Origin of the sequence: Vibrio eleionomae, assembly GCF_009874545.1 — a bacterium.
GTDB lineage: Bacteria > Pseudomonadota > Gammaproteobacteria > Enterobacterales > Vibrionaceae > Vibrio > Vibrio nitrifigilis.
The window spans coordinates 1-113,089 of the sequence record NZ_WEKT01000011.1; the positions used below are offsets into that span (position 1 = coordinate 1).

The 113,089-nt window shown below is 41.1% G+C and carries 116 protein-coding genes, 3 pseudogenes and 1 riboswitch; of the genes and pseudogenes, 64 read left to right on the forward strand and 55 right to left on the reverse strand.

Features of this window, described 5'->3' with window-relative positions:
• Positions 1–188 precede the first annotated feature (188 nt).
• From F9817_RS08215 to F9817_RS08310, 19 genes and pseudogenes are all read left to right on the forward strand, one after another.
• Positions 189–1,313 carry an ISAs1 family transposase gene (locus F9817_RS08215; protein WP_161154484.1) on the forward strand — a complete coding sequence of 375 codons (1,125 nt, stop codon included), beginning with the start codon at positions 189–191 and terminating at the stop codon, positions 1,311–1,313.
• Between the two features lie 187 nt (positions 1,314–1,500).
• Positions 1,501–1,821 (forward strand): hypothetical protein, encoded by a 321-nt coding sequence (locus F9817_RS08220; protein WP_237476210.1) that lies wholly within the window; start codon positions 1,501–1,503, stop codon positions 1,819–1,821.
• Between the two features lie 230 nt (positions 1,822–2,051).
• Positions 2,052–2,402 (forward strand): hypothetical protein, encoded by a 351-nt coding sequence (locus F9817_RS08225; RefSeq protein ID WP_161154485.1) that lies wholly within the window; start codon positions 2,052–2,054, stop codon positions 2,400–2,402.
• A gap of 230 nt (positions 2,403–2,632) precedes the next feature.
• On the forward strand, positions 2,633–2,806 hold the full coding sequence (locus F9817_RS08235) for a hypothetical protein (protein ID WP_161154487.1): 174 nt from the start codon (positions 2,633–2,635) through the stop codon (positions 2,804–2,806).
• Positions 2,807–2,899: 93 nt separating this feature from the next.
• Positions 2,900–3,271: an MmcQ/YjbR family DNA-binding protein gene (locus F9817_RS08240; RefSeq protein WP_161154488.1), complete on the forward strand. Its 372-nt coding sequence runs from the start codon at positions 2,900–2,902 to the stop codon at positions 3,269–3,271.
• Between the two features lie 54 nt (positions 3,272–3,325).
• Positions 3,326–3,949, forward strand: a complete 624-nt coding sequence (locus F9817_RS08245) for a LysE family translocator (RefSeq protein WP_161154489.1) — start codon at positions 3,326–3,328, stop codon at positions 3,947–3,949.
• 154 nt (positions 3,950–4,103) lie between these two features.
• Complete coding sequence (locus F9817_RS08250; protein ID WP_161154490.1) at positions 4,104–4,256, forward strand: NUDIX hydrolase; 153 nt, start codon at positions 4,104–4,106, stop codon at positions 4,254–4,256.
• 41 nt (positions 4,257–4,297) lie between these two features.
• Complete coding sequence (locus F9817_RS08255; protein WP_161154491.1) at positions 4,298–4,717, forward strand: hypothetical protein; 420 nt, start codon at positions 4,298–4,300, stop codon at positions 4,715–4,717.
• Between the two features lie 98 nt (positions 4,718–4,815).
• Positions 4,816–5,091, forward strand: coding sequence for a class I SAM-dependent methyltransferase (locus F9817_RS08260; protein ID WP_161154492.1), 276 nt, complete (start codon positions 4,816–4,818; stop codon positions 5,089–5,091).
• A complete protein-coding gene (locus tag F9817_RS08265; RefSeq protein WP_161154493.1) occupies positions 5,076–5,594 on the forward strand; it encodes a GNAT family N-acetyltransferase in 519 nt (172 codons plus the stop codon). Before F9817_RS08260 ends, F9817_RS08265 begins: the two co-directional genes overlap by 16 nt.
• 71 nt (positions 5,595–5,665) lie before the next feature.
• Positions 5,666–5,905: an ACT domain-containing protein gene (locus F9817_RS08270; protein WP_161154494.1), complete on the forward strand. Its 240-nt coding sequence runs from the start codon at positions 5,666–5,668 to the stop codon at positions 5,903–5,905.
• Entirely contained in the window at positions 5,902–6,048 is a 147-nt protein-coding gene (locus F9817_RS08275) for an ACT domain-containing protein (RefSeq protein WP_161154495.1), read from the forward strand. Before F9817_RS08270 ends, F9817_RS08275 begins: the two co-directional genes overlap by 4 nt.
• Before the next feature lie 22 nt (positions 6,049–6,070).
• Positions 6,071–6,553, forward strand: coding sequence for a GNAT family N-acetyltransferase (locus F9817_RS08280; RefSeq protein ID WP_161154496.1), 483 nt, complete (start codon positions 6,071–6,073; stop codon positions 6,551–6,553).
• Between the two features lie 65 nt (positions 6,554–6,618).
• A complete protein-coding gene (locus tag F9817_RS08285) occupies positions 6,619–7,119 on the forward strand; it encodes a GNAT family N-acetyltransferase (RefSeq protein WP_161154497.1) in 501 nt (166 codons plus the stop codon).
• 42 nt (positions 7,120–7,161) lie between these two features.
• Complete coding sequence (locus tag F9817_RS08290; RefSeq protein WP_161154498.1) at positions 7,162–8,037, forward strand: PhzF family phenazine biosynthesis isomerase; 876 nt, start codon at positions 7,162–7,164, stop codon at positions 8,035–8,037.
• Between the two features lie 68 nt (positions 8,038–8,105).
• The gene (locus tag F9817_RS08295; protein ID WP_161154499.1) at positions 8,106–8,522 is read left to right on the forward strand and encodes a GNAT family N-acetyltransferase; all 417 of its coding nucleotides are present in this window, start codon (positions 8,106–8,108) and stop codon (positions 8,520–8,522) included.
• A 56-nt stretch (positions 8,523–8,578) separates the two neighbouring features.
• Positions 8,579–9,108: pseudogene (locus tag F9817_RS08300) on the forward strand (GNAT family N-acetyltransferase).
• A 255-nt stretch (positions 9,109–9,363) separates the two neighbouring features.
• Complete coding sequence (locus F9817_RS08305) at positions 9,364–10,152, forward strand: nucleotidyltransferase domain-containing protein (RefSeq protein ID WP_161154500.1); 789 nt, start codon at positions 9,364–9,366, stop codon at positions 10,150–10,152.
• Between the two features lie 63 nt (positions 10,153–10,215).
• The gene (locus tag F9817_RS08310) at positions 10,216–10,743 is read left to right on the forward strand and encodes a phosphotransferase-like protein (RefSeq protein WP_345789719.1); all 528 of its coding nucleotides are present in this window, start codon (positions 10,216–10,218) and stop codon (positions 10,741–10,743) included.
• A 22-nt stretch (positions 10,744–10,765) separates the two neighbouring features.
• On the opposite strand, the gene F9817_RS08315 is transcribed toward F9817_RS08310, so the two are convergent.
• Positions 10,766–11,026 (reverse strand): DUF6429 family protein, encoded by a 261-nt coding sequence (locus tag F9817_RS08315; RefSeq protein ID WP_161154502.1) that lies wholly within the window; start codon positions 11,024–11,026, stop codon positions 10,766–10,768.
• A 116-nt stretch (positions 11,027–11,142) separates the two neighbouring features.
• On the opposite strand from F9817_RS08315, the gene F9817_RS08320 reads away from it, so the two are divergent.
• The 10 genes from F9817_RS08320 (at position 11,143) to F9817_RS08365 (ending at position 15,878) form a co-directional block, all read left to right on the forward strand.
• Positions 11,143–11,454, forward strand: coding sequence for a cupin domain-containing protein (locus tag F9817_RS08320; RefSeq protein WP_161154503.1), 312 nt, complete (start codon positions 11,143–11,145; stop codon positions 11,452–11,454).
• Positions 11,451–11,894 (forward strand): GNAT family N-acetyltransferase, encoded by a 444-nt coding sequence (locus F9817_RS08325; RefSeq protein WP_161154504.1) that lies wholly within the window; start codon positions 11,451–11,453, stop codon positions 11,892–11,894. Before F9817_RS08320 ends, F9817_RS08325 begins: the two co-directional genes overlap by 4 nt.
• 76 nt (positions 11,895–11,970) lie before the next feature.
• The gene (locus F9817_RS08330; protein WP_161154505.1) at positions 11,971–12,567 is read left to right on the forward strand and encodes a DJ-1/PfpI family protein; all 597 of its coding nucleotides are present in this window, start codon (positions 11,971–11,973) and stop codon (positions 12,565–12,567) included.
• A 21-nt stretch (positions 12,568–12,588) separates the two neighbouring features.
• Entirely contained in the window at positions 12,589–13,068 is a 480-nt protein-coding gene (locus tag F9817_RS08335; protein WP_161154506.1) for a GNAT family N-acetyltransferase, read from the forward strand.
• 119 nt (positions 13,069–13,187) lie between these two features.
• On the forward strand, positions 13,188–13,664 hold the full coding sequence (locus tag F9817_RS08340) for a 2TM domain-containing protein (protein WP_427916702.1): 477 nt from the start codon (positions 13,188–13,190) through the stop codon (positions 13,662–13,664).
• 42 nt (positions 13,665–13,706) lie between these two features.
• Entirely contained in the window at positions 13,707–13,994 is a 288-nt protein-coding gene (locus F9817_RS08345; protein WP_161154507.1) for a putative quinol monooxygenase, read from the forward strand.
• On the forward strand, positions 13,995–14,552 hold the full coding sequence (locus tag F9817_RS08350; protein ID WP_161154508.1) for a nucleotidyltransferase domain-containing protein: 558 nt from the start codon (positions 13,995–13,997) through the stop codon (positions 14,550–14,552).
• A 111-nt stretch (positions 14,553–14,663) separates the two neighbouring features.
• Positions 14,664–14,999, forward strand: a complete 336-nt coding sequence (locus F9817_RS08355; RefSeq protein WP_161154509.1) for a zinc ribbon domain-containing protein YjdM — start codon at positions 14,664–14,666, stop codon at positions 14,997–14,999.
• 74 nt (positions 15,000–15,073) lie between these two features.
• The gene (locus tag F9817_RS08360; RefSeq protein ID WP_161154510.1) at positions 15,074–15,415 is read left to right on the forward strand and encodes an antibiotic biosynthesis monooxygenase; all 342 of its coding nucleotides are present in this window, start codon (positions 15,074–15,076) and stop codon (positions 15,413–15,415) included.
• Between the two features lie 73 nt (positions 15,416–15,488).
• Positions 15,489–15,878, forward strand: a complete 390-nt coding sequence (locus F9817_RS08365) for a DUF3024 domain-containing protein (RefSeq protein WP_202436396.1) — start codon at positions 15,489–15,491, stop codon at positions 15,876–15,878.
• Between the two features lie 238 nt (positions 15,879–16,116).
• Here F9817_RS08365 and F9817_RS08370 read toward each other — a convergent pair whose 3' ends face one another.
• From F9817_RS08370 to F9817_RS08380, 3 genes are all read right to left on the reverse strand, one after another.
• Positions 16,117–17,214 carry a Fic family protein gene (locus F9817_RS08370; RefSeq protein ID WP_161154591.1) on the reverse strand — a complete coding sequence of 366 codons (1,098 nt, stop codon included), beginning with the start codon at positions 17,212–17,214 and terminating at the stop codon, positions 16,117–16,119.
• 228 nt (positions 17,215–17,442) lie between these two features.
• Positions 17,443–18,450: a DUF3080 domain-containing protein gene (locus F9817_RS08375; protein WP_161154511.1), complete on the reverse strand. Its 1,008-nt coding sequence runs from the start codon at positions 18,448–18,450 to the stop codon at positions 17,443–17,445.
• 105 nt (positions 18,451–18,555) lie between these two features.
• Entirely contained in the window at positions 18,556–19,950 is a 1,395-nt protein-coding gene (locus F9817_RS08380; protein WP_161154512.1) for an MATE family efflux transporter, read from the reverse strand.
• 146 nt (positions 19,951–20,096) lie between these two features.
• On the opposite strand from F9817_RS08380, the gene F9817_RS08385 reads away from it, so the two are divergent.
• Complete coding sequence (locus tag F9817_RS08385; protein ID WP_161154513.1) at positions 20,097–20,708, forward strand: riboflavin synthase subunit alpha; 612 nt, start codon at positions 20,097–20,099, stop codon at positions 20,706–20,708.
• A 108-nt stretch (positions 20,709–20,816) separates the two neighbouring features.
• Here F9817_RS08385 and F9817_RS08390 read toward each other — a convergent pair whose 3' ends face one another.
• Together F9817_RS08390 and F9817_RS08395 are read right to left on the reverse strand one after the other, a co-directional pair.
• The gene (locus F9817_RS08390; RefSeq protein WP_161154514.1) at positions 20,817–21,020 is read right to left on the reverse strand and encodes a CPXCG motif-containing cysteine-rich protein; all 204 of its coding nucleotides are present in this window, start codon (positions 21,018–21,020) and stop codon (positions 20,817–20,819) included.
• Positions 21,021–21,271: 251 nt separating this feature from the next.
• Positions 21,272–22,138 (reverse strand): fructosamine kinase family protein, encoded by an 867-nt coding sequence (locus tag F9817_RS08395; RefSeq protein ID WP_161154515.1) that lies wholly within the window; start codon positions 22,136–22,138, stop codon positions 21,272–21,274.
• Between the two features lie 404 nt (positions 22,139–22,542).
• On the opposite strand from F9817_RS08395, the gene F9817_RS08400 reads away from it, so the two are divergent.
• The gene (locus tag F9817_RS08400) at positions 22,543–22,884 is read left to right on the forward strand and encodes a DUF3802 family protein (protein ID WP_161154516.1); all 342 of its coding nucleotides are present in this window, start codon (positions 22,543–22,545) and stop codon (positions 22,882–22,884) included.
• 9 nt (positions 22,885–22,893) lie between these two features.
• Here F9817_RS08400 and F9817_RS08405 read toward each other — a convergent pair whose 3' ends face one another.
• Entirely contained in the window at positions 22,894–23,388 is a 495-nt protein-coding gene (locus F9817_RS08405) for a C40 family peptidase (RefSeq protein ID WP_161154517.1), read from the reverse strand.
• Between the two features lie 193 nt (positions 23,389–23,581).
• On the reverse strand, positions 23,582–24,373 hold the full coding sequence (locus F9817_RS08410) for a sterol desaturase family protein (RefSeq protein WP_161154518.1): 792 nt from the start codon (positions 24,371–24,373) through the stop codon (positions 23,582–23,584).
• Between the two features lie 84 nt (positions 24,374–24,457).
• Here F9817_RS08410 and F9817_RS08415 point away from each other — a divergent pair, with 84 nt between their 5' ends.
• Complete coding sequence (locus F9817_RS08415) at positions 24,458–25,213, forward strand: tRNA-uridine aminocarboxypropyltransferase (protein ID WP_161154519.1); 756 nt, start codon at positions 24,458–24,460, stop codon at positions 25,211–25,213.
• Positions 25,214–25,307: 94 nt separating this feature from the next.
• Entirely contained in the window at positions 25,308–26,216 is a 909-nt protein-coding gene (nagK, locus tag F9817_RS08420; RefSeq protein ID WP_161154520.1) for an N-acetylglucosamine kinase, read from the forward strand.
• 43 nt (positions 26,217–26,259) lie between these two features.
• Here nagK and F9817_RS08425 read toward each other — a convergent pair whose 3' ends face one another.
• Genes F9817_RS08425 through mobA form a run of 3 tightly spaced genes read right to left on the reverse strand, consistent with a single transcriptional unit; the run spans position 26,260 to position 28,929 of the window.
• Positions 26,260–26,529 carry a DUF2960 domain-containing protein gene (locus F9817_RS08425; RefSeq protein ID WP_161154521.1) on the reverse strand — a complete coding sequence of 90 codons (270 nt, stop codon included), beginning with the start codon at positions 26,527–26,529 and terminating at the stop codon, positions 26,260–26,262.
• A gap of 28 nt (positions 26,530–26,557) precedes the next feature.
• Positions 26,558–28,345: a bifunctional molybdopterin-guanine dinucleotide biosynthesis adaptor protein MobB/molybdopterin molybdotransferase MoeA gene (locus tag F9817_RS08430; protein ID WP_408063517.1), complete on the reverse strand. Its 1,788-nt coding sequence runs from the start codon at positions 28,343–28,345 to the stop codon at positions 26,558–26,560.
• Entirely contained in the window at positions 28,342–28,929 is a 588-nt protein-coding gene (gene mobA, locus F9817_RS08435; RefSeq protein ID WP_161154522.1) for a molybdenum cofactor guanylyltransferase MobA, read from the reverse strand. The genes F9817_RS08430 and mobA overlap by 4 nt, the downstream gene beginning before the upstream one ends.
• Positions 28,930–29,243: 314 nt before the next feature.
• On the opposite strand from mobA, the gene F9817_RS08440 reads away from it, so the two are divergent.
• The 3 genes from F9817_RS08440 to cobB all read left to right on the forward strand — a co-directional run bounded on the left by F9817_RS08440 (position 29,244) and on the right by cobB (position 33,140).
• Positions 29,244–30,692, forward strand: coding sequence for a sigma-54-dependent transcriptional regulator (locus F9817_RS08440; protein WP_161154523.1), 1,449 nt, complete (start codon positions 29,244–29,246; stop codon positions 30,690–30,692).
• 332 nt (positions 30,693–31,024) lie between these two features.
• Positions 31,025–32,245 carry an ammonium transporter gene (locus tag F9817_RS08445; RefSeq protein ID WP_161154524.1) on the forward strand — a complete coding sequence of 407 codons (1,221 nt, stop codon included), beginning with the start codon at positions 31,025–31,027 and terminating at the stop codon, positions 32,243–32,245.
• A 172-nt stretch (positions 32,246–32,417) separates the two neighbouring features.
• Positions 32,418–33,140: a Sir2 family NAD+-dependent deacetylase gene (gene cobB / locus F9817_RS08450; protein ID WP_161154525.1), complete on the forward strand. Its 723-nt coding sequence runs from the start codon at positions 32,418–32,420 to the stop codon at positions 33,138–33,140.
• A 64-nt stretch (positions 33,141–33,204) separates the two neighbouring features.
• Here cobB and F9817_RS08455 read toward each other — a convergent pair whose 3' ends face one another.
• From F9817_RS08455 to potA, 4 genes are all read right to left on the reverse strand, one after another.
• Complete coding sequence (locus F9817_RS08455; protein WP_161154526.1) at positions 33,205–34,242, reverse strand: extracellular solute-binding protein; 1,038 nt, start codon at positions 34,240–34,242, stop codon at positions 33,205–33,207.
• Positions 34,243–34,696: 454 nt separating this feature from the next.
• Entirely contained in the window at positions 34,697–35,464 is a 768-nt protein-coding gene (gene potC / locus F9817_RS08460; RefSeq protein WP_161154527.1) for a spermidine/putrescine ABC transporter permease PotC, read from the reverse strand.
• On the reverse strand, positions 35,464–36,324 hold the full coding sequence (potB, locus tag F9817_RS08465) for a spermidine/putrescine ABC transporter permease PotB (protein WP_161154528.1): 861 nt from the start codon (positions 36,322–36,324) through the stop codon (positions 35,464–35,466). Before potB ends, potC begins: the two co-directional genes overlap by 1 nt.
• A complete protein-coding gene (gene potA, locus F9817_RS08470; RefSeq protein ID WP_161154529.1) occupies positions 36,305–37,438 on the reverse strand; it encodes a spermidine/putrescine ABC transporter ATP-binding protein PotA in 1,134 nt (377 codons plus the stop codon). The genes potB and potA overlap by 20 nt, the downstream gene beginning before the upstream one ends.
• Before the next feature lie 404 nt (positions 37,439–37,842).
• Here potA and F9817_RS08475 point away from each other — a divergent pair, with 404 nt between their 5' ends.
• Both F9817_RS08475 and F9817_RS08480 read left to right on the forward strand, forming a co-directional pair.
• Positions 37,843–38,649: a DUF2189 domain-containing protein gene (locus tag F9817_RS08475; RefSeq protein WP_161154530.1), complete on the forward strand. Its 807-nt coding sequence runs from the start codon at positions 37,843–37,845 to the stop codon at positions 38,647–38,649.
• Entirely contained in the window at positions 38,642–39,430 is a 789-nt protein-coding gene (locus tag F9817_RS08480) for a glucosaminidase domain-containing protein (protein WP_161154531.1), read from the forward strand. Before F9817_RS08475 ends, F9817_RS08480 begins: the two co-directional genes overlap by 8 nt.
• Before the next feature lie 95 nt (positions 39,431–39,525).
• On the opposite strand, the gene ttcA is transcribed toward F9817_RS08480, so the two are convergent.
• The 3 genes from ttcA to fnr all read right to left on the reverse strand — a co-directional run bounded on the left by ttcA (position 39,526) and on the right by fnr (position 42,423).
• Entirely contained in the window at positions 39,526–40,458 is a 933-nt protein-coding gene (gene ttcA, locus F9817_RS08485; RefSeq protein WP_161154532.1) for a tRNA 2-thiocytidine(32) synthetase TtcA, read from the reverse strand.
• Between the two features lie 134 nt (positions 40,459–40,592).
• A complete protein-coding gene (gene uspE, locus F9817_RS08490) occupies positions 40,593–41,540 on the reverse strand; it encodes a universal stress protein UspE (RefSeq protein ID WP_161154533.1) in 948 nt (315 codons plus the stop codon).
• A gap of 133 nt (positions 41,541–41,673) precedes the next feature.
• Complete coding sequence (fnr, locus tag F9817_RS08495; RefSeq protein WP_161154534.1) at positions 41,674–42,423, reverse strand: fumarate/nitrate reduction transcriptional regulator Fnr; 750 nt, start codon at positions 42,421–42,423, stop codon at positions 41,674–41,676.
• A gap of 582 nt (positions 42,424–43,005) precedes the next feature.
• Between fnr and F9817_RS08500 the strand changes: the two genes are divergently transcribed.
• From F9817_RS08500 to F9817_RS08510, 3 genes are all read left to right on the forward strand, one after another.
• Positions 43,006–43,362, forward strand: a complete 357-nt coding sequence (locus tag F9817_RS08500; protein WP_161154535.1) for a hypothetical protein — start codon at positions 43,006–43,008, stop codon at positions 43,360–43,362.
• 175 nt (positions 43,363–43,537) lie between these two features.
• On the forward strand, positions 43,538–44,656 hold the full coding sequence (locus F9817_RS08505; RefSeq protein WP_329604827.1) for an FIST signal transduction protein: 1,119 nt from the start codon (positions 43,538–43,540) through the stop codon (positions 44,654–44,656).
• 12 nt (positions 44,657–44,668) lie between these two features.
• Entirely contained in the window at positions 44,669–46,393 is a 1,725-nt protein-coding gene (locus F9817_RS08510; RefSeq protein ID WP_161154536.1) for an ATP-binding protein, read from the forward strand.
• Positions 46,394–46,599: 206 nt separating this feature from the next.
• On the opposite strand, the gene F9817_RS08515 is transcribed toward F9817_RS08510, so the two are convergent.
• On the reverse strand, positions 46,600–46,968 hold the full coding sequence (locus tag F9817_RS08515; protein ID WP_161154537.1) for a DUF3693 domain-containing protein: 369 nt from the start codon (positions 46,966–46,968) through the stop codon (positions 46,600–46,602).
• 172 nt (positions 46,969–47,140) lie between these two features.
• On the opposite strand from F9817_RS08515, the gene F9817_RS08520 reads away from it, so the two are divergent.
• The 9 genes from F9817_RS08520 (at position 47,141) to F9817_RS08560 (ending at position 53,797) form a co-directional block, all read left to right on the forward strand.
• On the forward strand, positions 47,141–47,332 hold the full coding sequence (locus F9817_RS08520; protein ID WP_345789718.1) for a hypothetical protein: 192 nt from the start codon (positions 47,141–47,143) through the stop codon (positions 47,330–47,332).
• A complete protein-coding gene (locus F9817_RS08525) occupies positions 47,329–48,618 on the forward strand; it encodes a replication initiation factor domain-containing protein (protein WP_161154539.1) in 1,290 nt (429 codons plus the stop codon). The genes F9817_RS08520 and F9817_RS08525 overlap by 4 nt, the downstream gene beginning before the upstream one ends.
• Before the next feature lie 5 nt (positions 48,619–48,623).
• Positions 48,624–48,977: a DUF1293 family protein gene (locus F9817_RS08530; protein ID WP_161154540.1), complete on the forward strand. Its 354-nt coding sequence runs from the start codon at positions 48,624–48,626 to the stop codon at positions 48,975–48,977.
• A gap of 10 nt (positions 48,978–48,987) precedes the next feature.
• Complete coding sequence (locus F9817_RS08535; protein WP_161154541.1) at positions 48,988–49,224, forward strand: transcriptional regulator; 237 nt, start codon at positions 48,988–48,990, stop codon at positions 49,222–49,224.
• A 20-nt stretch (positions 49,225–49,244) separates the two neighbouring features.
• A complete protein-coding gene (locus F9817_RS08540) occupies positions 49,245–49,475 on the forward strand; it encodes a hypothetical protein (RefSeq protein ID WP_161154542.1) in 231 nt (76 codons plus the stop codon).
• A gap of 125 nt (positions 49,476–49,600) precedes the next feature.
• On the forward strand, positions 49,601–50,809 hold the full coding sequence (locus F9817_RS08545; RefSeq protein ID WP_161154543.1) for a hypothetical protein: 1,209 nt from the start codon (positions 49,601–49,603) through the stop codon (positions 50,807–50,809).
• 2 nt (positions 50,810–50,811) lie between these two features.
• Complete coding sequence (locus F9817_RS08550) at positions 50,812–51,156, forward strand: DUF2523 family protein (RefSeq protein ID WP_161154544.1); 345 nt, start codon at positions 50,812–50,814, stop codon at positions 51,154–51,156.
• Between the two features lie 4 nt (positions 51,157–51,160).
• On the forward strand, positions 51,161–52,579 hold the full coding sequence (locus F9817_RS08555) for a zonular occludens toxin domain-containing protein (protein ID WP_161154545.1): 1,419 nt from the start codon (positions 51,161–51,163) through the stop codon (positions 52,577–52,579).
• Between the two features lie 462 nt (positions 52,580–53,041).
• Positions 53,042–53,797 carry a hypothetical protein gene (locus F9817_RS08560; RefSeq protein ID WP_161154546.1) on the forward strand — a complete coding sequence of 252 codons (756 nt, stop codon included), beginning with the start codon at positions 53,042–53,044 and terminating at the stop codon, positions 53,795–53,797.
• A gap of 36 nt (positions 53,798–53,833) precedes the next feature.
• Here the strand turns inward: F9817_RS08560 and F9817_RS08565 are convergent, their stop codons facing one another.
• The 4 genes from F9817_RS08565 to F9817_RS08580 form a co-directional block, all read right to left on the reverse strand.
• The gene (locus F9817_RS08565) at positions 53,834–54,211 is read right to left on the reverse strand and encodes a regulator (RefSeq protein ID WP_161154547.1); all 378 of its coding nucleotides are present in this window, start codon (positions 54,209–54,211) and stop codon (positions 53,834–53,836) included.
• A gap of 388 nt (positions 54,212–54,599) precedes the next feature.
• The gene (locus F9817_RS08570) at positions 54,600–55,169 is read right to left on the reverse strand and encodes a hypothetical protein (RefSeq protein WP_161154548.1); all 570 of its coding nucleotides are present in this window, start codon (positions 55,167–55,169) and stop codon (positions 54,600–54,602) included.
• A gap of 271 nt (positions 55,170–55,440) precedes the next feature.
• Positions 55,441–55,725, reverse strand: coding sequence for a single-stranded DNA-binding protein (locus F9817_RS08575; protein ID WP_161154549.1), 285 nt, complete (start codon positions 55,723–55,725; stop codon positions 55,441–55,443).
• Between the two features lie 94 nt (positions 55,726–55,819).
• Positions 55,820–56,971 carry a phage/plasmid replication protein, II/X family gene (locus F9817_RS08580; RefSeq protein WP_237476211.1) on the reverse strand — a complete coding sequence of 384 codons (1,152 nt, stop codon included), beginning with the start codon at positions 56,969–56,971 and terminating at the stop codon, positions 55,820–55,822.
• A gap of 171 nt (positions 56,972–57,142) precedes the next feature.
• On the opposite strand from F9817_RS08580, the gene F9817_RS24490 reads away from it, so the two are divergent.
• Complete coding sequence (locus F9817_RS24490) at positions 57,143–57,475, forward strand: helix-turn-helix domain-containing protein (RefSeq protein ID WP_161154550.1); 333 nt, start codon at positions 57,143–57,145, stop codon at positions 57,473–57,475.
• A 147-nt stretch (positions 57,476–57,622) separates the two neighbouring features.
• On the opposite strand, the gene F9817_RS08590 is transcribed toward F9817_RS24490, so the two are convergent.
• From F9817_RS08590 to F9817_RS08600, 3 genes and pseudogenes are all read right to left on the reverse strand, one after another.
• Positions 57,623–57,829: a hypothetical protein gene (locus F9817_RS08590; protein WP_161154551.1), complete on the reverse strand. Its 207-nt coding sequence runs from the start codon at positions 57,827–57,829 to the stop codon at positions 57,623–57,625.
• Between the two features lie 338 nt (positions 57,830–58,167).
• Positions 58,168–58,439, reverse strand: a pseudogene (locus F9817_RS08595) (single-stranded DNA-binding protein).
• A gap of 1,086 nt (positions 58,440–59,525) precedes the next feature.
• Positions 59,526–59,978, reverse strand: a complete 453-nt coding sequence (locus F9817_RS08600; RefSeq protein WP_161154552.1) for a hypothetical protein — start codon at positions 59,976–59,978, stop codon at positions 59,526–59,528.
• A gap of 637 nt (positions 59,979–60,615) precedes the next feature.
• Between F9817_RS08600 and F9817_RS08605 the strand changes: the two genes are divergently transcribed.
• The 3 genes and pseudogenes from F9817_RS08605 to F9817_RS23825 all read left to right on the forward strand — a co-directional run.
• Positions 60,616–60,954 (forward strand): hypothetical protein, encoded by a 339-nt coding sequence (locus F9817_RS08605; protein WP_161154553.1) that lies wholly within the window; start codon positions 60,616–60,618, stop codon positions 60,952–60,954.
• Between the two features lie 169 nt (positions 60,955–61,123).
• Entirely contained in the window at positions 61,124–61,834 is a 711-nt protein-coding gene (locus F9817_RS24385; protein ID WP_202436397.1) for a PAS domain-containing protein, read from the forward strand.
• 98 nt (positions 61,835–61,932) lie between these two features.
• Positions 61,933–62,523: pseudogene (locus F9817_RS23825) on the forward strand (methyl-accepting chemotaxis protein); the annotation flags it as partial.
• A gap of 128 nt (positions 62,524–62,651) precedes the next feature.
• Here the strand turns inward: F9817_RS23825 and F9817_RS08615 are convergent.
• The 3 genes from F9817_RS08615 to matP all read right to left on the reverse strand — a co-directional run bounded on the left by F9817_RS08615 (position 62,652) and on the right by matP (position 63,930).
• Positions 62,652–62,858, reverse strand: coding sequence for a hypothetical protein (locus tag F9817_RS08615; RefSeq protein WP_161154554.1), 207 nt, complete (start codon positions 62,856–62,858; stop codon positions 62,652–62,654).
• 301 nt (positions 62,859–63,159) lie between these two features.
• Entirely contained in the window at positions 63,160–63,471 is a 312-nt protein-coding gene (locus F9817_RS08620; protein WP_161154555.1) for a DUF3634 family protein, read from the reverse strand.
• Positions 63,472–63,480: 9 nt separating this feature from the next.
• Positions 63,481–63,930: a macrodomain Ter protein MatP gene (gene matP / locus F9817_RS08625; RefSeq protein ID WP_161154556.1), complete on the reverse strand. Its 450-nt coding sequence runs from the start codon at positions 63,928–63,930 to the stop codon at positions 63,481–63,483.
• Between the two features lie 257 nt (positions 63,931–64,187).
• Between matP and F9817_RS08630 the strand changes: the two genes are divergently transcribed.
• Positions 64,188–65,840 (forward strand): S16 family serine protease, encoded by a 1,653-nt coding sequence (locus F9817_RS08630; protein WP_161154557.1) that lies wholly within the window; start codon positions 64,188–64,190, stop codon positions 65,838–65,840.
• A gap of 64 nt (positions 65,841–65,904) precedes the next feature.
• Positions 65,905–66,423 carry a bifunctional 3-hydroxydecanoyl-ACP dehydratase/trans-2-decenoyl-ACP isomerase gene (fabA, locus tag F9817_RS08635; RefSeq protein WP_161154558.1) on the forward strand — a complete coding sequence of 173 codons (519 nt, stop codon included), beginning with the start codon at positions 65,905–65,907 and terminating at the stop codon, positions 66,421–66,423.
• A 187-nt stretch (positions 66,424–66,610) separates the two neighbouring features.
• Here the strand turns inward: fabA and rmf are convergent, their stop codons facing one another.
• From rmf to F9817_RS08705, 14 genes are all read right to left on the reverse strand, one after another.
• On the reverse strand, positions 66,611–66,787 hold the full coding sequence (rmf, locus tag F9817_RS08640) for a ribosome modulation factor (RefSeq protein ID WP_161154559.1): 177 nt from the start codon (positions 66,785–66,787) through the stop codon (positions 66,611–66,613).
• A 157-nt stretch (positions 66,788–66,944) separates the two neighbouring features.
• Complete coding sequence (locus F9817_RS08645; RefSeq protein ID WP_161154560.1) at positions 66,945–68,696, reverse strand: DUF3466 family protein; 1,752 nt, start codon at positions 68,694–68,696, stop codon at positions 66,945–66,947.
• 10 nt (positions 68,697–68,706) lie between these two features.
• On the reverse strand, positions 68,707–70,623 hold the full coding sequence (locus tag F9817_RS08650) for an ABC transporter ATP-binding protein (RefSeq protein WP_161154561.1): 1,917 nt from the start codon (positions 70,621–70,623) through the stop codon (positions 68,707–68,709).
• Positions 70,601–70,843 (reverse strand): glutaredoxin family protein, encoded by a 243-nt coding sequence (locus tag F9817_RS08655; RefSeq protein ID WP_161154562.1) that lies wholly within the window; start codon positions 70,841–70,843, stop codon positions 70,601–70,603. The genes F9817_RS08650 and F9817_RS08655 overlap by 23 nt, the downstream gene beginning before the upstream one ends.
• A 5-nt stretch (positions 70,844–70,848) precedes the next feature.
• On the reverse strand, positions 70,849–72,972 hold the full coding sequence (rlmKL, locus tag F9817_RS08660; RefSeq protein ID WP_161154595.1) for a bifunctional 23S rRNA (guanine(2069)-N(7))-methyltransferase RlmK/23S rRNA (guanine(2445)-N(2))-methyltransferase RlmL: 2,124 nt from the start codon (positions 72,970–72,972) through the stop codon (positions 70,849–70,851).
• Between the two features lie 520 nt (positions 72,973–73,492).
• Positions 73,493–74,035, reverse strand: a complete 543-nt coding sequence (locus F9817_RS08665; protein ID WP_161154563.1) for a cell division protein ZapC — start codon at positions 74,033–74,035, stop codon at positions 73,493–73,495.
• A 189-nt stretch (positions 74,036–74,224) separates the two neighbouring features.
• Positions 74,225–75,235 (reverse strand): quinone-dependent dihydroorotate dehydrogenase, encoded by a 1,011-nt coding sequence (gene pyrD / locus F9817_RS08670; RefSeq protein ID WP_161154564.1) that lies wholly within the window; start codon positions 75,233–75,235, stop codon positions 74,225–74,227.
• 73 nt (positions 75,236–75,308) lie between these two features.
• A complete protein-coding gene (locus F9817_RS08675; RefSeq protein ID WP_161154565.1) occupies positions 75,309–80,150 on the reverse strand; it encodes an NAD-glutamate dehydrogenase in 4,842 nt (1,613 codons plus the stop codon).
• A 257-nt stretch (positions 80,151–80,407) separates the two neighbouring features.
• Positions 80,408–80,626, reverse strand: a complete 219-nt coding sequence (locus F9817_RS08680) for a DUF2835 domain-containing protein (protein WP_161154566.1) — start codon at positions 80,624–80,626, stop codon at positions 80,408–80,410.
• 51 nt (positions 80,627–80,677) lie between these two features.
• The gene (gene pepN, locus F9817_RS08685; RefSeq protein WP_161154567.1) at positions 80,678–83,284 is read right to left on the reverse strand and encodes an aminopeptidase N; all 2,607 of its coding nucleotides are present in this window, start codon (positions 83,282–83,284) and stop codon (positions 80,678–80,680) included.
• Positions 83,285–83,629: 345 nt separating this feature from the next.
• Positions 83,630–84,304 carry a hypothetical protein gene (locus tag F9817_RS08690; RefSeq protein WP_161154596.1) on the reverse strand — a complete coding sequence of 225 codons (675 nt, stop codon included), beginning with the start codon at positions 84,302–84,304 and terminating at the stop codon, positions 83,630–83,632.
• Positions 84,305–84,468: 164 nt separating this feature from the next.
• A complete protein-coding gene (gene prc, locus F9817_RS08695) occupies positions 84,469–86,475 on the reverse strand; it encodes a carboxy terminal-processing peptidase (RefSeq protein ID WP_161154568.1) in 2,007 nt (668 codons plus the stop codon).
• Positions 86,476–86,492: 17 nt separating this feature from the next.
• Positions 86,493–87,116: an RNA chaperone ProQ gene (gene proQ, locus F9817_RS08700; RefSeq protein ID WP_161154569.1), complete on the reverse strand. Its 624-nt coding sequence runs from the start codon at positions 87,114–87,116 to the stop codon at positions 86,493–86,495.
• Positions 87,117–87,214: 98 nt separating this feature from the next.
• Complete coding sequence (locus F9817_RS08705; protein ID WP_161154570.1) at positions 87,215–87,688, reverse strand: GAF domain-containing protein; 474 nt, start codon at positions 87,686–87,688, stop codon at positions 87,215–87,217.
• Positions 87,689–87,778: 90 nt separating this feature from the next.
• Here F9817_RS08705 and F9817_RS08710 point away from each other — a divergent pair, with 90 nt between their 5' ends.
• From F9817_RS08710 to rsmF, 4 genes are all read left to right on the forward strand, one after another.
• Positions 87,779–89,578 (forward strand): ABC transporter ATP-binding protein, encoded by a 1,800-nt coding sequence (locus F9817_RS08710; RefSeq protein WP_161154571.1) that lies wholly within the window; start codon positions 87,779–87,781, stop codon positions 89,576–89,578.
• Positions 89,579–89,670: 92 nt separating this feature from the next.
• Positions 89,671–90,915 carry a paraquat-inducible protein A gene (locus F9817_RS08715; protein ID WP_161154572.1) on the forward strand — a complete coding sequence of 415 codons (1,245 nt, stop codon included), beginning with the start codon at positions 89,671–89,673 and terminating at the stop codon, positions 90,913–90,915.
• A complete protein-coding gene (locus tag F9817_RS08720; RefSeq protein ID WP_161154573.1) occupies positions 90,908–93,532 on the forward strand; it encodes a PqiB family protein in 2,625 nt (874 codons plus the stop codon). Before F9817_RS08715 ends, F9817_RS08720 begins: the two co-directional genes overlap by 8 nt.
• Positions 93,533–93,675: 143 nt before the next feature.
• A complete protein-coding gene (gene rsmF, locus F9817_RS08725) occupies positions 93,676–95,106 on the forward strand; it encodes a 16S rRNA (cytosine(1407)-C(5))-methyltransferase RsmF (protein ID WP_161154597.1) in 1,431 nt (476 codons plus the stop codon).
• Between the two features lie 177 nt (positions 95,107–95,283).
• Here the strand turns inward: rsmF and F9817_RS08730 are convergent, their stop codons facing one another.
• Positions 95,284–96,117, reverse strand: a complete 834-nt coding sequence (locus F9817_RS08730; RefSeq protein ID WP_161154574.1) for a CvfB family protein — start codon at positions 96,115–96,117, stop codon at positions 95,284–95,286.
• Between the two features lie 100 nt (positions 96,118–96,217).
• Between F9817_RS08730 and F9817_RS08735 the strand changes: the two genes are divergently transcribed.
• Positions 96,218–97,612, forward strand: coding sequence for a hypothetical protein (locus F9817_RS08735; RefSeq protein ID WP_161154575.1), 1,395 nt, complete (start codon positions 96,218–96,220; stop codon positions 97,610–97,612).
• 70 nt (positions 97,613–97,682) lie between these two features.
• Here F9817_RS08735 and F9817_RS08740 read toward each other — a convergent pair whose 3' ends face one another.
• Complete coding sequence (locus F9817_RS08740) at positions 97,683–98,570, reverse strand: putative PEP-binding protein (RefSeq protein WP_161154576.1); 888 nt, start codon at positions 98,568–98,570, stop codon at positions 97,683–97,685.
• A gap of 424 nt (positions 98,571–98,994) precedes the next feature.
• Here F9817_RS08740 and F9817_RS08745 point away from each other — a divergent pair, with 424 nt between their 5' ends.
• Positions 98,995–99,477, forward strand: coding sequence for a YajQ family cyclic di-GMP-binding protein (locus tag F9817_RS08745; protein WP_161154577.1), 483 nt, complete (start codon positions 98,995–98,997; stop codon positions 99,475–99,477).
• Between the two features lie 84 nt (positions 99,478–99,561).
• Here F9817_RS08745 and F9817_RS08750 read toward each other — a convergent pair whose 3' ends face one another.
• Entirely contained in the window at positions 99,562–100,299 is a 738-nt protein-coding gene (locus F9817_RS08750; protein ID WP_161154578.1) for a chromosome partitioning protein ParA, read from the reverse strand.
• A gap of 21 nt (positions 100,300–100,320) precedes the next feature.
• Positions 100,321–100,479 carry a hypothetical protein gene (locus F9817_RS23830; protein ID WP_202436400.1) on the reverse strand — a complete coding sequence of 53 codons (159 nt, stop codon included), beginning with the start codon at positions 100,477–100,479 and terminating at the stop codon, positions 100,321–100,323.
• Between the two features lie 393 nt (positions 100,480–100,872).
• Positions 100,873–100,971: riboswitch (glycine riboswitch) on the forward strand.
• Between the two features lie 100 nt (positions 100,972–101,071).
• Here F9817_RS23830 and F9817_RS08755 point away from each other — a divergent pair.
• Both F9817_RS08755 and F9817_RS08760 read left to right on the forward strand, forming a co-directional pair.
• The gene (locus F9817_RS08755; protein ID WP_161154579.1) at positions 101,072–102,454 is read left to right on the forward strand and encodes an alanine/glycine:cation symporter family protein; all 1,383 of its coding nucleotides are present in this window, start codon (positions 101,072–101,074) and stop codon (positions 102,452–102,454) included.
• A 206-nt stretch (positions 102,455–102,660) separates the two neighbouring features.
• Positions 102,661–103,332 (forward strand): hypothetical protein, encoded by a 672-nt coding sequence (locus tag F9817_RS08760; RefSeq protein ID WP_161154580.1) that lies wholly within the window; start codon positions 102,661–102,663, stop codon positions 103,330–103,332.
• Positions 103,333–103,396: 64 nt separating this feature from the next.
• On the opposite strand, the gene F9817_RS08765 is transcribed toward F9817_RS08760, so the two are convergent.
• The 8 genes from F9817_RS08765 to F9817_RS08800 form a co-directional block, all read right to left on the reverse strand.
• Entirely contained in the window at positions 103,397–104,032 is a 636-nt protein-coding gene (locus F9817_RS08765; RefSeq protein WP_161154581.1) for a LysE family translocator, read from the reverse strand.
• A gap of 166 nt (positions 104,033–104,198) precedes the next feature.
• Positions 104,199–105,587, reverse strand: coding sequence for an alpha,alpha-trehalose-phosphate synthase (UDP-forming) (locus F9817_RS08770; protein WP_161154582.1), 1,389 nt, complete (start codon positions 105,585–105,587; stop codon positions 104,199–104,201).
• Positions 105,584–107,380, reverse strand: coding sequence for a glycoside hydrolase family 15 protein (locus F9817_RS08775; protein ID WP_161154583.1), 1,797 nt, complete (start codon positions 107,378–107,380; stop codon positions 105,584–105,586). Before F9817_RS08775 ends, F9817_RS08770 begins: the two co-directional genes overlap by 4 nt.
• Entirely contained in the window at positions 107,377–108,129 is a 753-nt protein-coding gene (gene otsB / locus F9817_RS08780; RefSeq protein WP_161154584.1) for a trehalose-phosphatase, read from the reverse strand. The genes F9817_RS08775 and otsB overlap by 4 nt, the downstream gene beginning before the upstream one ends.
• Before the next feature lie 283 nt (positions 108,130–108,412).
• Complete coding sequence (locus tag F9817_RS08785) at positions 108,413–108,664, reverse strand: hypothetical protein (protein WP_161154585.1); 252 nt, start codon at positions 108,662–108,664, stop codon at positions 108,413–108,415.
• Positions 108,652–109,038, reverse strand: a complete 387-nt coding sequence (locus tag F9817_RS08790) for a hypothetical protein (RefSeq protein WP_161154586.1) — start codon at positions 109,036–109,038, stop codon at positions 108,652–108,654. Before F9817_RS08790 ends, F9817_RS08785 begins: the two co-directional genes overlap by 13 nt.
• 391 nt (positions 109,039–109,429) lie before the next feature.
• Entirely contained in the window at positions 109,430–110,416 is a 987-nt protein-coding gene (locus F9817_RS08795) for an SEL1-like repeat protein (RefSeq protein WP_161154587.1), read from the reverse strand.
• On the reverse strand, positions 110,397–113,089 hold a 2,693-nt coding region (locus F9817_RS08800), incomplete at its 5' end, for a hypothetical protein (protein WP_161154588.1). The genes F9817_RS08795 and F9817_RS08800, both read right to left, overlap by 20 nt.

Here is a 113,089-nt window from a genome sequence, read left to right on the forward strand (position 1 = left end):
CAGGGCAAACGCATGAAACCCCTTGGTTTTAAAGGCCTGTAGAAAAGGTTATTTTTGAAGAGTCGCTCAGTTTACCATCATCAAATAAACCTTAACTCACAATAAGTTAATTGATCATGATGATCAACAAGTTCCTTATTATGACTTTGTGATCTGATAGTCTCACGATCAATCACTAAGTTTAACTCATGGATAAAAAATCATTGTTTGAGCACCTTTCTATCGTAAGAGATTTTCGTCAAGACTGGAAAGTCGACCATAAATTGACAGATATTTTGTTCCTCACTGTTTGTGCTGTGATTGGCGGAGCGGATGGTTGGGATGAGATAGAAGATTTTGGTCAAATTCACGAGTCTTGGTTTAGAGCCAGAGGAGAATTTGAGCAAGGCATACCGAGTCGCGATACCATTCGGCGGGTGATGAGTAAGATTAATCCGGCGAAGTTGCAACAAGCTTTCATCGCTTGGATGAAAACGTGTCATGAGCTAACGGGCGGTGACATTATTGCCATCGATGGTAAGACATTGAGGCGCTCTTTCTCAAAAGAACACAGTGCCATTCACATGGTCAGTGCGTTCTCGGTGAAAAATTCGATTGTGTTAGGGCAGGTAAAAACAGAAGAGAAATCGAATGAGATCACCGCCATTCCGGAGTTATTGGAGCTACTTGATATTAGCGGGTGTTTGGTGACGTTAGATGCAATGGGTTGTCAAACTAAAATCGCTAATAAAATTATAGAGTCGGGAGCGGACTATCTTCTGGCGGTCAAAGGGAATCAAGGTCGACTGGAAGAGGCATTTATTAAGCACTTTCCGATGCCAGCAATCTTGGCATGGTCCGGAGATAGTTACGTGACCACGAACAAAATCGAGCACGGACGGCAAGAGCAGAGGCTTTATATCACCAGTGAGTTGTTTGATGACTTTGTAGACTTAGGTTTTGAATGGCGCGGCATGAAGACATTGGGGATTTCGATGTACATGCGCAGTAAGCCTGAAGAAAAACCGAATGCAGATGAGATATTTATTCGTTATTACATCAGCTCGAGGACATTGAGTGCAGAGCAATTTGCTGAGTCTATCCGTAGTCACTGGCATGTCGAAAATAAGCTGCATTACAAGTTGGATGTGGGTTTCAACGAAGACCAAAGTCGGATACGAGCTGATGATGGATCAGAAAATTTTGCTAGGATCCGCCACATGTGTGTATCACTGATATCGAATGAAAAAACGTTCAAAGGTGGAGTAAAACGCAAAAGGAAGATGGCCGGAATGAGTGAAGCGTATTTAGAGAAGGTTCTCGCAGCCCTTTAATGATGGGCACCTTCATGCTTTTGCCCTGCCGCCACATGTGTGTATCACTGATATCGAATGAAAAAACGTTCAAAGGTGGAGTAAAACGCAAAAGGAAGATGGCCGGAATGAGTGAAGCGTATTTAGAGAAGGTTCTCGCAGCCCTTTAATGATGGGCACCTTCATGCTTTTGCCCTGACAGAGTTGGGTGATTGAAGGGGTATTTGGTGCCTTAGCTGAGCAGCTTATACCTTCTGCTGATACATTGATATTCTTAGATTTAGAGTGGTCGGTGTGTGAGAGTTCCCTTCGTGCTCGGGGTTCAGAGAGTTCGAAGCAACTTGATGTTGAGCAGGCGGAGAAAAATTTTGGCGAGTTATTGCAGTGGGCTTCTGAGTACTCGGAACGAGAGTCCAAAAGCTCATTGCGATTTCACCAGCAGTTGTTCAACGATTTTCACGGCAAGAAAATACGTTTTGCTACACGCTCACAAGTCAACGCATTTGTTGCGGAAGCAACAGGCCAATAAATTGCTCAAGCCAACTTTTAACGCGTGGCATTAGGTATTCGTTACTATTTCTTTCCCATATAGTCGCTTACAAAAAAGATGGTGGCTAACAGTTGGTTCGAGCTCATAACACACAATTTAAGAGTGATTCAGCACGTGTGGCATTTTTGGTATGTGGTGACTGCTGTGTTGAAGTGTAATGCAGCAGTTTGCATATTAATTTGGGTGTTATGCTCTATGGAGATACCTATTTGAAAGGCCTTATAAAGATAGTTTTTATAGTTAATCTGGTCGCTGCGTTAATTGTATTTATATTATCTAGATACGTTCAGTTTTTTAAAGCGACATCATTGTCAGATTTTCTGTTTTTTGTATTGATTGTGATTTGGGCGCTAGCAAAATTACTGTGGGAGGGTGGTGTTGAGAGTAAGGTTTCTCGGTATGATGATCCGGTAACAGACAAAGTGTATGGTATGGTAGAGGGCCTTGATTTTGTTGAAGATGAACAAAATCGTAATCAGCAAAACTATCAAACAGGTCTAGTACTGTTTATCGCAGGACTTCCAGCATTTTTAGCACTGTTAGTAATGCAATTTCTTTAGGCACAAGAATAACAAGTCGCGTCAATTGACAAAGTAACTGAGCTCAGCGTTATGTGAATTGAGTAAGGAGGCTCAATGGCATTTGTAGAAGAAAAAGTTAGAACAGTACTACGTTTAGAGGGGCTTTGTATTCTAGGTGCCGCCGTGTTTTTTTTCGCACAACTGAGTGACGATTGGAAATTATTTGCTTGATTAAACGTTTAACAGCCCTAGCATCAAATGGAGAATAAATGAATAAAATTGAGATTAGGAATGCAACTATAAATGATGCATCCACCATACTAAGATTTATTAATGAGTTAGCAACTTACGAAAAATCGCAGCAGTCAGTAAAAGCAAAAATTGAAGATATAGAGCAAAGTCTTTCGCGTGTGAATAATCATAAACAAAAACGTTGCAATTGACTTCGTTTCGTACTGACAGGAATTTGGGTTCTCTAAATTAGCGCCAGCATTCGACAATTGAACTACACCTTATGAACTCTTGGGAAAATAAGCATGGACCACAAAGAATTCAATCAATTTTGCAGTTCATTACGAGCCACGACCCATGTAGTTCAGTGGGGTGGGTCTGATGTATGGAAGGTCGGTGGTAAAGTATTCGCCATTGGTACCAAAAGTAAAAATGGAGCCCCCGCATTTACGTTCAAAACCTCTGATCTCAATTTCGAATTTTTGCGAGAATCTGAGGGCTATATTCCAGCGCCATACTTTGCCAGTCGAGGTATGAAATGGATTCAGCAAGTAGGGAATTCAGAAAAACTAAACGAGGAACTAAAGTATTATTTATCAGAGTCCTATCGTATAGTTTCACAAAGTTTAAGTAAACGTAAACAAAAGGAATTGGGCTTAATAACAGCCAAGTCTTAACCTCGCTCACAACAAGTCGCTCAGCGTTATGTTTTATCAAGGAGAAAGGAGAACATGTCTATACATATATGGTTAGCATTTGTACTAACAGCCAGTTTAATTCTTATTGTACCTGGGCCATCGATTATTTACGTTGTGGGGCAATCTCTGAAACATGGGCGCAGAGCTAGTTTGCCGCTATCAATAGGAGTAATACTCGGAGATGCATTATGTATTGCATTATCTCTGTTAGGTTTAAGTGTATTTTTGTCGGTGTTTTCAACAGCGTTTATTTTGATAAAATACTTAGGTGCAGGCTATTTAATATACTTAGGTGTAAAAATGTTTAGGTCTAGCTCAACAGTAAGGCCTCAACAAATTGATTCATCAGATTTTGATTCAAAAAAATTATTTAAAGATGTTTTCTTGGTGAATGCTTTAAATCCTAAAGGTATAGTTTTTTATTCTGCATTTATGCCTCAATTTGTCGTTTCTCAAAGTAATGTAGTTTATCAATTTAGTATTTTGGCGATAACTTTTTTATGCCTAGCGTTTATTAACGTTACTTTTTATTCTTTCTTGGCGTCTAAAACAATCCAATTGTTTAAAAAAGCTAAGTTTCTAAGAGCATTTAATGTAACCGGTGGGTTGTTTCTTGTTGGCGCTGGCCTATATACAGCGACAGTTAAAAGAAATTAATTATATTGAGTAAAAAAAACGTTCTAATTGACCTTCTACTGTAACGAATTTTTGTTCCTCAAATTAGCGCTAGCAGTCGTGCGTTGAACTAAAAGTTATATTTTGCAGAGGAAAAGTTGCGGAATCTGAAGAGATCGTTCCTGAATGGCACAGTATGAGTGACATACCATTTGACAGAATGTGGGATGACAGTAGTTATTGGTTGGAGCAGATTTTAAACGGTAAAGAAATATGGTGTCAGTTTACTTTCAACCAAGAACTGAAAGTAGAAAACTGGATTCAACAGGAACTTAATAGCAATACTTAGTTAACAAATAAAGGTGTAGGACGCGAAAGAGTTTAAGCGCTATGAAAAAGGAAATGCCAATGACCGAGCTATTTAACACTAGAGAATCGGGCGTTAAGGAATTTATGTATCGGCGATATACAGTTCCATATCTAAACGGGAATACAAATCTACCTCAAGGGATTATGGGGGCTGCTTTCAAGTTGACTAGAAGTGAGGAGATGGAGTTAGCCGATAAGGAGCTTTTGTTGGAAAAGCTTCAATTATTTCAAGATTCGTTGCCGACTCCAGACATATTTGATTCAGATCGAAATAAGAAGGCTATATGCTGGTTCAAGCCAACGGCCCATTTATTTATTGACGCGGTTGAAGAAGTTAAATTAATCACTGAGAAATATATTAGTCCAATACAGCTTCATGAATCTGAGAATATTGGTGAAATTGTGTATGAAGATGAATATCAGGTTATGGCAATACCTTAACAATCGCCAGCAGCCAGCACATTCTGGGCTTTGGACTAATAATTCACTGGCGTTCATTTTTAGCCGCGGTCGCGGGCGATAGCTATCAAGAGTTGGTTATGGAGTCTAATTATTTAATTCATGATGAAATATATACTCGAGTTAAAAATGCAGGTTTAACTGGATGGGGAGGTAACGAAAGAATTGCTCATGAGTCAGAGTTGATTGAAAGAGTTCTTTCAATCAAAGATATTCCTACTAAGGGGAAGCTTCTTGAACTAGGTTGCGGAGAAGGACATTTAAGTCGTTATTTTACAAAACTAGGATATGAAGTAACAGGAGTCGATATTTCATCTTATGAGGTACAAATAATTTCAAAATGGAATTCAATATAAGAGAAGCAACATTAGACGATGTTTCAGCAATATCGGTTTTAGGTCGTATGACATATAAAGAACACTTTGCCGATATTTGGAATGACAGTGATAGCTTTTTAAATGCCGATTTTTCAATTGATGCGATTAAATCGTGTATCAATTCGCCATCAAGTCATCGCTATCTACTCGCCTTTAGAAATAATATCTTGGTAGGTTTTGCCAAATTAAACATTAATTTTGAGTTGAACGGTATGGGGATGCCATGCATTGAATTGCAAAAAATCTATGTAAAAAAAGATAGTGTTGGCAATAATCTCGGTTCAGCGTTAATTGAGCGCGTAGTGGAACTGGCATCAGAACTCAATAGCAAATACGTATGGCTGGATGTGTTAAAAAACAACGTACAAGCCCAGAAATTCTATCAACGACATCAATTTGGAATCGTTGATGAGATACCTTATAAAACTGACAAGTATGAGATAGGAATGTTTGTTATGGTCAAAAGGTTAAAACACACTTAACCAAGTAATGGCCGCTCAATGATTTAAGCTATTCAAATTTGCGCATTTAAACTGCGACAAGGAGGTTTGATTTGAAAGATTTATGTATTGTTCAGGATTCGGATCCAACGATATTAATTGAAGTCGGTGAAGCACTGGGTAATTCTGGAGTGAATATTGAAGGTTTAAGCTTATCCACATTAGGCAACAAGTCAGTTGTGCATTTTCTTGTCAATGATGAGCAAGCGGCAATAAAAGCGTTAGAACCAACAGCGCTAGACATTGAGTCAGTATCTGATGTTTCATTCTGTTCAAAGACCAAAAGCAAGTGACGGGTAAACCAGGATCATTCGGTGGTATTTGTAAGTTACTGACCGATAATGGTTTAACGATCAAATTTAGGTATCCTGCTGAGAATTATCGTTTTGTGTTTGGTGTGGATAACATAGAAAAAGCCAAGCAATTACTAGCTTAGTTTTATAATGAACGTGATAAATATGGTTATTAACTGTAGAGTTTTGGAAAGTGATGATGTGCCTTCTTATCGTGACATCCGGCTTGAGAGTTTAAAATTGCATCCAGAAGCTTACGGTTCCAATTATGACACTGAGCGTAAAAAGTCAGAGTTATTCTTCGAAAATCAGATCAAAAATCAAAGTTCGGAAAACCTGATGATAGGAGCATTCCATCACTCTATGCTTGTGGGATTATGCGGACTAATAACGATAGAAAATGATCAGTTTTCAATCGTGCAAATGTATGTAAAAAGTGCATATAAAGGGCAAGGTATCGGCCAAGCTTTACTCTCTAAGGCGAAATCCTTGTTGTTACAATATCAACGTTCAGGCTTAGTATTAACGGTTTATGAACATAACAAGCAAGCCCTAAATTCATATATTCAAGCTGGCTTTCAAGAGACTTCGCGCCGAGAAAATGAAATTGTCATGCAATTCGGTCACGGTGTTCTGTTGGTATCGTGACGTAATCATCATAGATAAATTCATTATTTTTAATAAGTTATAAATAGCGTTAGGAGTGTAGGTGTATGGCTTTGGTCGTAAGACAAGTTATTCTCGACTATGCTCAAGGTATTGTCGATGTCTTAAATCCCATCATTGAAGAGGGATTGTATACAGTATTAGATACACCGTTCTCCGCTAAACAAGAAAAAGAGTTTATTGCTCATTTTCCTAAGCAAGGCGTATTTACTGTTGCTTTGAATGAAGACCAAACGAACGTGTTGGCTTTTCAAAATATTGAGCCATTTGCTTCTTATACAAAAGCGTTTAGTCATGTTGGTGTAATTGGTACCTTTGTTGATGAAAGCTGCCGAGGTCAAGGCATCTCTAAACAACTTTTTCAATCCACTTTTGATGTGGCGAAGAAAAAAGGATATGAGAAGTTGTTTGCTTATGTGCGCAGTGATAATGAGCGTGCTTTGGCGGTGTATCGTAAACAAGGGTTTGAAGTGATTGGCACTGCGAAAAAACACGCGAAGATTGCGGATCAATATATTGATGAAATTTTGATAGAAAAATTCTTGTAATGAGCCATATCGAAATCGAATTTAAAGGATCATTTTAAGTTGATGAACATTGAGGTTGTGTTAGTGAATGCCTTTACCGTTAATAGTAAGGGCGGTAACCCTGCGGGAGTGGTGCTAAATTCCGACTCCTTATCTGAGAAGCAAAAGTTATTAATCGCACAGGAAGTCGGATACTCCGAAACCGCATTTGTCTCACATGGAGAAGAAGCTGATTTTCACGTGTCTTTCTTTACCACAACGGGAGAAGTAGACTTTTGCGGCCATGCAACACTTGCTACTTTTGCCACCCTCTATCAGAAAGGGGTGATCACTCCGGGAAGCTATACACAAAAAACCAAAGCGGGTTTGCTGGCTGTTAATGTCGAAGAAAATGGCCAAGTTATTATGCAGCAAACCTTGCCTAAGTATTTAGGAACGTTCGATTATGCAACCATTTCTCCATTTATTGGTATTGATGCTATACAGCTTGCCACAACTCAACTGCCAATAGAGGTCGTATCGACGGGGTTAAGCGATGTGATTGTTCCTGTGCCGACAGGCATGCTTGAGCAACTGCAAATTGATGAGCGTGGCTTAAGTGATTTTTGCCAAAAACATCAACTAGTGGGGATTCATGCTTTTGAGCTTAGTCTCGAACATGATGATATTACCGCCAGTTGCCGAAACTTTGCTCCTTTATATGGCATTCCCGAAGAATCAGCGACGGGTAGCGCCTGTGGTGCTTTAGCCTGTTATTTAACAAAACATATCTACCGTTCTACACATAATCACTTTCGTTTTGAACAAGGTCGGGTGATGAACTGTACATCGCACATTACCGCGACAATTGAGCAACAAGATCAATTAATCACTCAGCAGGTATTAGTGGGTGGAGCGGCTAGTGTCATTGGCGTTAAAACCATTGATTTGACGATTTAACGATAAGGTGTGGGGATTGTGAATTCTGCACCTTTAAAAAATAACAAGTAACTAAGAGGAACCATTCTGTGGAAATCGCTTTGAGTCTTGAACCACGTTCAGAGGATATCGACGCCATTTATCAAGGACTGGGGGGTTATAATCAGAAATTTGTTCCAGAGATAACCGATGAATCATTCGCTCTCCTAGTTCGCAACGATCTTGGAGAGGTGGTCGGTGGATTAACGGGGTTTATCTATATTAGTTGTGTGCAAATTCGTTTTCTGTGGCTTGATGACGCACTGAGAAAACAAGGGGTTGGTAGTCAACTTATGGCGCAGGTAGAACAGCTTTGTGAGCAACGAAACATCTCAAACATAGCAGTCGATACCTACACGTTTCAGGCACCTACTTTTTATGAAAAGCATGGTTATCAAGAGATTGGTCGGTATCCTGATTATTTAGTGCCAGGAATAGATAAAATCTTCTATTACAAAGTGCTATAACCATTTTATTGCGCTTTGCATAAGTGTATTGCTGCCTTTATTAACGGAACCACTTGATGGAAAACGATAGAATCCAGTTAACACCTCCCTCAATCCATGAACTCGATGCTATGTACGAAGTCATCGATCGTAACCGTCAATCATTACAACGTTTTTTGCCTTGGGTAACGCCCTCATTTGCCAAGCAAGATTTACTTAATAATACCGAGCAAGCGAGACAGGATTACGACCAATTTTCTGGAGAGTTCTGGTTTAACATTTTGGCAAAAAGCACTGGTAAGTATCTCGGAGCGATAGGATTTATTATTCGTGATAAAAATGTACCGTATTTTGAAATAGGCTATTGGTAGATCCTGATTGTGAGGGGAAAGGTATTATCAGTGATGCGATTGCGTTAGTCGAATCGTTTGCGTTTGAAACCCACGGTGCAAAACGTGTTGAGATAAAAATGGCGGCGACCAATCGCAAAAGTACTGCCGTTGCAGAGCGTTGTGGTTACCTTTTCGAGGCTCGCTTAATGAATGCGAGGGTACTACCGAGTGGCGTCGTAGATGATACATTGATTTATGCCAAAACGAGTTCATAACTCTCTTCTACGCTTACAAAAATTTATTATCTTAATGAATCAACAGCAGAAATATTGAGTTCATTCCCTTTTCAGTATATGTTCCGGTGCCCGTGTTTAAAGGAATAAAAGAAGATAGGTGGCCGATGAAAAGAGTCAATGTGGTTGGAACGAGTGGAACTGGTAAATTAAATCGCCTCTAAAACGAGACAAGATTCGATAGTTATTCGCAGCGGCGATATCGTGTGCATTTATCACTAATACTAGGAGTGAACAGTGACAGATATGATCAATCAGGGATTGGACCCACTTGGTTATATTACCAATCCGTATTCGGCAGACCATATTCAAGAAGAATTTAAGCCAGTGGTTGCGGGAGCGATAGCCGCTCTGCAAGTTGAGTTTCCTAATAAAATTCACAGTATCTACTTATACGGCAGTATCGGTCGTGGCAATGCGATTGTTGGTCAATCAGATTTGGATATGTCGCTGGTGTTTCACTCACCATTAACAGCCCAAGATGCCGAGCAATTAATGACGCTTGCGATCCAGTTAAGTGGACGTTTCTCAACAGTGACGAAGATCGATTTTGATCCCGGGCATGTGGAAGAAGTCCTAGACGCTCAAGAGACCTATCGTTGGCACTTTTGGCTCAAACATTGTTGCTGCTGTGTCTGGGGGGACGATCTCTCGGTAGGCTTTGCTAAACATAAACCGAGTGTCCATATTGCGCACGCGCTTAATGAAGATTTAGATGGCTTCATGGATAGGTTGCCAGCTAAAGGATTGGTGGCTCCAGATATTGCAAACAAAGTGGTGGCGAAAAAACTCATTCGCTCTGCTTATTACCTCATAGCGCCACAAGATCAAAGTTGGTACACCGATATTCATGATTGTGTGCATGCGGCTTATCCGTATTATCCAGCTTATCGTCATGAGCTAGAGTGGGCGCTGCAACTCGCTACCCAGGGAGTCAGTACATCAGGTACTTGTATTGAGCTTTTTCAGGCATTTGCCCCACACTTGATTGAGTGTTATCAACGGCAGTTATCTGTGAATCAGTAAGGACATAATCAATACTATGGATGTGGTTATTTTAAACGGCGCGAGTAGCTCTGGTAAAGTTCGATAGCAAAAGCGCTACAAGCCATATTGCCGGATTACTATTTGCATATGGGCATTGATACGTTTATCGCGATGATGCCGGAGAAAAGTAATGCGCTTAGCCGTGCTGATGAGCCGAGTGATGGGTTTTATTGGCAAACTCAGCAACACGCAGCGGGAACAGTTAAACGAATCTGCAGCGGTACTTATGGGAAACAGGTTAATCGTGCTTATCATTCTACCGTGAAACACTTAGCTAACTCGGGCCTAAAAGTGATTGTGGACGATGTCATGAATGGTGAACAAGAACAGCAGGCGTGGTTATCTGCATTAGTCGAGGTAAAGCACATATTTGTCGGTGTCATGTGTGATGAGCATACTTTGGCTCAGAGAGAACGGTCACGACCTGAGGGAATTAATGGCTCTGCAATAGAGCAAGCTCGTCGTGTTCATCAAGGCGTCACCTACGATATTACTGTTTCTACTAGTAAGCACACAGCAAATGAGTGTGCTCAACTGATCCGAGATGTTATTTTTAGCTCTCGCACCTGATGTTTACCCACTCAATATGATGCTATTGATTCTTTTGAGTGCTATTCATTAAGAGTGTTTCAAACAGCGCTTCAGCTTTGCTGACGCCTTCTGGCGTTACTACAACGGATTTATTTTTGTTCACCGGATCATCAATCAATCCTTGTTGGTAAAGATAATCCATCACTTCAAAATCGATGCCTTTCCAGGCCCGGCATGATGTATCAAACTCTGATTGGTCGTGAAAGGTAAGGTACATCAATGCCAAGGCAAATTCCGCAGCTTTATCAATATCATAATCCATTTAATTTATTTCCTAATTGATGATACGTTAACCAATAGGATTTCAATATACGCCTAGTTACATTAAATGCGAACACAATAAGTGCGTTAAAACGCACTCTCTAAAGGGAGTTAGGTTTGGAGATTACGCGCAGCAAAGAGTTTACTGCCAACCGAGCATGGGGAGCGAAAGACATTGCATCCATGAATGGAATAACGACTCGGTTACATTGGACAGACCAACCTTACAAATGGCACATCAATGATGGTGAAGAAGTGTTCGTTGTATTAGATGGGGTAGTGAAGATGTTGTTTAAGCAAGACGGACAAGAGCACTCAACCTTATTGCACGTCGGAGATATTTTCTACGCGTCAGTAGGCACAGAACATGTTGCTTACCCTCAGGGAGAAGCGCGTATCTTGGTTATAGAGAAAGAAGGCAGTGTATGAACATACAAATCGGCAATGATGCTTATCTCATCGATCAAGCACAGCAGATTAGGCATTCGGTATTTGTTATTGAGCAGGGGATCCCGCAAGCATTAGATGATGATGGTTTCGATAGCGATGCGCTGCATGCATTAGTGACAGACCATGGTGAAGCGATTGCTACAGCAAGGTTAGTGATTGATGAGCATCAACAGGCTGTATTGGCGCGGGTGGCGGTAGTGAAAGCGTATCGTGGCTTAGGTATTGCTGCCAAAGTGGTGCAAGCCATGCTGACTCATGCGGATAAATTAGGTGTTACTCACACAGAAGTTCACGCGCATGAATATCTACAACATTATTATCAACAATTTGGCTTTCGCTATGTCGCTCCTGTAGAAATAGTCGGAGATCATCAGTTGATCGAAATGGTGCGTCCGTACGCTACGATCGATGCAGAATGAGTTGTTCAAATGGGATACGCGCCGGTTTATTTCATTGATTGTTGCATTCGAAAAATAAAGATTTAAAGGGACTGATATGGATATCGCGATTCTGACATTTGATGGATTCAATGAATTGGACTCGTTGATTGCAGCGAGCGTATTGGGGCGAATGAGCCCGTTTGGCTGGAATATACAAATTACCTGTCCGAGTGAATCGGTGACATCAATGAACGGTATTGTAGTTACAGCTCAGCAACCACTTGAGTTCGCGAACACAGCCGATGTGGTTTTAGTAGGAAGTGGAACTAAAACTCGGGAGATTGTAAACGATCGCAACATTATGAATCGCCTATCTCTTAATACAGAAAAGCAACTTATTGGTGCCCAATGTTCAGGGGCGTTGCTGCTTGCTAAGCTTGGTTTGTTGGCGGATATCCCTGTTTGTACTGATGTAACGACTAAACCGTGGGTAATAGAATCGGGTGTCACGGTGTTAGATCAAGCTTTCTATGCTGCTGGTAATATGGCGACTGCTGGTGGGTGTTTGTCGTCACTTTACTTATCTGCTTGGGTTATTGCCAAATTATTTAGCATCGAACAGGCCCAAGCGATTATCGATTACGTTGCTCCTGTCGGAGAAAAGCCCCAAACCGTTGAGCGATGTATGTCGGCAATTACCCCATACCTTTAATGTGATAGGTATAGAAGAGTTATGACGACACTTAAATTTGCTGCTATCAATTTAGAGCGAGATTTTCCGTTTTGTTTGGCTGCTCGGCGCGATTCCTATTTTTGCAGTTTTCATACTGATGAAGGCTGTGAAGCATCCCTAGCGGGTTATCGCGAACGTATTGAGCAACGTTTATTGGATCCTCGTTGGTACTATTTGCATGTTTGGTGGGGTCACACCCTCATTGGGCAGTTAGAGTTTCGCACGTTTTACGATGAACCAGAGATAGGCTACGTTCAATTGTTCTATTTATTGCCTGAGTATCGGGGGCAAGGGTTAGCCAGTCAGTTACATGCATTGATTGAGGAAACGCTGCGCGATGCAGGATGCACTCAAGTACAATTATCAGTCAGTCGCACTAATCCTACTGCTCTGCGGTTTTATCATCGTCACGGATGGCGTTTTTACCAGCCTAATCCAAAACATCAAGAGACGGATTTCTATCGACTTCAGTTAGTATGATGCTTGATTTTGTTATCTAACTGGCTGAAATATATATGATGTCGCTGCGCTGTCGGGTGAATGTCACGGTGAGTTTTTTATTGCCATGTTAGATTGTGTTATTTGAACGTACAAAGGAAATGGTGTTGATCAAACAACGTCGCTTGCAAAAAGGCTGGTCTCAAGAGCAACTGTCCCAATTCTCGGGATTGAGTGTTCGTACAATTCAACGTATAGAGAGAGGCCAAAAGCCCAGCCTAGAATCTCTAAAATCCCTTGCTGCTGTGTTTGAAATCAGTATCGCAGAGCTGCAACTTAGTGATACAGCAGCGCTTCATAGCGATAGTGCGGTAATCAGTGATGAACAGCAAAAAGTGGAGAAGAAGGTTCAGGCCATCAAAGGTTTCTATTCCAGTCTGGTGACCTATGTGATTGTTATTGCAGCGCTGTTTGTCGTGAATATATTAACCAATCCTCACTATATTTGGGCTGTGTGGCCAGCATTAGGTTGGGGGATTGGTATTGTCATTCATGGCTTAAATGCATTTCAGTTAGTGAATCTTTTTGGCCCTCAATGGGAGAAAAAACAAATTGAAAAGCGCTTAGGGCGTAAATAGTGGTTGAGAGTGTATATAAAATAGATCGTAAGGAATTGAGAGTTGCAGAGTATTATTTTACAAGGATATATCGTTGTTCCAGGAGCAGAATTGGCTGCCGTACAAGCTGAACTGCCGACACATATTGCGTTAACACGCGCAGAAGCCGGCTGTATCGAGTTTCACGTTACGCCCCATCCTGAACAAGCGTGCAGGTTTGATGTGTATGAAGTTTTTGTCGATCAAGCCGCTTTTATGGCTCATCAACACCGGGTTAAGCAATCTCATTGGGGACAAGTGACGAAAAATGTCGCTAGACATTACAGTGTCACAGGCTTGCAGGAGGCATAGATGTCAGATAATGCGTTGGATCTTGATCATCTTCCTTTACAACATGCTTTGGTCGATTCGGTGACTGAGGCATTTATTCATGAGCCGGATGTGATTGCTGCGGTGTTACTGGGTTCTTTGGCTGCTGGGACTGGAGATCGTGTTTCTGACGCGGATGTCATTGTATTCACACAAAATGAATTTCATCGTTGTGCGCAGGAGGCGTTGGCCAAATTTGAGCAAAGTAAGGACATTTTCTATCAATTAGAAGGGCACCATAATGACCTTGCCACTTTTAAAAAGTATATTTTTACTGATTTGACCAGCGCAGAAATTCATTGTGCGGACGTTAACGAGCCATTTTTAATCGCAAAGCCCTACCAAATACTCTTTGATCATCAGGGCATCGTAGAACATCGCCTCACAGATGAACCAGCGCCTACACATGATCAATTTGAAGCTTATACCAATGGTGATGACGGTCTGTTATGGGAGCTCTTTGACTGCATTAAATGGCTAAGTCGTGATAATCATCAACTGACGAAAGCGTATTTGAAACAATTAGTGAATAAGCTTTGACCATTCGCGGATGAGGAGCTTATCAAAGCAATATAGGCGTTTATGGTAACGCGATAGAAAACATGTCACTCTATGTACTGGTACTGTGTTTATATAGAGAAGTATATTGTTATGTCGTTTCCTCCTTGTCCAAATTGTCAGTCTGAGTATGTCTATCAAGATCAAGCGCATTTGATTTGTCCTGAGTGTGCTCATGAATGGAATCCTGATGAAATCGCGCAAGATGATGCCCTTAACGTTAAAGATGCAAATGGTACTTTGCTTGCTGAAGGTGACAAGGTCACTTTAGTTAAGGATTTGAAAGTAAAAGGTAGCTCTCTTGTTTTAAAAATCGGGACTAAAGCGATCATTCGTCGGATTGTTGAAGGCAAAGATCATCAGCTTGATTGTAAAGTTGATAAAGCGGGCGAGATGATGGTGACGGCAGCCTTCGTCAAGAAAGCGTAACCCTGCCGTAACGATGAATATAAATAACGCCTCACGATGAGGCGTTATTTTTATAAGAAAAGGAGAATCCCACTGTGTCTTTAATCGCTCAAACACCACAACCCCCTTATTATGCTGTTATTTTTACCTCACTCCGTAGTGAATTAACGCAGGGGTATCAAGCTATGGCCGAAAGAATGTTGGTGTTAGCTCAACAAGAACCTGGTTTTTTAGGCGTGGAATCTGCACGAGAAGACGTCGGTATTACAGTGTCGTATTGGCAAGATCTTCATTCGATACAACGTTGGAAAACCAATATTGAACATCTTGAAGCACAAAAACTTGGCCGTGAGAAATGGTATACCAGTTTTAAAACGCGCATTGCTAAAATTGAACGTGATTATGAATTTATCGCGTCTGACAATCAGGCTGGTTAGCGAATAACATGCTCTTTTGATTAGCATTGCTGTATTTTAGGTGTACTTCCTCACTGATATCTCGGTACACTGTATGCATTCTAATAATGAGCAATTTTGTCGTATAGAGGTAGTGATGGCATTTTCTGAATTTGAACAAAAACGCTACGAAAAAATGATGAGTCAGTATATTGAATCTCGTCGGCCTGAACCTAAAATTCGCAATAAGGTTGATTTAAGTTTTCGAGTTTACGACTACAGTGTTGAAGTCTTTGAAGTTCGTCCCCATTGGAAAGATACAAGCGTGATCCAAACCCATTCGATTGCCAAAGCCACATTTGTCAACACTCAACAACATTGGAAGATTTTTTGGATGCGTTCTGATCTAAAATGGCATACTTATAAGCCTGACCCAACCGTTGATCGCTTGGAAAGTTTTATTGAAGTGCTTGAAACCGATGAAATGGGGTGTTTTTGGGGATAGTTCTTTTGACCGGTTGCTTAAAACAGCTGGTGGATGTCTAGTAGTGCAAAGGAATGATCGTACGCTCGCTTTATGCTTGTTAATAACGCTTTCGAACTTGCATCGTTAGACTATTTGAATGAATTCCAAAGCACTATAACTAAATCATTTAGCGCCATAACTTTATGAGTTTCCACATGTTACAGCTCTTCTTCAACCCCTAATAAATGATTCGGCAAGGCTGAGGAAGAGCTGTTATTTATGGCAGTAAATATCGGGTGCTACGCCCACCTGAATCTGAGCGGATTAAACAGTGATGTTCTACCAAGGCGGTCAGGTGGCGAGTTGCCGTTGCTCTGCTGACCTTCGCCACTTTTTGATATTGACTGGTATTGATACCTTGGGCAAAGTCGCCATCAAGCATACGATTCAACACCTTGACTTGCTCACTATTAAGCTTAGTTTGGTCGATATGGCGCCAAAAATTGGTTTTATAAACCGTTTGATCGATGTCTGCCAATACGCTGGCAAACGTATGCTCGAGCGTATCCAAAAACCAAAGTAGCCATTCGGTAATATCCACATCGCTTTTTTGTGTATGCTCTAATATCTGATAATAACTTTTGCGATTAGCCAATATGCCCACAGACATCGCATAGAAGCGCACAGACTGATGCTCGGCTTGTGCTAATGCCAAGTCGGTTAATAAACGGGTGATACGTCCGTTGCCATCATCGAGTGGGTGTAACGTAACAAACCACAGATGGGTGAGTGCAGCCCGCACTAGCGGATCAAGCGAGTAATCTTGTTTAGATTCATTAAACCAGTGGATAAAACGCTCGAGTTCTTGGTCTAACCTAGCACGATCGGGCGCTTCAAAATGCACATTTGGTCGGTCTATTCTCCCTGATACGACTTGCATGGGGGCATGACCGCGTAATTGGCCACCTATCACGGGGTTAAATAGAGTATATCCCTCGGGAAATAGCTTCTCATGCCATTGCAATAAGCGATTGAGAGTAAGAGGTTCGTCGAGGTTTTCTACCGCATCAAGCATAATATCGGCTAAGCCATCGGTTTGTTCGGTAGTTGGAAATGGACGTTCCTCACTTAACCCCAATTTATTCGCCAGCGATGAGCGTACGGAAAAAGCATTAAGCTTTTCTCCCTCAATGGCGCTAGAGTGGACGATATTAGCCAGTAGGGTATCGAGCATAGTTTGCTTTTCGTCTTGGGATTGAGCACTGACTTTGCCGACCAAGATACCTTGGTTTAATCTTACTTGACGCAAACGCGGCTCGATTTGGTGTTTATCCCAGGTAAAATTGGGCCATTGTTCACGTTGCCATATCCACATCATGTTCACCAGTGAGTCAAATGAGAGTTTTATTTGACTCACATTATGATTCAAATAAAACTCTTAAACAACTCATTTTATGATGCGAATTAGCAGTGTATTTGCATCAATCTAAGATAATTACTATTTTTAACGCACTATAACTTAATCTTTATGACCGTAAAAAACGATACCTCAAGCATTGGTGAACTCAAATTTTTCTTTTAAGTAATTGATTATAAATAAATATTATTGTCCAACTTTAACGCCACAGCGCTCAAATAAATGTTGCCAATACGCAATGTGATGTAATGTCGCCTGCCGAAATTCTTGATGGACTTTCTTTAACGGAAAAGGGGAGACTGTGTTTAGTGAAGATGAGGCGAATAATGGCGCAATAAACTGGATTTTTTGATAAGCACTATCGACGGAAGCGAGATAGGGCTGAATGTCACCGACGTAATATTTGTAAAAAACATTTTGCAATTGGTGAAAGCGTCGCTGGTCGCGATTTGAGCCGCACCAAATCGCAGAATCATGATGCTTAAGTTGCTGTGTTGCGGTATTAAGCCAATGAGTTAGGTTGGTCATCGAAAACATGAGATCGCCAAGCAAAGGCGATTTATCTAAAGTTTCTTGATAAGGCGTGATAGGTTGGGGCAACGGCGTTGAATGAGGCCGCGTCATCACCCATTGGTTTACTGTGAGTAATGCGGTTAATGCCGATTGAATATCACCATAATTCCGATCACGAAGATACCAACGATGGCTAGAGAGCTGGTGTCGCATAACATCACTGGTGTATAAAAAGTTATACCATTGCCAGGGTAACTGCTGTTCTTTTGTTTTTGTTACTTGAGTGAGCTGATGTTTCAGTTTGGGATCTATTTCGGGTGAGATAATACAATGATGAAGACCATGCAGTAACGCCATTTGGTAGTCAAGGTTACGAAATAGATCCTGAACTTTACCTAAAATAGAATTGCGCTCGGCAATTAAATGAAATAGCTGACAATGACGAAGCTGGTAACTGTCGAGAATGCCCAACGTCACTGCAGGAATCTGATGATTTAGGGCGCGTTTGTCAGGCAGTGATTGTGTTTGAATGCTTGGTTCGGGCATAGGATCTACATCTTGGATATTAGCGATGCGTGCAAGATAGGTTGAAAACTGTTGCTCTATGTGCGGGCGCTGCCATTGACAAGCGCTCAGAAAAAGAACAGCGATGGATGAGATAATCAACAATCTAACTGTCATCGCATCCTCCTCTAAGTATCATTTGATGATTGACCGCTATACCCAGTGATTATACGTACTCACTGGGTAGACACGATCATAATGATGCTGGCGAATTATGATCGCTCAAACGGCATATTCATTACCGTCATGCCGATCCGTATAACCCAACGATTGTGCACCACCACGATGTTGTACCCAATATAAACGATGTCCGAGCATCACTGCCGCTGAACTTAAGCCAATGATAAACCCAATCCAGAAACCTTGCGCGCCCATGGCGGGAACGACCCAATTTGTGAGCCCCAAAATGTAACCCGTCGGAAGGCCAAATACCCAGTATGCAATAAAAGTGCGGACAAAAATGGCGCTCATATCTTTATACCCACGCAAAACACCAGCTGCAGTCACTTGAATGGCATCGGTACATTGATAGATGCAGGCAAACAGTAATAATTGCATTGCCAGCGTAATCACTGCTGGGTTATCGGTGTACAGTTCTGCAATATATTGGCGCAGTAAAAAGGTTAACGTAGCGGTGATCACTGCAGTTGATACTGCAATCATCAAAGCCACATTGCTCGCGACTGTGGCGCCATGCAAGTTTTCTTCACCAAGCTTATTCCCAACGCGGATGGAGACAGCCGCACCGATACTCATTGGCAACATGAAAATTAAGGACGAGAAGTTAATCGCCACTTGGTGTGCTGCAACTACCAATGAGCCTAATGGTGATACCAATAAAGCGACAAGAGCAAATAAGGTCACCTCAAAAAATAACGCGGCGGCAACGGGAAAACCAAGTTTGAAGAGATTCCACTGTTCTTTGAGCTGCGGGCGATAAAACGTAGAAAACAGTTCGATATGTTTCAACCGTTTCGATGTCACCACATAAAAGAGCAACAATATAAACATTAGCCAGTAAACAATCGCAGTCGCGACACCACAACCAACCCCACCTAAAGCGGGTACGCCAAATTTGCCGTACACAAATATCCAGTTAAGAGGGACGTTAAATAGCAGACCAATAAACCCAATGACCATCGCCGGTTTTGTTAATGCCATTCCATCGGTATAGCTGCGTAATGCTTGAAATAACAAGAATGCAGGTGCGGCAAAGATAATAGCGTGTAAATAGCCCATGGTTTTGACAGCCATATGAGCTTCAACTCCCATGGCTTTGATGATAAATCCAGTATTCAAAATCAAAACGATGATGGGGATGGACAAAAATAACGCCATCGAAATACCTTGTTGGATTTCGAATGGGATTTTCTTTTGTCTTGATGCTCCATTGAGTTGTGCCACAACAGGTACCAGTGACATCAATAAGCCAACACCAAATAAAATGATGGGAAACCATAAACTTGATGCAACAGAAACCGCAGCCATATCGGTGGCACTCACACCGCCTGCCATGATTGTATCGACAAATCCCATTCCAGATTGAGCAATAGAAGCGACCAAAACGGGTGCCGCTAGCTTAATTAAGTTAGAGGCTTCTTTTTTATAACGTTGCACAAACGACTCCAAAAATGCACGCTGTATGCGAAGAGAACAGATACAAGGCCGATAGGCTTGTAAATAGGTTTCTTGAAAGATGACTAGAGCGAATGATAAAGAAATGTCACACTAAGCACCATGAAAAACTCGTCCAGAGGATAAATATGTTTACTGGTATTGTAAAAGGGAAAGCAACTGTGGTTGCTATCGACAAAAAAGAACAATTTCAAACCCACACACTAGAGTTAGCTCCGCCACTTAATGAGAACATTGAAATTGGTGCGTCAGTCGCTCATAACGGTTGCTGTTTGACGGTAACGGAAATCAACGGAGCCCTGGTTTCGTTTGACCTTATGCAAGCAACGTTAGCGTTAACCAATCTTGGTTCAGTCAAGGTGGGTGACCAAGTAAATATAGAACGTGCGGCGAAATACGGCGATGAAATTGGTGGTCATACAATGTCTGGGCATATTACGACGACGGCCAATATCGTTGAAGTCATCGTGACACCGAACAATAAAACCTTATGGTTTGAATTACCAACAGACTTGATGAAATATGTTTTACCGAAAGGGTTCATTGGCTTAGATGGTTGTTCGTTAACCATTGGGGAAGTAGACGGAAATCGTTTTAATGTACACTTGATTCCTGAAACGCTCGACAGAACACTGTTTGGTGAACGTCTAGTCGGTGATGCGGTTAATGTAGAATTGGACCCGCAAACTCAAGCGATTGTCGATACCGTGGAACGTGTGATGGAAAATAGAGCTCACTAAGCGTTAGGTATGGCAAACGGATATCCTTTGAGTGACATTGTCACTTATCGCAGTAATTAATAGTAACGTTAGCGCCAGAGGGCAATATCTGCAACTGGCGCTGGGTTATTAGAAATATTGTTCATCATCAGCATCAACATCAAGTTCGATGGTGTTTTCTCTTTCATCGACTCGCAAATTAAAATGAATTGGATTACAGCAAGCAGGGCAGTCGTCATAAAATTCTTCACTGCCAAGTGATGTATCCAGATTAACGGGGATATGATGCCCACAGTGTGGACATTGAATGGTTTTACCAATAATACCTCTCATGGTTAAGCCCTCGCTTCATGTTCACTTCGGGTTCATCGTCGTTCCATTGACGAAGCGTAACTATCTTACTTATCAATAATAGAAGTTAAGCGAGAAAAAGCACATCGATTGCTCACATTTTTGAATAATAAAAACCATAAATAGTATTGTCTTTCAATGGGTTATCTAAATTTACTTAAGAAGGGGGTATAACGGCTTAATCTAGTATTAAACCGTTAATGTTGCCGAGGATGATCATCAACGATCGGCGATTATGATTGCTGAATTTTTTTGATCAGCGTTTCTACTTCCGTTAAATATTGTCCACCAAAAAGATGGTAATGATTGAGCAGGTGGTACAGGTTATAAATATCTTTGCGTTGGTAGTAGCCATTGTCGAGCGGCCAAACACTTTCGTAACCTTCATAAAACGTTGTGTGAAATCCACCAAACAGTTCTGTCATCGCTAGATCGCATTCACGATCACCCCAGTATGAAGCGGGATCGTAGCAGATAGGCCCAAAGTCACACTGTCCTGCATTGCCACTCCATAGATCACCGTGGAGTAATGAAGGCCTTGGGTCGTGATGAGACAGTTTCTCTTGTACTAAGCTGACAAAAGTAGGAATGTCCACCAGCTCTAAGCCTTTTTCTTTCAGCAATTGCAGCATCCAACCGATGCGCTGTTCGGCAAAAAACACTGACCATTTATTAGTCCAAGCATTGGGTTGGATAGTGGTTCCAATGTAGTTATCTTCATCAAATCCAAATTGTTTTTGCTCTCCCCATTTGTGCAGATGTGCCAATTGGATACCAAATTCACGACTGTAATGAGTATCTTCTAGCGAATGAGTTGGGAGGTAATTAAGAATGATAAACGAGTGCTGCTTGGATTGACCGGTTAATACGACTTCGGGCACAAAGACAGTGCGAGTTTCTTTAAGTAGTTTCAGGGACGCTTCTTCTGCCAAGTAATGAGGGAGAAATTCTCGTTCATTCGTTTTAACGAAGTACCGCTCACGACCATCACTTATCATGTAGGACTGGCTAATATCACCACCAGAGATGCGGCGTTTCTCTTGAATATTGTATTCAAACATCAAGGTATCTGAGAGTTGTTGAGCTATTGCTGGCCACATAATCACACTCCTTTTCGCGCCGCAAACTGCGCTACCATTACTATCTTAGCCAATTGTTGAGCATTCGCCACGTTAGGTAAAACAGATGTACATCTCTTTTAACTTAAAATTCACTCTTGAAACGTGATCCAGTTGGAAATAATAGGGGTATTTAAGTTGAGCTAAAGGATGATATTTATGCCTATACTTATTTCGTTAAGCCAAAGAATGAGAACGTAACGATATGCAACCTAACTAGAATGATACGTCAATGATAATTTGTGTTTTACTTAGCAAAAAATATCGATTGTTCAAATATTTGGCTCAAAGCGCCACATTCGCCGTTTCGGTCTTGTTAAATTGGGCGCACATGAATTAGTATAAAAGCTGGTTAAACTTCTTAGCAGTATAAGCGGGGAATAAAAGTGGTTGTAGAAACCGACGGTTACTTAGCACTCATAGAGCACCTTTCGTTCAACCTTGATGTTTTCACCGATAAAGGTGATATCGGCGAAGAGAGCGTAGAAGATGTTGTCACTGACATGGTGGCAAGTAATATTATGGCCATCTTTGAACAGAACCCTGAACTACACTCAAGCGTTCGCTTCAAATTGCTAAAAGAAGCAGATGACGTGGTTGAAGATTTGAGTGAGGTTCTCGCTGGCGTTTGGAAAAAACCAGCAACCAATAGTCAAATCGTGTTTTTGGATGAATACATTGCCTTAGTCAAAAACCTTTTTGATACTGCAGTTGCAACGTACGACTAATCTAGATAGTTAGTTAGGGCGGATACGACGAAATTGCCAGAACGTATTAGCCCAATACGGGTTATCCAAGCGTGATATGATAACGCCTTTTGATGATGAAGCATGCATAAAGCGATGGTTGCCCAAATAAATCCCCACATGTTCTGATTTTCGACCTATCTTAAAAAACACCAAATCTCCGTATTTCGCCTGCTGTTCTTTTATTGCTATTCCTACATGGCTTTGTTTTGTTGTTGTTCTCGGTAGCTGAAAATCCCACGCTTCGCGATAAGCAATTTGTACAAATGCGGAACAATCGACTCCACTTTGTGTCGTTCCTCCCCAACGATAAGGAACGCCTTGCCAGTTTTCATAGACAGAAAATAGAGGTAACTCTCGCTGCTCAGCTGGCGTATGCAGGGTATTTTTATCCGCTCGTATCTGCTGAGTCAGGTTGGGGGACGAAGAACATCCGGTAATGAAAAGCACACTTATGATGCAGCAAGTAAACAGCGATTGGGTCATGTTAGGAATGCAAACAGCATTGAAGTTCATTATTAATACACATAAAAATATCAATTATTTTGACTGCAGTGTAGCAGAGCGTTTGTCATACAGTTATTTAGAATGTCAAAGCTTGCTTCTGCTCTCGGTTTGAATATCCCTAACGTTTCATTGACTTGAAGGATTTATATCACCTAACGATTAGGATTCACTGTTAACGAGATTTAAATGGTTGACTAATCAGCCTATCAATCCACTGTTCACGGGAGTGACGAAAGCGATCGAGACCAAGCTTCATGCGCTCGTGGCCCATTAGTGGTTGAGCGGTGTAGGTGCCGAGTAACCTGTCCCAAAGTGAAATTGAAAAGCCAAAATTGCTATGGGTTTCATACGGATTTCTGCTGTGATGTACTCGATGCATATCTGGTGTCACGATTAATGTTCTTAACTGGCGCTCACGCAAAGGGTGCAAACGAATATTACTGTGATTAAACAAGATGGATAAACCAAATAGTATTTCGTAGACAGTGACAGCAAAAACGGGCGCGCCAAGAAGTGTAATTATCCCGATTTTTACCCAGACCATCAGTAGTACTTCGACAGGATGAAATCTTAGTGACGTTGTCACATCAACATCTAAATCACTGTGGTGAGTAGAATGGATGCGCCACAGTAAAGGTAAGCGATGGAATAAAACGTGAACACAGTAAAGCGATAGATCGAGCACGAGTAAAGTGATCACTAGCTCGACCCAGCGGGGATAGTGAAAAGTGTTTAAAATACCAAACCCATTAGATTGACTCCAAATAGCGGATGTAATCGAATAAAATGGAATCAGAAAATACAGTAGACACAAATTGGCAAACGCGAGCAGGATATGATTTAGCCAGCGTAGTCGTTTGACTTGGGTGAGCGTGCGTTTAGGGCGGTTCGACTCCCAAATTGCGAATATAATAAAAACTAACAGAAAGAAACTCCAATGTACCCATTGATTGTATCCATTCATTCGCATCCCCTCACTATTAGTGCTGGCTTCAGCAGATAACCAGCAGTAGAATTCTCACCATTTTTGTCACCACTATTAGTCATAATGAGAATTCACGGTTTTCACCATTTGTATCAACATCGCTTGCAACTATCAACTCGTCCATTTGCTGCCAGAGGCGCTAAAATCGATCGTTGTCCATATTGTCGAGTCGATAAAAAAACCTGTTTATGCGCCGATCAACCGGATATTACAACAGACGTTGCAGTGTTACTGATATTGTCTGAAAACGAGGTGTTTAAGCCGAGTAATACAGGCCGTTTGATTGCAGACACAGTGAAAGAAACCTTTGTTTATCAGTGGAACCGCACGCAACCTGATCCATCCATGTTAGCGCTGTTAAACGATCCTGCCTACTATCCTGTGTTGGTTTTTCCTGCAGAACATGAGGAGGATCAAGCAAGAACCATTAAGCCTAACTCCGTGGTTCAATCAGGTAAAAAACCACTGTTAATTTTTCTGGATGGAAGTTGGCGCGAAGCCAAAAAAATATTTAGAAAATCGAGTTACTTGGCTGATTTGCCGATGATATCTGTGCATCCTACCGTGCTATCTGAATATATGATGCGTAAATCAGATAATGAACAGCATTTGGCCACCGCAGAGGTGGCTTGTTTAGTGCTTGACGCGGTAGGTGAACATTGGGGCGCACAGGTATTACATGCTTGGTTTGAAGCGTTTAAGGAAAGCTATATGCGCGGGAAAAGTCGCTCCGCTTACAGTTCTGCAAGACCAGCACTGCAACGTTATCGTGATACGCTATCGCAACACGGTATAACGTCACAAGAAAGTAATAAGTGAGTGAATATGCATGAAAATACCGCACAAACAGTATCTTAATGGTATGCTTAAGTAAAACAGGAAAGTAAAGAACCCAAATACGAGGAGTAGCGTAATGTATTACGGATTTGATGTCGGTGGGACAAAAATCGAATTCGGTGCGTTTGATGAGCAGTTAAATCGCGTCGCCACAGAGCGTGTGCCAACCGACACCGGAGATTACCAGCGACTGATTCAATCCATTGCGGAGATTGTTGAACGCTATGACGAGAAATTTGGCGAAAAAGGCTTAGTCGGGCTGGGAATCCCAGGAATGGAAGATGCCGATGATGGCACGGTTCTCACGGTGAATATTGCTTCTGCAAATGGTAAACCGATGCGTGCCGATTTAGAAGCTGCCATTGGTCGTTCAGTGCGAATTGAAAATGATGCTAACTGTTTCGCGCTGTCAGAAGCTTGGGATGAAGAGTTTCGTCAATCGCCATCTGTGATGGGGCTTATTCTTGGCACTGGCTTTGGTGGCGGTTTGGTGTATGACGGAAAGATTTTCTCTGGTCGCAATCACGTGGCTGGTGAGATGGGGCATATGCGTGTGTCTATCGATGCTTGGTTCTTTTTAGGTGACAATCCTCCGTTACTACAATGCGGGTGCGGAAAAAAAGGGTGTTTAGATAATTATCTTTCCGGTCGTGGTTTTGAGCTTTTGTATGCCCATGATTATGGTGAGAAAAAATCAGCACCAGACATCATCAACGCTTACGAACAGGGTGAAAAAGATGCGACGGAATTTGTGAATAAATTTCTTGAGTTCTTATCGATCTGTTTTGCGAACCTGTTTACCGCCAATGATCCTCATGTAGTGGTGCTAGGTGGTGGTCTGTCTAACTTCGATTTGCTTTATGAAGAGTTACCAAAGCGCATCCCTCAATATTTGCTTTCTGTGGCTAAATGCCCACAAATTGTAAAAGCTCGCCATGGTGATTCTGGTGGTGTACGTGGTGCTGCGTTTCTGAATATTCGTTAATATTTGCCGAACGTAAAAGGGCTGCATAACTGCAGCCCTAATATTATGATTTAGGTTTTTTTCCTACGCCGAAGTTTTCTTTGGGCTTCAACGTAATTGTGCCAAATCCCAATTTTCTAAAGTGATTGTCACGGTAATTACGCACCGCTTTTTTATCAGAAATCGCTTCGATTTGCTGTTCCATTTTTAGATATTCAGTGAGATCGATTCCTTCAGCATCTGCAACTGCTTCATGGATAGAACGATACTTTTCATAAGTAAACGTCAGCGTTTTTTCTTCGTTTTTATAGGTGTAAATAATCGTGCGCGACATGATAAATTCTCAAGTGTTTCATTAAGGTCTAGATTCTGCCTTGTAGTGGGATAATTGTCACGTATTCGCCGGGTTTTATTGTATCGACCTGCTCAGCTATTTCGATTAAACAATTTGCCTGACTCATCGAGTGCAGTAATCCAGAGCCCTGATGCCCGGTGGTCGATACGGTGAGTTGGCCTTGTGGGTTCACTGTATAAATGCCTCGAGAAAATTCGGTTCTTCCTTGGCGAGAACGCATTTTTTCTACTGCTTTAGCTTGAGTTTTTAACGGCTGCCAAGTGAGGTCTCCCTGCATTTTATAAACGGCCGGTTCGACGAAATTAATAAATGACACCATCGCAGCAACCGGGTTACCTGGTAAACCAAAAATGGGCGTATCTTTGATCCGACCAAACGCTAATGGTCGTCCCGGGCGCATGTTAATTCGCCAAAAATTAACCTGACCCGTCGATTCCATCGCCTGTTTAACAAAATCTGCATCGCCAACGGATACACCGCCCGAGGTGACAATGAGATCAACGTGTTTCGCCATGTCGGTAAGTGAATCGGTGATCACCGCGAGGTTATCAGGCAAGATGCCCATATCGAGCACATCACAGTGTAGACGGGTCAATAAACCTTTTAGGCTATAGCGATTAGCATCAAAAAGACCGTGAGCAGAGGGATGGTTTCCTGGTTCAAATACTTCGTCACCGGTGGAAAATACCGCCACTTTCAAACGTCGTTTAACATTGACGCTATCAAGACCGAGTGCTGCAAGCATCCCCAGCTCGGCCGACCCAATTTGCTGGCCCGATTCGAACACAGTTTGGCCAATTTGCAGATCTTCACCAGGTTGGCGTACGTTTTGTCCCGCCTTTATCGCGGCGTTAGGGAAACGGACCATGCCGTTTTCCTCTTGAGCTTGTTCGCGCATAATGACGGTATCGGCGCCTTCTGGTAAGGGCGCTCCCGTCATAATTTTTACTGCCTGGCCTGATTGAATGCATTCTGAATAGTGATGACCGGCTAGCACATTCGCCACAACTTTGAATTCGGTGTGTTCAATATCGGCTGATCTTATCGCATACCCATCCATGGCTGAGTTACAAAAGGCAGGGACATTAATAGATGAAGTGACGACGTCACTTATTGTGCGGTGTTGAGCGTGATTCAGTGGCACAGATTCTGTACCGCTAACGGGTGTCAGCGAATCGGTAATGCGCTTTATTGCAGCATTAACCGACAAGGATTGGTGTTGATGTTCTGTGTCACAACTGCCGGACTGTTTTTGTTTTTCTAATGGAGCCGATACTTGCGGTTTTACGTACTCCGTCACGAATGTCGCGATAGCATCAATGTCATTAATATTGAGATATGTCAGTTGATGAGACGTTGCCGATAGAGGCTGATCTGATGCGACGGCAATAATGCTATCGTCATGGGGGTAAAGCCATGGTTTTCCTACGCTCTCACGATGTAACTCGATTTTTGGAAAAGCAATATTTTTGCAGCCTTCAACTAAGATGATATCGAGATGTTCAATATCAAATTGCTGCAGTAGGGTGGCAAATTCAGCTTCGTTTTCCGGTGTTTCGGTGATTTTTGCATAACGCAGGTGAGAGGCTATCACCATTTGATTTGCCCCCGCTTTGCGTAAGCGGTAGCTGTCTTTACCGGGTTTATCTATATCAAAATCATGATGGGCGTGTTTAAGAGCCCCAACTCGTAAGCCACGCTGCGTTAGTTTTGGTAGTAATGCTTCAAGTAATGTGGTTTTACCTGTACCTGAGTAGGCGGCAAAACCCAGTAATGGAATATTGGGTAACATCATTGTGTTAATTCTCCAAATTTTGCTAGCTCTTGTGGTGTATTTAAGTTGAGAAAACACTCAGGAGCATCGCTAAAATCCACTTCTTGAAAACGACATTCTCGGATAAAAAACATCAACTTGCGTTCACCACGTTGTAAAAATTCAGTCAGTTTGGGTAATACACGGCGGTGCATTAACGCAAATACTGGCTGCTGCTTATCCCCATCGGTTGCGACGAGTACATCGATTCCATCTGTCACATGAGCACAGAAACGCGTGACGAGATCTTTATGTAGGCGAGGGCAATCACATGGCACAAACCCAACCCATTCATTCTTGCTGGCGGTTAATCCGGCGTGCATACCAGCCAAGGGACCTGGGTATTCTGAAAAAAGATCTTTAATCACAGGGGCATACGCTTGGTAGGTGGATAGATTACGGTTGGCGTTGATGACAATGTGAGAAGTTTGAGGGCGCAATCGTTCTATTACATGCTCGATTAACGGCATTTGATTAAGTTGAACGAGCCCTTTGTCATGACCACCCATACGGCTGGCTTGTCCACCCGCTAATATGACCCATGTGGTTTGTGAAGGAGAAAGCATGGTTAAGATCCCTATCAAAGTTCGACGCTAGGTTACTAAAGAAGGCGCGTATAAACCTTGCGTTATATCAGTGCTCGGTAGTCAAAATAAATAAATCAGCAATATCTCAATACGTTACACACACCATGTGCAATTTACCACTTAAGTATCAGAGATAAGTTACTAATTTATATTTATTATTTTTATGAAAAAGCAACGTTTCAGTTAATTTTATCAATAAACTCTAATGTAACGCACAAATTGATCTAAAGCGACTAACCGTTATGTCAGAGAGCCCCTACCTTTATAGCGTCTTCGAATAGATAGAGAATGTAATGACTGCCAATACTGACTTAAAACATTTGCCTTTGTACCAGGCGTTTTCGGTTCTGGTCATACAATACGAAGGACAAGATCAGCATGATCTATTGCACGCATTAGAAAATTGGTTTGCAACTATTCATAGCGTGAGTAGTTATTCTGACGCAGTAAACAGCGCAGAGAAGCATCATTATGATTTGGTCATTGTCGATGTCGATGTGGTGTTCGAGGAAGAGGTGATTTGGGAGCAGCTAGCTCATTGGCATGAAGAAAAGTCAGACGTTCTGCTATTGGTTCAGCTTGCTGAATTCGATCGAGTGGTTTCTGCGTTTAAGCTTGGGCTATGTGATTTCATTATTAATCCTGTTAACTCTGATCAGCTTACCCATATGATTAAACGTTGTATGGAAAGGCGACTCAAAGATCGACGTTTAGGTGCACATCACTTCAACTTTACTCGCCATAGCTCAAGCCAGATTATTGGTCAGTCAGAAATTACCAAGCTGTTGCGTCAACATATCGAACACATTGGTCCTTCAAAGGCGAGTGTATTGATTGAGGGCCAGCCAGGCACCGGTAAGGAGCTGATTGCACGTGAACTACATGAAAAGAGCCGACGCATTGGTCCTTTTGTGCCTTTCAGCTGCGCATCTATCTCAATGGAGACATTAAGCAGCCAGTTATATGGTGAGTTAATCGTTGCCCGTGATGGTGTGCGCAAATTGAAAGAGGGGGTGTTTAAATTAGCCAATGGAGGCACACTCTATTTAGACGAAATCGCTAATTTTCCACTCAGTGCACAAGATACATTACTCAATGTGCTAGAAGAACGAGCCATTAGACCCATAGGTTCGAAGTATGAATTTAAAGTTGATGTACGAGTTGTTGCTGGTACTCAGGTTAACTTACATCAACTCGTTCAACAGGGACGTTTTCGCAGTGAGTTACTCTATCGATTAAATGTGGTTCGGGTAGAAGTACAACCACTTAAGAATCGTAAAAGTGATTTGCGCGAGTTGGTGCCTTTTCTCGCGGGGCGTTTATGTACGGATTTATGTCTGCCATTACCTAAATGGAATGACCAAGATATTAAAATTATTCGTGAATACGATTGGCCCGGAAACGTAAGAGAGCTACGTAACTTAATCGAAAACTGTATTTTACTTGGCAAAACACCACGTGAATATTGGCGAGACCGTGAAAAATACAGCAGTGGTCCACCGGTAACTGTGACGGTGTCACATGGTTCGCAGATTCCCTATTATGCAGAGCCGAAAGAATCAGTACCCGTTCAAAGTACGGGCTACCCTGATGATTGGCCACTTAAACAGGTTGAGCGTCATCATATAGAACAAGTGGTGAAAGTGCACGAAGGCAATAAATCAGCCGCTTCCCGCGCTTTAGGTGTCGCGCGTAAAACATTAGAGCGTAAATTTAAAGAATGGGATTGTGATAACGAATAATCAGTAAACCGTTAACGCATGTGTGATTTTATGTTGTTTAGATTAATACTCTAACCAATAAAGTGCGCACCAATATTGTACTTATGAACTATATTGGTGCGTATGCAAACATTTTTCAAATGACAATCAATTCTACTTTCTCCTCATAAATGATTTTCTTATTTTAATTAATTCAAATAGTTATATTTAAATAGCCGGTTTTTTATCAACATTGCACTATAACGGATCGTTTTTTGCAAAAGCAGAATAAAAAATTACTAAATCACCATTATGGTGAGTTCAATTATGCGCAGCACATTATTGGTGCGCATTGCATTATGGAGTAAACGAGAATGATCAACGACGTCCGTCAGGTACAAGGTGTTATTCAAACCTTGACGCAAAGTTCCGACACTTTATTTTTACTATTAGGCGCTATCATGGTGTTTTTGATGCATGCCGGGTTTGCTTTTTTAGAAGTGGGAACAGTCAGGCGTAAAAACCAAGTGAATGCTCTAGTCAAAATTCTTGCTGATTTTGGGATTTCAACCATTGCATATTTCTTTATTGGTTACTGGATTGCGTATGGTCATCATTTTTTTGGCAGTGCGACAGAACTTGCACAAGGTAATGGTTATGAATTAGTGAAATTCTTTTTCCTACTGACTTTTGCTGCGGCTATCCCCGCGATTGTGTCTGGCGGTGTGGCAGAACGTGCGCGTTTCTATCCACTGTTAATCGCTACATTCTTTACGGTTGGCGTTGTTTATCCATTTTTCGAAGGCATCATCTGGAATGGTAACTTGGGTTTACAAAGTTGGTTTACGGCGACTTTTGGTGCGCCATTCCATGACTTCGCTGGATCTGTCGTTGTCCATGGCGTAGGCGGCTGGATCGCATTAGTTGCTGTCAAATTATTGGGAATGCGCCATGGTCGCATTCGCGCGGGTAAACATACCAACTTTGCGCCATCCAATATTCCTTTTCTCGCATTGGGTGCTTGGATTTTATGTGTCGGCTGGTTCGGATTTAATGTCATGTCGGCGCAAACACTGGCCGGTATTAGCGGATTAGTCGCGATGAACTCATTAATGGCAATGGCAGGCGGAATTTTAGCCTCTCTTGTGGCGGGCAAAAATGACCCTGGGTTTATTCATAATGGCCCGTTAGCGGGCTTAGTGGCAGTATGTGCAGGATCTGATTTAATGCACCCATTTGGTGCCTTTATTACCGGGATTATTGCTGGCGTGCTCTTTGTTTGGTTGTTCACTGCGTTACAAAATAAAACCAAAATCGACGATGTACTCGGTGTATGGCCGCTACATGGTGTTTGTGGTGCATGGGGTGGCGTTGCTGCCGGTATTTTTGGTCAGAAAGTCTTAGGTGGTATTGGTGGTGTTAGTTTCACTGTACAACTATTAGGTACGTTAGTTGGGATTATCGTGGCTGTTGCTGGGTCGTTTATTGTTTATGGCACATTAAGTAAAACCACCGGTTTGCGCCTCAGTGAAGAGGAAGAGTTCAATGGCGCAGATTTAAGTATCCACCGAATTTCTTCAACCAACGAAGATTAAGTACTGGTATAAGGACAGATAAACGAGTAGGCGGTGAGTCTACTCGTTTTTTATCGCTACAACAAAGGTCTACAGACTAAGGTCTAACACAAACCACTACAGCAATGTAGGTATAAGTGTTAAGCTTTTATAATCAAGAGATTTAATATCGTAGAAAGAAAAAGGACGTGTCATGCAATTTCCATATCGCAATGTTGTGGTGCTGACCGGCGCAGGAATATCGGCCGAGTCGGGGATACAAACTTTCCGTAGTGAAGATGGTTTGTGGGAAAATCACCGAGTTGAAGATGTCTGTACACCGGAAGGCTTTCTACGCAACCCTGAGTTAGTTCAAGACTTTTATAATCAACGAAGACGCGATCTTCTGTCAGAACATATTCGCCCCAACGCAGCACACGTCGCCTTAGGACGTTTAGAGGCGGAATTAGACGGTAGGGTAACTATTGTGACGCAAAATATTGATAACTTACATGAGCGTGGCGGTAGTAGAAATATCATTCATATGCATGGTGAGTTACTCAAAGCACGATGTTCTGAATCAGGACAGGTGATTGATCAAGCCACGGATTTGCATATGGGCGATTTGTGTCATTGCTGTCAAATTCCTGCTCAGTTACGTCCTCATATTGTGTGGTTTGGTGAAATGCCACTACAGATGGGAGAGATCTACGAAGCGATTCAAGAAGCGGATCTCTTTATTTCTATTGGTACATCTGGTGTTGTCTACCCAGCGGCAGGCTTTGTGCACGACGCAACATTATCAGGCGCTCATACTATCGAACTTAACTTAGCGCCAAGTGCGGTACAAAGTGAGTTTGAAGAGAAACGTTACGGTAAGGCAAGTGTCGAAGTTCCAAAATTGGTAGAAGAGTTACTTGCGATGCAGAACGAATAATTCCAAGCATTTGAAAAATAAAAAACCGCATCAATTGATGCGGTTTTTGTCATTAGGCGAGCGCTTACTTTTCTACTTTAAGTTTTTGGAACAGTTCAGTATAAAGCTCAGTTTTGTCACCCACTTCATCTTGCCATACACCGTTATCCATCACATCTTGTGGTGGGAAGATGTTTGGATCTTCAGAAAATGATTTTGGTAGATATTTATACGCAGTTTTAACTGGTGTTGGGTAACCAATTTCTTCTGCGATCTTCGCTGCATTTTCAGGGCGTAGTAGGAAGTTAATCATCTTGTATGCCGCTTCTTTATGAGCTGCACCTGAAGGAATAGCTAGGCTATCCATCCAGAAGATAGTGCCTTTCTTAGGCCATGCGATTTCGATTGGAGCGCCTTGTTGGCGAGCCATATACGCAGAGCCGTTCCAAAGCATACCTAGGCTGACTTCACCTTCCATGTATGGGTTCGCTGGGAAATCAGAGTTGAAAACCAATACATTTGGCATCAGTTTTTTCAGCTCGTTGTATGCTGCTTTAATCTCTTTAGGATCACGTGAGTTTTGATTGTATCCAAGTTTTTGCAGTGCGATATCAAATACTTCACGAGCATCATCGGTTAACAAAAGTTGACCTTTGTATTTTGTATTCCAAAGATCATCCCAGCTTGTGAATTTAGATTTATCGTACATATCAGTGTTCACACCGATACCCGTTGCACCCCATACGTAAGGGATAGAATATTTGTTCTGTGGATCAAATGGTTTGTTTAGATAGTTAGGATCCAAATCTTTGAAATGAGAAAGTTTTGAATGGTCAATTTCTTGAAGCATTCCTTCTTTACGCATTTTTGAAACAAAGTAAGTTGATGGTACGACTAGATCGTATCCTTTACCTTGTGTTTTCAATTTTGCGTACATGGTTTCGTTAGACTCATAAGTTGAGTAGATAACTTTAATACCAGTCTCTTTAGTAAAGTCTTGAAGAACCGATTGAGGAATGTATTCAGACCAGTTGTAGAAGTACAACTCATTGTCATTAGCCATCGCGTTACCGCTAAACAAAGCCACTGCGCAAAGCGCGCTCGCATACAATTTATTTTTCATTACTTTTCCATGTTGTCCATGTGTTGTTGCAAGAAACTCACTGGTTAAGTGATACCAAATACGATAAGGGAATCCATGTATTGATCAAAAACGAGATAGGTGCGGAGAGTTCATGAATGTTGGTGTTCAGGCATTAGATAAATGGCTGTTTACTACCACACTACAGTAGGACTCAAGCGTGTATCACAGGTAATGATCTCAACATTCACTTATTTTTGATATGACTGCATATGCAATAAGGCCGTTAGTATACCAACAAAATATGCAATAGACAGTAATTGATTGTTATTTTATTAATAGGTTTGAACTGTTATCTCATTTGAAAATTATATCGATGAACCAACAAGTTAACTTGTCTCAATAAAAAAACAGAATACCGAAAGGTATTCTGTTTTCACCAAACAAGTGTGCATTACAATGAATGCTTACTCACTCACTATTTAACAGGGCAATCTCATTTTTTTTCGCGCGCGATGAACTGAGAAATGGCAACAAGTGCCAGAGACACAACCAACATCACCGTTGCCAATGCATTCACATCCGGGTTTAGGCCTACTCGAACCATTGAATAGATCTTAAGCGGTAGAATTTCATAAGTTGGACCAGTGACAAACGAGCTAATAATGACATCGTCAAGAGAAAGGGTAAAACTCAGTAACCAACCCGCAGCCACTGCCGGTTTTGCTAGTGGCAAAATGATGCTTCTAAGAATAACCCACTCATTAGCACCTAAATCTTTTGCAGCTTCGAGCATTTTCACATCAAAGCCTTTTAGGCGACTAAATACCGTAATGACGACGAATGGCAGACAGAATGTAATGTGGGCAAACAGCAAGGTAATAAACCCAAGTTGGAAACCCAGCACCAAAAATAGCGCCAATAGTGAAATGGCCATCACAATATCAGGAGACATCATAACCACGAAAAGCAGTCCACCGACCATGCGTTTACCTTTAAATTGGTATCGGTATAGTGCAACGGCAGTCAAACTACCAATCAAGGTCGCGGCTGTCGAAGAAATCACCGCAATCGTAAGAGAATGTCCGGCAGCTTGTATCAAACTGTCGTTATTCATCAATGAGTGATACCACTTGGTCGAAAAGCCATCCCAACGAAAACCAAATCGGTTCGCGTTAAATGAATTAACGATGAGCGCGGCAATAGGGAGGTACAAAAAGAGATATACCAATCCCATAAAACTGAAGCGGATTGTTTTTCCCATTAGTCTAACTCCACTTGTTTGTTGAGCAGCTTACTGGCGCGATAATACGCATACAGCATGATTGCCATCGCTATCGTTAGGGCAATACTGGTTGCGGCACCAAATGGCCAATCTTGAGAATTTAATACTTGGCTTTTAATGATGTTACCAATCAACGGGTTTTTAGCACCACCCAGTAGATCAGAGATATAAAACATCCCTAAAGCGGGTAGTAAGACTAATAAACAGCCGCCGATAATCCCTGGCATCGTTAACGGCAGGACCACTTTTAATAAGGTCTGTAGCTTGTTTGCTCCCAAATCGCGTGCTGCTTCAATGTAAGTTATATCGAGTTTCTCTAACGCAGAATAGAGCGGCAAAATCATGAAAGGGATCAGGATATACACCAAGCCGATCATGACAGCTGTTTCTGAGTACATGAGCCGGATAGGGTGATCAATGATTCCCACAAAGAGCAAAAATTTATTGAGAACGCCTTGAGTCCCTATAACAATTTTCATACCGTAAGTACGGATTAATGAATTGGTCCAAAAAGGAACAATCACAAGAAACAGCATAATCGGGCGACGGCGTTCCGGCATTTTTGCAATGATATAGGCAAACGGGTAGCCGATGATTAAACATATTAAGGTCGCAACGATTGCCATGTAGAATGAGTGTGCAACCACCTGAGCGTAAACAGGGTCTAACAGCTTAATATAATTATCAAACGTTAGCGTGAAACTTAGCAGGTTAGATTCACTACGGGTAAGAAAGCTCGTCGCAATGATCATCAAGTTGGGAACTAAAACAAACAGCGCCAACCAGCCAACAACGACAAAGACAATCGTTTTTTGTAAGTTAAATTTGCGACTGGTCATCGAGTACGACCTCCCAACTTTCAACCCAAGTGATCGCCACTTTCTGGCCGATTTTATGGTCTACATCTGGGTCATCTTCATTAAAGAATTCACTAACCATAACCGTGTCACCTGAATCCAACTCTATTAAAGATTCTAAAGTCATGCCTTTGTATGTGCGGTCACGAACGTAGCCGATGATACCTTCATTTTCTGCATCAGATATTTCTTCTAGGCGTAAATCTTCCGGGCGAAGTAACACTTGTAGCTTTTGAGCCTGCGCAATCGTTTCTTTGTGGTAAACGGTGCTCTCAACACCATTAATGTCCACTAGAATACGCTTGTCATCGATGCGTGATTTAGCAACAGCAGGGAACACGTTAATTTCCCCAATGAAGCGGGCGACAAATAGGTTTTTGGGTTCTTCATAGATTTCACGCGGGGAGCCATCTTGTTCGACGACGCCATCGCGCATCACAATAATACGATCAGACATTGAAAGCGCTTCTTCTTGATCGTGTGTTACGAAGATAAAGGTGATACCCAAGCGACGTTGCAAACGCTTGAGTTCACCTTGCATTTGTTTACGTAGTTTATAATCCAGTGCGGATAGTGATTCATCTAGCAGCAATACTTTCGGTTTATTTACTACAGCGCGCGCAATGGCGACGCGTTGCTGTTGACCACCAGAAAGTTGACTAGGTTTACGTTGCGCCATTTCTTCCAAACGGACCATTTTTAATGCTTCTAGAACCCGAGGTTGAATATCTGCGGCGGGCACTTTTTGCATTCTTAAGCCAAATGCAACGTTGTCAAACACTGTCATATGGGGAAACAGTGCGTAACTTTGGAATACGGTGTTCACATAACGCTGCTCTGCAGGGGTATGTGTCACATCATGCGAATCGAGAATGACTTGACCGGAATCAACGTTTTCGAACCCCGCAATCATGCGAAGTACCGTGGTTTTACCACAGCCAGAAGGTCCGAGAATGGTTAAGAATTCGCCATGGTTTACGTCTAAATGAAGGTTTGAAATGATTTCTTTACCATCAAAACTTTTGCTCACACCAGTTAATCTGACAACTGGTTGCTCAACGGAATGTTGTTTGTTCAACTTCTGTTTTTCTCCCACCTTGGTCTGCAGTTTTGACTACATATTGACCGGTTGTTTTACACTATATTGAGGCGCGAATCATAATCATCATGCGCACGAATGGATAGCTTTTTTGTTACCTAAACACAAAAACTATCGCTACGCAAAGGTAATGAAAAATAACTTAGTAACATACCTTAACAATTTCATTGTTTTATACCAGCAGATTCTGTTGAAGAATTCACTATTGTCGCGAAAAACAAAAAAGAAATTTGGATTACAATTTGGGACTGAGTTGCATTTAAGTATAATAGCTGACTACTTTTTAAGAGTCTGAGACAATTTTTGAGCCTTTTTATACCCAAATGATCTCAAGATGCCAGGGTAATAATAGTGTATGCACTATATCTCTCAGACAAAATACATAGCCACTAGAGCGATTTATGAGTAACGAGATAGAAAAAGATTTTAATTTGGGAGGCAGTATCGAGACTGCACTTTCTGGAAAATATGAATTAAGTGTCACAAAGGTATTTAAAGAAGCATGGGATCACACCATCAAACACTTCTTTTCTTTTGCTCCCGCTATTATTATTTTAGCAATACTGCAAGTTGTCATTTTCTTTATTGCTCTGAATATGCAGGTGACTGACGCAACAACCGTGTTTGAAAACTTTGCTAAAAACGGTACATTGCCTGATGGATTTGTTCGCGCTTTGTATGTCGCTAATTTCAGCTATGAGGTTGTTACTGCACCGTTTTTTGCCGGTGTTTGTTTAATGGCCATGAGCCATTCAGCTGGTTTGAAAACAAAAACGCGTCAAATGACGAGCGGCTTACAGTTTACTATCTCAGTTATCATTGCGACCCTTGTTAGTCTACTATTACAGGGGGTAGCGAATTTATTATTGCCACCCATTGCGTTGTATTTGTCCTTAGCGTTTAGTAATGCGGTGTTGTTAATTTGTGAAAAACGCATGAGACCACTGAATGCACTTATGTTATCGTTGAGGGCAGTCAATAGAAAACTGTTACCATTAGCGATTATCTATCTAGTTATCATGGGGTTATTTGTTGCAGCATTAATGTTTTATGGAATAGGACTATTACTGGTATTGCCGTTTTTCTTTCATGTGAAAGGGATTATCTATCGTAATATGTTTGGTATTCGCCTAAAAATTGTCGCGACAAACCACAATAACAATGATGACAGTGGTGACGATAACCAAAGTCAGGTGTTTAATGCTTAGATTTTTAGTGATTGCTGCTGTGCTCGTGATGGCAAGTTGCAGCTACTACTATGTCAATACAGATAATGAACGGTTGGGTATCGCGCGGCAGCAATACGAACAGTTGCCGCGGCCTCCTGAGTTCTCAAAGATCAAGAATATTACCGCTCGCAAGAAAGCCTTTTTTAAGTACATGCGTAAAGGTGTGACTGCTGAGAATACTCGCGTGAGCAAAGAAAGAGACTTTCTCCTAGCTTTAAAAGAAAAATATCAAACCGATTCCGTAACTCCACGCGATCTTGTGAACGCGAAGTTATTGGGTGAATTGTACAATGTGAAGTTAGCGAAGAACGCGTTAACCAAGGATTGGTTAACGCAAATGTTGCTACGTGTTGATGTCTTACCTGAAGCATTAGTACTGACGCAAGCCGCTAACGAATCAGCTTGGGGAACCTCGCGATTTGCGCGTCAGGCAAATAACTACTTTGGTCAGTGGTGTTATAGTAAAGGATGTGGCTTGGTTCCACGCGATAGAGCGGATGGTATGACTCATGAAGTAGCCAAATTTTCTTCGGTATCCGAATCTATCCACCGTTACTTTATGAATGTAAACCGCAATCGAGCTTATAAGGCACTTCGACAGATTCGAGCTCAGTTACGTACCAAAGGTGAAAGTGTAACGACCACTTTTGCAGCTATTCAATTGGTTAAAGGGCTCAATAAATATTCAGAGCGTGGAGAAGAATACGTTCAGGACATTCAAGCGATGATCGATCACAATCAGGAATATTGGCTTGAATAAGAGTATTCCAGTGGATATTTTAACTAAAATGATTACGCAAAAATAAAGCTGCCAGTGGCAGCTTTATTTGTATCGAACAAAGAGAAGATTCAAATTTATAGGTTGGTTACATCAAGTTGTAAACCAGGATCAAACTCAGTCACCATGTCTTCATCATCAACTTGATTTTGAGGCATTTCTTCTTTATCAAAACCAATATCGCCACCATTGATGACACCTGAATCACGGTTGATTGACTTAAAATCGAAAAGTTCTAAGTCAGCAAGGTGACTTGGTACCACGTTTTGCATGGCACGGAACATAGTTTCAATACGGCCAGGGAATTGTTTATCCCAACCATTAAGCATTTGTTTAATATTTTGGCGTTGCATGTTTGGCTGCGAACCACATAGGTTACACGGAATAATAGGGTAGCCAGCCATCTCTGAGAATTTAATGATGTCTTTCTCGCGACAATACGCCAATGGGCGAATGACGACGTGCTCACCATTATCAGAAACAAGCTTTGGTGGCATACCTTTCATCTTACCGCCATAAAACATATTTAAAAATAGCGTTTCAAGAATATCATCGCGATGATGGCCAAGCGCTATCTTAGTCGCGCCAAGTTCTTTTGCTGTGCGATATAGAATTCCACGACGAAGGCGAGAGCAAAGAGAACATGTGGTTTTGCCCTCAGGTACTTTGTCCTGAACGATGGAGTATGTGTCTTCTTCCACAATCTTGTATTGCACACCCAATGATTCAAGGTATTCAGGTAAAATATGTTCAGGGAAGCCAGGTTGCTTTTGATCAAGGTTTACTGCAATTAGCTCGAATGAAACAGGTGCACTTTTTTGCAAACTCATCAAGATATCTAACATTGTGAAGCTGTCTTTTCCGCCAGACAAACATACCATAATGCGATCACCATCTTCGATCATGTTGAAGTCAGCGATAGCTTGGCCAGTGTTACGACGCAGACGTTTTTGCAGTTTATTGAAATTGTATTGTTGAGCTTTAGTGCGCTCTTGAGTTTGCTCAGTCATTAGCTTGCAGTCTTAATATTTTTGAAAACAAAATGAAGTGCGTATGATACGCATAAATAAAACAGATTCCAGTTTTTCACTGGGAAAAGTAACAATCCCCTTGAAACAAGTTGCTTCAAGGGGAAGTTGTGACCCTATTTGGTATTATTGGGGTCAAGTGGGCTGATATAGCCTTGTGGTTTTAAGGCGAGAATATCGCAGTCAATTTTATCGATAACATGTTCAGCGGTGTTACCAATAAAGACTGCTGATAAACCAGTGCGCCCTGTAGTGCCGATAATACACATGCCAGCGTTAAGACCCTTGGCAGCCTGAGGAATTATGTCTTCGGGTAAACCTTGTTGAACAATGGTATTTTCTTGCGCAAGACCATGTTTTTGTCTCAATGCTTTCATCGCAGTTAGGTGATGACCACGAACGGCTTCTGTATACGTTGTGGGATCAAACTCTGGTAATTCAACCGTGATGTTAGTTGGTGTAATCGGATACGCATTGACTAAATATGGCATCGCATCAAGGCGTTGACTCAAACACAATAACTGCTCAACCATTTTGTCATTGAGGTCTTGGTGGGCGGGCATTTCTGAACCAACATGCACTGATGCGATAATTGACGCACCGTGTGGCCATTGCGCATTTTTTACCAACAGTACCGGAGTGGGGCATTTACGTAATAAATGCCAATCAGTTGGTGTAAAGAGCACAGATTCAAGCATGTCGTGCTTGCGAGTCCCTTTCACAAGAATGTCATGTTGACCTTCATAAACTTCATGAATGATGGCTTCATACGGACGATTATGCCAAACAACTTTGACATCCAAATCGAAATCATCATTGAGATAAGGCTCGGCAATTTTCCTCATCCACTGTTCTCTTTGTTGAATGACGCCACGACGCATAGCATCTCTTTCATCTGAAGAGAGCATGGATGTCATATCGTAAGAGAAATCGTAAATAGACAAGAAGAACAAAATGTGACTTCTTGATTTGCTTTGGGCTGCCAATTGAGTGGCGCGAGCAAGTGCGGGTTGGTCATCTCGATTAATATCTGCAACCACTAAAATTTTGCTATAGATGCTCATAACGGGCTCCTTATCAGTGGAGGAGAACTCTATGGTTACTTTAGCGCAGAACTTGGAATTATTTTAGAAAAGGGAAAGGAATTTGTGGGAATTATGAAGTAGCTCATTAAAGAGCTACTTCATTGAAACTAAACTATGAATCTTGTGTCACACCAGCCATCTCCATCAATGAAGCATGATCGAGAATAGTAATATACTTACCTTTAACACTTAAGATTTCAGATTTTTGGAATCGACCTAGTAGACGACTGATTGTTTCTACCGTCAAACCAAGGTAGTTACCAATATCACCACGAGTCATCGTCAAACGGAACTCTCTAGGGCTAAAGCCACGTTGAGAGAAACGAGTTGATAAGTTATACAAAAAGGCCGCTAAACGTTCTTCTGCATTTTTCTTTGAAAGCAGGAGAATCATTTCTTGATCACCTTTAATTTCATTACTCATCAAACGCATAATTTGTTGACGAAGTTTAGGCATCTTACCTGATAGATCGTCTAATATCTCATAAGGAATTTCACAAACCATCGATGTTTCTAGTGCTTGAGCAAAGCTAGGATGGCTATCTGATGTAATGGCATCAAAACCTACTAAATCACCAGCAAGGTGGAATGCAGTGATTTGTTCGTCACCTTGTTCCGTGATGGTGTAGCTTTTAATTGTACCAGAGCGGATAGCATAAAGAGATTTTAACTCATCTCCCGCCTTGAAAAGCTCTTGGCCTTTCTGAATTGGCTTTTTGCGCTCAATGATTTGATCAAGCTGGTCTAACTCTGATTCATTCAAAGTAAACGGGATACAAAGTTGGCTGATACTGCAATCTTGACAGTGAATGGCACAGCCACCAGATTGGATGCGTTTCGCAGCAGGCTTTTCAGAAATCATAATAACCTTCACTAATTGATGTACATCAATATTTTAGCATTACTAAAACTCAAAGCATAGCTAAAATAAATCCCTTTAAAATCATAATATTAATATAACATTAGCTGCATATAGCACGTAATAGTCCCTCTGGTAATGGGAAATATTACCTACTCATCACAACGTATAGCTTTAAAGCTATAGATTTGGTCATTAATTATCTAAAAATGGCATCTTTTTGAGTAATCTAGTGTCATTTGAGAAAATAAACTTCAGTTTTTGTGATCAAAATCTATGTGTGTAATTTCTTAATAGGAGAAGAATCTAAATCAACTTTAGTTATGGTAATGAACGAATTGAATACTTTATTGACAGTTAAGCCATGCTATTCATAAGGAGTATATTATCAATGTGAATTTACTGATAATATTAAAAGGCTATGTGGTGTTTGATGTTCCGATTAATACGTGGCGCATTATAAGCGCCAAAGCCAAACGTTACTATATTTATTCATCAGTCCGAACCACATTTTGATTTGTTTTTAACAGGACGTTTAGGTAACGCTAGTATTGGTATATTTAATGAGTGACAAAGAGAGGAATCATGGCAGCTGAGAAGCTCACTAAACAGCGATTAATACAAATCCTGGCGGTGCTGGCACTTTTGATCGTTGCTTTTTTTTGGCGAACATGGACCTACAGCAATCAGCAAGTCATGGACTGTATGGGTGTAAATCAATGCACAGTGAGCCTGCAAGGAAATGCATTTACTATTACTAAGATTTCAATGGGTTCATATGAGCTGGACAAGGTTCCCGCAACTTGGTCTTTAAATACAGAACAAGGTGTGATTGAAAAATCAGATAAAGGACAGTGGATTTTAAATGTTGACACCGACAAGTTAGGGTCTAATCCAATATTAAAAATTAACGATAAGACGTTGATTTCGATAAAACTGTAATGTTATCGACCATTTTTGCGAGCAACATTTCATCTAGACAGTTCCGGTTTTAATTAGATTGTAAATTGGGGTATAAATGCTGATAAATCCAACACTGAATACGTCAATGCGTTTTTTAACCTCAGTCAGTCACGCGCCAGATGAGGCTTCAGCAGTCGCTGAACTACTAGCGGCTATTGATACCACTGGGCTAGCATCAATGCTCTGCTACTATACTCAAGATTACAAACCGGAAATCTTGTCAGCTAACATTAAGCAATCCTTTCCCGGCATTCCTTTTATTGGTTGTTCTTCTTGCAAAGGAGTGATGACCGAAAAAGGCTTTCATCACGGTCCAGTTGTAAGCATTATGGCGATTTATGATAAAGAACCTTGTGCTTATGGTTCTGGGTTAGTCGATCTTTCTTCATGTCAGAACTATCCGCAAGCAGCCGTTCATGTTATCGAGCAAGCGTTAAAACATGCAGACCGAGCCGGTGAAGTTCCGAGTTTAATTGTTTTACATGCCACTCCAGGAAATGAAGAACGCTTTATAGAAGCGATTGATATGAAATTTGGTACTCAAGTACCTATCATTGGTGGCAGTTCAGCAGACAACCATATCGAACACCAATGGTCATTAATTAGCGATAGTGGCTCGACAACTAACGGTCTTGCAATGCAGCTATTTTTCCCTTCAAAGCCATTAACTAGTGGTTTTAGTGATGGTTATTCACCAACAGAGTACAAAGGAACGATTACTAAAGCCTCTGGACGAATCATCTATGAGATAGATGGAAAACCTGCGAAATATGTATACAAAGGCTGGATTCGAGATCACGCAGGTGAACATATTTCTGAACAGTATATCTTTGATCATATTGCTCGTTTCCCCATTGGTCGGATTGCGGGAACGGTACATCAACAGCCATATTATAAGCTCACACATCCGTTACAATTAATTGTAAATGGTGGATTGGAGTTGTTTGCAGAAGTTCATACTGGAGAAGAAATCAGTTTAATGACTGGTTCACTAGAACAGTTGATTTCTCGGGCATCTCGGGTAGTAAAAGAAGCAAATACTAAGAACTACAGAGAATCAATGGTGCTAGGCGCTATTATCATTCACTGTGGCGGCTCAATGTTAAGGTTAGGAAATAAAATCAACCAAGTATATGAAAAGTTACTTGCACAAATGAACAATCAACCGTTCATTTGTCCGTTTACCTTCGGTGAACAAGGGCGTTTCATTTGCGGTGAAAATGCTCATGGGAATCTAATGATTTCTTCAGTGATTTTTTACGAATCAGAGTAACAGTAATTGATTATGAATTCGGACCAAGCAGAGCTATTAAAAGAAACCTTACTTGAATTAGAACGGAGTAAGGAACGAGAGCATCAATTAGCAGAAGAAAACCGTGTTATTCTCGCTGCGCTTTCCGCATTGAGTAACGCTGACAACAAATATCAAATCTTTGAAGAGTTGAAGCGGGTTCTTGGGCGCTATATAGAATTCGATGATTTTATTGTTATTTCAAAGAGTAAGCATTGCTCTTCGTACTATACATTTCTCACTTCCAACCCAGCGTTTCAAGGAAAACAATGGCGTAATACGCCAAAGTTTCAACGAGTGCTGAGCGGTGAAGGTATTGTCTTGTTTGAACCTAATGAGCAGGATGAATTTCACCATCTATCTTCTAGTCTCAAGAAACAGATCAATTCGGTCTTAATGACAGGTATTAGCGCTGAAGCAAGCAACTCCGTTTTACTCTTGATTGGTAAGAGAAAAGGGCAGTTTAGTCTCGAAACAAAAGCAACACTATTACGGTTTCGTCCTTTATTAGAGCGCGCGATTAGTGATATTGAATATAAAGAAGAACTTCAACAACTAGTAAATATTAAAACTCGCGAACTTTCAATCGCGCAGCAACAGGCAGAACAAGCCAACAAATCCAAATCCCAATTTTTAGCAATGATGAGTCATGAGCTTCGTACACCATTAAATGCCGTTTTGGGTTTGATTGATGTGTTAAGACAGGACATTTCAAAGGAACAACGTGATCTTCTTGAGCAGATGGAAAATTCTGCAGAGCTGTTACTTATCATCATCAATGATATTTTAGATTTGAGTAGAATAGAATCGGGGCACTTTAAGTTACAGTGTAACTGGATAGATCTAGAGAAGAAATTGGGTAACTCACTTAGTTATCACAAGCAACTGGCCCAAGAAAAAGGGATTAATTTCACAGTGACACATCAGCTATGTCACGAAAATGTATATTGGCTTGATTCTACTCGTTTAATGCAAATCTTATTTAACGTTGTTGGTAATGCGATTAAGTTTACTAAGAAAGGTAACGTTACTGTTGATTTGAGAACCGTGTCTGACTCGTTAATGATCACGGTAAAAGATACTGGGATTGGTATTGATGATGATCGAATTGAGCAGTTGTTTTCGCCATTCATTCAGGCAGACAACTCAATTACGCGTACATATAGTGGTACCGGTTTAGGATTAACCATTACTAAACATTTAGTTGAGTTGATGAACGGTAAGATTTCAGTCGAAAGCAAAGTCAATCAAGGAAGTACATTTACAATCATGCTGCCTTTGAAATCAAAAGTCAGCAGCCGTGAGTCTAATCGATTCGACTTAATTGATGAGCAGAGTTCAGAAAAAAATCATGCTAAACAAATTCTTGTAGTTGAAGATACTAAAACCAATCAAATGGTCATCAAGCTCATTTTAAATCGACTGGGTTACACTGTAACACTTGCTGATAATGGTCAAGATGCCATTAAACTCCTTAATCATGATAAACAGTTTGATCTCGTTTTTATGGATGTGTCGATGCCCATAATGGATGGTATTGAGGCAACAAAACAGATTCGACTGAAAGGTCTCAACGTACCAATCATTGCATTAACAGCGCACACGATGGACCAGGATAAAAATGACTGTTTGAAATCCGGTATGAATGACTTTGTTATGAAGCCAATTCGAACTAAAGACTTATCGGGTGTGTTATCTAAATTCATTCCTGGGAATTAGCCAATAGACCAAGCCCAGAAAATCTGGGCTTGGTCTTCATTAAGCCAGATAAACAATCATAACGTACTGGCTTTAATAATATTCCTATTTTTAATCGAAGATGATAAATAGGAATATTATATACTTTATGGTAAATAGCTTATGTTCAATAGATACACCCAGAGGGGGCGATACCAAGCACTAGTTACCGTACCCAGATATTACATTTAACATAATATACATAATGCGTACTGTAGGTGCTCGATTAAAGGCATGCTGGCGAGCGTTCCTAAACTGACGTAAGCCACTGTATTTAAATGTAATCCATGCCCGTTAAATTTTTTTGCCATTGTTTCCCATAAGCGTTTTACCTGTGGATTTTCTTGGCGGTCAGCGTGACAACCAATCAAAGCAAGTTGTGGGTCTATTCCTGAATTTTCCGCTAAAAAAATTGCTTGTGTATCAGTCATATAGCGATGACCTTTGCGAAATTCACTTATTCGCTGCTTAGGTAGGTTCATATCTAAAGCAATTTGCTTGTCTTGTATGTAGTTTTGAGCCTTTTTGTAGGCATCAATCAGTTGGTTTTGATACATGGCAAGTCCTCCGTTTTGATCATTTTAGCCTATTCGTCACAATTTTTGGTGTCTTGCGGTCATCGATATTGGTGACTAACATAGTCACATAATTTGGTTACTCAATGACCGCTGGTTTCGACCTTAACTCGTTTCTGGCGGTCACCCTCAACTGGTTAAGGTGGTTTTGGCCGTGGAACATATTTTTTATGACGTCCTCCCTGATGGTTCTGTTTCAGTCTTCTTGTTTGAAGATTGGGATTGGTTCCGTTCCTACGGTCATCTTTTGTCTTACCTCGATAGCCAAGCTGGCGAATATCAGTTGCATGACATTACTGACACCACTCTTGATGAACGTTTAGCTATTATGGGAGCACACAAATGAAATATACCTGTACTGTCTGTGGTGCTCTTTATCATGCTGACTCGGCTTGTCATTGCCCTGAGTGTAATGCAACGCCTATCAATCAAGTTGGTATGGGTAGCAAAGACCCGTTTGACCGTTATTCTGCATTACCTAAAGGTCAATACGTTCGTCGTGCTAAAAAGTCTGATATCCCTGCTGATTTTACTGTGCATACTCCCACTGAATATACGTTCATTGAGGACTATGAACAGTCGCCAGTTATCATTGATTACTTATGTTTTACAGTGAATCTCAAAGACTTTCGTCACTGTCGTAAAGAGTCGCCTTACTCTGGCATTAACTTTCCAACTGAGCCTCAATTCTCTACGCATGAGGCTAAATCTTTTGCTGATATCGAGGCTTATAACAAGTACTTTCGTGACGTTTATATGGAGTACTTACAAGAAACAGTTAGACGTTTTATTACGCGTGTTCTTGGCTTCAATTACGGTGCACCTCGTGGCCGTGGCTTCCAGTTCTATGACGATTCGTTCGTTTTAACCAGTTCTCAAGGCAATGATTATTGCGGTCAAGTTGGTTTTGGTGGCAACCGTGACACGATCCATTTTCAAATCACTGGTCATGGCTGCAAACACCTTTTTGCTGACCGTTCATGTCATTTCCTTCATCACTGGTTGTCTGAGATTCTTGGCGTCAAACAGTTGGCACGTATCGACCTCGCTTATGACGATTATGACGGTCTTCATACTTGTGAAGCTGCTGAACGTGCAGCAATGAAAGGCGCGTTTAAGCGTTCTCGTGGTTTCGCGCCTCAAGTCCATGTCGTTGATGTTTTTGATTATGTTCAAGATGGTGACTCACTGAAAAAAGTGTTTACCCGTGAAGAGCGTGACTTTGGCAATCGTCAGTCCAATGTCTACTGGCGTGTTTATAACAAAAAGTTGGAGCGCAACATCACTAAAGAGGATTTCTCTTGGTATCGGTCTGAAGTTGAGCTCAAGAAATGGGATGTGGACATCCTTCTGAATCCTGCGGGCGGGTTTGTGGCATTGAATGAATATGCTGCTTCTCTCCTACCCGTTGATATTGAACCAGTTTACACATCGGTTAAGGCGAAAAAACGTGTTGCCTGTGATGTTCTGTCTGCTGCGTTCTGGGCTAAGCGTCAATATGGCCGTTTGGTAAATAGCTTAGTCGAGTTGTATGAGGGCGATTGTGAAAAGGTCGTCTCTAGTCTTTTACGTGACGATGGCGGGATAACGTTCCCGTCGATGCATCGCAAATTAATTCAAACATTGGAGTAGATAAAATGGCTAATAGCGTTTTTGTTCTGGGTATCTCATTTGTCACTAACAACTTTCAAGGTGACATTGCTCAACTCAACATTTCACGTCCTCTACGTGAAGTAAATACCGAAAATTATAAGCGTCGTACTTACGGTGAATCCGGTGAAGTTAATGCACGTTATGACCAACCTATCATGATTGATCGCAAATATGCCGAGAAATTGGAAGCCTTGCGCGTTCTCGTTCCTCGTCGTGAGTACGAGTTGGAATTAGATTTGAACCCAATTGACCCGCTGTCCGGTGCGATTGTTACTAAGTTAATCCCTGTCGACCCTGATGTTAAAAAGCATTTCGCTGATTGCTTAAAAGAGCAATAAGGGGCTCGTTATGTCTTTGTGTGTTGAGGTGGTCGATTCAGTCTTACAAGTCGTGTCCGGTGATACCTGTACTTACGTTGTCATGACGGCTGAAGAGGCATCTCAACTAGTAAGTAACCAAACCGATTGGTCATCTTACTTGGAGTTTGATGAGGACTTGTATCAGTTCGTGTTAGTTCAAGCCCTTGTCACGTTCGTTGGCGGTCACATGTTAGGTCGAATCGCCAAATACTTTGGTAAAGCTTAATCATTTTAAGGATATACATTATGAAAACTTTTAAAAAAGCTGGTCTTTTCGTTGCTAAAAAAGCAGGTGTTGTTGGTGCTGGTATCTCTGCTCTAACCGCTTCAACTATGACGTTTGCTGAAGCTGATGCAAACATCACTAGTGCGGTTACCGCTGGTAGTGACAACGTCACTGCTGTGGTTGCTGGCGTGATTGCGGTTACTGCTCTTGGCTTTGGTCTAAGCATGATCGTTTCATGGTTGCGTAAGTAGCGCATATGGTCACATCTATTGCTCTCGCTACGTTAATATCATTCTCGTTTCTGATAGGTATGTACACGGGAGTGATAGCAGGTTAATTAAGGGAGCTTCGGCTCCTTTTTGTTTTTGGTGACAGTATGAAACGCTTTTTATTCCTCCTTTTATTTATTGTCTTACCATCAGTTGCTAATGCAAATTATAAGGTTACGGGACTCTATTCTTATAGCCCTAATCAGGATATTGCCGATGCGTGCGGTGTGTCTGTTGGTGTTGTTTTTTCAAGCATTTCCTGTACTGCCGACATAACAGTTGGTTCTAATGTTTATCACGTGTCAAGTATATACTTGTATAATGGTAATACTCTAATTTACGCGTCTTATACGAAAAATAGTTCTACTTCTGGCTCATCCGTTCCTATCGCTTATATAAGTTCAACGTCTGATGCGCTTGATTCTGATGGTGATGGTGTTTCTGATGAGGACGAGGCCGCTGAGGAGGGTGATGCTAGTGATGATGATACTAGTGATTTAGAAGACGATGGTTGGACTGTTAACGATGATGGTTCTGTCGAGCCTCAAGATGGCATTTGCCCTGATGGTTATAGTTTAAGTCTTACTTTGTGTTATGCAGATAGTGATGATACGTCTGATGACAGTTCCGGTGATACTGGTGACGACTCTTCTGATGACAGTTCTGGTGATACTTCTGATGATTCTTCTGACGATAGTTCGGATGTGTCCTCTGATAACTCTGATGTAGTCTCGGCTCTTGATGAAACTACTTCTGCGGTCAACTCTGTTAAGACGGCCATTGATGATGCTTCATCTGATATTACCAATGCCGTTAATCAAGCAAGCTCTGACAATTCAGAAAAGCTCGATGCTCTTAATCAATCGGTGACGGCTGGCTCTGGTGATATTGTTGATGCCGTTCAAAATAATACCGATACGCTTGGTGAGGGCATTTCCTCCCTTGATGCTTCTATTGATGATCTTTCTGACCAAATGGGTACGTTGCTCAATGGTACTAGTGAGTTTTCTAATCCCACTACAAACGGCTTTAGTGATTCCGTTCTTGGTGATGCGTTGTCTTCTGCTGAAACTGAGTTAGAAGAAACAAAAGCGGAATACCAAGATTTACTGGAAAATCCGCCTGATTTTCTTGGCTCAACCACGTTCGATGGTGGTTCTTATACTGGCCTAACTTTGACTGTTAAAGGTCAATCCGTTGATTTTGACCTCTTTGACTCTCTTGGTTCCAACGTCTCTTTAATTCGTAGTGTCATTATTTTCGTTGCCACTGTCAGTGGTGGCCTTATTATTTTATCGGCTGGTCGTCGGGGGTAATTATGGAATACCTATATGATGCATTAAGCTATTTATCGGATGCTCTTTATTACATCGTGTCATTTTTTCAAACGATTGGTGACTTCATCATTGAGGCGTTTACTTGGTTCTCTTATATTCTGATGAAAATGTACATTGAGTTTAAGATTTCAACCGTTAAAGTCGCCTATTCCGTTGCTCAAAGTTTACTCGGTGACTATGAGGTTTATGCGGCCATTGGTGAAGTGTTCAATGAGTTGCCGGATAACCTTCGATATGCTGCAACTCAACTTGGAGTAGTTCAAGCTATTCGAATCATAGTTGATGCAGCCGGAACGGCTTTTATTCTTCGTATTATCGGTTGGTGATGCTATGGCTGTTTCATTTCGTCATGGCTCTAATGGGTCTTATAAATCAGCTTATGCCGTTTGGTTTGAAATCGTTCCTGCACTTCGTGAGGGTCGTATTGTTGTCACCAACGTTGAAGGTCTAAAAAGCTTATCAGGGATAGAGAAAGCACTCGGGGAAAAATTTCCATCCTCTACCCGTCTTATTCGAATCTTTAGCCGTTCTGAGGAAGGCGTTAGGTTGTGGCAAAACTGGTTCTGCTGGATGCCTACTGGCGCGTTTGTTGTGATTGATGAATGTCAGGACTTGTTTACTACGGATGTAGGCTTTAAACGTGAAAAGGCCGTTTATCATCCTGTTGAAGAGTTCAAAGATGATCTTCCTGCTGACTTTTTGGAGTTGTTCTATTCGCGTTGGCTTCCGGTTCCTGAAGATGCTCGTCATATTGATGGTGAGGAAGATGATACCGGACGGACTCAATATGATGAGCATGGGCGATTAGTCTATCCGTATAACTTTTATGGGGCGTTCATGCGTCATCGTAAATATCAGTGGGACATTGTTCTTTTAACCCCTGATTGGACGTCCATTCCTACTTGGATGCGCGGCTGTGCTCAAGAAGCCTATTCTCATCGCTCGACGGATACGTTCTTTCGTAAACGTCGACCTCGTATTTTTAACCACAAACCGCAATCGTCTAAATCACAACCTAGCACTAAGGCAGACTTTGCCAGCTGTACGAGCAAGAAGATTCCTCTTGATGTGTTCGCGCTTTATAAGTCTACCGGAACGGGCGGATTCAATGAGTCAAAAGCTGATTTGACTATGCTGAAATCGCCTAAGTTTCTTGTCGCAATGCTGATTGCCCTGTTATCGATGGGCTATTTTCTTTGGAGTATGTACCATGTATTTTTTAGCGATACTGTCGATTCGAATCAAGCGTCTGTTGCGTCTGCTTCTGGTGCTTCCCATCATTCCAATGTGGTTGAGAAATTGGATTCGAAATATTCTGCGGATACTTCGTCCGGTCGGAAAAATAGTTCTAGCGTGGTTGATAGCGGTCGTCGTAATGAAAGTGATCATACGCCTGATAATGTGGATACTATAAACCCCTTCAAAGAAGCCTTTCCTATTTTTAATTCGGCTAAACATGTGTATTTGACTGGTGAATTGAAAACTGTTGGTAAAAAGTTTAGTTATACAAAGTTTGTTTTCAGGATAGATATGCCTGACGGGTCTTACTACGTTCGTAGCCATGCCTTGGCCAAGTATGGGTATTATTTCGAGTATATTGATGACTGCTTGGTATCGGTCAAATATGGCAAACGTCGAGTCATGGTGATGTGCGCGCCCTATTCTAACCAGTTGCCTGTAAGTAATGACAAGGCACTCGATGATAGAAAAAAGGAAGTGCATAAGTCTGTAGACCTATTCAGTCTTTAATATCTGTATGTTAAAAATGACATGCAGTTGCTAATGGTTGTATGTCAAAAATGACATACAACTCCCCCCGACTATCTCGCGCTTGCGCGACACGGAGCGGAGCGACTCACCGCTTTAGCGGTACAAGCACGCCCTCCCAGGTTAAATAGATCACCTGGTCTAATCGTGCGAAAACCTGCGTTCTTAAATATTGCAACAAAACCCCTCCCTTCCTGCTAGACCATTGAGGAAATATAGCGTTCTCTTTTGTGCCGGTTCTTGGTTTGAATCTTCGTGTCTTATTGATGCAGGGTTTTGACTTTGTGGGGTTCGGCGACTGCTGAGTCGCGAGGACTGAGCAGCGAGGCAGGAGCCAGTACCCCCACTAGGTACTACGGGGGTACTTTCTTCCTATTTCCTTATCTCTAATAGTGTTATGTGTGTAAATGCATGTATACTATTCGCTCTGATAAGGAGTTTATATTGAAACATATAGCCATTTTGCTCGCTCTTATTCCCTTGCTGTCTGCTTGTACCTCTGTGAATCATCAAAAATTAGCTCAGCCCTATCTTTATGATATCGCAATCAATAACAAGGCCTTTGTTGTTAGTACTAAGGGGAATGTTTTTGCATCTTGGGGGCAAAGTACTGTCGATAAGGCGGTTTCAATTACATATAACGCATGCATTAATTCAAATGTAGGTACCTGTAAAATTTACAGTATCAATGGCAAGTCTGTATCTGATTATCCAAACTATAAACATATGGGATTTACCTATACCGATTCTTATCTGTCGGATATTAGGTTGATTTTTACTTGCGATGAAATTCCCTACTCGCTAGCAGTGAGTTTGTATCAGTCTGGTCATACATATTTGGATAAAAAAAGTGATGGTATACCATGTGAAGATTCTAAGGGGTTCTTTTTAGCTAAACGCCGTTTTTCGTCTGGTGTCTATGCTTTAGATTACAAGTTATATGGATTACCTAATCCTAAAAAGGTTAATTCAAAAAATCTCAAGTCTATCTTTAAAGATTCTTCTCATTCGGTTTTGAAAGCTATAACTGTTGTATCTCCTAATACTGTGCCATCTAAACACACTGTTTCTAGTCCATATAAGATTCCGAGTTATAACAGTTCTAGCTATAAAAGCTTACTTGGTAATTGTCACAGAGTGCGTGGGTACAGAAGAAAAAATGGTACTTATGTCCATTCTTATGTTAGGTGTTATAAATAGGTTTTCTTAAGGCCCATTTGAGCCTTAAGAAGTGGGTTATTTTCTTGTAACCATTATTGAAGCCAATGCTCTAGCGTATTTTAATAGTTTAGAATTAACCCTTATTTCATTTATTGATTGTATTTCCAATAGTGCAATACCAGTAATAATTTGCTGTGGTGAAACTAATTGCCCTGTTGGTAATTTGAGCCTTCCCCCTCTCAACTCAAATTCCTCCCAGCGTTCGTCGTGATGTAGTTCTCGCTTGGCTGTTAATCTCATTAATCTCTTACACTCTGGCGGAATACTTTTTCCAGTGTCCCACTCTTTGACTGTCCTCACAGTTTTGAAACAAAGTTTTGCTGTTTCTTCTACGCTTAACTGACATTCTAATTCACGAAAAATGTAGTTTTTTGTCATTTCGTGATACTTCATGCATATCTACCTCTAAAGAGGCAGATTGTAAGTTATTGTAAATTAACACGCATTTAACCATAATTTTACATAATGCGTACTTGGATGTTGGGTTTTAACACGGTTTTTCAGTGGCTTATTGGCTGTGTATTTTACGCTGATTGCATTCAGTTTGATGCTATAGATTCGATGCCTTTTCTAAATACTAATAGCTTAAATCCTATTGCCCAACCAATGGCGAACGCTCCAATAAACGAGCTAATTAAAAATGTAAGTTCATCCATTAACGTTGTCCTCCAACGAGCCAACCAATGGCCAACACTGTTACGAGTAATCCAACAAAAACAAGCATCCATAAACTATCTAGCTTGGCGATAAGTTCTGTAAATTGTGCGTCGGTCATAATGCCTCACTGATATTCTAAGATGTCGTAAATACGGTCAGGTAATCCATTCATGCGGCGTGTAAAATTAATTAGCGCATAGACGTGAGTTTTAGACACTTCCATTTTTCGCGATATTTCCGCACCGGTTAAGCCTTCATCCGCTAATAGCCGGATAAGCTCTACATCTTCATCTGATATCGTACTTGATGGACTATTTTCACCAAGGTAGCGACGTTTCAAGCCAAGTACTTTTATAGCATGATCTCTTATTGAGCCTACGGTTTTCTGTAATGTCTCAGCAATTTCTATCGTGGTCTGTATTCCGTAATGACGTTTAATATACATATCTTCTATGGTCGTAAATCTCTGATATCGAGGGCTACGTGTATAACCTTTCCTTGATACTCGCTTTCTTACTGATGCTGGAGAACGGTCAAGCAGTTCCGCTATTTTGTTATGGTTAAGCCCTTCAAAATAATACTGTTGAAGACGTTCATCGTCATCGAGTAACCAGTTACGATGACCATTTTTTCTAGCCAGTTTTTCACCAACATAGACATGCTGCTCATGTGTATGGGGTTTAATTCGACTCATGTTGAAGTAACCTCTTAGCAGCTTGATAAATGGCACCGGAAGGCACACGGATAAAAGGAACTTTGCAGTACGCATTGAGATAAATCAGCAGATGTAAGCGATCCCCCTGACGGACAAACTCGCATTTAAAAGATGGTCTGGAGAGTTGAAGGAGTTTAGACGCAGAGAGAAGTTTAAGTTCTTTATTATCAGTTGGATATTGGTTAACACTAGCCATATGACACCTCATAAAAAAGCCGCTGAATGATGGGGATTCATCCAGCGGCAACAGTTAAATTTTGGGGGCTTCTAACGGTTCGAGAGTTAATCCAAAACGCTTTAACTCAAGTGAACCGAAGTTATTAACAATAAAGCTAGAGCTATGAACGGTATACTTTGCTGGAGCATATGGGGGTTGTCCTTCGTCTAGGCCTAGCTTCATTTCAACGGGGAACTTACCGCCTAAATGTGCGTAAGCTGTTTGTTCGTAAATAACACGAGCCGGTTTCCCTTCTCGCCCTGGTATTGTTCGCGTGTTGATGCGCTCATCTTCTTTAAAAATCTCGATGGTTAGCATGATAAATTCCTATGTAAGTCAGTTAGTTAAGCCTATATGTGGGTAGCTTAGGGTAGATGTGCCTACTCTCGTGCCTCAAGCAAGCACACCTACCCTAAGCAATCGCTCTAAAAGGCAGTACGTTAGACTGAGCAACAGCTGGGCGCTGATACCAGTCAGGGATAGATAAAGGTCGAACTTCGATAACATCTGAACGTTTCAATGTTGGACACATGCGACTAACATCAAACGGTCGTGACACATCGATACCAATTTGCTTTAGTCGTGCTTTATGAACGTAAAAATTGGATTGAGATAACACGTCTCTGAGGTCGGTGCCGTGCTGCCAAAGCGAGAAGTAACTCATAGTTACATTGGCTTTTCTGAGTGTGTCGACTGCGCCAGCATTTAGTAATTGATGTGCGATAGATTCGTGTACGTCGTGAGTTGCATGCAATGTGTTCATAGCGTTCTCGATGTCTGTCAAATGTGCGTGAAAGTCTTGTTCGCCAACCATTCCGTAAAATTGTAAATTATGTCTCTTTAGTAACTTCTGTCTTAAGCTGTGTTCTTCGCGGACTACGCCTTGTTGTTCGCAATATTCTATTAGCTGATCTACGTATTGAAGTTGTTCAGATGTAACGGAGTTCTTTTTGCGCTTATCTTTCTTTAAATGATTTCTAAGTTCGTAGGCTTTGCAATAAAGTTTGGTCATCGACCATTCTGAGGCTTCGCCCCAGTTACAAGTCATCCCATTGGGATAGAGTTTAGGCTCGCGGCCTCGACCAATTTGCATTGAAGACATGCCGCGAATGAATGATGCTTCACTGCCCTGACCTACTCTATGATTTCGAGTCCAGTCAATGAGAGTAATCTCAGCACCATTACCAACTAAAGAAGATGCTTTACCTTCTGGAGTCTGCCGATGGAACAAGCGAGTTGTTTTGGTAAATGGAGGTAAGTCATATTTGGCAAGAATGTGATTATAAATCGCAACACAATCATCAAGTTTTTCGAGACCAAACAAATTATCCATACGTTGCCAGCGAGATGGATTACCTTCAACACGGACGCGAGTTCCATCACATCGAATAGTCACTTTCGTACTATATGAGCCTTCGAGTAGTTTCTGATTAACACTTGGAGGAAGCGCTTCACCTGTTTCTAAATCAATACGTTCAATGACATGACGACCAACAAGAGGGAGTCCCCCTTGCGGATGGTCCTGCTGCATGAACAGTTGATCGATAAAGAAATTAGATGTCATGAAAACCTGTCAATTGCCATTAGTGAACATTTCGATGTTCATAAATGATAATCGGTAAAGTGACAAAAATCTATGCACTTGTGCACATTAAATGGTCATTAGTGAATATGAAAAAGTCAGAAGTGAAAAAACAGGGGTTATAATGCAGGGATATTATCTTGAGGTATGAACATGACAGAAACGTCGATAGCCCAAAGAATTAATGATGCCATTACCCAAAATGGCGGCTACCAAAAAGTAAGTGATACTACAGGGATTAGTGTCAGCACTTTAGTGCGAGCGGCTAAAGGCAAAACAGAGCCGAAGCTTAAAGATGTAATCGCAATTTGTGAGGCTACTGGCGTGCCTTTGAATTTCATTGCCTATGGCCGTATTGAGAGTTCCCCACTAGAGAAACCGTTGCAAGAGATACAAAAAGGTTTGTCATTAATGAATGAAGCGATACTGTCTGATCGGCTTAGAGAGTTGGAACAAAAGATAGACAAATTGAATAAAAATTCCTGAATTCAGGAGTTAGTTCGGGTGTAACAGGAACCCGAACCGCTTCGCGGTCTCAAAAGCTGAGTTTTGCGGACATGAAAAAGGCAGGTCGTAACCTGCCGCGCGAATGACTAATGTGAGTAGCTTGGGCTGTGGTGTGCGCTTGGCTACTCATTTTTTCTCTAAAGTCTTTTGGATACCATCAGCTACTTTAGGAATGCTAGTTTCTAGTGCTCTAATAGTGGATATCTCAGATAAATTTGCTGTGTGTTTTAACAAAGTTAGTGCTGCACATGTTGCTTTAAAACGTCGTTCTTGCTTATCAGCATCAAAATAGCCATTAAGAATTTCACCAAAATAGATATCAGGTTCAGACATGAAAGATTCCCCAGAAGTAAATGTTATTTAATAAACTATAGGAGTTGCATAATAAAACAAGCGCATACAATCAATTTTAAATAAAATAGGACTTAAAATGTACGCATTATGCAAATTATGTGTACGGGCTTCTCTGGCAAAGCGATTCTCTTTCATCATCTTCACGCTCTGGCAGACATTTCGTGCCTCAATGCCCTCTGACCGGAATCACTACTTCTCTCGCCCACCCTTTGCTGGCGTTCGGCTTTCAGCAAACCCTCAACATAATTCATACCCATAATGCGTACTTGGATGTTGGGTTTTAACANGGTTTTTCANTGNCTTATTGGCTGTGTATTTTACGCTGATTGCCGTTCAAGTTTACCCAATGATTCGATCACTAAGCCAAAACGTTTTAACTCAAGCCCACCGAACTGATTAACGCTAAAGCTTGATGGATGCACACCGTGTATGCCGGTTGGTTTTGTTCGAGCTGGAGTTTCATCTCTACTGGGAACTTGCCACCAAGATGAACATACGCGACTTGCTCACATATTACTCGTGCCGGACGATTGTCTTTGGCTGGGATATTCCGTGTTTTCACGTTCACGTTTTCTGGGAAGATTTCTATTTTTAGCTAAGCAGATAATCGAATGATGTTGTCTTATTCACTGAGCCCGTCATTTTTGAGATGTGCCTGGCTTTTGGCTCAACCTAATCACTAGAATGCTGTTGTGTGAAACTTGAAGTGACGGCAATACATTAAAGGTTCTGTAGCTCTGCTTTTGAAAAAAACCAATGGCCAATTAATGCTCTTAGACTAATAAAAAAAGAAACCCGCTTATCGCGGGCTAATTGGAGTTAAGCACTATCAAAAATTAAAGTAGCGTAAAGTCATCTTCATGCTTCATTTAAGGACAATTTAAACTTAGTCGTAATCGATGCTGATTTCCATGCATATGCACACATATATTGTATTGCTTGATGATTACATCATCTTGTTTGAACTGGGTTCAAAGTTTATCAGTAAGGTTTAACTCTCTAATCCTGTGCAAATGAAGAATAGATATTTTCTTTTTACTTATACTATTTGCAATAAAAACAGTTATTTATATATAAAAGTTATTATTTTTTTAAGCTTGGAATATTTGTTGTATTAAGGATTTAAAATAAACAAATAACTATTTTTTACTGCATTCAATACATATAGGTAAAACCTTTCAATCGGTTGTCGATATATAGGAATTATCATTTATGCCCGTTTTACGAAGGTCTTCATGCATCCAAATCCCCTATCTTCATGTTAATAATTCGAATTATTTTCATATAGTTAAGTTAATTTTTCTTTAACATCAACATGCGTAGTCATTTCCATTCAGAAAGAACAGCCTCATCTCGGGCTATTCAGTTTTACCCAGCTGCGTTACCTTCACATTGGTTTAATTATTCAATGATTTACGTTGGAGAGTTGAATCCCGCAGATTCATATCTTGGTTTTCTTGGTCTGTTAATTAATACTTCTTCTGGTTTTACGTAGTGCTATGAGGGAAAAGAGAGGCTTTATCGCGTGGGTATTAACTGCGGCTTATAACCGATATGACTTATTAAAAACGGCAACCTGTGAGTATTCGTTCTATAAAATGACAAGCCCGCACTTCGATATCACATTGAAGTGCGGGCTTTATAAGCTTCTAAAAGATGATAGATCGATGTTATTTTACTTTATTGGAACAACTTTCTTTAGCAAAGCAGTGAATTGTTGTTCATTTAGTTCTTCGAACTGACTTTTTTCTGATTCGACTTTCCATGTTCCATTTGGAGCTAAAGCAATAGTGAATGAGGGTGAACCTCCTTCTCCTTCAAGATTAACAACACCCTTATGGGTTATTGATGCTTTAGCAGAGACTCCTTTAGGATTTAAAAAAGCTAATTTTTTACCAGCAATTAGCTCTAACGCATTTAAGTGGTAATCAGTAACATCAAGTTCTGATAGTGTTTCATCAACTTGGTTGAGTTTCAATTTGCCACTTTTTTCTAATGGTTTAACCCATTGTCTAACTTCGGCGTAAAGTTTATCAACGTTATTCGCGTATTCTTTAGTTTGCGCCTTACCCGACTCTATATCTTTTTGAAGTTTTTTTTCAAAATTTTCGAGATCACGAAAACTCATTTTAGGCTCCTTTGCCAACTAAGAAACTGTATTGATCATAGTCCTATTTCAACTGCGAGATAAGTATGCCTTTGCCATTATTTTACAATTGATACTTTAGATAGTTATTGGGCTAATACGATAAAATTAAATATAGTTTATTCATAGAAAATGTCTAATCTAAGTGCATCAGTGTACTTAACTGCTATTTATAGACAATTGGCTTTAATAAAGTTGATAGATATTCAAAATGAAAAAAAAGACCCACTTACGTGGGTCAAGGTTATGCATGGATAAAAAAGGAGTACAAAGCAAATTACTGCGCCTTCCCAACTACCCTACTAAAGTTGCTTTACCGTTACTCTAGTGCGGATTTACATATGCGATGGAGTCTACGATTAAGAAGTGAATTCCCATTCTATATACACATTTTTTCGACGCACTAGACGATTTTTAATCTATTTTTGCTCCCTTGAGTAATTTATCCACCTAATTTTTATGACTAAATCGCCTAATAGCATACCTGATGAGATGATTCTAAAGTGGTATAGTAGCTCACGATATACAATTAACTGTATATTGGCCATTTTTGATGCTTATCAACTATTTGGTACACCAAAAGCGACCTTGACAGAAAACTCATAAGGGTAAATATCTCATGAAAAAAGTCTTGGAAGAAAAAATCGAACTTGAAGATGGCAGTAAGCGTTACACTTACACCGACGGTCAAAGTTATGTTTTGCACACCGACGGTACTTCTGAAAGCATTACTCCAATCACAACCATTCAAACCCAAGGTGACATTAAGATTACCTCTGACAATAAGGGTAAAGAACCAACGGTAACCACCCAGCTTGGAGCTCTCAGAGTAAGACAAATTAAACTATCTAATGGCGGCATAGCAAATATTAAGGTGCGTAAAAATGGCACATTTAAAACTTGGTCTACCGATCATGTTCACAGCCTAGTAAAAAATGGATGTCTATATCTCAGCTAAGTAATTAAACTTTTCCAGTTACATATAAGATACTGTATAACTATACAGTATCTTGATATCCCATTACTAATTAGTCTAATAAAGTATCACAATGAGTTTTACCCCTGCTCATATCGTGCATTAAATCATCGTGTTACACTCAAAGCCACTACTGTATATATAAACAGTAGTGGCTTTTTCTCATCTCCTTTCAGCAAAACTAAAAAGATTTACTACTATTGATGTTAATAATAATTCTAATGCTTTTATAATTATTTTCATTATGGGATGGGACTACATGCTGCTGAGCAAAAAGAACAGCCAATTGTTAGATCAAGCGTTAACTCTAATGCTCTCCAAACAGGCACATTCTAATTTAGACGCCAAAAATAGATTCGATTCTTTGCTATGTTTAACTCAATCACTAGTCGAACAGGTGCACCTTTTAGAGAATGATAAGCAGACGCTTGAATCAGACATCGCTGAGCTAACTCAACAATTGCAAAGTAATGAACATGAATTGCAATCAATAGAGCAGCGTTTTCATTTAATGGGTGAAGCGACTGCAGATGGCCTCTGGGACTTAACTTTTATTCCCGGCAGAGACTTTGATGAGGATTACCCGTTTTGGTGGTCACAAGGGTTTCGTCATTTATTAGGTTTTAATGACGAAAGAGATTTTCCAAATGTTGCTCGCAGTTGGTCTGATCGGTTACATCCAGAGGATAAGCAACCGACCTTTGATGCCTTTATGGCCCATCTAAATGATAAATCGGGACAAACTGGGTATGACGTTCAATATAGATTAAGCATCGAAATGGTGAGTATCGCTGGTTTCAAGCCAGGGGAGCTACGTTACGGGATTCGAAAGGTGAACCTCTGCGAGTTGCAGGTGCATTAGCTGATATCCACGAACAGAAGATAAAACAAGGTGAACTCGATAAATTTATTGATCGTTTTGAACTAGCCAATGAAATGTTGTCTGACGGTTTGTGGGATATGGAGGTCATTGCTGGTGACCCTGTGAATCCCAACAACCCTTTTTGGTGGTCTGATCAATTCAGACTTTTACTCGGATTTGAAACTGAAAAAGAATTTCCAAATGTCCTTGATAGTTGGGCTTCAAGACTGCATCCAGACGATGCTGAGAGAACGTTTAAAGTGTTTGTCGATCACTTAACCGACAAATCAGGGCGAACCCCTTATGATGTCTCATATCGTTTGAAAATGAAATCAGGGGAATTTCGCTGGTTTAGAGCAAAGGGAGAAACCAAACGTGATCAGTATGGCAATCCTCTGCGTGTAGTTGGTGCGTTAACCGATATTGAAGCGCAAAAACAACAAGAACGAGCAAGAGAAACAGAGCTAGAAACACAACAACAAATGCAAGACAACTTTACTAAAATCGGTGAAATTGTCACGATCATTAGTGATATAGCTAAACAAACTAACCTACTCGCGCTAAACGCAGCGATAGAAGCAGCTCGCGCTGGAGAACAAGGCCGCGGTTTTGCTGTCGTTGCAGATGAAGTCAGAACATTAGCATCAAGAACGCAAAGTGCGACAGAACAGGCTACTGAGCTCGTATCTGGTAATCCCTAACTTCAACCAACTCCATTTTATGAACGATAAAAGCCCCATTTCTGGGGCTTTGTCTTATCAGCAAATTATATTTATTAAATCTAACAACCCTAATTGTTTGTCACAGCATTACGACATCAATTCACTTCACAAGGAACGCAGCAATTATCGCATGCACGACAACGGTGATGTATACGTCCTGCTTTTTCCAATGCGGCTTGTACACTATTAAAATTACCTAAAAAAGTGCGATCGCTTGGTAAAGGCATTTGAATACATCCCTCAGTATGCACGTAATATTCGCCATTCACTTGAGGGGTTTTATCTAGATAATAGTTTGGCATACGGTTCACCTTTCTTGGCTATCTGATACCACTTCTAAAGCTAGCCATATTTGAAAGAATTAAAGGTGATGAAGTTACCATTAACAATGATAGTTATGTGATTTGAGCTCCACAATCAAAAGTAACATGAATGTTACGACTCTTGGCGATTTGCTGGAATGCTTAGTTTAGTGGAGCGGTTAATTTAACAGTTCGTTATATTGCTATTACATTTACTGCAATAGATTTAGTTATAGTGCGTTAAAATATGGAGTTTTATGAAGTAACTAATATTAATTACTTCATAAAATAACACTGAAGACTAATGCGATTTCGCTTTTTGGCTGTTGGATTTGAATCCTTGATGAGGAAACGCATTTCTAATACGTTGCTGAATCTTCTTCGGTACTTGGTTTGAAAATACTAACTTCATTCCTGAGCGCAGCTGATACACTTTCAGTACACCACTGAAATTCTCATGTTCAATAATGTCGGTAAGATGTCGTTTAAATGTTGGTGGACAATGACCTTTAATGGAAAAAATCTTGTCGGTTTTAAATTTGACTTTCAACACTGGCCGATCTGCAACTAACCAAACGATAACAATGGCTGCAACAATGATAAGGTACCACATAGAACACCTCTAATCTGAGAGTAATTTACTTAAATCTTCCTTCAAACTGGTTACGGTACGGCTTGCTTTTTCGCTACGAGAAGCTTCACTCAGCAAATATTCTATTGCGTCAGATAATGTACAACCGAGATCATTCGCTCGTGCAGATAATTTTTCCCACACGCGATAATCTAGATCAATAGACTTCTTACGAGTATGAACTTGCTCTGCATTGAAGTGACGTTTTCTCTTGGCACGAATTGCTTGCTTGAGTTTATTGTCGAACTCGGGAGCCATGTGCTTATCAATCCACTCTAAGACCATGATGGGTTCATGTTCGATGGCTTTTAGTTGTGTAATCGCTAATTCAGATTCACTTGTATCAATGTATTTGGTAATCGCTTCACCCGCTTTCCATTTATTGATTAAGTATTGCCATTTCCATCCGCATTCAAGGTTCTCAAGTTGCTGATATTTCATTGTTTACAAGCCCGTATTCGTTGATGGTGACAGCGTAACCCATACTATTCATAGATTCAATTTAAAAGCAAAAAAAGTAGAGCGAGATCATGACTAAAATAACACTGACCAATTGGAGGTTACTTGGGTATCAATGTTTAATGATTGAGCGATTAAGCACTCTTTTGTTATGTAATCACTCACAGAGCATGACTTCGATTGGTATCAGATCTATTTTTCTATATAATTTAGCTCCTTTTCATCAGTAATACATTTCAATGACAAAAGAAATTTGGCGTTCAGTGACGCCTCAATATGATGCGTACAACAGCCAGATAGAGCAATATGCATCTTTGGAAGAAAATAACTTACTCGACGTGCAACCTCGCCTGTCTGTAACCCTTTCTCAGTTTATCGAAATGGATGGCTTTACTCGCCTACTGTTGATTAACGCTCCCGATAACTCAATCTATCGCCATCTCATTCAAGACACCATACAACAACGTGTGAATGAAGACACACCGGTTATCATTTCTGAATCTCTGAATATTGATACTCTATTTGGCCAAGTAAAAGCAGAGAACGGCCATGTGATTCATGAAGTATCAGGATTGCTAGATAAAGCCGATGGCGGTTATTTAATTGTTTCAGCAAATTTACTCATTGCTAACCCCGTGAGTTGGCCACTGCTTAAGGCGGCACTGTTAGGTGAAGAAACCTACCCGTTAAATTGCGACCCTAAATCCCCCATCCAGTCTTCCACGGCCAAACGTTATAACGTTAAATTAGTAGTTGTGGGAGACCGTAATCAACTTGGTGATGTGGATTATTTAGACCCAGATATTCACTCCGGTTTATGTCTATTTAGTGAAATCGAACTTGATCTAAAAATCAATGAACAGTCGATAGTTCAGTATTTAGGTTACCTTAAGTGGCTTTGCCAGCAATATGACATTCCACATTTTACCGCTGATGGCATTAAAGCGTTACTGACAGCCGGTGCTCGTTATACTGAAGACCAACATTATGCCCCGCTGTGTTTATTGTGGCATCGCTCGATATTGAGTGAATGCAAGCGTAAATCACATGGTCAAACCATTACTGCAGTCCATGTTGAAGACGTCATTAAAGATCGCTATTACCGAGCTTCTTATTTACCAGAACGAGCAATGGATGACATTCTTGACGGGCAAGTCATCATTGAGACGCAAGGTGAACAAATCGGCCAGGTGAATGGGTTAACCGTGGTTGATGTGGCTGGGCATCCGCTATCTTATGGTGAACCGGCACGTATTTCCTGCGTTATTCACTTTGGTGATGGTGACATTGCTGATGTTGAACGTAAAGTCGATCTAGGTGGTAATCTACATGCTAAAGGCATGATGATAATGCAAGCATTCGTCAGTAGTGCCCTAAACTTAGATATGCCGCTGCCATTTTCAGCATCGGTGGTATTTGAACAGTCTTACAGTGAAGTCGACGGCGATAGTGCATCATTAGCAGAGTTATGCTCTTTAGTCAGTGCCCTATCAGAGACCCCTATCGATCAGCAAAAAGCAGTCACTGGTGCGGTCGACCAATTTGGGCGTGTACAAGCCGTAGGTGGACTGAATGAAAAAATCGAAGGGTTTTATCGAGTTTGCGAACACCAAGGATTTACTGGTCAACAAGGCGTTATTTTGCCAGCGAGCAACTTAAAGCATTTGGCATTGCACCCTACTGTGGTCGACAGTATTCGTTCTGGTCAATTTAATATTTGGCCGGTATCAACTGTTGATGATGTCATCCCACTTCTTTTAGGTGAACCATTTAGAAGTGATGAAAACTCGAGCATCTTAAATAAGATTGCCGAACGTATTGATAATTTTGAAAAACATGAACAGCCGAGTTCACTGATCGATCGCCTGAAAAATTGGCTATTTTCCCACTGATCGGAGTTGTTTGGCGTACAGGTGTTCACTAACATGCACCTATCAAATATTGGAGTAATTGATAATGCAGAATAAACGAGATTCTTACAACCGTGACGACCTACTAGCTTCTAGTCGTGGTGAACTTTTTGGCCCAGGTTACCCTCAATTGCCAGCGCCTAATATGCTGATGATGGACCGTGTGTCAAAAATGTCTGAGACTGAAGGTGAATATGGTAAAGGTCTTATCATTGCTGAACTCGATATCACTCCAGATCTTTGGTTCTTCGATTGCCACTTTCCAGGCGACCCAGTCATGCCGGGCTGTCTTGGTCTAGATGCAATGTGGCAGCTAGTTGGCTTTTTCCTTGGTTGGGTTGGCGGCAAAGGTAAAGGCCGTGCACTAGGTGTTGGTGAAGTAAAATTCACTGGTCAAATCCTACCGACTGCAAAAAAAGTCACTTACGAAATCAACATGAAACGTGTGGTTAACCGTAAACTGGTAATGGGCCTAGCTGATGGTCGCGTTTTAGTTGACGGTAAAGAAATTTACGTAGCAAAAGATCTGAAAGTGGGCTTGTTCCAAGACACTTCTGCATTTTAATCGCAGACAGAATAGAAAAAACGACCCGAGGGTCGTTTTTTTGTTCACAATAGCTTTAGTTATAGTGCATTAAAACTCATGCTATAAACGATATAGGTATAAATTTTAGCCATTAAAAAGCCCCTTGATACGGGGCTTAACGTTCCCAATTAAGGGATAACATAATTGAGCATATTGTGTGGGGAATTTACTTATAGAGACCCATTTGTTTGTCTTCCCTTGCGTCTCGCCAGCCCCCTAACCAATAGGAACGGGCATCAAGTTGTTGTGTATAGGGACATTCTTCTTGCGATCTGCCGTTTAGTCCAGCTTTGTATCCCTGAGATTGAGCTCTTTCCAGGCGATCACGCTTCTGTCTCTTCATATTCAAGTCCTCATACAGTTTAGCTTGTGTTTAAACATGACTAATATGTGGCGTTTTTATTACCACCCTGTAAGAATTGCTTAATTTTTGGACGATGACAAGACTAAAAAAAAGCACAAACCCAAATCTGTGAGTTTGTGCCCTTATTGACAAATTTTTATTTTCTACGACGGAACCCAAGGAATCCTAATAGAATCAAAGCCCCGTATCCAAAGGCACCACCACTACGTGAGGTACTATCGTCTGATTCACCACGTTCAGAGATGTCTGACGATGTTGCACCTGGAATTGGAACAAGCTTCACAGAAACGACACTTTCATCCTGTTTGCCATCACCACAAGTCGCGTCATAATCTGTTGAGTCATACCCACCATCACACTTCAATGCGGTTGCCGAAATAACGCCAGCATCATTGATGTCAGAGGCATCAATAATACGATAAGCATTGTTTGCAGAAGAATACGTACCACCATTAGTCAGGTTGTCTAACCACCATGCTTGATTATTAAAGATGGCGCGACGTGTTGACTCGGTACCAGTGCCGCTATATGGGTATATAAATGCACGTTTACGGCGAACTTTACCATCCTTTTCACGCACGTTTTCAGCATCAACCTGACCAACAATCTCGTTATAATCGTTGATCGCTTCTGCTTTACCACCAGCACCAGTAAAGAATATACCACCAGAGAAATATGTTGCTGATGGACTGGTTACATCAGAAACAACAAACATACGATTATTGGCTGCACCATTTTTCGGGTGGTCACCATCACGTTTTGCTTCACCAATCGCGATAAGGTTTTCGTTAATAGCAGTTAATTTACTGTTACTGTAGATGTAGTCATCACTGTCTTCTGATTCTGCGTTAGACACCACGGTAGTTGTCCAATTGCTTGCCGTTTGCCAGCTTGTATCCGATGAGCCAGTGTAAGAAACCTTGAATACCGCCGCATTCATGTAATGTTCATCATCATCAAAAGTGTTGTAACCTACGCCGTAGATGACATCATTGGTTGTATCGACGTAAAAGTCACGCATGCTGCCTTGTGAAAGGCGATCATCTTCTTCCGGGTCTGTACCACTTGGCCAATTCAATTGAACTGAATCACCAGCAGCGTTCCACAATGCCGCTTTGGTGTAATAGTACTTACCGTTATCAGTAGAATAAGAGGTGCCGATACTGCCAGAGATAAAATCGTTCGTCGCGTCGTATTTCCAAGCACGAACAGCATCACCACTAGGTGCAGTCAGCGATGTTGAGCCTGAATATAACTGAGAGACATCACTCCGAACATAACCACCGTCATCATCCGCATATGTGACTTCGCCAGCGGCTAGTTTGATACCTGTTGCATCACCATTACTGTCCACACTATTGATCACGGTATTATTAGTACCATCAGTGTCAACTAGCGTTGGCGAACCACTCTCTTCAAGGAAAGCAATAGCATTAGGTGTGGTATCACCACTTTTCTCATCATTCCATACGTCCCAGCGAACCTTCGCCCAACTTTCACAAGTAGCGTAAAGTAATTCGCTGTCACAGTAATCCTCAAATGCATCTTGGTCTTGAATGTAGATAAAGGCGTTATCCATTGCCCAAGGCGCTTCTTCTCGATAGCTAATACCATCCACCGCTTGACCAGCATTGATAGCAACAGAGCGAGTTTCACCAGCGAGAGCAAAATCCGATTCACATGTGCCGATCGTTGCTGAATCATCAAAACAGCCAAGTACTGGATCGCCAGAAAGGTTACCTTTTTGAATCGCAACACCAAATGCACTGGCATAACCACTATTAGGAGGCGTCACTTCAACAACTTCGTATAAAGCAGCAGATGCATTCGCTGATGCGAGCAGTACCGCAGCTGACACAACGGTTCTTTTAAATGTCTTTTGTTTCATAACTTCTTAATTAACTGTCCTGTTGCATTGCTTCGAGCTCTTCCCATCGCTCAAAAGCAATCTCAAGCTCCTGCTCTGTTGCAGCCAACTTGTCTAAAATGGGTTGGGTCTCATCGACAGGGCGAGCGAAAAATTCTGGATTATTCACTTGCTCCTGCAAAGAGCCTATTTCATTTTCTAATTGTTCTAATTTCTCTGGTAGAGCTTCCAACTCGCGCAGCAGTTTATAAGACAACTTCTTAGATTTCGGCTTAGATTGGGCATTTTTGGGAGATTCCTCAACCTCTTTTACCTTTTCTTTACGTTCATCACTTTGACGCGCCGCCTTAACCTGTGCACGTTGTTGCTGAGCATCGTGATAACCGCCAACGAATTCTTCAATCTGGCCATCACCTTCAAAGATCCAACTTGTGGTTACGGTATTATCAACAAATTCACGGTCGTGACTGACTAATAATAATGTACCCTGATAATTGGCAAGCAAATCTTCTAAAAGTTCCAATGTTTCGATATCTAAATCGTTAGTGGGTTCATCGAGTACCAATAAGTTGTTTTGTCTGAGGAAAATACGCGCGAGTAACAAACGGTTTTTCTCACCACCAGATAATGCTTTAACAGGTGTACGAGCGCGTTTAGGTGCAAACAAAAAGTCTTGTAAATAACTCAATGCATGGCGCTGACGACCACCAACCATGACTTCTTGCTTACCATCGGCCAAGTTATCAATGACCGATTTTTCAGGATCCAATACCTCACGATATTGATCGAAGTAAGCCACTTCGAGTTTTGTACCGCAATGGAGGCGGCCTGCATCAGGTTCTTTTTCACCGAGCAGCAGCTTCAATAAAGTACTTTTACCACATCCATTTGGACCAATCAGAGCAATTCGATCACCACGCATTACATTGAAAGTGAAATCATTAATGATATTCTTGCCTTCAATCGCATAGTTCAAATGTTCGGCTTCAAACACAATCTTGCCAGAACGGGCTGCATCATCAATTTGTAGATTGACCTTGCCCTGCACTTCACGGAGCTCACTGCGCTCTTCACGCAGTTTTTTAAGAGCTCTTACACGCCCTTCATTACGCGTACGCCGTGCTTTAATGCCTTGACGAATCCAGACTTCTTCTTGCGCAAGCTTTTTATCGAATTCCGCGTTCTGCATATCTTCAACACGCAAAGCTTCTTCTTTGGCAATTAAGTAATTCTCATAATCACCAGGAAATGAGCTTAATTGACCACGATCGAGATCTACAATACGGGTAGCCATCGATTTAATGAATGCACGGTCGTGCGAAATAAAGATAATAGAGCCACGGAAATCTTTTAGAAATCCCTCTAACCACTCGATAGTACTGACATCCAAGTGGTTGGTCGGTTCGTCTAGGAGTAACATGTCTGGATCACACACCAACGCTCGCGCTAATGCCGCCTTACGTTGCCATCCACCTGACAGCTCAGTCAATAAAGTGTGTGCGTCAAGGTTTAAGGCTCCTAACACGTTCTTGATTCTGTCATCAAAACGCCATGCACCAGAATGCTCAAGCTGTTCTTGAACCGTCGCCAGCTTCTTAATATTGGATTCAGAAGGATCTTCAGCCACTCGATCTAATAGATCGTTGTAGATCTTGAGTTGTTTACTGACTTCCGCTTGTCCAGCCGCCACGTAATCATAAACAGTGCCTTGCTCATCCCGAGGCGGATCTTGTTCCAAACGTGAAACCACCACGTCTTGTGTGACTGACATTTTGCCATCATCAAGCAAAATATCCCCAGACAACACTTTCATTAAAGTCGATTTACCCGCGCCATTACGGCCAACGAGACATACACGTTCATTTTCTTGCAGAGCAAAATCTGCGTTATCGAGTAATGGATGATCGCCAAATGCAAGCAGTCCATTATTGATGGTAATCAATGCCATTTCTATCTAACCATTGGATTAATTCGTTGAAATTAAACGGCCAATTCAGTTCATTCTCAGCGTATTGCAACACTGGAATAGTGACACCGTAACGAGCACTCAAATACTCATCGTCGGCAATATCAACTATCTTGACCAAATGGCTTACCCCAGCTTGTTGCAGCTGTTGGTAAGCCATTTCACATAAGTGGCAACCTATTGTGCTGAATAAGGTAATCACGAGTCTTACGCTTTATGTTTTACAATCCAGCAGTTGTGAATCTGTTTGTTACGCCCAAAATCCATCGGTAACGTCTGGCTTGAAATATTCGTAGCTTCAAGGCCAAGTTCAGCCAATCCATCAAGATCCATTTTAAAGTGGCGCTTATTATTTGAGAAAACGATGGTCCCATCAGGACGTAGTAAACGTTTTAGATGAGTGAAAACATTTAAATGATCGCGCTGGACATCAAATGTCTGTTCCATGCGTTTTGAATTAGAGAACGTTGGTGGATCGATAAAGATAAGATCATACTCATCTTTTGATTGCTCTAACCATTGCAGACAATCGGCTTGTTCGTAACGGTGCTGACGACCAACCTGACCATTGAGCTGCATGTTATCTTTTGCCCAATTTAGATAGGTTTTAGACATATCTACCGTCGTCGTTGAACGAGCGCCCCCTACTGCAGCATGTACCGTCGCGGAGCCTGTGTAAGCAAATAAGTTAAGGAAGTCTTTTCCTGATGCCATTTCGCCCAAACGGCGACGCGTTAGCTTATGATCAAGGAAAACACCAGTATCTAAATAATCATAAAGATTAACCAGCAGCTTAACCCCATACTCGTGCATCGTCATCATTTCTGATTGTTGACCAAGCTTTTGATATTGAGACGTCCCTTTTTTCTTCTCACGCACTTTCAACACGACATTGTTAGCATCCATATCCAGTACTTGGATAGCAGCACGAATAATATCGGTTAAACGACGTTTGGCTTTTTCTTCCGGAATATCTTTTGGTGCAGCGTATTCTTGAATCACCAAATGGTCTAAGTAGATATCAATCGCAACGTTATATTCCGGTAAATCGGCGTCATAGATACGATAGCAGTCTAAACCTTCACGCTTAGCCCACTTACCGATTTTGTTAATGTTTTTCTTTAAACGGTTAGCAAAATCTGGTGCGACAAGGCTTGCTTGCGCCGTTGTTGTAACATCACCTGCAGCACGTTGACTGATGGAATAGTTTTTTTGGTGACACGGTAACGCACCATTATTCAATTTGAACTGTTTGTCTGCTCGCATGCGCAAACAACTTAATAATTCGTCATCACTTGAAAATATAGACGCTTGGCAACCACCGAACTCAGATTTAAGCTGTGCGCCAAACGCCGTGTATAAGGCAATTAAGCCTGGATGCGTACCTAAACGTTCACCGTAAGGTGGGTTACAGACAATAACACCATTTTCAAACTCTTGTGGGCGAGTCAGTTTCGCCGCATCGCCTAAGCGAAATTCGATAAGCTCGTCGACACCAGCGCGACGCGCATTCTCTTTCGCCGTTTCAAGGACTCGTGGGTCGTTATCGTAGCCGTAGAACTTAGCGTCAACTTTTTTGACACCTCGTCGAGCTTGAACATTGGCTTCCGATTTAATCTCAGCCCATAACTCGGGTTCGAAGTCTTCAAGTGCTTCAAAACCCCAACTCTGGCGTTTAACGCCCGGCGCCATATTCGCCGCTATCATCGCCGCTTCAATTAAAAGCGTACCAGAACCACACATAGGATCTAATAACGGTTTAGTGGTATCCCAGCCACTACGAGAAACAATCGCAGCCGCTAGTGTTTCACGCAGTGGAGCACGACCCGATTTGGGACGATATCCACGTAAGTGCAGTCCACCGCCAACCATATCTATCCCTAAAATAGCTTTATCACGGTGTAAACGTACGTGAATACGCAGATCAGCATCTTCTTTACTGATCGACGGACGCGGTAGGTTTTTCTTCGTAAAGCAATCAACCACCCCATCTTTTACTTTCATCGCGCCATATTGGCTATTACGAATTTCGCGGTTAGTACCATTGAAATCAACCACGAACTTTTTCGAGCTATGAAAATGATTGACCCAATTAACAGCTGTGGTCGCTAGATACAGATCCATATCATCTTGGCAGGTAAATTCCGACACAATACGCACAAAACGTGAAGCGAGACGACTCCATAAACAGCAACGATAAATCTGTTCATTCGATGCTTTAAATTTTACCCCTGCCTGGACAGGTTTTGCGTTAGAAATTCCTAGCTGGGTTAGTTCATCAACTAATAGGTTCTCAAGTCCGTTTGAGGTTACCGCCAAATACTGATTCATAGTGCTCTTAGACTGCTTAAAATGGTCTGTGATTATAACTGACATTGCGAACCATTCCTAAATGTAACTGGGTGATTTTCAAAAATTCTCACTCAATTGTTCAACACATCGCCAATTCATGTCCGTTTTCTAATGGGCTCATTCTGATTTTTATCATTCACCATTTATAACGGCTTATAGCGATAGTGAGTATTTATTCGCATTAAAATTGGTCTATACCAAGTAACAATATGTGCTGTAATTTAGTTACTTTTTGGCATAAAACAGGAATTTTAAGACATCTATTGACTAAGAAGTGGCGAATAAATTGTCACGTTTGCAGGAAATCCGACGTACGATTTTGCACAATCCTCACACAGATTGCAGAAAAAAGAGACATTTTGCGGAAGGGAAACAACGCAGAAATCAGCTTATGAGGAATAACGGACAAAAAAAATCGGCGTAGCGCCGATTGGAAAATAAAACAAAGGAACGAAATGACTTAAGGAAATTAAAAAGGAAACACGATTGCCCTACTGGATTAACCGACTAGAGCAATGTCATGTGAAATCAATATCTCATTGGCACAGACCATTCTGTCATGCATCACTTTAATCACTTGACCAAAGCTCAATGATTTTGCCCCGTTCAGGCTAAACGCCTCTAAATCGACAACAGCACATAGACTAGCGCTATCACCAACATCGAGAACAATGAAATGTCCCTGGTTGTATTCATTAACCAAGCTCACAATATCCCCCATCTCAGGTTGATACCCTAGGCCTTGGTAATCAAAGAACCAGCTCTTAGGCTGCACAGGCTTATGGAAGCGCTTAGCTGCAACACAATATAAAGCGAGTTCTGCTTTGCGTGGTTCACTCAGTGGTAGATGCGCTATCTGCTCTTTATATGTCTGATAGTCTGATGCATCATCGACAGAGAATGGCTGAGATTCAAACGCACAATCCACTAAAAGTTTGCAGCTTAAATTGGTGCGAAACACCATCTCATCATCTAGGTCGAGCATCAGATAACCATCACTATCTGAGTAGTACCAGCTCCATTTATCACTGGGTTTAAGCATTATGCCCTCTCTCTATTTCCATTATATTTTAGAATTTAGGTAAACGCTTAATTACCTTTGCCAACGAATTGAGGTAATTTTATTAGTGACCAGAGAAAAAAAAAGAGGAAATGAATGTCTCATTTCCTCTGAAAGTCACCTTGTCACTTTTTATTAGTGATAGACAAGTGCTGTTATTATTCAGCTAATCTATAGGTTTTTAACGATGTCTCGTACTAAACCAGGACCTTTGTAAATAAAGCCACTGTATACTTGCACCAGTTTCGCCCCGGCAAGTAGTTTTTCTTTTGCAGAGACATAATCATCGATCCCGCCGACACCAATGATCGGGATCTCATCTCCTAACTCTTTATACAAGCATTTGATCACTTCTGTACTGCGTGCAGTCAATGGACGACCACTTAAACCGCCAGTCTCAGTACCAAATTTCATTCCATCGACCATACTGCGATCTAACGTTGTATTTGTCGCTATCACGCCATCAATGTTATTTTTTAACAAAGACTGGCAAATTTGGGATAATTCTTCATCACTCAAGTCTGGTGCGATCTTCAGTGCCAATGGAACATACTTATCGTATTGCTTCGCCAGTTCGGCTTGTTTTTGCTTTAATGCCGCAAGCAATTCATCTAACGCTTCACCATATTGCAGCGTACGCAGCCCTGGTGTGTTTGGAGAACTAATGTTGACCGCAATATAACCGGCGTGGTCATACACTTTATCCATACAAATTAGGTAGTCATCTACCCCATTTTCGATTGGCGTATCCTTATTTTTACCGATGTTAATACCAATAACACCGTCATATTTCGCCTGCTTCACATTTTCAACGAGCGCATCAACACCATTATTGTTGAATCCCATGCGGTTGATGATCCCTTCCGCCGGTATAATGCGGAATAAACGTGGTTTATCATTACCAGGCTGTGGACGAGGCGTGACTGTGCCAACTTCAACAAAACCGAAGCCCATAGCACCAAATGCTTCAATACATTCGCCATTTTTATCCAATCCAGCAGCAAGACCAACTGGGTTTTTGAACGTCAACCCCATGCACTCTACTGGTCGGTTAGGAAGAGTTTGACGGTAGAAAAGATCGAGAGGAGTACCGTTAAAACGTTTGAAATTCTGAATGGCAAGTTCGTGTGCCTTTTCAGCATCCAATTTGAAAAAGCCAGATCTGGCTAAGCGGTAGAGCATTGTGCCTCCGAAAGAAAAAAGCCCCGAGTAAACGGGGCGTTATTATTGACGTATTTGCAATACAATTCAATTATTATTCGGCAGCTTGACAGTTTAAGTTGAGCAACATCAACTCTCTAAGTGCAACAGAGAACTTAGCAAACTCATGCACAGTACCCACTTTGAACTCATTGAGGATGTTTTCCCAACGTTGCAACGATACCTCATTCGCGGCTATCCACCCATCTAAAGCGGCCATCACATCCAGCTCCTCTGGAGAACATTGGCAAACTAACACTTGAGCAGTTAACTGGCGTTGCTGCCAATCGAGATCTTCTCTAAAAGCAGCTCTAGCAAGTGCCTGCCAGTTATTATCCACCGCTTGACTGTTGATCTGATTTAAGAACCAGTGCAGTGACAGTCTATCGCCCAATGTAAAGTACACATGCGCCGTTTTTTGTACTGTTTGCCCTCTTTCTTTTGCAACACTTGAAATATCCAACGCTGAATACAAGCTCGATAACCGAGCCACATAATTAGCGGTTTCGCTATCAACCCCCTGCTCAACCCAACGCTGTGCCATACGGTTGTGTTCTGCCACTTCTGACTCAACAATAAACTGATCCAGTGAAGAAATGACAATTTGAACATCGCCACGGAAACGATCAATCAATGTTTGTACCGATTGCTTACCCTGACGATTACGCAAAAACCACCGAGTTAAACGGCGTAAAGTTCGGCGCACAACGAAGAACACATCATATTGCGCCTTGGACGTGGCAATATTATCCAACTGACGAATTTTGCTTAACACCGTTGGAAAACTAAAGATATCTCGCGCTGCAGCATAGGCATTCGCAATATCAATCACATTAGAGCCAGTTTCATCCTGAAGACGTGTCACGAAATTACAGCCCATTTCATTCACCATCTGATTGGCTAATGCAGTCGCAATGATTTCCACACGCAATGGATGAGTTGGCATTTGTGATGAATAGTGACGGCGTAACTCCGTTGGGAAGTATTGCACTAACTGCTTGGCATGGTACTCATCGTCGGCAATGCCTTCACAAGCAAGCTGCTCTTTTAACAGCATTTTACTGTATGCAATGAGAACGGAAACTTCAGGTCGAGTTAACCCCTGTCCCTGCTTTTCTCGTTCGAGTAATGTCTCGTCATCGGGAATGTATTCTAGAGCACGATCCAAATAACCGGATTTCTCCATGGTATGAATAAAGCGCATTTGCTCTTTCATTACCGAGACACCCTGATGTTCAGTAATCGAAATAGATTCAGACTGGCAGTATGCGTCTTCGAGCACGATCTCTCCGACTTCTTGCTCCATTTTTTCTAAAGTTTGGTTACGCTGCTTCACCGTGAGATCGCCGTTAGCCACCAGCGAATTCAAGAAGATTTTAATGTTCACTTCATTATCAGAACAATCAACGCCACCCACGTTATCGACAAAGTCCGTGTTAACACGTCCGCCATTCAGCGCATATTCAATACGTCCTTTCTGTGTCATACCTAGGTTACCGCCTTCACCAACCACTTTAGCGCGTAACTCTCGGCCATCGATACGTAACGCATCATTAGCGCGATCACCGACATCAGTATGAGTTTCACTGGAAGACTTCACATAAGTTCCGATCCCACCATTCCACAGTAGATCCACTTCCATGCGTAAAATCGCTTTAATCAGATCGTTTGGCGCTAATGATGCTTTCTTTATCCCTAACATTTTTTGAATTTCTGGAGACAAAGGGATCGATTTTGCTTTGCGCGAGAAGATTCCGCCGCCTTTCGAGATCAAAGACTGATCATAATCTTCCCAGCTGGATCGTGGCAGATTGAATAGACGATCCCGTTCTTGCCAACTCGCTGCAGCATCAGGATTGGGATCAATAAAGATATTGATATGGTTAAACGCTGCTTGCAATTGAGTATGTTTCGAAAGCAACATCCCATTACCAAACACGTCGCCCGCCATATCACCCACACCAATGGCAGTAAAATCTGTCGTTTGACAATCAATCCCCATTTCACGGAAATGCCGTTTTACCGACTCCCATCCCCCTTTTGCGGTAATCCCCATGGCCTTATGGTCATAGCCATTAGAACCACCAGAGGCAAAGGCATCCCCTAGCCAGAAGTTATATTCCTGAGAGACAGAATTGGCCAAATCAGAGAACGTTGCCGTGCCTTTATCAGCAGCTACAACCAAATAAGGATCATCTTCATCATGACGCACCACATTTTTCGGTGGTACGATTTCACCTTCAACAATGTTATCTGACACGTCCAATAAAGCGCGGATAAAACGTTTATAGCAACGTTGCCCTTCAGCAAAGATGTCATCTCGGCTAGTCAGCAATGGTTGCTTCTTACACACAAAGCCGCCTTTCGCACCAACAGGAACAATCACTGTATTTTTAACCTGTTGTGCTTTGACTAGTCCTAGAATTTCAGTGCGGAAATCTTCTTGGCGATCAGACCAACGTAATCCGCCCCGTGCCACTTTACCACCGCGCAGGTGAACTCCTTCCATATCAGGTGCATAGACAAAAATCTCAAAGGCAGGAACCGGTGCTGGTATTTCAGGAATAGCTCTTGGCTCCATTTTCAGGGCAAGCCAAGGTTTAACTGCGCCCAATTCATCAGTTTGGTAATAGTTGGTACGCAATGTGGCTAAAATCATCTCCATATAACGGCGGATGATCCTATCATCATCTAAACTCTCTACGCGTTCGAGCTGATCAGTTATCTGTTTGATCAAATCTTGCTGACCTTTATTTGCTCCTTTGTATTTTGGATCAAAACGGCGCACAAATAACGCCACTAGGGTTTTCGCAAGATCCGGATAATGATTTAGAGTCTCTTCGATATAGTGCTGACTAAACGGAAACCCCACTTGGCGCATATATCGTGCATATGATCGTAAAATAGAAACTTCGCGCCCAGTGAGCGCAGCATCTAACACTAAACGGTTGAAACCATCACTCTCTAATTCCCCAGCCCAAATCTGAGCAAAAGCATGTTGAAAACGATCGCGCGCTTCACGTAAATCAACATCCTTATCGCTTTTATGCAGCATTGAGAAATCGAGAATCCAATACGTTTGGAGATTCGTTTTAACCACTTCATAAGGCGATTCACCGATGACTCGTAGCCCTAAATTTTCCAACATCGGCATGACATCAGATAGATGGATAGGTTCTGCGCGGTGATACAGTTTTAATCGTACCGCTTTAGAGTTGCTGCGCTCTTCTTGAGGTCGGTAAAACAACATCCCCAATTTGTGATTCTCGTTAAGTGCTTCAAGCCGCTCGATGTCAGCAACCGCTGAGCCTGGCATCACGTCTTCTTTATATGACCGTGGGAAAGCCCGCATATATTCTTTTGAGAGTGGCAACCCAGTACTTTCACCAAAATTGGCAATGATAGCTTCAGAGAGACGATCATCCCAAGTGGTCGATGCTTCCATCAAGTTCTGCTCTATTTTATTGATATTCACTTCCATATTATTGTCGTCAACCCTCACAATATAGTGGGTTCTAGCCAGTGGGCTTTCTGAAAAGTAAGTGGTAAATTCCACCTCTTGCTGACAACCAAAATAGCGTTTAAAGATCCGTTGAGTTTGACGTCGAAGTTCGGTGTTATAACGATCTTTTGATACGTAAACCATGCAGCTAAAGAAACGTCCGAAAGGATCACGCCGGACAAACAGGCGTAATAGATCCCGATCTTGCATCTGCACCACGCCCATACCAACTTCCAGTAATTCTTCTTCAGAGGATTGAAGCAGTTCATCGCGTGGATAGTTTTCTAAAATATTATGGAGCGCTTTATGAGCATACGATCCTAAGCGATATCGGCTGGCTTCAATGATCCGCTGCACTTTTTCACAAATTAGAGGAATGCTTTCTACACTTTGATTATAGACAGCAGACGTGTACAAGCCCGTAAACCGATGCTCACCCACGACTTTGCCATTCTTATCAAACTTTTTAATCCCAATGTAATCGGTATAGGCCGGACGATGGATCTTAGACTGCTTATTGCCTTTGGTCACAATCAGTAAATACGGCTTTTGTGCTTCCAAACGGGCAGAATCGGAAAATTCGGTGAGTTTAATACGGCGAGCTTTTTCCGGTTGAGAAAACAATCCTAATCCTTGCTCCTTGGTAGGCACTAGCTCTGTCTCACCATTATTTTCGACCAGATCGAATTCCTTATAGCCCATAAAAGTAAAATTATGATCGCCAAGCCAGCGCAGGAATTCTATTGTTTCGGCTAAACGATCGTCTTCGATCGGAATCTGTTTACGATCCGCTTCTAGTTGATCCACCACCTGAGAGAGCTTGCTCACCATTGGCTGCCAATCATTAACAACAAGTTTGGTATCGCCAAGCATGGAGAGTAATTCGTTTTTTAACTCATCCATTTCTTCTTGGGTATTAAGGCGGTCAACTTCAATATGAAACAGTGAATGCCAATTTCCCTTGCTCTGATTAATGCTGGTTATCGTGCCCCGTTTGTTACGCGCAATTTGCGTTGGTCCATTCAGCATCAAGTGCGAGGTTAAATCTAACCGGCTTAATGCCATTTTTATTGAATCCACTAAAAACGGGCTATCAGGTACCACAATTTCAACAATGGTATGAGTGGATTGCCACCCTTGACGGCTTACTGTTGGATTAAATACCCTAACCGACTGTTCATCTGCGGATTTTTCACTAATATGGTGCCATAAACTCACAATGGCTCCGTAGAGATCTGACTCATTCCGTGAGACTAAATCATCCTGAGAGATGTTACTGAAAAGATGTTGGGCTAGTTGAGTAACTAAAGGCTGCTGAGCAAGTTCTAATCGATCTTGAATCAATTGATAGACTTTTTCGAGTAGAACCGGCATCAAAGTTTCACGAGCGGTCATAGGCAACTCCAAGATTAACATGACATTTCGCTATTAATATGATGTAAGCATAGTGCTTACATTGGATAATGCCTGCTAATTGTAAAGAGATTATTTACCTTTTATTTACTGCACGTTAACACTTTTGAATACGCTAACAGAGGAAATGTTTAAAATTGTGCGTTAGATTGACTTTACACTTATATAATCTGAGGGATTAGTACGGTTAAACAGATAAAACGGTTGTGTCCGGTTTCATCTACCTCTTTATATTGAGATTATAATTTATCTAGTTGTTTGAATTTATTATGACTATCGGTGGTTAAGCGAAACCGACCTCGAATTCCCAGTTGGCTTAAGTGCGGACGAAAACGCGCTGCGGGTAATTGCAGTCGCAGCCCATTATCCGTCACGACCATCACCGTGGCTGCCGCTCCAGAGTAATACTTAAAAAAATGTTGATAAGAGATGTTAAGCGAAAAATAATATTGATTCATAACAATAAAAAAGTGGCACCCTAGGTGCCACTCATTTTACGGATAAAAGGCTTAGCCTTCTAATGCTTTAGTCACTTTTTCATACAAGTCATTCGCTAGGTTGTCTAAACCTTTGAGTGTTTCAAGCTCTTTTTTAATCAATGCTTGACGCTCTTCATCATAACGACGGAATTTAAGTAATGGGTCGATAAGACGTGATGCAACTTGTGGATTACTGCTGTTTAATTCACGAAGAATTTCACCAGCAAAGCGATACCCTTCACCCGATTTCGCATGGAAGTTCACTGCGTTATTGGCAAAGAAACTCCCCACTAAACTGCGTGTACGGTTCGGGTTTTTCAAACTAAACGCTTCATGGTTCATCGTTGCTTTGATATTGGCCAATGCATCCGATGCTGGATTTGTACCCTGCAAAATAAACCACTTATCCATAACTAAGCCATCGTGTTTCCACTTATTGCTGTAGTCTTCCATGATAGAAGCACGGCATGCGAGTTGAGCAGAGTTTGCTGCCGACATCGCTGCCATCGTATCTGTCATGTTATTTGCACTGTCGTATTGCGCTTTCACTAAAGCTTCGCCTTGATCAGTTAACGCTAAGTAACTCAAACATACATTACGTAATGCTCGTTTACCGATCGCAGCGTGCTCGATAGTGTATTCTGTTTGTTTCAACGTATGGTAAGTCGCACCAAATTCATCAGCTAAATTATCAGCCAACTGTTGCTTGATCGCTTTTAGAACAGTCGCAATGGCATCAACATCAACAGTTTTATACCAACCAGACACTTCGTTGTGATTAGGTAGTGATAACATTTCAGCAATAAATGCCGGTTCCAGTTCATCACTGAGTAATACCCCGCGGAATGCATCAATAACGGCTTCCGGTAATTCAACTGCTTTACCGTTTTGTACCTGTTCAACGTTACTGCGGATGTATTTTGCTAATAGCATTTGACCCGCATCCCAACGTGCAAACTCATTTCGAGAATGAACCATTAGGAATGTAAGTTCGTCATCTTGGTAATCGTAAACCAATTTTACCGGTGCTGAAAATTCGCGAAGTAATGACGGAATTGGCTGCTCAGCCACGTTCTCAAACACAAACGTCTGTTTTGCTTCTTTCACATCCAAGACATGATGAACGGGTTTACCGTTACACTGTAACTCAATCACTTTACCATCTTTTTCGTACAATTCTATGTCGAAAGGAATGTGCAGTGGTTGTTTTTCTTTTTGATCTTGGGTTGGTTCGGTTACCTGCTCTACGGTTAACGCATACGTTTTAGCTTGCGCGTCATAGTCACTTGAAACAGTGACGGTTGGCGTACCCGATTGGCTATACCATAGACGGAACTGTTTAAGATCAATGCCGGAAGCGTCTTCCATTGCAGAAACAAAATCTTCGCATGTTGCTGCAGTACCATCATGGCGTTCAAAGTATAACTTCATGCCTTTTTGGAACCCCTCTTCACCCAGAAGAGTGTGCATCATACGAATAACTTCACTACCTTTTTCATACACGGTTACCGTGTAGAAGTTGTTCATCTCAATCACTTGTTCTGGACGAATTGGATGAGACATTGGACTCGCATCTTCAGCAAATTGAGGGCCGCGAATAATACGTACATTATTAATACGGTTGACTGCGCGAGAACCTAAATCTGATGAAAATTCTTGATCACGGAAAACGGTTAAACCTTCTTTCAAACTCAACTGGAACCAATCGCGACAAGTCACGCGGTTACCTGTCCAGTTGTGGAAATATTCATGCCCGATAACAGATTCAATACCTAAGTAATCTGTATCAGTCGCCGTTTGATTGTTAGCAAGCACATATTTAGAGTTAAAGACGTTCAAGCCTTTGTTTTCCATTGCGCCCATGTTAAAGAAATCAACGGCCACAACCATATAAATATCCAGGTCGTACTCTAGATCAAAACGTTCTTCATCCCATTTCATAGCATTAATAAGTGATACCATGGCATGGTTTGCGCGATCTAAGTTACCTTTATCAACAAAGATTTCCAGCGCGACTTTGCGTCCAGATTGAGTTTGATATTCATCACGACGAACATCAAAGTCACCCGCAACTAAAGCGAACAAATACGAGGGTTTTGGATGAGGATCTTGCCATTTCACCCAATGACGACCATTGTCAGTCATCCCTTCTTCAATACGGTTACCATTACTCAATAGGAATGGGTATTGCTGTTTATCCGCAATAACCGTTGTCGTGTATTTGGCTAATACGTCCGGACGATCTAAGTAATAAGTGATACGACGGAACCCTTCCGCTTCACACTGAGTACAGAAAGCGCCACCGGATTTATACAAACCTTCCAGTGCCGTATTCGCTTCCGGATTGATCAAGGTGACAATCGTTAGTTCACATTCCGCAGGTAAGTCACGGATTTCCAATCCTGCATCAAGTTCGGTGTATTCATGCCAATCAGCACCATCAACTTTAACCGCTTCGAGCTTTAACCCTTCACCGTCTAAGTTTAGTGTGGTTTCATTCCCTAACTGTTTAACGTAAGAGACAGCAGTAACTGTTGTCGCTGTATCGTGCAGATCAAAAGTCAGTTCGATATCAGTGATAGTATGGGAAGGCTGTTTATAATCTTTTCTATGTTTGGCTTGTGGAGTTTGAGCCATTGCCGTAATCCTTTTGACGTAATGTATATGTGACTGCAAATACCAAAATTCACGTTGAATAATTTCCGCCGTAATCTTTAGTATCGCCCAGATAACGCCAAGTCGCTGAATTCAAAATTCTCATACCGAGTAGAATTCAAAAATAATAACATCAGGAAAAATAGTCCTTTTGATGTTATCTGGGTCTTATCAGATCTTAGGCTTGTTGGGATGAATAACAACCCCTAGAAATGAAAAAACGAGGCATTTAGAGCAATTACCTCGTGTTAAGTGTTTAAATAATCAGCATTTAAGTGATGGATAATGGATAAAATACGCAACTTACTTTTATGCAACTCAAAATTTCTATTTCACCCTATCCAATACCGCAAGCATCGCACCGTCTTCTACTTTCAAAGTGAGTTTATTATCCTTAAGCGAAAATGTTGTATCATGCTCACCTTTTTCATACATCAAGACCAAATGGTCTTGCTCTGTGTAGTACACACCTTGATGTACTTTCTGTTCACCCTTTGCGTCAGTCGCTCTAAATAGGAACACAAAGTCAGGTTGCAGTAATAAATCAACATGTGTTACAGCGTCACTCATATTATTATCATCACTGCTGACACTCTCACTACTCCACATTCCTGCTAATGCATTAGGTAACCCCTTAGTGAAATATAGCCCATTCATATAGAGCATATTGTGGTTCCCTTTATATTCATAAATATGTGGAGAATCATTACCCAAATCCATGGCTAACGTATGGTCTGTTGCTGAATACAGACCTTCCCAATGGTCAATATCATAATCTTTTTTCTGGATATCGATGGTAAATTGATAGTTGGAATGAAAACTCATTTTAATGGCGAGAAAACCGTCTTGGGACTTTTCTGGTTCTGGATTAACAAAGTACCAATCGCCGAGCAGTAACGGCTGGTCAAACTGAGTCAAATCATGGGATTTGTTATCATGACTTATCGCGTATGGAGCCACCAGCAGAGCAACACTGGCTAATAGTTTACGCATCCACTTCATCATTGTTACTCTCCTATCTCAGCTTATTTATTAAGCGTAGGAAAGAAACAAGCTAGATTGCTCACATGATACCAATCATTAATCGTATTAAGTCACAACCTGTAGTGTAACCCCAATGAAAAAAGCGGGCTTATAGCCCGCTTTATCTTTTTTTTGCTTCGATATTACGATTTGGTATCGTTAACCATATCAACAGTAATATCGACCGCTTCATCTAAGTAAGCATCCGGAGCTTCGTAATCTTTTGGTACATCATCGATTGATTTGTACAAAGGTTTACCAGCAGCTTTACGGCGATCATTAATACGTGTTAAACGCTGTTGATCGGCTTCTTTAGATTCTTGCTTACGTACCTGTTCACTCAAAGATAACGTGTTGTCATCTTTGTCTTTTTTGTACTTAGCAATATCTTGCGCAATAAAACCAAATTCCATATCGTGGGCGATGCGTTGTTTGTGCTGTGCCGTTAATTCTTTAATTAACGCCTTATCATCATGTAACTGGTGATAATCAGCGCGATCAATGCTATCCCATGGTAAGGCGTTATCTTCCACACTTTCACCGGTATCTTTCGGGTCAATCGGTGTCGGGAACGCAATATCTGGTCTTACCCCTTTATTTTGAGTACTACCACCATTAATTCGATAGAACTTCTGAATGGTATATTGCACATAACCTAAAGGTTGATCGAACAAATCATAGATATGGTTGAGTGAGCGATGCTGTTGAACCGTCCCTTTACCATACGAGTTTTCACCCAAAATAACTGCGCGACCATAATCTTGCATTGCTGCGGCAAATATTTCTGACGCCGATGCACTGTATCGGTTAATCAGAACGGTCATAGGTCCGGCATAACTGGTTTTGCCATCGGTATCGCTATTAACGTTAACGCGACCATAACTATCACGAACTTGGACAACAGGACCACTAGAAATAAACAATCCACTTAATGCCGTTGCTTCTGTCAGTGCACCACCACCATTGTTACGTAAATCAACAATGATACCGTCAACATGTTTCTGTTTAAGCTCAGTGATCAACTTATCCGTATCTTTAGAGAGGCCCACATAGAAGCTAGGGACTTCAAGTACACCAATCTTCTTACCGTTTTCATTAAATACTTTTGATTTAACCGCTCGGTCTTCTAGATGAATGGTATCGCGAACAATTGTGACAACGTGACTTTTTGCGTCTTTCCCTTCAGGAAGGATTTGCAGTTGAACTTTTGTCCCTTTCGGACCTTTGATCAAATCAACCACATCATCTAAGCGCCAACCTACGACATCAACAATTTTCTTGCCGTCTTGACCAACGCCAATGATTTTATCACCTTTGGCTAATTGCTTGCTCTTCGACGCAGGACCACCTTTTACGAGCGAACGAATTTCAGTGTAGTCGTCCGTTGCTTGTAACACAGCACCAATACCTTCAAGTTGCAGGCTCATTTCCGTTTGGAACTCTTTTGCACTGCGTGGAGAAAGGTAGCTAGTGTGTGGATCAATAGAACGAGCAAACGCATTCATGTACATCTGGAACACATCTTCGCTGTGAGTCTGTGTTAGACGTTTGATGGCGTTGTTATAACGTTTGGTCAGAGTCTTTTTAATCTCGGGCCATTTTTTACCCGACAATTTTAGGTTTAACGCATCGTATTTAACGCGCTTACGCCATAAATCATCCAACTCAGCCACGTTTTTTGGCCATGCTTCTTTAGAACGATCGAGTTCTATTGACTCTTTTTTGTCAAATTTAATCTCGTGATCAAGCAATGATAAAGCGTATTGGTAACGCTCGTAACGTTTCTTCTCAGATAAATTATACAGCTTGAATGCGATATCATTTTCGCCTGCCTTAAGTTGATCATCGAGTTCGGTAGACCAAGTTTTAAAGGAGTCGATATCTGCTTGAGTAAAAATATTACGGTTGTAATCCAACATTCCCAAATAACGATCAAAGATCTTTTTGGAAAAATTATCATCTAGATTGAAGTGTTTATAGTGAGAACGGGTAAATCGGGAAGTGACTCGTTTGCTAGCGATTTCATGTTGAGCCAAAGGCGCCAGCATGGGTAAGTCTTCTTCATGAATAGTGGCTTCTACAGCCTGAGCTGAAAAGGCTGCTAGCCCAAGGCTAGCAGCAATCAGAGTCAATTTTGAACGGCATTTCATGCGTAGGAATGTCTCCTTTATGCGCGCAAGTGCTCCATTTTCACAACCATTTGCAGGCCGTTAACAAGCTGAACACGCACATCTTCCTTATTGATTTCAACAATGGTCGCAGCCATGTTGCCTTTGCCCATGTTGACGTTCACTTGTTTACCGATGGATGCTTCATCGGAATTTAAAGCACGCGTTTCAACTGGCTTTTTATCCGCTTTAGGCGCTTTTGATTGAGGGCGACGAGTTTGAGGTTTTTTCGCTGTTTTCTTAGCTTTACCTTCTTCACGAGCCTTCTTGTTTCTTTCCTTACGACGAGCATCAACACGTGCTTTGCTTTCTGCTAGAGCCGTTTGAGCATGCTCAATGTGCTGTTCTTCTAATTCACCACAGTCATTACCGTCTAGGTCAACACGCACTGCACCAGGTTTTACACCATGTAAATAACGCCAAGAAGAAGTGTACTGTCTTAACGCGGCACGTAGCTGAGTTTTACTGACTTTAGCATCGTCGCTAAGGCGTTCAGCAAGATCTTGAAAAATACCAATTTTCAGAGGTTTTGCTTCACCTTCTAAAGTAAAGCATTTAGGGAAACATTCAGCAATATATGCAATCACTTCTTTGCTGTTTTTTAACTTTTCAGTGTTTTCCATGAGGATTCCTGGTTTGTGCGGCTAGACCGCTAAACATTTTACAAATATGCTCGGTATTATAGTGACCTGTATAGGAAAAACCACAGGTAAACACGAATTTATGCATTGTTAGCGTGTGAATTAAGCAGCTTTTCTACTTCTGTCATCAAATTTGTCAGCCCTTCTTGGTCAATTTCGGAAAATCGACCAATATTTGGACTATCGATATCCAATACACCAGCGACTTTTCCATTAATAGAGAATGGGATAACAATTTCCGAGTTACTCGCCGCATCACATGCGATGTGGCCTTCAAATTCGTGAACATCGTAAATACGCTGCACGGTATTGGTTGCAACAGCAGTACCACAGACACCTTTACCTACTGGAATACGCACACAAGCAGGTAGACCTTGGAAGGGACCTAATACCAACTCGTCGTTATCCATCAAGTAGAAGCCCACCCAGTTTAAATCTTCTAGCTCCATATTCAATAGCGCACTTATATTGGATAAGTTCGCAATTAAATTAGGCTCAGATTCAATCAATGAAACGGCTTGTTTGGTTAAACGTTGGTACTGTTCGATATTCATAACTATTTCCAATTAAAAAAGAAAGACTTCACTTAGAGTAGTTCGTACAATGCTATCTCTATCGAAGATTAGGATGATTGAACGACTCTAATGACGTACTCCAGTGACACTATTAGCGGTTCTTGGCTAATAAAACAAGCAAAACAGCACAAATCGAAACTTATCTTCGCTAACACAGTAGCGGTTATTGCTACTTTAGTTAGCGTTCCCATTCCGCTACTCATGCCCTTGATGGTGGATGAAGTGCTGTTAAATAAACCAGGTAAAGGCCTGGATGCTATGAACCACATTTTGCCAAGTGCTTGGCAAACAGGCACTGGGTACATCTTTTTTACGCTGTTCCTCATTGTGCTGATGCGCACCACGGGACAACTGCTTAATATTTTGCAAAACCGGCAATTTACTTTGGTCTCGAAGACCATCACGTATCAAATGCGTTGCAAGATGATAGATAAATTGGGGCGAATTAGCATAAAACAATATGAAACCAGAGGAAGCGGTGGAATCAATGCCCATTTAATCACAGATATTGAAACGATTGACCAATTTATCGGCACAACACTCAGCAAGTTCATTATTGGATTACTCACGGTATTGGGCACGGCTGGGGTTCTTCTCTGGCTCGACTGGCGTTTAGGCCTCTTCATTTTGCTGGTCAATCCTATCGTGCTCTATTTCTCTCGTAAACTAGGTGCGAAAGTAAAATCACTAAAAAAAATAGAAAACCAATCGTTCGAACGTTTTCAAACACGTTTAATTGAAACACTTGATGGTATTTATCAGTTACGCGCGGCAAACCGAGAAAAGCAATTCCTTAATCAGTTAAAACAACAAGCAAACGAAGTCCGTGAAAGTGCCGATAAGTTTGCTTGGCAATCTGAAGCCGCAGGCCGACTGTCATTTTTACTATTTTTAATGGGTTTTGAACTGTTTCGCGCCGTCGCCATGTTAATGGTGTTATTCAGTGACATGACCATCGGCCAGATATTTGCTGTATTTGGATATCTCTGGTTTATGCTCAGCCCAGTTCAAGAGTTACTCGGCATCCAATTTTCATGGTATGGAGCGAAAGCTGCTCTAAAGCGTATTAATCAGCTATTGGACTTAGAAGAAGAGTATCGTCCGGTTAGTAAGGTGAATCCGTTTGAGGATGGGCAGGATGTTGACGTCAACGTCGACAATATCACCTTCTCTTATAATGGAGAAAACCCTGTACTCGACCATCTCTCCTTGTCGATTCCAGCCGGTAAAAAAGTGGCACTCGTCGGTGCAAGTGGCGGTGGTAAATCAACACTCATTCAATTACTGATCGGTGTCTATCGTCAAGATAGTGGCCAAATTCGATATAATGGAGCCACCACCGATGATATTAGTTTCGATGTTATACGCGATGAAATTGCCGTAGTTTTACAGCAACCCGTGCTATTTAATGATACGCTACGCAACAATTTGACTTTAGGCCACACTTATTCAGAGCATGAACTCTGGAATGCGCTTAATGTCGCGCAAATGAAAGACGTTATAAAACAGCTCACTGATGGGCTCGATACTGAAATCGGTCGTAATGGTATTCGCCTATCTGGTGGTCAGCGGCAGCGTTTAGCGATTGCACGCATGATATTGAGTAATCCTAAGTTTGTGATTTTGGATGAGGCAACATCAGCACTCGATACCGCAACAGAAGCGGCGTTACACCATGCACTGAGCGTGTTCTTACAAAACAGAACAACATTGATCGTGGCTCACCGACTTTCTGCAGTAAAACAGGCCGATTTGATTTATGTTTTAGAAGATGGTCGTGTCACGCAAGCAGGAACACATGGAGAACTGGTTGAACAAGAAGGCCTATATCAAACTTTATACGGTAATGGTGAACAAACCTCTGCCTAATAGATACATCGTCCTTAGCGTTGAATTTTTATTTTCACAAAAAGTGACAATGTACCTTTTATAACCCGAACATAATACAACCGAAAGATTCGATGCCAGCACTAAACAATACTCGCCATGCACCGCCTGTCAGGTTATGTCAGGGGTGCGGATTACCGATTCTCTCTATTCATCCAACGGCGGGAAATAATGCCTATTGTCCACGCTGCGGTACTCAGCAAAGCCGCGGCGGTAGTCCTTCATTATCCGGAAACTTGGCCATTGCCCTCACCTGTCTATTACTCTTTATACCCGCATACAGTTTCCCATTCATTCATATTCATTTGCTTGGCGTTAACTTTCATGGGTCCATTGTTGATGGCGCCTGGTGCCTGATTGAAGCCGGGTATTTCCCTCTTGGTGTATTGGTGTTCTTCTGCAGCGTGGTAGCGCCGATCACCCTGTGTTTAGCGCTAGTGTTATGCCATATATCGCTACATAAACATTGGTTTATTGGGCTGCGAATCGGAACTTCATTGATTCGACGTTTAAAAACCTGGACTATGATTGATGTCTTTTTGGTCAGTATTTTGGTGGCCTGTATTAAGCTCAGTGATATATCAGACATCAGTGTCGGCCCGGCGCTTTACGCGTTAATTGGTCTACAAATATTGTGCATATTGCTGATAACCCGCGTCAGTTTACGTCGTTATTGGGAATTATGGCGTCCCGAAGTGAGTTTTGAACATCAACATAAACACATACATTGTAACCATTGCCATTTATCTCAACCGGAAGGAAGTCATTGCCAGCGCTGCCATCATACCTTGCATGTAAGAAAACCCCGTTCGATTGAAAGAACGAGCGCTTATCTAATGGCTGCAACTGTGGCGCTTATCCCAGCCAACATTTTGCCTATATCCATTTTGCTCACCAACGGGCAACGATTAGAAGACACCATATTTTCCGGTGTCATTTCCCTACTTAATAGTCAGATGGTAAGTATCGCCATCATTATTTTCGTTGCGAGCATCATAGTCCCTATCGCTAAAATCGTGGGGCTAGGCTATATCCTATATGGCATTCGCTTTCAGACAGGCAATCGAGTACGGCAAATGAAAATCTATCAAATCATCAAAGTGATTGGTAAATGGTCGATGCTCGATCTTTTTGTCATTTCCATCATGCTCACTCTCGTCGATCGTGGGCAAATTCTCAATTTTGTTCCAGGCAATGGTGCTATCGCCTTTGGCTTGGTGGTCTTTTTAACCTTACTCGCGACAGAGAGCCTTGACCCTCGTTTGATTTGGGATAGCACCAATGAGGAAAGCGCCATTTGTAGGTCTGCCGATGAATAATAATGCTGTTCACTCCCCGAAAATGAAACGCTCTTGGGGAATCTCTCCACTTTGGATTTTACCTATTGTCACCATGCTCTTGGCCGGTTGGCTGGTGATGAAATCGGTCAATGATGCTGGTGAACGAATCCAAATTCAGTTTTCTAACGGCCAAGGGCTCGTTGCTGGCCGAACCCCTATCCGCTATCAAGGCCTTGAAGTTGGCATGGTCAGAGACATCAAACTTTCGCAAGATCTTGATAGCATTTATGTCTCTGCGGATATTTACCCAGAAGCGACTAAGCTGCTCTCCCATGACACACAATTTTGGCTGGTCAAACCTAAAGCATCGTTATCCGGCGTTTCCGGTTTAGATGCCTTAGTATCGGGAAACTATATTGCATTGCAGCCAGGAGAAAACAGAGAGTCCGATTATCCGACCAAATATCATGGCCTCGATAATGCTCCCGCAAACTTGCAGGCTAATAATGGGTTAACTGTTACGCTAAAAGCTCGAGATTTGGGTGGCATTTCGGTTGGGTCGCAAATTGTGTACAAAAAGATCCCTATTGGTGAGGTATATAGTTACCAGCTCGCCAAAGACGATAAAGCCGTTTTAATTCAAGCATCGATTAAAGATGAATACCGCCATATCATTACCAAACAGAGCCGCTTTTGGAATGTGAGTGGCGTCGGTGCCGAGGTCGGTTTCCATGGTGTAGGCGTTCATCTTGATAGCTTAAATGCATTAATTAGTGGCGCGATTGCCGTTGATTCACCTGATGGTGGCGATCCAGTGGCAAAGAACACTCAGTTTAAGTTATATAAAAACTTAAAAACGGCAGGCCGTGGCGTCCCGATTACTATTCAACTGCCGGATCATAGTGGCATTACCTCTACCGGAAGCCCAATCATGTTTCGTGGTATAGAGATTGGGCAAATCACCAACCTCTCGTTAGACAGCAAACGACTTCATACCATTGCCGATGCGGCTATCGAACCAGCATTTGCCGATATGTTAACCACCAATGCTCGCTTTGTTCTTGAAGAACCACAAGTTTCGTTAAGTGGCGTAAAAAATCTCGGTAATTTTATTAAAGGTAATTACCTCAGCTTTATTCCAGGAGATGGTGAGCGTAATCGCCAATTTGCGGCAGAGGCGAAAAGCAGTATTGCAACCAGTAATACGTTTACCCTATCGCTGCACGCCGCTGATTCGTACGGTATTGAAGTCAATACTCCTGTACTTTACCGTGGTATTCCCGTTGGGAAAGTGTTACATGTCCAATTAATCGGTGATTCGCAAGTCCGTTTTGATTTGCAACTGGATAAAAAATATCAATCACTAGTGAAGTCTCAAAGCCGTTTTTACCTCTCTAACTCAGTCAATGCTTCACTAACAGAAAATGGTGTCAGTGTGTCACTGCCTTCGGCCAAACAGCTGGTAGCAGGTTCAATTAGCTTTACGAGTCAAGGGGATAATCACCCAGCTTCTTCCTATGAATTGTACTCAAGCCAATCGCTATCCGAACTTGCGCAGTTTAATCAATCAGGCTCTAGCAAAATATCCTTGGTGGCGGATACTCTGCCATCCGTGCAAAAGGGAAGCCCTATTCTCTACCGCAATTTGCAAGTCGGCAGTGTGTCTAACTACACGCTCACTCCGAAGGGAGTACGCATCGAAGCCAACATAAATAACCAATATCGTCACCTGATTAACGACCACTCCGTATTTTGGGATCATTCCGGAGTAAAAGTGACAGCGTCACTATCTGGTGTCAGTATGCAGGCTGGTCCACTACAGAGTTTACTTAAGGGAGGGATCGCTTTCGATACCCTCAACGGGGTTGAAAATAAATCTGGCAATGATTGGACCTTATATAGTAGCTATGAACAAGCCAAACGCCACGGCAGCCTAATTACCCTGCGCAGTTCCGAAAACTATGGCGTAAAAGCCGGTACGCCACTTGAATATCAGGGGGTCAATATCGGTAGTGTCACCCATGTCACACCCAACTTTTCTGGTAACGAGATGACATTTATGGTGCAAATTAAACCCGAATATAGCCAATATGTGGCGCGAACTGGCTCAAGATTTTGGGTAGCGAAAGCCAATATTAGCTTACACGGGGTGGATAATGTGGATAAGCTATTGCACCCGACCATTAATGTCGCCCCGGGGCAAGGCAAAGAAACGCATCAATTTGAACTGAGTTCATCGGCTTATCAACAAAATGGCGTTCGCTTTGTATTACAAAGCCCGATGCGCCACTCACTTTCACCGAACACGCCCGTCTATTTTCGCCAGATAGAAGTTGGCCGAGTACTCGATGTTAAACTCGGTGATTTAGCCGACCGAGTCGTTTCTACCATTGAAATCAAACCACAATACGCTTATTTGATTCGTACCAATACCGTGTTTTGGAATACTTCAGGCGTCAATGTATCGATTGGTATTACGGGCGCGAAAGTAAAAGCGGGCACATTAGATAGCCTTGTGCGTGGCGGCGTAAGTTTCGCGACTCCACCAGCAAATGGAGCTCTAAAACCGATCGCTGAATCAGGCCATGCATTTCGATTACATGAATCCGCAGAAGATGAATGGACCCAGTGGCAAACACCGATACCTAAGCCTTAGGTTCCCTTTTACACAGATTAAAACGTAATACTCTTAACACCCTCAGCCATCACGGTTAGAGGGTGTTTCTTTTTACACACGACTTTGGCTTATCCTGTTGTTATCGGTATAATGCCGCTACTCACAGTTTTAGAGATACCGTTTTGCACCCTAACATCCAATTCCCGCAGTCCTTTTTAGAAGCGATGGCAAAAATAATGCCTGACACTCTTCACATGGACGACTTTATTGCTGCCTGTCAGCGTCCTTTACGCAAAAGCATTCGTGTAAACACCCTCAAAATCAGTGTCGATGATTTCCTTAAACTAGCGCATAACAAACAATGGCAACTGTCCCCTGTACCTTGGTGTGAAACAGGCTTTTGGATAGAAGCAGATGAAACGCTAGTCCCACTTGGCAACACAGCAGAACACATGGCTGGTTTATTTTATATTCAAGAAGCCAGTTCCATGATGCCAGTCAGCGCACTTTTTTCAGATACTAATGAGACCCCGTCGTATCGCTGTGTGTTAGATGTGGCAGCAGCACCAGGTTCAAAAACGACACAAATGGCTTCTTTAATGGATAACGAAGGCGTGTTAGTCGCTAACGAATTCTCAGCCAGCCGCGTCAAAGTATTACACGCGAATATCGAACGGTGTGGTGTGAGAAATGCGGCATTAACCAATTTCGATGGGCGAATTTTTGGTGGTTGGTTACCCGAACAGTTTGACGCTATTTTACTTGATGCGCCCTGCTCTGGCGAAGGAACGATACGTAAAGATCCCGATGCAATGAAAAACTGGTCACCAGAATCAGTGATAAGCATCGCTGATACACAAAAAGATCTAATAGAAAGCGCTTTTCAATCACTTAAGGTCGGCGGCACCTTGGTTTACTCCACTTGTACCTTAAGCCAAGAAGAAAACCAACAAGTCTGTTGGCACCTGAAAAATACGTATGGTGACGCGGTCAGTTTTGAGCCTTTAAACGACCTGTTCCCTGAGGCCAATAAAGCATTAACGGAAGATGGCTTCCTGCATATATTCCCACAAGTCTATGACTGTGAAGGCTTCTTTGTTGCCAAACTACGTAAACACGCAGCCGTCACGACACCAGAAGTAAAAAAGCGTTTAGGTAAATTCCCATTTGCAAAAGCCACTAAAAAAGTCAGTCAAGACATTGCTCAACAGTTAGAATCTAGCTTAGGTATTGTGTTGCCTGAGCACAGTACTCTTTGGATTCGCGATAACGACGTATGGCTATTTCCTGACGCGTTAGAAGAGATGCTCGGTGAGGTCCGTTTTTCTCGAATGGGAATTAAAATAGCGGAAACTCATAAAAAGGGTTATCGATGGCAACATCAAGTTGCAACAGCTCTAGCAAGTTGGAATATAGATCACAGCGTTGAGTTAAATACTGAGCAAGCTCGAGAGTGGTATATGGGTCGAGATATCCGCCCAGATGACTTATCTGGAAAAGGTGAAGTTATCGTGTGCTACGATAAGAACGTGATCGGCTTAGGAAAATGGGTAGGCAACCGAATTAAAAATGGTCTTCCACGCGAATTAGTTCGTGATAAAAACCTATTTTAGCCTCATAAAAACCGCAAAAATTAATCGTGGGAAATGGTCGCTATTTTGTCAGTCTGTACTACTATTAAAAGTATCAAATTGACGCTCAAACCCAATTAGCGCAGGCTCTCACGAGCCATTCCCCTGAGCCCATAATCTCTAAGGTTATGGGCCTTTTTTATGGGTGACTTGTGTTGATTAAACTAGGCGAATGCCCTCTTTCTCAATCACAATCACACCCTGCTTATATAATCCACCAATCGATTTTTTAAATGTACCTTTACTTGTACGAAACTCAGCAAAAATAGCTTCTGGTGAAGACTTATCGCTCAGCGGCAAAAAGCCACCTTTTTTCTCTAAGGTATCAACGATTTTCGAACTAAGATCATCCATTTTAGCGACACCGACTTTTTGCAGCGCTAAATCGATTTTGCCATCTTCACGAACATTCTTAATAAAGCCCTTCAGCTTTTTACCAATAAACAACTTACCGAAAACATCTGACGGGAAAATCATCCCCCAGTGTTGTCCGTTAACGATCGCCTTGAAACCTAAATCAGAACGTTCCGCAATGATCAAATCAACTTGTTGGTTTTTCGTGTATTGAGAGGGGGTATTATCCAACCATTTATTGAACTTAGTGGTACCAACAATACGGCCAGATGCTTTATCTGTGTATACATAAACAAGGATGGTTTGCCCTAAAGCCAAACGCCCACGTTGTTCACTAAATGGAATAAGCAGATCCTTGCCTTTAATTCCCCAGTTTGCAAACGCTCCGATACTGTTAACACCCTCAATTTTCATCAGGCCCCATTCGCCTACTTTGGCAATGGGTTGCTCAGTGGTCGCAGCAATCTGGTTTTCTGAATCGAAATAGAGGAATGCGTCAACAGTTTGCCCAACTTCAGTTTCGTTAGGAACGAAACGATTTGGTAACAAAGCGCTGCCATACTCTCCTGCATCCAAAAAAACACCGAAATCGGCAATTTTTACTACTTCGAGGCGGTTAATCTGACCTACATTAATCATCTAAAATTGTCTCACATCAAATTTGCAGAGATTATACGTCATCTCTGTTATGCTTTCTTTATCTGTAAAAAGAAATTTATTAATTTTTAGGGAGTTTTCTTTGATCACGGTAGATAAACACGATTCTGTGACGCTAAAAATAGCAACGCAAGTTTCAGAGAGTAAGGAACTTGACTTAGATCTCTACCTATTTGTCCCCGGTGAATTAGGACTGGGTCCTGAACTCATGACCGAAGTTGATTTTTATATTAGCTCTATTCACCAAAAGCGCTCTTATTTCAGTGATAAAATATTACTCCCCTTAGTACACAGCCGTTTAGCACAGCGTGGCCGGCTTTCTACTACACAATATCGAGTGAGTTTAAGTTTATACGCGTATCAATATGTGATTGCTCTAGATAACGCGGTAAGCAAAATAAAGCGCAGTAGTAACGAAGAAGATGATGATGAGGTCATTGATGTGGCTGAAGAAGTCGACACTGTGATTGAACTATCGATTGATATTCTAAAACGGTTACGCCGTACCATTCCCTATGAAGAACATCTAAAACGTTATTACGCCAATGTCGATAACTATCTATCTTGGTATACCGAACAAAAATTTCTTTCGATTGTTTCTGGATTACCCCGTGATCAAGACTATAAAACCATCAAAGAACGTTTGATTACTTTGGCGGAAAAAGAGCAAGCTCATCGCGCCTTAAATCACTACAACAGTAGAAAAGCAGATAAAGATATCACTCGTTTGAGTAATAAGATGCGCTTGTTAAGACGGTTGATAGAACACCCTATTGTATTAAAAGAAGACACCACTTTTCTTGGTAAAAACGTCCAACGCATGGTTAAAGGCGGTGCGACGGGATTTATTATGATTTTCGTGACTATTCTCGCCGTAACGGCACGGGATTATTTAGGTGAAATCACCGCCTCTTTTATTATCGCAATGGCATTTTTATACGCTATCCGTGAAATATTTAAAGATGAAATGAAAGAGTGGCTATGGCGTCGGGTACGTAAAGGGAAGCCTCGTTGGTGCCGAGCTTATTTTGATCCCACAACGAATAAGCAAGTTGGACAAAAGTATGAATGGCTCGATTACACAAAACTCGCAGAGCTCCCCGATACCATTAAGGTTATTCGCAAAAAACGTGTTGTTCAACGTGAAGAGCAGATACTCCACTATCACTCAAACACAAAGATGACAACGTCACGTTTTCTTAGTGGTTACGAACAAACTCGGGAAACAATGCTCATCGATTTACGTGCGATAACCCGATTAATGGATAAAGGTTCAAATAAAATCTACGTATTGAATAAAGGACAAGTGAGTAAAGAGCGTGTAGAAAAACGTCATCTGCTTAATTTGATCGTTAAAGAAAACAGCCATGTCTCTCCACCTAAATTTTACCGATGGAAAGTCGTATTAAACCGAAGCAAAATTGTCGATATTGAGTCAATCCCAATGCCCGATAATTTCAATCCCATTGATGGCTAAATAGAAAATAGCTAAAAATAAAACACCAGAGAAGACGACTCTGGTGTTTTTTATTACCAACCGTACTTATTTAAAAATCAAACAAACAGGTATTAGGGTGATTATCAATCAAGTAGGCTTGCAGCTTACTGTATTGTGCTAACGCAGTAGTGACAATCACTAACGGCTTATTGGCTTTTTCTGCGGCACTTGCTGCTTCGGCGACGAGCATAGTCACAGCCTCACTCTCTGGGTTATAGAGATGCTCCAATTCTGGGTTCTGTTTATCGATACCTAACGTACATTGTGTGAGTAGATCCCAGTCAATAACAACGCCATCAAAATATTTGAGCAAACGTTCAGCCAATAATGCAGAAGAAGGCACGTTACAAACGTAAGACACTTTTAATCCGTTTAATCCGCGCGGTAAACCTTGCTCGGCTAAGCGATCAATAACGGTAGCGGCATTACTTAAAGTACGAACAAATGGCACAACGATTTCAATATCATGCCCTTTGTCACGTAATGCTTTGATCACTTTACATTCAAGAGCGAAGCCAGCCGCATAAGATTTCGATGCATAGCGAGAAACACCACGCAAACCGATCGCTGGGTTCACTTCACTGTTTTCTACACTACCACCTATCAATGCTTGAAAATCATGGCTATCGGCGTTACTTAAAGAGACTCGAACTGTTTGGTGGTCGGCCGTTATGGCATGTTCAATTTGTGCAACTAAAGTTGAGACAAAGTGCTCTTCAATTGACTGACCATTCAGTAAAGCATCTAAGGAATTTTTTTCTAGTTCTGTTAGTCCTTCTGTGCCACATACGAGTGTTGGGTGATAGAAAACGCACTCTGCAATTAGCTCTGACAAAGACACAAATAAAAATGGACTTTTTCCCTGACTATCAGCGCCAGGTAAGCTATTTCCCAGAGCGAGTTGTTCATGGATCACACTTGATTGTTCAAAACTCATTACTGCTCCGTTTATCGTTATGTTGTTAAGTCTGAAAATACCTTTAGATGGCAATAAACTCAAGCCAAAAATCAATATTTATTGATTTATTTTGCATAAATTTTCACTTTACTAATAAAAATTTCGTTATTGATTAAAAATAAAACATCCCACATCAGCGCCACCCAATAGCAAAGACCCTGCACTTATCATTTTGAATGTTTATTGAACCACTGTAACGAATTTGTGCTATTCAATATGCGAAGTGTAGATAAAAACCGCGATTTGATAGGATAAAAACCGATAAATTGTCATAATGATAAACAAATTCAAGCGCCTAACCAAAAAAGTGATAAAATACTGGTTAACGCGATAATCGGATCTACTTGATAAAGTAGCGACATGCGTCGTGTAAATAATTAATGAAAACAGGATTCAGTGACTTATGCCCTCTTTTGATATTGTTTCAGAAATCGATACCGTTGAACTTCGTAACGCTGTAGATAATGCTAACCGTGAGCTCTCCACTCGTTTCGATTTTCGTAACGTAGACGCAAGTTTTGATCTATCAAACGATATTGTGAAATTAAAAGCCGAAGGTGATTTTCAAATCACACAAATGATGGATATTTTACGGAATAACCTTGCCAAACGAGGCGTTGATCCCCGTTCAATGGATTCAAAATCTGCATCTCAATCGGGTAAAAACTGGAATAAAGACGTGGTCTTCCAGCAAGGTATCGAAACGCTTACTGCGAAAAAAATGGTGAAAATGATCAAAGATGCCAAACTAAAAGTTCAAGCATCGATTCAAGGCGATAAAGTACGTGTCACTGGTAAAAAGCGCGATGATCTTCAGTCTGTAATTGCAATGTTTAAAGGTTCTGATTTAGAACTGCCATTGCAATATAATAACTTCCGCGATTAATATCAGCCTATAAAAAATCAGCGCTATATAGCGCTGATTTTTATATCTGTTGGTATCGGTATGTGGGCAATGATGTAGTGGTATCTACTTTAAACCAATATCTTCCGACAACGCTTTCATCTGTTTCAAATCCATTTGATGGACATGAATCATCTGATCTAATTGTCCTAGGCGAGCCTTTGCTTCATCTTGTTTATCACAAGAGTCAGATTTAGCATCCCAAGAGGTTCCCGCTAAATAAAGATCACACGCTTTTTTCAGTTCTTTAATTTTTGGAGCTAAATCATCACGTTCTTTCTGCAATTTTTCTAGTTCTTGCTTGGTTTTTAACTCTTTTTGAAAGATCTCGCGTGAACGTTCAAAAACGCTCGCTTGCAAATTCGCTTTCTTAGCTAATTTATCTTTCTGCTCATCCACTTTAGCTAGGGTCGCTTTTTGGTTAGTTACCTTGCTATCAAGAGAATCATTCACTTTCTCCAGTTCAGCAACCTCTTTTTCTAACTTGGTGATTTGAGATTGTTTATCCTCAGTTGCTTTCGTCACTGCGGCATCAATTTTATCTTGCAGCTGTTGATTGGCTTGAGCCAAATCACTTTGCGCTTGCTTCGATATATCCGAGTTTTTATCCGTTAATTGTTCATACTTATGATTCAATGAATCGTAAGCGGATTGCCATTTTGACGATGTTAGCGTCGAGCCAATTAATCCACCTAATGCCAATCCCAAAACAGCGGCAATACCGATATAGATATATGTACGCTTATCTCTCTGCTCTATTACCACTACATCTTCGTTGTCATCGATATTATTGTGATGGTCCACATTTTTCTCCTAAGTTGTACCTCAGCGAAACAACTCCATGATTACCACTGAAACTGTATAAAGAATAAGAGCGGAAAATATTGTAATCACGACGCCTTTCTGTAACCGAGCATTGGTCCGATACCGTATTAATAGAAACGCGATAGCCAGCAATAGCACAATTGCGATCAGTCTGGTCATGAGTCTGCTCCTTTGGTTTTCTATTTTATACCATTGAAACAAAGGGAAAGGTCAGAGAAAAGTTGATAAATTCGAAAAATCTGCCCAACTGGCTTTATTTCCCACAAAATTCGATGAATTAATCATCGCTATCATAGGGGTAGACCGAAATCTTATATCCTTCGCAGTTTTAAAAGCAAAAAACGATAATAAATGCCAATTTTGTAGATGACATCACATTGACTTTTGGTTAGTATTCTTTGCGCAAATTATCTGTTACAGATAATTGTTCCGATGAAGACTGCAGGAGAGAGGATGTTAACCTATAAGTAACAAATAGGTTAGACATACCCGCCGAAGAAGTAAATCTTTCAGGTGCTTTATTCTTTATAAGAATATGCGAGGACTGTAGTTGGAGGAACCTCTGGAGAGAACCGTTAAATCGGTCGCCGAAGGAGCAAATCTCACACATAGTGAGATGAAACTCTCAGGCAAAAGGACAGAGGAGAGAAAGGCTAATTTTAACGTTGCCATTTGGCAGCTTTGCGATCGTTTTTTTCACGACCCACCCTTTCCCTCTTCTCCTTATATGTTGTTTATTAAGGGGAAACGAATGACAAACCTACAAGACATTTTACAAACTATTGACCACTTTGTTTGGGGTCCACCATTACTCATTTTATTAGTCGGTACAGGTATCTACTTTACGTTCCGTTTAGGAATGATCCAATTTCGCCACCTGCCTACCGCACTAAAAATGGTGTTTAGCAAAGACAAAAGCAATGCAAAACAAGGGGATGTGTCGGCATTTGCTGCGTTATGTACTGCGCTATCTGCCACCATAGGCACGGGTAATATTGTTGGCGTTGCAACAGCGATCAAATTGGGCGGTCCTGGCGCTCTATTTTGGATGTGGTTAGCGGCACTTTTTGGTATGGCAACAAAATACTCTGAGTGTTTACTTGCTGTTAAATATCGTAAAATTGACGATAAAGGCCAAATGGTTGGCGGTCCAATGTACTTCTTGAAGTATGGTGTTGGCTCTAATTTACTTGCGACCTTATTTGCCATTTTTGCCATAGGTGTAGCATTTTTTGGTATCGGTACCTTTGCTCAAGTGAATGCTATTGTTGATGCTACCCATATTTCGTTTGGTATTTCTAAAGAAGTAACTGCCGTTGTGCTCACACTCTTGGTTGCTATTGTGACCATTGGTGGCATTCAATCGATCTCGAAAGTCGCGGGTAAAGTTGTTCCAGCGATGGCCGTCTTTTACATCATTGCTTGCTTGGCGATTATTGTGACCAACGCTGACAAATTAATGGATGCAATTTCACTGGTGATTGAATCGGCCTTTACCTCAACAGCAGCAACTGGCGGTTTCTTGGGCGCTTCTATCATGTTAGCGATTCAATCAGGGATTGCTCGCGGCGTGTTCTCAAATGAATCGGGATTAGGCAGTGCTCCAATGGCCGCAGCGGCAGCTAAAACGGATTCTTGTGTTCGCCAAGGCCTGATTTCAATGACTGGCACCTTCTTTGATACTATTTTAATTTGTACCATGACAGGCCTAGCCCTAATTCTTACCGGAGCATGGCAAAGCGATTATGCGGGTGCGGCAATGACAACCTACGCATTTGCTGTTGGTTTAAATGCGCATGATGCTGGCCCAATGTTAGTCTCTATCGGTCTAATGTTCTTTGCTTTTACCACCATCTTAGGTTGGAACTACTACGGTGAGCGCTGTGTCGTATTCTTAATGGGTACCAAAGCAGTATTACCGTATAAATTCATTTTTATTTGCTTGGTCGCTTCTGGCGCTTTCTTACAACTCGATCTTATTTGGATTATTGCCGACATTGTTAACGGTTTAATGGCGATTCCAAACCTAATCGGATTGATTTTACTACGTAAAGTGATTACAGAAGAAACTCGTTTGTACTTTAAACCTGCACAAACGGCCAACGATGATAATGTTGCGCTAGAAACCAACTAAGTCTTTTAACCAAGATTCTGTATTGTAGCGACACCGATTGGTGTCGCTTTTTTATCTTTCTAAACAATACCTAATCGAATCATATCACTCATTCAATTCTTTGCTCTATTCTTGCTGTAAACCAACACACCACTTAATAAACTCTTTAATATTATCAAACAATTACCTCCCTACTCTTTTTCGTAGGTGCCTTCTAGGAGTATAAAATGAACCGCAAAGGACATCGTATTACCGCGGCTCTTACCGTCAGCGTTCCCATCGTCATCGGTATTAAACAGCATTTACCTTGGCCAATTATCGCTATGTCTATCATCGGTTGTGCGTGGGGTGTGACGGCTCCAGACGATGTAGAAATACGCTATACCACTGAAAGTGACACAGAAATTAATGAAGATGGCAGTAAAGCCCATGTATCCAAAACGCTGTTTGATCATCGAGGTATGTCTCATGATATTGCTCTTTGGATCGCACTGTTTTCATTCTCATGGTGGTGGCTATTTATCTCCCACTTTCATCATGGTGAATTAGCTTGGGATTTAGCAAAAGGGGCTTTATTTGGCGCAACTTACGGGGCATTGATTCATCTACTTGCAGATCTCCCCAATGGGCGAAGTATTCCACTATTCCCATTTGGGCCCAGAGTCTGTTTGCATTTATGGAAGGCATCAGAAAACGAAGCTTTAATGGGATTTATTCTCTTCGTTTTATCGTCATTGTTAGCGGTAAGAATTGCATTAGGTAATAACGACTGGATAAGAGTGGTGACTCATGATGTTGCACGGGGATTAGAAGTGGCATTCCACTATTTATTTCCTCTGCTCATTACCGCAGCCCAGTGGATTACTCAATTTGCTGCTGATCATGGATTACACTTTTAATAAGGATAATAAAAAGCCTGGTTGACGTTTTACACAACCAGGCTTTATTCAAACAATCAAAATGTTATCGACGTTCAAGCATTAACTTAACACCTAGACCGACTAAAACACATCCTGTTGTACCTTCCATCCAACGCATAAACTTAGCGCTTTTCAACAGAGTTCTGGCTTTATTGAGAGCGCCAGATAATGCGCACTGCCAGATCATTGCGATCACAAAATGCACCGCTGCCATAAACAATGATTGCAGTAACGCAGAATGCGCCGGACTAATAAATTGCGGTAAAAATGCTAAGTAAAAGACCGCCGTTTTTGGATTAAGTACGTTAGATAGAAAACCTTCGCGCAACGAACGACGAATGCTTAAGTTCGAGTTATTGGCCGTTTCAACATGCAAACCACCACTGTTCCCTTTTATCAAACCTTTCAAACTATTGTAGCCAAGCCATATTAAGTAGGCCGCCCCAATCATTTTCACGACTTGAAACAGTTCTGCTGATTGTGCTAACACTGCAGAAATACCAATTGCAGAAAACGTGGCATGAACAAACAGTCCACTACAAATACCAAAACTCGTTACACAACCATCACTAATACCCGCACGTGACGTATTACGAATCACTAATGCCGTATCAAGTCCGGGTGTTAAAGTCAAAATGGTAATGGCTATGACAAAAGCTTCAAAATTTTGTATGTACATTGATCCCTCGGGCAATAAACGGCTTTAATCAGGTTATACCGCAACTGCCCTTGAATGTCTGTAAACAATTATCATGTACTGAGAAATTATTTCTAATAAATCATCAGTCTATAAGACAAAATCACGTTATGACAACGTCACTAAACCTTCTTGATTTAAAAACGTATCAAAACAGTTTATGCGGGTAATGCCTTAAATCTTGGCGAAAGTTTCTTTGCCACGCCACAATATCGTTTTTACGTATGATCGCCATCATTTGTTTCCATCGGTCAATACGTTCATCAAGCGGCATACGTATCGCTTTGGCTAACGTATCGGCCACCGCTTCAGTATCATATGGATTCACAATTAAAGCCGCATCCAACTCGTAAGCCGCCCCAGCCATTTTTGATAAAACCAGTACACCTGGGTCTTCTGGGTTTTGTGCTGCGACATACTCTTTAGCTACTAGATTCATGCCATCACGTAAGGGCGTTACAAATCCAATATGAGACATATTATATAAAGCGATAACCGTGCTACGTCTAAACCCGCGATTAATATAACGGAGCGGTGTCCAATCAAAATCTGCGTAAGTACCGTTTACATGTCCCGCTGATTGTTCTACTTGCTTGGCAAGTTGCTCATAGGCTTTGACGTCGCCACGAGACGTCGGTGCCACTTGCATATAGACCAATTTACGATGCAAGTCTTGGTTATTCTTGAGTAGCTGATCATAGGCCTGGAAACGATGAAATATCCCTTTACTGTAATCAAGCCGATCCACCCCTATAATCAGTTTTCTATCTCCAAGTTCTTCACGTAATTGCAGATACTCTTTAGTACTCACCCCTTTATTCGCCGCAGTTTCTATATCTTCTGGATCGACGCCAATGGGATACACACCAGTGTCTTGTTCGTGACCGTGACAGGTAATGTGATTCGTTTCTGTAATCGTACCGCCAAAGGTATGTTCGATAGCTTGGTGATAATCAAATTGATCAATCGGCGTATGAAACCCAACCAAGTCATAATTCAACAGTTCATCCAGCATATTGTCGTAATACGGTAACGCACGCAGTAAATCAAATGCTGGAAAAGGTGTATGCAGGAAAAAACCAATTTTAGATTTAACCCCGGCCTCACGTAACATTTTTGCCATAGGAATCAATTGATAGTCATGAATCCAAATGGTGTCATCGGGTTTTAGGTAATGCAGTAAATGATTGGCGAATTTTCGGTTAACGCCTAAATAACCCGCCCGATAATGATTGCGATAACGCATTAAATCAGGGCGTTGGTGAAACAGAGGCCAAATAACATTGTTAGAGTATCCAAGATAAAAATTCTTGTATTCGTTTTGCCTTAAGCCAACTGTAATAAAATCGATATTACCGCGACTCTCCTCTCTCACTTCGGTGCTCGGCCTGTTTTCAATTCTGCCATTCCAACCAAACCAGATACCGCCAGATTCTTCCATCGCTGCAAACACTCCGACAGCAAGGCCGCCATGAGCGCCCCCTTTTACTGTATCAGGCTTGGCGACACGATTAGACACAACAACGAGTCGACTCATAATTCATCCTCCCATCTTTGACTTAACATGCGAGCACAATTAATAATGCCTACCATACTGTAGGTTTGCGGGAAGTTACCCCACAATTCTCCCGTCTCTGGGTCTAGATCCTCAGATAACAACCCAACGTGATTGCGGCGTTGCAATAAGTCTTCAAATAATTCCCTCGCCTCGGTACACCGCCCGATGGCACATAACGCTTCGATATACCAAAAAGAGCAGATCGTAAACGCATTTTCAGGCTCGCCAAAATCATCTTCAATCACATAACGAAAGATGTATTTACTCCCTTTTGGCCGCAGATGTTGTTCAATCGCTTCCACGGTCCCAATGAATTTAGGATCATCACCCGAAACAAATCCAAGTGAGCAGGCTAATAGCAAACTTGCATCCATAGTGTCACCACCCCATGTGGCGGTATAACTGCCTATTTCTTTATTGAAAGCGTTGCTATCAATATCCTGCTTGATTAACTCAGCGTGACGAGCCCAATATTCTTGGCGGCCAGACAGATGAAGCTTAGCGGCGATTTTCGCTAATCGGTCCGCCGCAGCCCAGCACATGATGCTGGAAAAGGTATGGATATGTTGACTTCCACGCAACTCCCATAATCCCGCATCGGGCTGGTTATAGTATTGAACGGCTTTCTCACCCACTTGTTCTAAAACTGGGAAAAGTCGCTTATCGTCAGGTTTGCGAATCCGCTCATCAAAAAACATTTGCGTTGCAGAAAGTACAACGGCCCCATATACATCATGTTGGATTTGATCCGCAGCTTGGTTACCAAATCGAACAGGCCCCATACCTCGATAGCCATCCAACTTCTTGATGATTTTTTCTTCCATCTGCTTACTGCCATTAATACAGAACACCGGTTGAAGATATTCATCATCCATATTGGTGGCGAGGTTGATCAAATAACGCAGGTATTGCTCCATCGTCGCGGTGACACCTAACCGGTTTAAGGCGTGCACTGTAAAATAACTATCCCGCAACCAACAAAACCGGTAGTCCCAATTGCGTTGAGTATTTTGGGCTTCAGGGATCGACGTCGTCATAGCCGCAACAATCGCCCCAGTGTCTTCATAAGCTGACAGCTTTAATGTAATTGCAGATCGAATTACCTCATCCTGCCACTCAAAAGGTATTGCTAAGTTACAAACCCAAGTTCGCCAATGCTGCTCTGTTTCATTAAGAAAACGTAGTGTTAGCTGCTGAATAGGCTCTTCAAGGCTTTCATCATTACCGAAGATTAAGTAAGAATCTTGATCGAGAATGAACCAACTTTCATCTTGAATACAAGTAATCGAGAGATCGGTGGTCAACCGAAGAGAAAGCGTATCGTTAAGATACTTAATATGGTTGCTCCCCTCGATTTTGACATAAGGCTGTCCAGTTTCATTATCCGCAGGACGCAACCTTACTCGAATCTTTGGTGAGCCAATTGGAGACAGTATTCGGATCAAGGAAACTGGCCGGTGAACACGGCCGTAAAGCATCAAACGTGGTGCAAAATCAGTGATCCTTACACCGTTTCCTTTTTGGTCGAACAACGTTGTTTCTAATATTGCCGTATTTTTACGGTATTGTTGTTTGCTATGAGAAAAACCATCCAAATCGATACCATAGGTGCCAATTTGTTCCGTTTTTTCACCCGTCTTAAGTAATGAGGCAAATACCGGGTCGCTATCGAAACGAGGCATACAAGACCATACCACCTCGCCCATTTTGTCGATTAATGCGCTAATACGGCAGTTACCAATCAACGCAAGATCAAGACTGTTATCAATCACTGGTTCCCTCCTTTTTCCAGCATAGCTTGAAAAAATTCTATGACACCGTCGGGAGACTCCAAGCGATAATTAGCACAACTCGCCCCTTCGCCGATTTTAACGGACACACCATGGTGATTGTTGACCCATTTAAAGGCATCTTCGTCAGTGACATCATCGCCAAAATACCAAGGGACTCGCCCCTCAAATTCAGCACAATTCATGAAGTATGTAAGAGCAGAAGCTTTGTTAATAAATTCTGGTTTCAATTCCCGTATAAATTTGCCATTTTGCACAGCAAGCTTAAGTGTTGAATAACGGTTTATGACATCGTTAAGAAAACGTTCAACCATCTGCTCTTTAAACGGTTGATCACGGTAATGGATGGCAAGCGTAAGAGGCTTGTCTTCGAGAAGCAATTGCTGCTCTGCACAAAACAGTTGGCATTCGTCCAACAGAGACTGAGGCAAAGCAACAACATCTGGATGTTGATTAACGGTATGGCTGTTTCCAAAACGAAACTGCATCCCGTGGCTACCGCTCACTTTAAATTCAGGCATCGCCAGTAAGCTGTCGAGTGAATCTACACTACGTCCGGTTATGATGGCACTCGCTTGATTCGTCTCGCGGTTTATTTGCCGCAACGTATTTTTGACTTTATCAGTGACTATCACTGCATCAGGCGTCGGTTTTAAATCTACTAGTGTCCCATCAAAATCTAAAAAAATTGCAGATTGCTCAAAAGGCAGCTTAGGTAATGTATTCATCATTATCCCCCGCACATTTTAGCAAGTTCTTTATTACAATAACGCTATAAAAAGCAGAAAACAACCTTGAAATATGGTTATAACGATCCTATGTAAAATTGATAAATTGTTGCAATTAACTGAGGAAATAATGTGAACATCAGCGAGAATAATTCAACTAATCATAGATTTTTAATAGTATAAAAATACCGCCCGCCTGATTGTAACTTGTTGATTACAAATATATTAAGCTAACAAATACATTCACTTACAAATGAAACTCAGCGTTATTTCATATTTTTCCTTTTTAATAATCAGCACGTTTAACAATATCATAAACAAGATTGCTATTTTTATTGATATCAGAATAGTTCAAATTTACACTACCTTTCTGAATTTTATCAGGAAAAGCAGGTTTATTATTTATATATAATTCACATGAATATCCACCAGCCTTAATATTTTCTATTGGACCACAATTTTTCTCCTCTAAATGATCGGTTATGGATATCCTTGGTTCATTTATACTATCTCCACCTTTAATTCTTAATCCCGCCAAACGGTCATCTTCTTTTCCCTGTAAGAAACAATATTAATTTTCGATAGCTTCGCAATACACTCTTTGTCCACTTCAATATTTTTATATGGTAGGTGAAATTTATAGTGTTCCTCATCAGAGGCTAAATTTTTCTTAAAAGTATATGAATTTCTATATATACCTCCAGATAATTCTCCTGTAGCTTCATTCCATGTAGAGCCTGGACATGACTTACCGCGACCAAAATATTCCACATATACAGCGACTGTTACGTCGCTCGGTTTTATTCCTGAGATAGTGAAAAAATCACTCACCTCGATTTCACTATTTTCAAAATTGCCATACAGTCCGTATAATGAAAAAACTACTATTAATATAAGAATAACTTTCTTCATTTTATTTGCTCCAACAGCTCTAACCTATTCAAATCCCCGCTAAATGAATCGTAAGGCTCAAATCCATTTTTAAATGTTTTTTATCTGTTATAAATTTGCACTAATTATACATTTAACTACAAAATTTAACTAGTTGCATAAAAAATGGATTAAGATAAGATCTCTTAATTCTTTTATTAAAGGATTAATTACAATACGGATTAAAGTCTTAAGTTGTTATAGAAAGGTGTTGCTAATATTTGAACCTCCAATAATCGCTAGAGTACTCAACCCATAGTATTAAAGTTATTTCTATATCTACCTATCATAACGATATAATTAAATAATTATTTTATCTATGTTAATAGTTCAAACATTAAAAAATAAAGCAGCCAAACTTGGCTGCTTTATTTTAAGGTTTAAGAATATCATTTACGTCTGAGCTTTCATCATAAAATGTTCTTGGTTTATGATTTTTAAAGAATTTTTTGGCTTTCTCGCTAATTCCAACTTTCATATATTTAGCTTGAATTTCATCCAACTTTCTTTGTTGATTTCTGGAAAACTTTCCTGATGGAAATACAAAAAGAAATTTATCTATCCCCGATAGTTTACCCAAACTATAATAATAAAAGGCTTCATCAGGTTTAATCGATTTATAGACAACTTTATCACCACGGAAGCCAGAATAATAAAACCTTAAAGCTTGAGCTGCCTTATAATATCCCATATCAAGAGCAGTATTTAACCAATCGTTACAATTTTCACCCTCTGACAGTTTCAAACCATAATCATCACATTGATAGTATATCCACACCATTGCATTAGGGTTATTTCGTTTGATAGCGTATTTAAGCAACTCTATTCTTTTACTATCACTTAATACAAACCTATTATTTAAAGCGTTATACCCTCCGTTTTTTACAATCTTATCAACAATCTTATCGTACTTATATACTCGATAGAAAGGAATGTCTTTCCAGATACTGTATGTAACGTCTAATAACGCATACATCGCTTTGCCATCATTTTTTTTGGCTAGTATTTTCCAACCATCAATAGCCTTTTGTTTCCAGCGACTATCGCAGGGCCACCCTAAATAATCACAATAATTATTCCATTTTGGTACCAACATTCTCATAGCCCAAGGGTTTCCTTGCTCAGCGGCTTTATGCATGGTATCGCCTGCGACAAAGTGTTTTCCATTTTGGAACTGTACTAATGCCAACCAAAATGTAGCATCTGCGTCACCTTTACTGGATAGCTCTGGTAACACCTTTTCAGCTCGGTCGAATTGATAGGTGTTAAATAATCTTTGTCCCAAACTGGATGCATATGATTGATTAGATAGAAACAGTAACAATAGAAAAAACGTAATTCTAGTAATTATGGTAATCATATTCAATGTCTCCATTCCAAACAATTTCTTTATATTTTGATGTTTTTTCATGTTTAGTATCTAACACTACAGTATCACGTTTACCTACAGAAAACCCGCCACTCGTATGATCAAGATTTGGCTGATATAAATAAAATAATCCGTGTTTTATTGTCAAACGAGTAATCATAGTTGAAAAATTATTATAGTTAATATGCATTATACGATCATATTCATTTTCATATTTTTTAGATGAACACAACCTAAAGAATTCTCTAATTTTTAATAAATTATTTTTATATCGAATCCACTGCTCAGTTTTATTGAATTCTTGACCATCGAATGAACCCATTCTTTGAATCGCATTTTCAAAATTTTTAATTTGTTGGTCACTAGGTCCATTAGGGTTTGATGCACCCATCCATTCTAATATAGTCAGAATAGCTTGGGACTGGGATATATTTTTTAACGAATTATCTTTATTTAGTAATTGCTGAGAATCTGTAAAATTCAAAAATGTTATTTCATTATATTTAACTAACGCATGAAGCAACTTTGCAAATGTTTCTGGGAGAGCATTTTTTAACCACTCCCTTTCCCCACTGACATTACTCTTATCATTAATAAAATTGGCAATAGAATAAGCATTTTTATGGGTTATACTTTTACTAAATAATTTTGAAATCATCTTCACAGGTAATAGTAACACCTCACTAGCCTCTAAGTGATAGGCAATCATAATAGTTAAGGTTTTATTTATCATTTTAAACGTTTCATCATCTTTTTCATCAATAAATTCGAAACGCTTGAATCTTCTGGATTGCGTTAGACTCACTAATAAATAAAACAGATGATCTAGAGCTTTATAATCTATTTCTCCAGAAATTTTTCCACTAATACCTAACCCCCATGTCGGCATCGGCTGACAGTGCCAGATAAACTTACTTTGCGTAAATGTGATAGACAAGCCCATCCCAGAAAAACCCAAAGTAGCACGAAGCCCTCCTTGAATACTACTTAAACAGATCGGTTTAGTTCCTTCTTTTACATAAGGTGGTAACCACATTAAACTGCACTTAAGTAGCCCCCCAACTTCAACCCCAGCAAATGCTTTCCCTTCAATTTTGGCGATATTTTTTTCATCATTTGACTCAGAAACTTGGTAACGATTAGCGTCCTCAGTATCCTGCGTTCCCTTAATGCCGAAAAGACCTGTGGCTGAATTACCAACATCGATAGAACCACACATTTGTAAACTTGCAGCAACGGCCCCATATACTTGTCCAGTAATAATTAAACCGAAGTTCCCCATAGGAGCCTGTGCAGACTTTTCCTGCCAGTTATTATTTTCATCCAAGTATTTTTCTACGTATGGTAATTTGAACTCAAAACCGTTTCCAGATTCAGGAAATGAATAAGTCACAGATGCTTGTGCACTGGCAATATTTATACCTGTTTTAGATTCATTTTTGAATTCACTTACAAAACCATTACTAGGTTTACCATCTGCAAAACCAAATGTTAAAGCTGTTTCGTTTTGAAAACTAAATCGCATAAATTGGGCAGCCATTGACATATCATAACGACCTTCAATGCCAAATACATTCACCTTACCTGTTTTAGGAGCATAATATTCATTCCATTGTTGAAAATAGGGAACATCCTTTGTGAATGAATATGATGTAAATTGATGAGCAAAATCGTCTAATGCTACGCCTTTATATTCATATCTCTTCACTGAAGTCTGATTTTGTGGCTCTTGAGTAACTTCAATTCCCCCATCTCCAGACACAACGTCATGAAAATCAAATTTATATTTCTTAACGTGTCCTTTATTAATGGATTTATCAGAACTTAATATAGGGTTATTAGACCTAATATATAATACTTTATTTGGTTCTGACACTAAAGAGCATTCCACAATATGGGTACAACTTTTTCCATTTAAGGCATATATCTGATCAGATAGATCTTTTGGACTCCAATTTAACTCTTTCCATAAAACGTCAAGATTTGATTCATACGCAGACTCATACGCTCCAAAATAATCATCTTCGTTAATTACGCACAAAAAATTCTGATTACTAACAACCTTGTTATTAACTTTCTCCTCCCAATTACTACATATCTCAACACTGTATTTTATATATTTAACTAATTTATTTAGCCATTTACTATATGTGTTTATATTATTGGTATTTTTATCTATATTTGTAGTGAAAAATGAGATTTTTGAAGCAACATCTTGTGTTAGCGACATTGCTAAATAATAGGCAGAAAAATACCCCATTTTATTTTTATTGTCTTCTGAACAAAGATTCTCACATGCTGACTTTATTATTTCTTGTGATTTAGAACGTTTTATTAAATCAACAACGTTATTTACTTCTTTTCTAAGACCAAATAACTGTTCAATATTAAAACACTGTTCTTTTATCAAAAAACCATTTGTATTAAGTTTATACAATGCAAAAAATAACTCACCAAACTTTGCACTATTATACTTTCTTCCCTCGAGAAAATCCTCTATATCATCATCTTTTGAAAAGTCAGCAAACTTGTAAGCTTCAACTGTTGTTCCTTGCTTATTATTTAATAAGAATGTATTTAAAACATCCTCTAAATTACTATAATAAGTATTCGGTTCATTTACATGACTTATAATTAACTCCATAGCTTTATGATGTAGAGAAT

What these genes read in the sequence shown, in the direction of transcription:
- F9817_RS08620 (WP_161154555.1), bottom strand. Translation starts at nt 63,471, where the DNA reads ATGTGGTACCTTATCATTGTTGCAGCCATTGTTATCGTTTGGTTAGTT.
- F9817_RS08255 (WP_161154491.1), top strand. Translation starts at nt 4,298, where the DNA reads ATGAAAAAGGAAATGCCAATGACCGAGCTATTTAACACTAGAGAATCG.
- F9817_RS08630 (WP_161154557.1), top strand. Translation starts at nt 64,188, where the DNA reads ATGACAAAAGAAATTTGGCGTTCAGTGACGCCTCAATATGATGCGTAC.
- F9817_RS23830 (WP_202436400.1), bottom strand. Translation starts at nt 100,479, where the DNA reads ATGACCAGACTGATCGCAATTGTGCTATTGCTGGCTATCGCGTTTCTA.
- pepN (WP_161154567.1), bottom strand. Translation starts at nt 83,284, where the DNA reads ATGGCTCAAACTCCACAAGCCAAACATAGAAAAGATTATAAACAGCCT.
- F9817_RS08565 (WP_161154547.1), bottom strand. Translation starts at nt 54,211, where the DNA reads ATGAAGTATCACGAAATGACAAAAAACTACATTTTTCGTGAATTAGAA.
- F9817_RS08335 (WP_161154506.1), top strand. Translation starts at nt 12,589, where the DNA reads ATGACGACACTTAAATTTGCTGCTATCAATTTAGAGCGAGATTTTCCG.
- F9817_RS08675 (WP_161154565.1), bottom strand. Translation starts at nt 80,150, where the DNA reads ATGACCGCTCGTGAAACTTTGATGCCGGTTCTACTCGAAAAAGTCTAT.
- F9817_RS08530 (WP_161154540.1), top strand. Translation starts at nt 48,624, where the DNA reads ATGGCTAATAGCGTTTTTGTTCTGGGTATCTCATTTGTCACTAACAAC.
- F9817_RS08410 (WP_161154518.1), bottom strand. Translation starts at nt 24,373, where the DNA reads ATGAATGGATACAATCAATGGGTACATTGGAGTTTCTTTCTGTTAGTT.
- F9817_RS08680 (WP_161154566.1), bottom strand. Translation starts at nt 80,626, where the DNA reads ATGAATCAATATTATTTTTCGCTTAACATCTCTTATCAACATTTTTTT.
- rlmKL (WP_161154595.1), bottom strand. Translation starts at nt 72,972, where the DNA reads ATGAATCAGTATTTGGCGGTAACCTCAAACGGACTTGAGAACCTATTA.
- F9817_RS24490 (WP_161154550.1), top strand. Translation starts at nt 57,143, where the DNA reads ATGACAGAAACGTCGATAGCCCAAAGAATTAATGATGCCATTACCCAA.
- matP (WP_161154556.1), bottom strand. Translation starts at nt 63,930, where the DNA reads ATGAAATATCAGCAACTTGAGAACCTTGAATGCGGATGGAAATGGCAA.
- pyrD (WP_161154564.1), bottom strand. Translation starts at nt 75,235, where the DNA reads ATGCTCTACCGCTTAGCCAGATCTGGCTTTTTCAAATTGGATGCTGAA.
- fnr (WP_161154534.1), bottom strand. Translation starts at nt 42,423, where the DNA reads ATGATTTCTGAAAAGCCTGCTGCGAAACGCATCCAATCTGGTGGCTGT.
- F9817_RS08575 (WP_161154549.1), bottom strand. Translation starts at nt 55,725, where the DNA reads ATGCTAACCATCGAGATTTTTAAAGAAGATGAGCGCATCAACACGCGA.
- F9817_RS08240 (WP_161154488.1), top strand. Translation starts at nt 2,900, where the DNA reads ATGGACCACAAAGAATTCAATCAATTTTGCAGTTCATTACGAGCCACG.
- F9817_RS08430 (WP_408063517.1), bottom strand. Translation starts at nt 28,345, where the DNA reads ATGATGTTACCCAATATTCCATTACTGGGTTTTGCCGCCTACTCAGGT.
- F9817_RS08385 (WP_161154513.1), top strand. Translation starts at nt 20,097, where the DNA reads ATGTTTACTGGTATTGTAAAAGGGAAAGCAACTGTGGTTGCTATCGAC.
- F9817_RS08740 (WP_161154576.1), bottom strand. Translation starts at nt 98,570, where the DNA reads ATGAGTTTTGAACAATCAAGTGTGATCCATGAACAACTCGCTCTGGGA.
- F9817_RS08425 (WP_161154521.1), bottom strand. Translation starts at nt 26,529, where the DNA reads ATGTCGCGCACGATTATTTACACCTATAAAAACGAAGAAAAAACGCTG.
- F9817_RS08665 (WP_161154563.1), bottom strand. Translation starts at nt 74,035, where the DNA reads ATGCTTAAACCCAGTGATAAATGGAGCTGGTACTACTCAGATAGTGAT.
- F9817_RS08250 (WP_161154490.1), top strand. Translation starts at nt 4,104, where the DNA reads ATGAGTGACATACCATTTGACAGAATGTGGGATGACAGTAGTTATTGG.
- F9817_RS08235 (WP_161154487.1), top strand. Translation starts at nt 2,633, where the DNA reads ATGAATAAAATTGAGATTAGGAATGCAACTATAAATGATGCATCCACC.
- F9817_RS08260 (WP_161154492.1), top strand. Translation starts at nt 4,816, where the DNA reads ATGGAGTCTAATTATTTAATTCATGATGAAATATATACTCGAGTTAAA.
- uspE (WP_161154533.1), bottom strand. Translation starts at nt 41,540, where the DNA reads ATGAGCATCTATAGCAAAATTTTAGTGGTTGCAGATATTAATCGAGAT.
- rmf (WP_161154559.1), bottom strand. Translation starts at nt 66,787, where the DNA reads ATGAAGAGACAGAAGCGTGATCGCCTGGAAAGAGCTCAATCTCAGGGA.
- cobB (WP_161154525.1), top strand. Translation starts at nt 32,418, where the DNA reads ATGCAATTTCCATATCGCAATGTTGTGGTGCTGACCGGCGCAGGAATA.
- F9817_RS08645 (WP_161154560.1), bottom strand. Translation starts at nt 68,696, where the DNA reads ATGAAACAAAAGACATTTAAAAGAACCGTTGTGTCAGCTGCGGTACTG.
- F9817_RS08325 (WP_161154504.1), top strand. Translation starts at nt 11,451, where the DNA reads ATGAACATACAAATCGGCAATGATGCTTATCTCATCGATCAAGCACAG.
- F9817_RS08540 (WP_161154542.1), top strand. Translation starts at nt 49,245, where the DNA reads ATGAAAACTTTTAAAAAAGCTGGTCTTTTCGTTGCTAAAAAAGCAGGT.
- F9817_RS08710 (WP_161154571.1), top strand. Translation starts at nt 87,779, where the DNA reads ATGACGTACTCCAGTGACACTATTAGCGGTTCTTGGCTAATAAAACAA.
- F9817_RS08355 (WP_161154509.1), top strand. Translation starts at nt 14,664, where the DNA reads ATGTCGTTTCCTCCTTGTCCAAATTGTCAGTCTGAGTATGTCTATCAA.
- F9817_RS08600 (WP_161154552.1), bottom strand. Translation starts at nt 59,978, where the DNA reads ATGAGTTTTCGTGATCTCGAAAATTTTGAAAAAAAACTTCAAAAAGAT.
- F9817_RS08730 (WP_161154574.1), bottom strand. Translation starts at nt 96,117, where the DNA reads ATGATTAATGTAGGTCAGATTAACCGCCTCGAAGTAGTAAAAATTGCC.
- F9817_RS08770 (WP_161154582.1), bottom strand. Translation starts at nt 105,587, where the DNA reads ATGAGTCGACTCGTTGTTGTGTCTAATCGTGTCGCCAAGCCTGATACA.
- potC (WP_161154527.1), bottom strand. Translation starts at nt 35,464, where the DNA reads ATGGGAAAAACAATCCGCTTCAGTTTTATGGGATTGGTATATCTCTTT.
- F9817_RS08555 (WP_161154545.1), top strand. Translation starts at nt 51,161, where the DNA reads ATGGCTGTTTCATTTCGTCATGGCTCTAATGGGTCTTATAAATCAGCT.
- F9817_RS08765 (WP_161154581.1), bottom strand. Translation starts at nt 104,032, where the DNA reads ATGTACATACAAAATTTTGAAGCTTTTGTCATAGCCATTACCATTTTG.
- F9817_RS08315 (WP_161154502.1), bottom strand. Translation starts at nt 11,026, where the DNA reads ATGGATTATGATATTGATAAAGCTGCGGAATTTGCCTTGGCATTGATG.
- potB (WP_161154528.1), bottom strand. Translation starts at nt 36,324, where the DNA reads ATGACCAGTCGCAAATTTAACTTACAAAAAACGATTGTCTTTGTCGTT.
- F9817_RS08580 (WP_237476211.1), bottom strand. Translation starts at nt 56,971, where the DNA reads ATGACATCTAATTTCTTTATCGATCAACTGTTCATGCAGCAGGACCAT.
- F9817_RS08480 (WP_161154531.1), top strand. Translation starts at nt 38,642, where the DNA reads ATGCTTAGATTTTTAGTGATTGCTGCTGTGCTCGTGATGGCAAGTTGC.
- F9817_RS08720 (WP_161154573.1), top strand. Translation starts at nt 90,908, where the DNA reads ATGAATAATAATGCTGTTCACTCCCCGAAAATGAAACGCTCTTGGGGA.
- F9817_RS08790 (WP_161154586.1), bottom strand. Translation starts at nt 109,038, where the DNA reads ATGAAGAAAGTTATTCTTATATTAATAGTAGTTTTTTCATTATACGGA.
- F9817_RS08375 (WP_161154511.1), bottom strand. Translation starts at nt 18,450, where the DNA reads ATGACAGTTAGATTGTTGATTATCTCATCCATCGCTGTTCTTTTTCTG.
- F9817_RS08350 (WP_161154508.1), top strand. Translation starts at nt 13,995, where the DNA reads ATGTCAGATAATGCGTTGGATCTTGATCATCTTCCTTTACAACATGCT.
- otsB (WP_161154584.1), bottom strand. Translation starts at nt 108,129, where the DNA reads ATGATGAATACATTACCTAAGCTGCCTTTTGAGCAATCTGCAATTTTT.
- F9817_RS08365 (WP_202436396.1), top strand. Translation starts at nt 15,489, where the DNA reads ATGCATTCTAATAATGAGCAATTTTGTCGTATAGAGGTAGTGATGGCA.
- fabA (WP_161154558.1), top strand. Translation starts at nt 65,905, where the DNA reads ATGCAGAATAAACGAGATTCTTACAACCGTGACGACCTACTAGCTTCT.
- F9817_RS08590 (WP_161154551.1), bottom strand. Translation starts at nt 57,829, where the DNA reads ATGTCTGAACCTGATATCTATTTTGGTGAAATTCTTAATGGCTATTTT.
- F9817_RS08615 (WP_161154554.1), bottom strand. Translation starts at nt 62,858, where the DNA reads ATGCCAAACTATTATCTAGATAAAACCCCTCAAGTGAATGGCGAATAT.
- F9817_RS08500 (WP_161154535.1), top strand. Translation starts at nt 43,006, where the DNA reads ATGGCAGCTGAGAAGCTCACTAAACAGCGATTAATACAAATCCTGGCG.
- nagK (WP_161154520.1), top strand. Translation starts at nt 25,308, where the DNA reads ATGTATTACGGATTTGATGTCGGTGGGACAAAAATCGAATTCGGTGCG.
- prc (WP_161154568.1), bottom strand. Translation starts at nt 86,475, where the DNA reads ATGAAATGCCGTTCAAAATTGACTCTGATTGCTGCTAGCCTTGGGCTA.
- F9817_RS08570 (WP_161154548.1), bottom strand. Translation starts at nt 55,169, where the DNA reads ATGAGTCGAATTAAACCCCATACACATGAGCAGCATGTCTATGTTGGT.
- F9817_RS08395 (WP_161154515.1), bottom strand. Translation starts at nt 22,138, where the DNA reads ATGTGGCCAGCAATAGCTCAACAACTCTCAGATACCTTGATGTTTGAA.
- F9817_RS08405 (WP_161154517.1), bottom strand. Translation starts at nt 23,388, where the DNA reads ATGACCCAATCGCTGTTTACTTGCTGCATCATAAGTGTGCTTTTCATT.
- F9817_RS08550 (WP_161154544.1), top strand. Translation starts at nt 50,812, where the DNA reads ATGGAATACCTATATGATGCATTAAGCTATTTATCGGATGCTCTTTAT.
- F9817_RS08280 (WP_161154496.1), top strand. Translation starts at nt 6,071, where the DNA reads ATGGTTATTAACTGTAGAGTTTTGGAAAGTGATGATGTGCCTTCTTAT.
- F9817_RS08340 (WP_427916702.1), top strand. Translation starts at nt 13,188, where the DNA reads ATGGTGTTGATCAAACAACGTCGCTTGCAAAAAGGCTGGTCTCAAGAG.
- F9817_RS08705 (WP_161154570.1), bottom strand. Translation starts at nt 87,688, where the DNA reads ATGAATATCGAACAGTACCAACGTTTAACCAAACAAGCCGTTTCATTG.
- F9817_RS08445 (WP_161154524.1), top strand. Translation starts at nt 31,025, where the DNA reads ATGATCAACGACGTCCGTCAGGTACAAGGTGTTATTCAAACCTTGACG.
- F9817_RS08370 (WP_161154591.1), bottom strand. Translation starts at nt 17,214, where the DNA reads ATGTGGATATGGCAACGTGAACAATGGCCCAATTTTACCTGGGATAAA.
- F9817_RS08755 (WP_161154579.1), top strand. Translation starts at nt 101,072, where the DNA reads ATGACAAACCTACAAGACATTTTACAAACTATTGACCACTTTGTTTGG.
- F9817_RS08760 (WP_161154580.1), top strand. Translation starts at nt 102,661, where the DNA reads ATGAACCGCAAAGGACATCGTATTACCGCGGCTCTTACCGTCAGCGTT.
- F9817_RS08245 (WP_161154489.1), top strand. Translation starts at nt 3,326, where the DNA reads ATGTCTATACATATATGGTTAGCATTTGTACTAACAGCCAGTTTAATT.
- F9817_RS08650 (WP_161154561.1), bottom strand. Translation starts at nt 70,623, where the DNA reads ATGGCATTGATTACCATCAATAATGGACTGCTTGCATTTGGCGATCAT.
- F9817_RS08330 (WP_161154505.1), top strand. Translation starts at nt 11,971, where the DNA reads ATGGATATCGCGATTCTGACATTTGATGGATTCAATGAATTGGACTCG.
- F9817_RS08545 (WP_161154543.1), top strand. Translation starts at nt 49,601, where the DNA reads ATGAAACGCTTTTTATTCCTCCTTTTATTTATTGTCTTACCATCAGTT.
- proQ (WP_161154569.1), bottom strand. Translation starts at nt 87,116, where the DNA reads ATGGAAAACACTGAAAAGTTAAAAAACAGCAAAGAAGTGATTGCATAT.
- F9817_RS08715 (WP_161154572.1), top strand. Translation starts at nt 89,671, where the DNA reads ATGCCAGCACTAAACAATACTCGCCATGCACCGCCTGTCAGGTTATGT.
- F9817_RS08745 (WP_161154577.1), top strand. Translation starts at nt 98,995, where the DNA reads ATGCCCTCTTTTGATATTGTTTCAGAAATCGATACCGTTGAACTTCGT.
- F9817_RS08510 (WP_161154536.1), top strand. Translation starts at nt 44,669, where the DNA reads ATGAATTCGGACCAAGCAGAGCTATTAAAAGAAACCTTACTTGAATTA.
- F9817_RS08690 (WP_161154596.1), bottom strand. Translation starts at nt 84,304, where the DNA reads ATGAAGTGGATGCGTAAACTATTAGCCAGTGTTGCTCTGCTGGTGGCT.
- mobA (WP_161154522.1), bottom strand. Translation starts at nt 28,929, where the DNA reads ATGCTTTCTCCTTCACAAACCACATGGGTCATATTAGCGGGTGGACAA.
- F9817_RS08415 (WP_161154519.1), top strand. Translation starts at nt 24,458, where the DNA reads ATGAGAATTCACGGTTTTCACCATTTGTATCAACATCGCTTGCAACTA.
- F9817_RS08390 (WP_161154514.1), bottom strand. Translation starts at nt 21,020, where the DNA reads ATGAGAGGTATTATTGGTAAAACCATTCAATGTCCACACTGTGGGCAT.
- F9817_RS08535 (WP_161154541.1), top strand. Translation starts at nt 48,988, where the DNA reads ATGTCTTTGTGTGTTGAGGTGGTCGATTCAGTCTTACAAGTCGTGTCC.
- F9817_RS08215 (WP_161154484.1), top strand. Translation starts at nt 189, where the DNA reads ATGGATAAAAAATCATTGTTTGAGCACCTTTCTATCGTAAGAGATTTT.
- F9817_RS08795 (WP_161154587.1), bottom strand. Translation starts at nt 110,416, where the DNA reads ATGATTACCATAATTACTAGAATTACGTTTTTTCTATTGTTACTGTTT.
- F9817_RS08605 (WP_161154553.1), top strand. Translation starts at nt 60,616, where the DNA reads ATGAAAAAAGTCTTGGAAGAAAAAATCGAACTTGAAGATGGCAGTAAG.
- F9817_RS08475 (WP_161154530.1), top strand. Translation starts at nt 37,843, where the DNA reads ATGAGTAACGAGATAGAAAAAGATTTTAATTTGGGAGGCAGTATCGAG.
- ttcA (WP_161154532.1), bottom strand. Translation starts at nt 40,458, where the DNA reads ATGACTGAGCAAACTCAAGAGCGCACTAAAGCTCAACAATACAATTTC.
- F9817_RS08455 (WP_161154526.1), bottom strand. Translation starts at nt 34,242, where the DNA reads ATGAAAAATAAATTGTATGCGAGCGCGCTTTGCGCAGTGGCTTTGTTT.
- F9817_RS08265 (WP_161154493.1), top strand. Translation starts at nt 5,076, where the DNA reads ATGGAATTCAATATAAGAGAAGCAACATTAGACGATGTTTCAGCAATA.
- F9817_RS08440 (WP_161154523.1), top strand. Translation starts at nt 29,244, where the DNA reads ATGACTGCCAATACTGACTTAAAACATTTGCCTTTGTACCAGGCGTTT.
- F9817_RS08515 (WP_161154537.1), bottom strand. Translation starts at nt 46,968, where the DNA reads ATGTATCAAAACCAACTGATTGATGCCTACAAAAAGGCTCAAAACTAC.
- F9817_RS08285 (WP_161154497.1), top strand. Translation starts at nt 6,619, where the DNA reads ATGGCTTTGGTCGTAAGACAAGTTATTCTCGACTATGCTCAAGGTATT.
- F9817_RS08290 (WP_161154498.1), top strand. Translation starts at nt 7,162, where the DNA reads ATGAACATTGAGGTTGTGTTAGTGAATGCCTTTACCGTTAATAGTAAG.
- F9817_RS08525 (WP_161154539.1), top strand. Translation starts at nt 47,329, where the DNA reads ATGAAATATACCTGTACTGTCTGTGGTGCTCTTTATCATGCTGACTCG.